The organism is uncultured Sphaerochaeta sp., from assembly GCF_963676625.2.
In the GTDB taxonomy this organism is placed as follows: domain Bacteria; phylum Spirochaetota; class Spirochaetia; order Sphaerochaetales; family Sphaerochaetaceae; genus Sphaerochaeta.
Map to the genome: position 1 here is coordinate 980,414 of NZ_CAXXYB010000004.1, position 115,343 is coordinate 1,095,756.

The window sequence follows — 115,343 nt, forward strand, 5'->3', positions numbered from 1 at the left end:
ACTCTTTGTGGCAATCATAACAACAATTCTTTCGATGCTCCTTGCTCTTATGTTTACGAGAAAAAACTACCTGCAAGTAAGTAAGATAGTCACGATCTTTGAAAAAAACCTACAGGAAAAGATGCTTCTTGATTTGGACCGAAAAGGAAGCAATGCCTATTTCTATATTTTGGAAAGCGCTACAAAAATGTTCGTAAACAACGCAACGCTCAAAGCCGAACTTGCAGAACACCAATATGAATTGCTCAGTGCAAAGTTTGCTGCTTTGCAATACCAAATAAACCCGCATTTTATTTTCAACACCTTGCAGGCAATCGACCTGGAAATCCTTAAAGCCACAGGAAAACCTGTGCAAGCAAATAAGATAGTCAGCCAATTCGCCAACATTATGCGTTACTCCCTGGGTAATCCAACTACACTAGTTCCACTACGACAAGAAATTACCATGGCCAGAACCTATATCGCCATGAACCAATACAGAATCGGCAATCGTTTCCAGGTAATTTGGGATTATGAAGAGGAAGAATGTGACGAAATCCCTGTAATCCGCTTGATTTTCCAACCTCTCATCGAGAATGCCATAAGCCATGCACTTCCCCCGGAAGAAAGATTGACATTGGTCAGGATACGTATCCATAAACGTGGACAATACCTTCAGGTAAGTGTAGTGGACAACGGCCTTGGCATCCCTGCAGACAGGCTGGCTGCCCTTCGTGAAGGATTGGAATCAAACACGACTCCGCAAGAAAAACAAGTGGGATTGAAGAATGTAAATAACCGTTTGATTCTCCAGTATGATGAAACCTGCCACCTTAAGGTCTATAGTATTCTTGGTCATGGAACCGGTATTTTTTTTCGTATCGGAATTGGCACGGAAGTACCCACGGAATCCCTCTCGAGTGATTGATAATGATACCTTTTAGCTGAAGTTGATAACTTTTGGGTCTAAAACACCGATGTTATACTCTGCAGTATGATAAAAATTCATTTTGAAACCATTTCTCGTTATAATAAAACCTCTGAACCAGTAAAGATATCAGTCCCATTTTCTCAAGGAGCGTTACTGAAAAACAATATTCAAAACGTCCGGATAAAAACAAAAGAAGGGAAATGCCTTCCTTCCCAAGTAGCAGCTACCAATTATCATCAGGATGGTTCCATTCGCTATTTATTGGTACATTTTCTCGCTGATTTTGTAAAAAACAAACCAACGGATTTCTTTCTGGATATAGAAACTGCCCAATATACCTTCACCCCCCAGGTTTCGGTGGCTCCAGGACCGAACGGAAGCATGGTCATCGATACAGGTAAGATTACGTGCATTCTTGCAGGCCCTGGGAGTCCTCCCATACAAAAAATAGAGGGACAAGGAACTTGCCTCACGGAAAACCAGATCGAAGGACCCAAGATATATAATGAATCGGGCGAAGCTTTCACGGCAATAATAGGAGCCAAGGGATGGACCATCCTGGAAGCAGGGCCAATCAGGGCAATGGTTCGTTGCAAGGGTCGGCATTATGACCAGACAGGACAGAGTTGGTTTGATTTTGTATTTACCCTCATAGCATATGCCAATTCAAGTGTCCTTCGGGCGGAACATCAAATAATCAATACGGAAAAAGGAAAAGAGGATGTTACGGAAGTCCTCAAACTCACCAATGAACAAGCAGGATTGAAATATGATACCAACTATCCCTTTGAATTCCTCAGTGGGGCTGAATTCATCCTTAAACCTTCCGTTACCGATACAAAATTGGTTGAAAAGAAGTTATTTACCTCCAGTTTCAATTACCAAGTACAAAAAGGAACCTATGACCAAGTCCTAAACCAGGAAATCAGTGCAGATACCATTATTGAAACACCCAATGAAATGTTTCCTGAAGTCCTGTTCAGTATTTTTGCCAGTGATTGGAACGATGGAACCTGTGCTTTTACTGCTTCCTTGTACCAAGCTTACCAGAATTTTCCAAAAGCCCTGGAAATGAAAGAAAACCAATTGGTATTGTCTCTTTTCCCTCGCACCTACCCTATGATAAAAATTCCCCAGGGTGTTGCCAAGACACTGCGATTCGATCTATTCCTCCATGAACCGGCTTTGGAAGAGAAGTTCTTGGTCGACCGGCTTCTGATGCTCGAAATGCCTCCGGTTCCATCCCTTGAGGTAGAAACCTACATGAAGGCACAGGTCTTTGGCAAAGAAGTCTCCGACCTCTACCATCATCCAACTGAACGTTTTCTCTACCGATTTGTTGATTCGCGGGCAAAAGGTCTGGGATTCTTGCATTTCGGAGACGGTCCTGAATGGGAATATTCCAAGCAAGGAAGAAGCAAGGGACGTGATATCTGGATAAACAACGAATATGACATGCCCCATAATTTTATGGTCATGTTTGCCAGGACGGGAGACAGACGTTATTTTGATTATCTGGTAGCTGCTGTCAGGCATTGGTACGATGTTGATGTCTGCCATTTTAGCCAACATCCCTATCATGAGGGATTACTGTATACCCATAGCATCGACCACGTATCAGGACAACCGGTACCCAGTCACCAATGGGTCGAGGGATTCCTGGATTATTATCATCTGACAGGAGACCCCATAGGATTGGAAACTGCGTATACCATCGGAGAAAAGCTTCTCGAGTTGGTAGCCTTGCCTATTTATAATGATCCGGGGACAATTGAACCGCGCGAGATCGGTTGGTCTTTACGTACTTTTCTCTCTCTCTTCACAGAAACCCATGAACAACGATGGCTCGAGGCCTGCAAACCCATCGTCCAAACGTATATAACGTGGGCAAAGCTGTACGGGAACTGGACAAGTCCCTACCCAGATAACTACCTTGACAGGGTACCCTTCATGATTGATGTAGGTTTGGTCGGACTCTATGCCTACTACCAATTCAACAAAACCAAAGAAGTGAGGGACACTCTTCTGATGGTAATTGACGATCTGGTCAAAGAGTGTTTGATACCGAGAGCCAATATGTTTTTCGGGAAACAACATCCTGCCATACGTTACCAAAACTTGAACGGAATGGTTCTGGAAGTCTTGGAAATCGGATACGAACTTACAGGCAAGAAGGACTATCTTGAAGCCGGATTGGGAATGTTCAATTGGATTACCAAGGAAAACCAACCACCGATTTATGATTTCTCAAAAACCAAGAGGGATGCCTTTACCGTAATTTATGATTGCCCGGTCGGTCCGAAACGCTGTGCACAAACGTTGTTGCCACTACTGAAATACTATACGGCAATAATCACCGAGGGACTGCTCCCTCAAGAAGCTTAGATAAACATTGTACCATTGCATTGAAAATAAAGGGAGGAGTTACAATGAAAAAAGGAAGTCGTATCGTCGTTGGCCTCATGATTGCCATGTTGGCGGTGGCCAGTTCAGGATTATTTGCTTCGGGGGCATCTGAAAAAGATGCTACTACGGATTCAGGTCCGGTTTCTTTACGCTTTTCTTGGTGGGGCAATGATTCACGCCATAAGGCTACCATAGCGGTAATCGATCAGTACATGGCAAAGAATCCTAATGTCCAAATCGCTGCGGAATATAGAGGAAAAAGTGAACGGGAGAAAATTGCCACGGAATTGGCAGGGGGAACAGTCGCCGATATCGTGCAACTGAATCCACCTTGGATGGGTGATTTTACTTCGGCAGGCGATTTCTTTGCAGACTTGGGCCAGTATTCATCAATACTCGACACCAAAGGTTTCAGCAAGCAATTTCTCGACGATTATTGTATGTATAACGGGAAACTCATTGCCTTGCCAACCGGATTGAATGCCAGGACTTCCATCATCAACAAGACTCTTGCCAATAAATTTGGCATCTCCACTTCCTTGGATACTACCTGGACCTGGGACGATTTCGTGAACATAGGCAAGAAGATTCAGGAACAAGATCCTGAAAAATATTTGCTGAATGCCGATTCAGTTGACATGACGGAATTTGTCCTATTGCCCTATCTCGTACAACTTACCGGCAATCAGCTTATCAAAGATGATTACACAAGAGGTTTCTCTGCCGATGAATTCAAGAATGCCTTGTCCTTCATTTCCAAGCTGTACACCGAAAAGGTTGTCATTCCTGCCCAAGAAGGAAATGTATTCCTAAATTCGATTTGGACCAATCCAAAATGGCTCAACGGAAATATTGTAATGGAATTTTCGTGGACCAGCTTGTATGACGCAGTTGCAGGCGATATGAAAGACGATATGGGAACCTTCATCCTGCCTGTCATGAAGAATGCAAAGAATACAGGACTTATCATTGTTCCATCCCAATTATTGGCTATTTCGAACAAGAGCAAAGCCCCCATGGAAGCGGCAAAGTTCATCAACTATTTCCTGAACGACCTGGAGGCTGGTAAAACGCTCAAGGATGTCAGGGCAGTACCTCCTGTAGATACAGTACAAGAGGCTTGTGAGAGTGCTGGTTTGATCAATGAAAATATCATCAAGGCAACAGTATATGCCCAAAAGAACCAAGGGTTATACCGTAACTACCTTTCTTCAAATGCAGAAATCGTCAAGGTGTTGAATGATGCCGTGGAGAAGGTGGCCTATGATTCCAATTCTATCGATAAAGTAACAAATGATTCAATCAAGCTAATCGATTACATCCTCAACGAATTGAAGAATTGATCAAACAGATCCTGGAGCTTTTGGTTCCCTAAAGAAGCTTTACTATCGCAGATGTACAAAAATTTCTTTAGGGAACATGGATTTTGCCTTGGTACCTTGGGTTCCTGTATACTGGAGTTCAAGGACCAAGGCTTTTTGTACGTATGGATAAACTCCAAATACAGAACAATTCTGAACAGCGCACTGCTCTTGAACATACTCGTATCCAATTCATCATCCTTGTAAGCCCCTTTGTTGCATACTGTTTATATTTTTTGACTATTCGGTATTTTTGTCTAAAAATATGAACAATAGGGGAAAGCACTTCCATAGCCAGAAGACTCTATGCTCTTACAATAAAGCTTCGCACGCCTTGACTCTCAGTGCAAATTTCGAGAACCTTACCATATACGAACACACATACTTGAAGAGGAATATATGAAAAATAATAGAGCCATCTTGCTTGTTGTCCTCCTTGCCCTGTCTTTCCTTCCTGTCTCCCTGTTTGCAAGCGAAGCAGGAAACGCAACCTTGGGAGGAGTAAATGGATATCTGGTAATACCGAGTGCAGAACCAGTATATAGTTCAAAGGACACATCGGTATCGACAGGGTATTCTGCAATCATCACCTCAGGAACCTTTGCCAATATCCCCTATTTGCAAGTAGGTTTTTCAAATACCTATGAACTGGGCCTTGCAGCGGACATCACGGAAAATACCACCGATTTGCTTTTGAACGTCAAATGGAGACTGTCAAAAAACGGGAACACCTCAATGGCAATCGGAGCAGTCGCCCAAGCCATAAACGTAGGAGAAAATACCCAGTTTGCCGCCCAGGTCTATTTTGCCAGTACATTCAACAGTTCCTTCATTGACTGGCCGTCCAAAACTACCATCTTGCTTGGATACACCTTTGACGACAACCTCAATACGGACATCAATTTCGGCATGGGATTCGAGATCCCCTTCTTCAAGGATACCTTCAATGACAAATTGAAAGCCCTTATCGACTTCGGCAACGTATCCTACAGTGTGTCGCCAAGTGCAGGCAATGCCGAAAACAGGGGTATGATAAACGTGGGACTGCGATTGGTTCCCATAGAATTCCTCAAGTCAGTCTATATCTCGGCTGATATCCGCGCCCTCGATCTCTTTGACGATTCGGGAAGGGCCCTCAGCCTGGGAGCTACCATCTCGTTCAGACCGTAAAAGTACGTTTTCCTACCAATAGACAAAAGGTCCTGCAAAGGATCTTTTGTTATAAAAACTCCCTTGAATGAAGTTATTCGCTAACAATGCTGGGTCTGAAAGCTATTCTATTTAGAGAAAGAGGCAAGCAGAGAGAAAGCAGCTTTCTCCTCAAGCAGGCTTGCAGGTGTTTTTCTTTCCAGAGGAAAAGAAGAATGGGAGTCGAATTCAGCAAAGGTATAGGAATGTTCGTCTTCCTTCCCTGACCAAGGCGAAACTCCCAATCTATTGATATGCTCTCCATAGGTACAGCAAAGGAACGTTGCCTTCCCTTCTGGACGCCAAGGTCTCATAAGATAGACCGATTCGGCACTACAGCCCTCTGAGCAAAAATTGCATCGATAAAAGACCAGGCCCCTCTCCTCTTTCTTGCCACAGGGAGCGGCAACATAGCCGTTGATTTTCTCCCCTCGGTTCAGGGAAACCAAGGTGCAAGAGTCAAAAAGGGCATCGGCACCACCAAAAATAAAATCGATGTCACCTTGGATGACAGAATTCTTGACCAACACCTCAGCAGAGACACGTCTTGAAAAACATCGGGGCCCCAAGAAGCCATCCACTTCCCGTTCTTTTTCGGGAAGTGGTGCCAGGAAAAGAGTGTCTTGATGGGAATACAAGTGGATATCTTCCAAAATACTTTGTCGTACATCCAGATAAAGCGCCACCGATTGCCCTACTGTCCGTCCATCCCCTGCCTCATTTTTTATCCCCAGATGGGCAAGATGCACCCGTTTCCCGGAAAAAAACGCAGTATAGGAGCGAAAGGTCCCTCGTTTGCGTCCTTCGGGAAGCATTTCATAGGCACCCTCGGAAAAGGTAATGACAGTCTCTTCAGGGCCTTCACCCAAAAGAGTGATATCTTTCTTGTCACAAAACAATTTTTCCCGGTACAGTCCTTTTTTTACCCGTATCAAGGCTTTTGTCCCGTACGGAACTTGATTCAAAGCTTCTTGAATCGAATAAAAATCATACCGGCCATTATGTCCTACGGAAAGTTCAAGCATGTACTTCTCCCAATACAGTTTCGAGTGCCAAAAGCATATGGGTATCGGAAAAATGATGTTCCCCTGATACGATATCGTGATAGAGTTTTTTGGAGGCACCCAATAGTTCGTAGTTTTTTTGTACGATTGCATATTGTTCCTGCACATTTTTCATGCCTCTCGATCCATTGAGATGATCCTCGCTACACGATTGGATGACCAGAGGTCGAGGAGCGAACAAGGATGCAATATCCCCCATATCGAAACTTCGCCATAAAGAAGGCACATAGTTGCAACTGCAATTTCCGTTGAGCACAAGCAGGGAATCCTTGAAACCATAAAAATAACCACTGATAAAAGCCATCTGGATACGTGGTTCCAAGGCAGCAAGATAAAGACTTTGCATGCCGCCCCCGGAAAATCCCAGAACAGCAATATCTTCCACCGACCAATTGCCACGCTCCACCAGATAATCGACAAGCCGCATCAAATCCCATACCAATAAACCAGGAACAGTATACCCAAGGGGTTCTGCCATATGGGCAAGATGAAAACACGTAGAGGAAAGGATATCCTCTTCTGCTTGTTTTGCTTCATCCCTGCGCTCAGAGAACCCCCGGGGATCAGGGGCTACTGCCACAAAACCTGCTTTGGCAAGTTTCAGGGCATAGTCATAATTATAGAAAGAAATCATCTGCTTGACCAAAGGTTGCTCACCATTGCCAGCCACCGATTCCTTGCCTGCTCCCTGATGCCCTGCAGGACAAATGAAAATTCTGGTATCAGGTCCCGCTGAATCAGGAATGAGAATATAGAAAGGCATGAAAACTTCGTCTTCCGTACGAATCAATACCTTTTCCCTCGTAATTCCATTTTCAAGCCTAGTGTGGTCAAGTACTACAGGTATTGGCGAAATTCTTTCCATCAGCTCCAAGCCAAGCAAGGAGCAAAGTTTTGTCTGGGCACTTTTTTGCCAGGCAAGCAACTCTTTTGCTGTCTTTCCCTGAAAGGCCTCTTTTCTGGCAAGCGCATCAAATTTACTTTCAAAACTCTTCAGACTTCCATAGAACATATTGCATTCCTTTCCAAAGAAAAACGGATAGCGTAAAGGGAATCTACGCTATCCTATCAAACAGCAATCCTTACTTCAAGGCACTCTTGAAACGCTGATACTGTGCAGTCCTGACCTTCAAGACTTCAGGTAGATTCATACGATCGAGAGCATCAAGGTACGACTGATACTGCGTCAAGGGAGTAACTCCCGTTACAAAAGAAACAGCCATTTCATCGACATAGGTCTGGATATCGACCATATACTGTGCACTGATCTCAGCTTCTTTCTCGGTGGCATAGATAAACGGCCAGGGGTCCTTCACGAACTGCGCAATATAGGCATCTTGCTTTGCATGCCAAGGAGCAACCAAAGCATTGGTAGCTTCCACCGACTGGTGTGCAGGAAGTACCTGGGCAGGATTGATACCAAGTTGCTGCAACCAGGTATTATCAGAAGCTTTCGTGGTATATTTCTTGGAGCCATCGGGTTCTACGGTATAACTTTCACCTTCAATACCCCAGACATACATCTCCTGGTTCTTTTCGCAGGTCGCCCAATCAAGCCATTTCGCGGCAAGATCTATTTTTGAGGATGAAGAGGTTATGCCAAATACCGAACCGACAGCATTCCTTCCTACAAAAAATCCTTTTGACGGTCCCGAAAGCGGTTGCTGGGCAACCACTCCATTTTCCAAGGTACCATCATAATAAGGAAGCTGGGGACTATAGGTCATGGACTGCTGCCAACCATAATCGAAGGTAATCCCTGTCTTATCCTGAGCAAAACGAGCAACAATCTGGTCTCTGGTCAAGGTTGTATACTCGACTTCCAGCAACCCTTCCTTGTACAAGCCATTGAGGAAAGCAAGGTACTCTTTGTATTGTGGAGTTGACTGCGCATAAACCACTTCCCCCTTATCATTTTCAAAGAATCCAGAACCAATATCGGAAGTGAAATTCAATCCAAAGGCAGGACCAAACATATAAGGCAGGAAATTAGCCCTGACTGACATGGGAATCTCATCGGCAAGGCCATTGCCATTCATATCATGGGAGGCATAATAGCGCAACACCGCAACAAACTCATCCAGTGTCTTGGGAACTGCAAGCCCAGCATCCTTGAGCCACTTCATATTATACATCAATACCGGTTGATAATTATGGGTTACGTTGGTGGTCGGCACATAATAGATATGACCATCGGAAGCTGTCAGACTCGCCTTGATAACCGGATTGGCATCAAGCCAGGCCTTGTAATTAGGCATTTCGGAAAAATGGGTATCCAAAGGTACAAACATACCTGAAGATAAATAGGTCTGGTTCTGGTCCAGGTCAGGAAGCAAAACTACATCGGGAAGGTCCACGCCAGAGGCAAGCATGGGGCTTACGGCATCCGGATAGTTCGTAGGATCGACCAACGTCCAGTCAATGCTAATCCCTGCATCTTTCTGCACCTTCTCCACGATAGCGGCTTTTTTTATATCCACGGTGGTATAATATGAATTCTGGGCAAGAGTACTCAAACTCTGTCCCTGAATGTCCGTGATAGGGGCCTCACCAGTATAGACGTACTTGCTGGCAGTACTTTCCGTGGTGACTTCTTTCCCACTTTTTCCGCAACCGGATAAAAGCAATAACAGAACCAATGACACGAGAACAAGATTCCAAGTCCTTTTCATATATTCTCTCCTTTTCCAAGATAGGCAAATCCTCAACCTTTTACAGCCCCAAGCATCGTTCCTTTCACTAAATATTTTTGTATGAAGGGACAAATCAACATTACGGGAATGACCGCAAGCACGATGCAGACATAGCGAACCTGCAGCGTCGATTGCGCCGCGGCGGCAATCGCGGTAGTACCTCCGGCGTTTTGCATGATTTCGTTTGAAGAAAGCAACAAGATTTTTCTGAGAAACAATTGCAACGGCTGCAATTCCTTTTTTCCCAGATAAAGCAAGGCATTGAAAAAATCATTGTATCTGGCAACGGCATAATACAAGGTCAACACTGCCAGGGTAGGCTTGCTCAGGGGCATGGCAATTCTGCCAAGACAGATAAAATCATTGGCTCCCTCCAAGGAAGCCTCCTCAAAGAGCTCCTCTGGTATCGCCTCGAAAGCCGACCGGCAAATCATCACGTTGAACACGGAAATCAGTACAGGCAGAATCATCGCCCAACGCGAATTGTACAACCCAAGACTGGTTACCACGATATAAGTCGGAATCAAGCCACCAGAAAAATACATGGTGAAGGCCAAAAAGAAATTCAACTTCTTCCTGAGGAAAAATCTCTTCCGTGATAACGGATAAGCTGCCAAACACGTCATAAGAATATTCAGCACGGTCCCTACGACCGTGTAGTAGAACGTATTGGAATAACTTAACCAGAGATCGGAATACCCCATAACCATCTTGAAAACATCAAAATTACAATCAACAGGGAAAAGCCAGACCTTTCCTTGGTTAACGGCCGCTCCGCTGGAAATCGAAATGCTTATCACATACAGGAAGGGATAGGCACAGATTACGACAGCAAGCAACACAAGCAACCAGACGACCATATCGAACATCTTGTCGCCCAAAGCTTCATGCCTGAATTCCTGTATAGCCCCTTCTTTCTTCATACCTTCACCTCATTACCAGACCGAAGTCTCGGTCAATTTCCGAGAAAATCTATTGCTCAAAAAGACTATTGCGAAAGTAATGACCGAATTGAAAAGTCCAACGGCTGTTGCATATCCGTAATTATGGTTTTCTATACCCTGGCGATATACATACGTCTGTATGACATCCGCGGTTTCATAGATACCGGGCGAATATAACAGGTAGACCTTCTCAAAGCCGACATTGAGTAGATTGCCCAAGGACATGATCAACAACAAAATGATGGTCGAACTGATCGAAGGCAGTACCAGATACCATACTTTCTTCAATTTGCTTGCTCCATCCACGTCCATGGCTTCATACAGTTCAGGAGGGATTGCCATGATTGCTGCCACAAAGATTATTGAATTGAATCCAAAAGATTGCCACGAACCTGAAAGCACATAGATTGCCCTGAAATATTGTGGTTGCCCAAGGAAGTTTACGGGCTTGCCACCACAAGCGACAATAAGTTGGTTTATAATTCCACTGGAAGGAGAAAGAAAGTTATTGATCATACCGACAACGACGACGGTAGAGATGAAATAAGGCAAATAGGTCAGCACTTGGGCAGACTTCTGTACCGTTTTATTTTGTATTTGGGTAATGCAGATGGCAAAGAAAATAGGAATCGGAAATCCGAAGATCAAAGAATAAAAGGAAAGCAGAAAGGTATTTCGTATCAACCTGAAGGCATAGGGAGATTGGAAGAACTGTCTGAACCATTTCAGGCCAACGAACTTGCTGCTGAAAATCCCCGAGAATCCGGCACCTGGCCGAAACTGGGTAAAACCCATATACAGGCCAACCATCGGAAGATAGCAAAACAAAATATAATAAGCCATCACGGGAATCATCATGATGACGAGATATTTCCCTCTGTTCCAATTTCTTTTTGACAGAATTTTATAATCATCGTTATAGTGCACAGCAGAGTGCAGTTCTTTTCGCATCCTCAGGTTTCCCCTTTCTACACTCAATTGTTTGATCCATTTCACCAAAAGCGAAACGTTCAAAATTTTCCCGTGCTTTAAAAAAGGAAAATAGGGATATTCACTGCCTCAGATTATGTTTTTCCCTGAATTCACTCGGTGTGACTCCCGTAATCAATTTAAAATTCCGCCGAAAGGTCAACACGCTTCCATACCCTACTTTTTGGGAAATCGTCTCAAAATTCACGTTTCCCGCAAGAATCAATTCCTGGGCATATAAAATGCGCTTATTGGTTACATACTGCAAATAGGTGGTGGCCTGCTTCTTGTATAAAAGAGAAATATACTTGCTGCTTACATCGAAGGTATCCATCAAATAAGAGAGCGAGAGTTGTTGCAACGTAAAATTCTCATCCACGAAATCCAGGATTTTCATCGAAAGGTTATCGGAGGACAAAGCGACCTTTTGCTTTTTCTCTTCCTCAATAAGGGTTTTGAGTACTGCCTCATAATACGTGAAGATTTCAGCAAGGGTCATTTCTTTCTGAACCTTCTCAATCTGGATATTTGTATTCAGCAGATGGAGATTCCTTACTACTTTCATACAAGTATAATGCAACTCATCGGCAAGAGCAGCCACGGAAGAAGCAGAAAGTTCATACCTCATCTCATTCTGTCTTAAAATATCTTCAAGGTACCTCACAGAACCCTCGATATCCTCATCCCGTACGAATTTGGTAAGATATACATCTGCATTGGGTACGAAATAATACGTTGCCGAATGTAAGCTCATCTCCTTTTCGTAGAAATATACATCCCCTTTTCCTTGGGAAACCATATTGGCAAGTGCCGAAAGAGCACAGGAACAAGCCTCCTTGAATTCGGAAATATCTTCACGGCAATCATCAACCCCGATGGTAACACTGCATCGGGATGAGACGAATTCAGTAAGAAATTTTTGAATCCGGGCAATCAAGTCATCCACTCCTTCATCTTTTTCAATATTTATGATGAGAAAATAGTTCTGGCGATCCGTACGATAGTAATAGATTTTCAATTCTTCATTTGAGAAGACTGCATCAAGCTTAATGGCAGCTTCTTCTGAGATGTCATAATCCTTCTCATCTGACGATGAAAAATTAACGGCACAGATATAATAATAAGGTTTTTCCAGATTCAAGAATTTTCGGGAGATACTGACACTGAGCGGGTAGTCATTGACCATCATTCCATGAAGCATTCCCTGCTCAATATAAGGGGAGATTGTCGTCAAGGTTTCCTGATACCCAGCATAGACACCGATGATGCCTTTCAAGTTCTCGATCATCTTGTCAATGCCATCCGCCTGGGAAGTTTCCTCGGTTTGCTCAGGCATCAGTTGCGTTATCTCCTTGATCGGTTTGTAATATTTCTGGGAGTAAAAAAAGGCCAGGAGCAGAAAGATCAGCGAAAAGGCAAGGCCTACCCCGATCGGCAAGAAAACCGAAGTGTAATCCGAAATAAAGAAATCATAGGCAGGAAAAAAGACCTGAATTTTCAAATTTGGCAGGTTTGTGCAAGCAATCTCCTCATAGAGGGTTCCTTTGCTGTCGTCGGCCAAGGGAAAAAGACTATTGCCCTGGTAAATAACCTTATAGGGTGTTTGCTTCCCAAGGATTTTCTCCACATCCTTCTTTAGGCGATCAAGGTTAAGATTAACTACGATAACTCCCCGGTTGGTGCCTCCGTAGTATTTGAAATCATCACAATACAACAACGCTTGCTTTTGCATTGTCACCCTATCGGAGTCAAAAGCAAAGGCCTGGGCAACGGAACTCACATATAAATAGGGTTTTGGATATTCCACAGCATTAAACGGGGTTGCAAGGATCAATGCACCTAAAGATGAGAAAACTCGGTTCTGGCCATTTAAAAAGAGAAGCAATTCATCTACGTCAAAATTTCCCAACGTTGCGACACTTCTCCGCAAATCAATCTGGATGGCGGAATAGTCGGAACTGGTAAGTTCAGCATTTTCCACAAGTACTTTATGCAAGGTACGTACTGATTCAGAATAGTTGATGGACGAAATGATTTTATTCGCACTTTCAAGTCGCGTATCAAATACAGTCCTGACCGCTTCCAGTTTTTTGGAATCTTCCAATTCATATCGCTCTCGTCCAAGCTGAAATGAATCATAAGCAACAACAACCACATATAGGGAAAAACAGAGAAAAATGATGGAAATGTAGGAAATGAACATTCCTCTCCAGAACCTTCGCTCATTGTGGTTTAACATAATTTGGCAGTATAAAGGATATTTACCCAAGTCGCAAGAAAACTTGACCAAGCCATGCAAGACGGACTTCCTGTCATTTTTCCATTATCATTGCTAAATTGAGGAAAGAGGTTTCCATCCAATGCTGAAACATCCGTTCGCCACCCCCGATCAAGACAAGTTCAGAAGTAGTACCCTCAACATAACGAATCTGCAGGTCAACGGCTCGTGCTAAATTGGATAATTCCTTGCATCGTTTCGTAACAAGCAGTTTCATATACGGAAACAACGGACTCATATTTCCCCCAAGCATAATCTCCTGGGGATTGAAAAGATCAAACAATTCTGCCATGACCTCTCCAATTTTTTGGGCTGAAAGATTTATACGTTGAATGACCCGCTCTTCCCCTGCTGCATAGCGCAAGGCAAGATAAGAGGCATATTCTGCTGAAGTTACCAGATCATGCAATTGTTTCATCTCTCCCAAATCCTGGGCAATGGATTCCAAGGTGGCAACAGTACGCAAACACCCGGTACCACCGCACTTACAGGGTTTCATAAGCCCCGAAACCTTGATATGCCCAAGCTCCCCGGCGAAACCATTGGTACCACGATATAACTTCCCATCGATTACGATTCCCAATCCAATGCCCTGGGTAAAGAATATTGAAAGGAGATTCTTTCCCACAACAGTTCCTTCCATCATTTGTGAAAGTCCGGCAAGGTTGGCATCGTTATCGATAATTACCATTTTTTCAGGAAACAACTCTGAAATATGTCGTTTGAGTTGAACCCCTTCAAATACAGGATTGGAACTTTGCAGCAACCTACCGGTTACCGGGTCATAGGCAGCGGAAACCCCTACACAGACACCCAAGATGTTTCCTGCGTTTCCTTTTTGCAAAAGGTCAAATGAAGTCTTTATATTCGAAAGAATTGTTTCCAACGAATCATCATCAGAGACTTCAAATCTCGTACAGTCCCGGATCTCATTGCGCAGGTTTACAAAACCCATAAAAACATGCTGGGTATGGTGCATATCAATGACCAAGGTATAGGCAAAATCAGGACAAAAACTTACTCTTGCCGCTTTTCTTCCCCCTGTGGAACGAACATTTTCCGTAACTGAGATCAACCCCACTTTTTCCAAATCAGAACACATATTTGAAACAGAAGCAAAACTCAATTGAACATGCCCTACCAATTCGGATTTTGTCAGGTCACCAAAACGACGAAGAACAGAATAAACCTTTTCGGCATTTGCAACTCTGACATCCAGATTTGTGGAAACTCTTTTCATACAAACATTCACTCCAATCCCTGATAGAATATCATATTTTCGTAGTCTATAAATACAGAACTATTGCTTCTCTGGATTCGATACAGTAAAAACCACTGCGAACACAATGGCCAGGATTACAAAAACCATTAATAAGGATGGCTTATCATCCGGAATGAATATCCAGCTGAGCACTGCACCAAGAGAAGGAATCAAGAACTTCCACATGGAAATAGTCGAGATCCTCACCTGGGGTTGCATAAGTATAACCATCCATAAGGAAACCGCAATAGCCGTAATCGACGCTAAAAACAAAACACTCAAGACCAAGGGTACCGTATATACAACTTTCCCCATGGGTTCAAAGACAAAAGCCAGAACAAAAACCACAAGTCCCCCAAAAAAGGTCTGTACAAAATTAACCGAAAGAGGGGGAAGTCCCTGCAGACGTTTCTTGATAATAACATACCCAAAGGCCGAAGAGAAATTGCAGATCATCAACAAACCCACACCCATGAATTCATGGAGCCCTGCTTCTGTCCAGGGTTCCCGACTCAAGGTCAAGACGACAACTCCCAAAAGACCAAGAAACAATCCAAAGCCTTTTCGAAGAGTCATGTGCTCATCCTTCAGTATAAGCACAGCTACCAAGGCGGATACCGCAGGGGAAGCTCCTATGATAATGGCTCCAAACGAACCAGGAACCAAATTCAAGCCCAGATTAAACGTACAGAAAACAATGACTGTTTGGAATAAACTCAGCAAGGCGACCCAACCATAGTAGCCGGACAACCCCTTGAAGGGATTAATACGAAGAAACAATAAAAGCAAACAGGAAGCAATCATAAGGCGAAGACCTGCCAAATGAAGCGGAGGAATAAAGGCAAGTGCATATTTTCCTCCCATAAAGGCAGAAGCCCAAAGAATACAGGCAAAAATTGCAGAAGCCTGTATTTTTACGTTACTCATATATTTTGGCATTTTCTACTCGCTTTTTCCTTCAATTTTTTTGTTTGCATTCCTGGCACGTATAATTGAGACCATTGTCTGGTCAAAGGAAGCCATCCCTTCTACATGAATACGTCTTAAAGTTTCCAGCAACCCTGAAAAAGAGTCAGAAGCAAGACCTTCCGAAGGAGGAACAACCATACCCTTCATAGCCGATAAAGCTGACTCCAATGCAACCTGGGCTCCTAGGGAGGTTTTTAGGCTACAACTGACCTTTGCCCCATCACAAACCACCCCACCCAAACTATTGAGTACAATATTCATGGCTTGAAGCATCTGTTCGGCAGTACCTCCAAGGCCCCAAACGAGAGAACAAGAAACAGCCAAGGCTGAAGAAACGGCACAACCACACATCGGTGTAAGGATTCCGGTTTTTTGTTTGATAAGATAAAGAACCACCACGGCGAGCAAAGCACCCTGCAATAGGGAATGATCAGGATTGATTGCTGATAATTGCCATCCTTCATAGAGAGTAAGAAAGACGGTGATACCATGATTTCCGGAACCTCCTGTAGCCATAATAGGAATATTTTTCCCTCCCATTCTTGCTCGCGTTGCATTTTCCACCCGTCTCCGGGCCTCATATACCAGACGTACAGGGGAAGGCCCTTCGCTGAATCCATACATGTCAGATAAGCCTTCGTTTGAAGCTTCCCTGTTTACGGCAATACCTTGAGCTAATTTACCAAGCTCGGAATCAGGTATTTTTTCCACAGCCCTAGCCAAGGCCTCCAAATCTTCAAGAACTATAGGAGAACCCATTTGGGGAAACGCATTGTCCTCAATTTTCTCGGCAACAACCTGGCTCATGGTTTTTTTGTCATTGAAAGAAGTCCAAAGAATCCTGTTATGGTGTCCTTTGATACTGGCTCCGCTTATACATCCATCCTTCCAACGGGCAGATACCAAGACAGATACCTCTCTGCTGGTTTCATCCACCAAAACAGCTATAGGAACCGTTTTTACCAGTTCGTGGGCAGCAAGTTTCAAATCCGGTGAAATATATTCGAACAGTAACAAAGAACGTGCGGTATCGTGAATCAAGGCACCAAGGGCTATCGCCAGCGGAATCCCGCTTTCTCCCATCTGGGGAAGTCCAACAGATGAGGCATTTTTAAAAAGATTCCTATCCACCGTTACCTCAAGGGAAGAAAGCTGAGAAACCAAAGGCTCTTTCTCCCAAGCTGGAACATGCTGGATATAGGTTTCTACAGCAGCAGCCACGCCCAGACCCATGGCCGTAGGATCGGTGCATCCTACGGTCAATTGCAATTCCTCATCCATGAGGGAAAGAAGCAATTGTGTTGGAATTTCATGTTCGCTCATGCGTGCCTTAACCCTAGGAGCAAGGCCGCATTATCATGTAAAACCAGTCGCATTTGTCGATCATCCAACCCCAGGAACCTAAAATTCTTCTGCTGTTCCTCTAGATACAAAGAGGCAAATCCGCGAGGCATCCAGCTGGAATCAGTGGCAAAAATCAATCTTCCAGGTCCAATTGTCTCAATGAACTTCCGCATTACATCTTCAAGGGTAAGTCGATAAGGCATCCAGCGAATCCATTGATTTGACCCGGAAGTATCGACAAACACATTGGGCCGGGTCCAGCACAGCTGCAATAAATCTCCCATATGGGTACATCCGAAATGGGGTACCACAAAATTCACCCTGGGAAAATCGCGTGAAACCTTTGCAATGCTCAAGGGAGAAATATTCTCTCCGTTGGGAGTTCCCCCAGCAGCTCCCAATAGCCCAAAATGGATCAGGACAGGAGCTTGATACCGTTCACAAATTTCCCATAACGGATAATATCGAGGATCTGACAGAGGGGTATCCACCAAAGGTCCCAATAATTTATAACCCTTGAGGCCAAGATCCCTAAACGCATGTTCCAATTGTTCTGCTGCATCCGGGGCATCTGGATGATGATGGGCAAACCCTAAAAAAGTATCGGGATGCATAGCCACTATCTTTGACAATCGCTCATTGCCTCCCCCTGATACAAAAACCACTTGCTCGATGGATTTTTGTTTGAGATCCTCATACCAGAGATCCGCCATCTGTCCGTCAGTTCCCGATGGTACAGGTTTTGGGAAATCAAAGGCCTTCCTCCAGATTTCACCATGGTCACGGCTACCTTCAGTAGTGAATTCAACTTTTTTTTCCATTGCATAATCAGGAAACCATTCCCCTTGATTGGGAAAATGACAATGAAAATCCAATACGGGAATATCTTGAATCATAAACAACTCCTTTTTTTAACCTTTTACGCCAGTAAGGGCTATTCCCTGAATAATCTGGCGTTGAAAAATTGTAAACACAATAAACACGGGAATCGTGGCAACCGAAGCTCCCGTCATAACCATTTCCCATTGCGATTGGAATTCACCGTTGAAAAAGGATAGTCCCACAGGCAAGGTATACATCCTAATTTTATTGGAAACGATCAAAGGCCACATAAAGGCATTCCAGTTTCCGATGAAAGAGAAAATAGCAAGGGCAGCCAAAGCCGGCTTGACCAAAGGAATTGCAATACGGCTCCAAATATAAAATTCATTCAAGCCATCAATTCTCCCGGCATCGAGCAGGTCGTTGGGCACCCCAGTGAAGAACTGCCGCATGAGAAAGGTACCAAAGCCCGACATCAAACCAGGAAACATGATGCCCCAATAGGAATCTAGCCAGTTCAGTTGATTGGACATTACATACCAAGGAATAACCAACATCTCTGTAGGAACCATCATAGTTGACATAATCAACAGGAAAATGAGTTGTTTTCCCCTGAACTCATATTTGCAGAGGGTGAATCCAACCAAGGAGTCAAAGAACAAAACCGAGACAGTTACCGCCATCCCAACAAAGAACGAATTGGCAAACCACCAAGGGAATTCACTGCTCTTGAGCAATCTCAAATAGTTTCCAAAAGTAGGATGTGCCGGGATGATGGACAGATTATAGACATCGACACCTTGTTTGAACGAGGTGGCAAGCATCCAGACAAATGGGAACAACATACAAAGTCCCAAAACTGCCAAAACCAGTACTCGAACATATTCAATAGGGGATTTTTTTTTAGTATTCACTTTTCATCACCTTTAACTGGAAGAGCGTAATTGCCAGAATGAACAGAAAAAGAATTACCGTCATCGCTGAGGCATAGCCCATATCGAAATCCCTGAAAGCGCTGTTATAAATATAAAGAACCAAAGGCTTTGTAGAGTTTAAAGGCCCTCCTTCTCCCTGATAGGTCATATTCAATACCTGGGTAAAGATCCTCAGGTACCTGATAGTCCCTGTCACAACCAGAAAAACCGTGGTCGGTTTGAGTAAAGGCAGGGTTATATGCCGTAGCAAGGCAATTTTTCCTGCACCGTCAAGGGAGGCGGCCTCATAGTAATCCTGGGGAATTCCCTTGAGCCCAGCCAGAAATATGACCATCTGAAAACCAATGTCAGCCCAAATGGTGGTCGTAATGATGGAAAAGATTGCCTGGCTCTGCGAAAAGAGGAACTTCTGCTGGGGAAGCCCCATCGTTATGAGAATCCTATTGAAGAATCCTATGGGAGCTGGCTGATACAACCAACGCCATACCCAGGCTACCGCTACCATGGAGGTAATGTACGGGACAAAGTAGATAGACTTGAACAATTCGGACCCTATTTTTGCCTTCTCGATATTGTAGGCAAGGACAAAGCCTAAAAAGAGGCTCGCGGGTAACCCGAAAACAACATATTTACCCGTATTCTGCAGAGTTTTCCAAAACAGGGAATCCTGCCACATTTTGATATAATTGCTGAATCCTATAAGATTCTTTTCCTTGGAAACTATATTCCAGTCGGTAAAAGAAAGAAAAAATGCATAAAAGGTCGGATAAAATCGTATAATTGTGTAATACAAGATGGGAATGACAAGAAAGGCATATGCCCATCTACGTTTCGTACGTTCCAAACTTGAAATTTTTCGATGTTCCATTACCTTACCTCTTTCATGATACTTTTTATCCGAACGAAACCCCGTTATTTAGGTTGCCGTCTCTTACTGACGGCAACCCCAGGCAAATGCATTTGCTTTTACTTGTTCGCGTAATACTTATCCAGGACCGCCTGTTCTGTCTTTGCAGCTTCGTCTACAGCCTGTTGGACCGACATACCATTAAGAAGAACCTGGTCATAGGCATCAATCCAAACCTTACGTTGGGCATCCTCGTTTACGAACTTGGTTGCCGTAGCATATTCCAGGCCACGAATGAACGGACCGTACTTCGGATCGTTCTTGAATTCATCCTTTGTGGCAATGGATTTCTTTGCAGGAAGCTCGCCGATGTTCTTCAACCACATGGCCATTACTTCATCGGAAGTCAAGAAATCAATAAACTTCAAGGAAGCCTCAAGCTCCTTTCCTTTTGTAAAACTTGTGATGCCATTGGCCCAGAAGGAAGCAAAGTTGGATTTCACCCCATTCAGGGATGGCAACTCAGTTACACCATAGTGAAGGGTAGCGAGCTTATCAAAGGTACCGAGCCTGAAAGATCCGTCAATAGTCATTCCCATCATCCCTGCACTAAAGGCAGTTACATCGTCTGTCATGAAATTTGGCATCCCGATATGCTGGACGGTATTCAGATCGGTAAAAAATTTGAATGCAGAATAACCGGCCTCATTATTGTAGGTGACAGTCTTGCCATCCTCACTATAGGGAGTTCCGCCATATTGTCTGATAAGAACTTCTCGCAACCAATGGTGCAACTGTGCCCTGAGTTCCATGGTCATACCCGTCTGTAGATAATTGCCCTGCTTGTCGACCTTCGTAAGTTTTTTTGCATCGGCAACCAATTCAGCAACCGTAGTGGGGGGAACCTCGGGGTCAAGACCTGCAGCCTTGAATAGATCCTTGTTCCAAAAAAGTGCCAGGGAACGCACCGCAGTGGGAAGTGCATAGTATTCTCCCTTGAATTTCGCAGCACTTACCAGGGGAAAGAATTCCGACTCAATGCTGGCATTGGAAAACAAAGATGAGGTCAACGGCTGAAGATACCCAGAATCGATATATAGAGGCAACCATCCATAGTAGAGATTTACAATATTCGGGCCTTCCCCGGAAGGAACCGAAGAAGCTACCTTGGTATTGTATTGCTCATACGGAAAAGTCTGTTGAATAACCTTGATATCAGGGTTGGCTTTCTCGAACATACTGATAAGCGTATCCATGGTATCTTTCTTGGTTTCATAGTAATACTGCCAATATACTATCTCGGTGACATCTTTTTTTGCTGCAACAGCCGGAACTTCTTCTTGCTCGCCCTTGGCAAACAATTGAGCCGAAAAAAGCATGGTTGCCAGTAACAGCATAACAAGTACAATTCGTTTTTTCATCAGGTCCTCCTAAAATATTCTATTATCATTAAATCCTCAAAAGGATAACAATTTCATTTTATTCTTGATCAAAAACCTCAACGAGAGCCTGCTTCAAGTGGAACAGTCCTGCATCAATTTGTGCCCTGTAATTCTTCTCCACTGAGGCATAGATGCTTATCTTCGGCTCCGTTCCAGATTTTCTCATATAACAATGTCCAAATTTATGGTCTTCCGACTCGTATAATCCAAGAAAAAGCATATCGGGTTCTTCCTGGAAATATTGCTCGCGGCAATCCCAAGGAAAGAAAGACCGTATTGCTGCCAGGAATTGTTTCCATTGCCGGGAACCTCGATAAAACCCATCCAAATGAGTACTTTTCTGCGAAATACCATTCCGATAGCCAGAATCGAACATATGGTAATCCGTCAATAAAACAGGCAAGGCCAATAGAGCCGTCAACAAACCATTTCCGGTACAAAGCAAGAACTCTTTTTCCCCTGACTTTCCACCCTTCACTGAAATGGGAATAATCAAGTGCCCAGATCGCTCACAACCAAGAAAGGGTTCTCCCACTTGTTTTTCATCTTCCACCAACCACCTATCCCCTACACAGGTTGTCTTCACCCTCCAATTCAAATTTCTTTTCACAGACAGGCCAAGGGAAACATCACTTTCTATCGTCGAAATGAACAAGGGCCGTTTTTTTCCCCAATACCCTTCTTGCAGCCAAGATGCCAACAGATATCCCAAGGCATCACCATCATGAATGACAACACAATCCCTTTCCTTTTTATATTCCAATATAAAAGCCCGGTCACCGTCACCATCCAAAACAATCGCATAGGCCTTTTGGGAAAGTGAGGTCCGTCCGGCATCGAACAACTTTTGCACAGTTAGGGGAAGAGATTCACTGAAAAACACTTCTGAACCAATATCCTCGAGTACACCTACCCCACACTCACTATTTATTTTCTGGAATCCCGGGGTGCAAGCCACCTCTACGATAGGAATCTTTAGTTCTGAAAATAGATTCCTGGCCAAAGTCGTATACGCACCATTTGCCGTATCCAATAAAAGCGTTGCATTTTTTAATTGGGCAGAGAAAGTTGGATCCACAGAAGCAAGTAAAAAAGAAAGATTTTTCGGGTCAGTCGGAATCACTTCCAAAGGTGAAGGAATCCCAAATTCAGGACAATAGAGCTCCTGTTCGCAGGCAGCAAGGAAATAGCCACTGAGACAATATTCCCCCCTCTGGCCTTCAGGATACAGCTTTCTCCCCTGCATAAAGATCTTGATTCCATTAAAGCAAGAAGGATTATGGGAAGCTGTAAGCATAATTGCAGGTATTTCGTTTTGCAAACTATACTTTGCGAGAAAAGGAGTGGGAACAATCCCAAGGTCATGGATTGTTATTCCTTTCCCTCCCAAACCGGCGATAATCGCTTGCTTCAGGACACCTCCCCCATACAAATCCCGTCCATCTTCACCAAATGCTATTACTGTGGGAATTTCTCTCTCGCCAAGCATGTAAATGAAGGCCTTGGCATAGATGTAACAAAAATCAGCTGTCAGGATCCTTGATTCCCAAAACTCTGACAAGGCATTTTCATAGGAAAGCCTCATGCCCGAGACCAGACCCCTGACCCCATCCGTACCTTGTAATTTCCATCCTGAACGGGAAACCAAAACAGCAGGATTTTCCTCTCCCAGAATCAATTGGCCCAGGAATCTATGCAGAAGAAAAACCCTTGGATAGGGAAATGTATCTTCCAGAACCCGACATACCCGATCAAACGTCTGTATCTCGATGCCTTTAGAAAGAACGATATTCCTTGCCGTGGTGTTATTGCAAATACCCAAGGGAAGTTCATTGACAAAGAATATCATTCCTTTTCCTCCTAGTTCAGCAAGTTAAGGGCTGCCTGCAAGTTGTCTTCGACAAACTGCCTTCTTCCCGGAGCTACCGTATGTTCGCCAGGATTCCATTCAGAGAACCAGTACCCTATCCGTCCATCGGAATTGTGGGATAACATCAGATATTCCCAAGCTTTCTTGATAATCGCAGGATCCTTTCCTGCTTTTTCCGCCTCAAGGATTTTATTGCGGACTTCCTGGGTCAAATCCCAGATTGCTTGAGCGGCACCGGAAGTAAACGTTTCGATATTTGTATTTCCCAGATAGTCAGGCAAGGAAATTACCGCCAGCGCTTCTCTCGAAGATAACGCCTCACTAATCCAGATAGGTTCAACTATGTCGAGTTTGCTGATTTTTTCAATAAACTCATCCATTACGGCCAAAGTCCCTTCAAAACCACTATTGAATTTATCAATGAAAATGGTTTCCCCGTCTCGTTTGAGCAACAATACTCCATCGGGATGAAGTTCCGCGAATTTCTTGATCCCTTCTATTACGGTATCAACGGGAAGCAAACCTTTCATCATCAGCTTGAAAAATCGTTGCGGGGTATCAGGCAACTGATAGATTGCCGGAACAACCAGAAGACTCTTTCCACTACCTAGATCAACTTTACAGGGGATATAGGGATCCTGGACAATTCCTGCTTTTTGCAAACCTTTCTGGACTTGGGAAGAAAGAGCCACAAACCAATCAATTCCCTGATCATACAGGACTTCCCCCATTTCCTGGCTAAAGGCAAACTCAGGGGGAAGGAAACCCTTTGTCTCGACACCAAGGATGGAACGATCCAATTCCATGCCTTTTTCCATTTGCATGGAAAATTCCTTGGGAATCAGCAGTTGCGGAATCGGATGGGTATATGTGTAAGTCCCAAGTTCCAGCTCCTTACCCACATGATGCTTGATATCTTCCAAGAGTTCAGGATCCATTTTCTGAAGCAATTCAGAAGTAAATCCAGAAAGAAAGAAATCCGCTTTCAATCCATATTTCACAAACAGGTCAAGCAAAGGACGATACCCTTCGTCAATAATTCTTTTTTCATCACCAACTTCTATTTCACATCGTTGAATATTGAAATTAAAAGCAAACCCAAGTTTTGTCATTCCAAAGCTCCTATAATATTTATAACACTTATTATAACACTTATAATAAGTATGTAAATATATATTTTGCTTTTTTTTGAATCCCTTTTATCCTGATTTTTTTATAGAAAATCCATCAAGAAGGACCAAAGAAACCACCTGGGAAAATAACTAAAGACCAAAAGGTTCTTTTGCTATCTTTCCGAGTAGTCTTTATTTCAAGTGATGCATAAACTCAACCAAGAAATCAGCAAGTCGGAGAATCTGACTTATTTCTACTTGCTCCGTAGCATCTTTCTGCGTGTGGATAAAAAAATAGGATGTTTTCAAACAAATCAGGGGAAATAATGGCAAGACAGAGAATCCCCAGAATTTTCATCATGGGCCTGAGCACCACCACACCGACCGCATTGGCCAATGCTCCGTTGGTTCCATGCTGGGAATCAACATGGGCACAGATAACTCTTCTTCACTGATAGGAAATGAAAACAAAAAGCTAAAATCGAGAGGAATACACATAATAATTTGCAAATAAAACAAAGATGGAACTCAACACAGAATCTTTGTTGAGTTCCATCTATTTATTACATATGCACCAAAACCGATATGAATAAACCTTCTCGTCACATGGACAAAACTAGGATTTCTTCAGGTTTTATGCTTTTTCCCTACAAACAACCTGGCAACAACCTTTTTCGTCAGATACAGTCGCTCCTTCAAAAACCCATCCCTTCGGAGGAATAAATTCCATTTGCAATTCCAAGGGGAAACACCACTTGACCAGGACAGTTTCGTCACATTGCCGCTTCCATTCGATGGAAATTTTTCCTTCCTTGACCGAGAAGGCAGAGCAGGCAGTATCCATATCCTTGGGGAAATACGGCTTGACAATCCATTTTCCCTCATTGCATCGGATTCCACAAAGTCCTTGGTAGAACCAAGCATTCGGGGAACCATACATAATATGGTTGTGGCTATTCATTCCCATCCCGGCAAGATTCTCCCACCTTTCCCACAAGGTTGTCGCACCATTACGGACCATATAACCAAAACTCGGATAGGTGTCCTTGTTCATCAACGCGTAAGCAACATCGTCGTACCCGTAGCGCAGCAAAACAGGATACAAATAACGAATACCCACAATACCGCAATCGACATGGTAATCAAATCGCTCAATGATTTCACTCAGCAAATAGTCAATCGCCTTCTGTTCCTCCTCTTTGGGAACAAGCCCTAGGTAGAGAGGAAGAATCTGGCTTGTCATACTGGGTTGATTGTCCATCGGACTCATCCAATTGGCCAGGTACCTCCCCTTGTCATCAAACTTATTGTTGAATGCCATCACGAGATTGTTATATCGTTGTGTATAGGTTGTAGCGTCTTTTTCTTTTTTAAGTAGCAATGCAATCTTTGAGAAAACCAAGGTATCTTTTACCATAAACCACGTCGAGGTAAGACTTATTGGGGTTCGTTTGGAAAATGTCGAGGCAGGAGGACACCAATCCCCATACTTCCCGAAATTCTCCAATATCCCGTTATCCGAGGTTTTATAGAGATAATCCACATACTTTTTCAGGGAATCATAGTGTTTTGCCAAGGACTGGGTATCCCCATATTCTACATACAAACGCCAAAGCAAGGTGGCATAGGCAGAGCCCCAGGCTGGGTCTGCCGGATACAGTGACCAATACGGTGGAGTTACATCACTAAGTTCCCCATCCTCTGTCTGGGATACCAGGATATCATCCAGGAATTTACGATAAAACGCTGCCATATCGAATTCATAGACAGCTTGGCGGGAAACCAGTTGGACATCGCCTAGCCACCCCATTCTCTCTTCTCGTTGCGGACAATCGGTCGGGATACCCATTACATTCGATCGTTGTGACCAGTGAATATTCCTGTGAATCTTGTTCAAAAGTTCATTCGAGCAGTAAAAGGCCCCATTTGGCGTCAAATCAGAATGCAGTACCACTTTTTTAATGTTATCTGCCTGGAGAATCCCTGGATACCCAAGTATCTCGGCATACCGGAATCCATGGTAGGTGAATTCAGGTATAAAGGTCTCTTTTTCAGCTCCCTTGCAAATATACGTATCCTCTGTATGGGCATTTCTTGTTGTAGCGGTAAGCAACGTCCCATCTTCTTGCAACAACTCGGAAAATCGCAGATGGATCTCCTGCCCCGAATCGGGATGAACCATAGCCAATATCACATAACCTGAACTATTCTGTCCAAAGTCAACAATCCAATTGCCCTTCCTGTCCTGTACGATGGATACAGGAGCAAGCTCCCCGGTCTTTCGAACCGGCGGAAGCAACTCAGGTTGCAAGGGATACCCTTCTACAAGATTGGCAGGCACTGCCTTGGACCAATCAATCAACTCCTTGCGGGCATCATAATATACGCCTTCATATATACTGTTGTTCTTTATTGGACCACAAGAAACGAGCCATTTTTCATCGGATACAATATCCTGGACTGTTCCATCTACATACGTAACTTCCAACAAGGCAATCATCCTTGGATTGGGATCATACCCATATGCTTGCACCTGTCTCCCGTTTCCCAGGGCAACATGCCATATATTATTTCCGGAAACAAGCAAATCAGTTACTTCAAAGACATTGTAGAGAGCTCTCTTGCTATAATCGGTCTGGGCTGGCTGGAGTATACTATCCCCAACTTCTCTATCATTGATTTGACATTGAAAAAACCCAAGACCACATATTGCCAAATATGCTGTGGAGATAGTCTTTTTTACATCGAATTCTTTCTGAAGATAGACAGCATCAGCCCACCCCGTTTGTGATCTATCGATGGAATTATCCAAAGCTCCGGTAACAACCAAAGTTTCCAAATGATAACGAGGAATATTCTTATAGCCAATCCATTGGGACAAAGGATCCAATTTTTTGCATCCTGTCAAAAAAAAGGATTTGGCAATTAAGCTTCCATTACAAGTCAGGACAACAACACATTTTTTCAGCTGGGGAAGCGTTTTCCCCTTATATTCAATGCAAAAATGCTTGCTATCATACACTGTCTTGCTGTCCCAAAGTTCAATTCCATTCTCTTCAGTGACCGTAATTCGATACGATTCTTGCACAAAGCCATCACATTTCCAGCTAAAAATCGGTTTTTCCTCTATACCCCTCGGTTCCTTAAGATAATCGATCAGAAAATCATACATACTAGCCATAGTTTTTTCTCTCCTTTTTTAAAAAATGTCACCCTTTCACGGCTCCTGCAGTCATACCACCGATAATTTTTTTGTTAAAGAAAATAAATAGAATCAATGGAGGAATAGTGATTAGCACTACATCCGCAAACAGTAAATTCCAAGAACTTGCGTATTGTCCCATGAAAGTATTCAAGGTAAGTTGTACCGTTGCATTCTTCTGCCCCGGCAAAAAATACAAGGGGTTGGTAAAATCGTTGAATATAGTCACCGCATTCAATACGATAACCGTTGAGGAAACGGGTTTCAATAACGGAAAGATTATCCTCAAAAACAAATTCTTGCAGTCACACCCATCGATGATCGCAGCCTCTTCTATCTCCTTGGGAATAGTAGAGACAAAACCTCGAAACAACATTACGGTAAAGGGAATATTCAAGGCAACCTCAACCAAGATCATGCCCCACAAGGTTCGATATATACCAATAGCATCCATTACCCAGATAGTAGGGAGAATGGTAGGAGGAATCATGAGTCCTACCAATAATAGAAAATTCAGGAAACTGGAAGTCTTGCTTGACCTTCTTTGCAAAACAAAACCAGCAAGGGCACACACTCCCAGAAGCAGGATGATGGATATAAACGTAATGATGATACTGTTTACAAAGGAACGAACCACAATGAAATCATTCTGGGAAAAGACCTCTGAATAATTACTCCATTGGATAGCATCCGGCCATTTGATATTCATCAGACCGGCAACTCTCCTGCTCTTGAGGGAATTGACGATGATAAACCAAAAAGGAAATACAAAAATAAATGTTATTGCAAGAATGGAAAGAATCTCTTTCGTCCAAGAAATCTTATGCATATTCTTTACATGTTTCAAAACGATTCCTCCCTACTTACGAGAAATTTGTACAAAGGTAAGGCAAAGAAAGAAATCATGACAAACATTATGACATTCCCTGCAATGGAAAGACCAAAATATCCATTTGAAAATTGCTTGTAGATAATTGAGGCTACGACATCTGTTGCAAACCCAGGGCCTCCTTTTGTCATTGCCCAGATCAAATCGAAAGACCTCATACCACCAATAAAGGAAAGAATGATGACGGAAGTCATTGACGACTTTACCAAGGGAATTGTTATATGTCGGAATTGACACCATTTTGATGCACCATCGATGGAAGCCGCCTCATAGTAATTCTTTGGAATGGCCAAAATGCCGGACAGATATATGACAGTCGCTACACCAAGGCCTTTCCAAACATCGACAAAGATGATGGAAAATAATGCCAGATGCGGATTTCCCAACCAATCAGGACCGGAAATATGAAACACATTGGCAATAAATGTATTGAAAACACCTTTTGAAGGATGCATGAGTGAACTGAAGGTCAGGCCGACAGCCAAGGTACTTACCAAGTTCGGAAAGAAAATTACGGAGCGAAGGTAATTCTTTGAACGAAGGCCAGAACATAAGAAAGTTGCAATAAATAGTGCAATGATAACTTTCATCGAGCTGGTCATCACCGCATACAGCAAGGTATTCTTGATACCAATACGTAACGAATCCTCTGAAAAAAACAGTTTGAAATTTTGAAACCCTACGAATCGATAATCCTTGAGCGTCCAGATTGTAAGACTGAAAAAAAAGGACATAAGGGTAGGAAGAATAAATAGCACACCATAGATGGCAAATGCAGGAATTACAAGGGAATAGGGATGCATTTGTCTTTGAAGACTTGTTTCCGACAATTTCTTCCTCCTTAAAAAAAGCCTTCTGGAAAACCGCTTCCAGAAGGCTGAATATTTCTGGAATCTACTGTTTTATCAGATCAATTCCATCCAGGAAGTCCAAGCTGAATGGCCTGTTTCCTGACATCTTTGTCATATTCGGCAGCACATTCGGAAGCACTCTTCATATTTGAACCACATTGAACAGTAATTTGTTCGGAACTTGCGCCCTTCAAGGGAGACTGGAATTCCAAGGCAGGTACTGTCAGGCCCTTGTCAAAATATTGTTGCATCTCCAAGATTCCGGCGTAAGAATCCTCCGGCAGTTTTACATTCTTGATTGCATAAGGACCATCTGGCTTGATAGCAGCCGTATAAATGGCCAGTCCTTCATCCGAAATATAGAAATCATAGAACTTCTTTGCCCATTCAATATGTTTTCCACCCTTAGGGATATACAGTGAAGGTGGCATCCAAATGGTCAATCCGGGTGCTATGGAACTATCATCACCAGGTTGTGCAAACACCCCGATATCGTTGATTTGATCTGGATACAATTGATAGATATATGAAAGAGCTTGTGTCAGCATGGGGTACATGGCACCTTCTCCATTGACCAACATTTCCAGGGCATTGTCATAGGTGGTCGCCAGATAATCCTTGTTCAGGTATTTATTTGACTGATACAACTTTTCCCAGCTACGCAATCCTGCCTTGGTTGTCGCATACTTTGCAGTTCCCTTGGTGAATTCCTCGGGGAAGTTTGGATAGGCTTTCAAGACATTATATTCATCAGCAAGGAATATCAACTGAGAAGTCCAGGCATCCTTATAGGAACCGATTATCGGGGTAATTCCTGCGACCTGAATCTTCTCGCAATCTTGTATCAATTCAGCCCAGGTCTGGGGAGGCGTCAAGCCGAGTTTTGCAAAAACTTTCTTGTTATACAACCAAGCCCCTCCCTGCGTCGAGGAATAGGGAATACCATATACTTTGCCATCGGCAGTGATGGTTGATTTATAGGTATCATCCAAGCGGGAAACAAAAGGCTCATCTGAAAGATCCACAAGGTTTTCCACTGGATCCAGAGCCTGGAAAAGAGAACCACTGTTGTAATCGAAAATATCCGCCATATCACCGGAGGCAAGCCGTGTCTTGACGATGCTTTCCCCTTCGTTTCCACCGGGACGAATTTCAATATTCACCTTGATGTTCAATTTCTTCTCGGCTGCAGCTACGACAGCCTTGAATCCATCAATTGCTACACCATTATCAATAAGTGCAGTCAATTCAACAGGCTCATTGTTACCGGTAACTTGCGTTGCACTGCTTTCGCGTGATCCCTGGGCAAACAACAATGCAGGAATCAAGCATACCAGTGACACCACTACGAGTCTTTTCTTCATATAAGAACCTCCTTGGAATTTTACAGGAATTTCTTCCTGTTGCAAAAACGATACAGAAAATATGATCCATTGGCATACATACCATTGAATCCTCCCTTTGTAAAAAGGGTATCATCGATGGTTGATTTGTATATGGAAGAATTCACGATAATCAATGCATTTTCCAACAACCCAAAACATACGATAACCGAACAAAAAACATGATTACAGGTTTTGTTGTCCCATCAGAAAAATCATGCATCCTACATGAAACATGGTATGATGATTTAAATCAGAAAATTTCCTAAAAGAGAATAATAGTGAAACTTGAACGTAAAATATTTTTATTCTATGCACTATTCATCATTGCGCTCATTGTACTTTTGGGCAGCATAGTCCGGCATTACTTCTTTTCATACAATAAGCAAAAAACCATCACTACCATGCAAACAACAGCACTGCAAAGCTCAAAGCAACTTGAAGAGCTGACTCATTCCATGGAATTCATCACCGATTACATACTCTCAGATTCCAATACCCTCTCAGCAATGGATACAATGGAAAATATCGATAGTTCTACAAAATCCGGTTTTGAATTCAAGGAAACGGCGCGGATGAATATCAAACTTCATCTTTATACAGCATGTATCATGAAAAATTTCTATAAGGTGTCCTATTTTGACAACCAAAAAGACCTGATTACAAGCGAGTTCAAACTACCATTGAAAAAAAATCCCGTCGTTGAACCTTCAACCATACCTTGGTTGAAAACAGCTAAGAGCAAGTTTGGGGAACCTGTCATAGGAGGAGCTTATAAAGACCCTTGGGTAAGAGACGAAGAGAGCGTAATGGTCTTTGGCCTTGGCCGTGCAATGCCCGGGAAAGGGTATCTGGAAGTCCAACAAACCATAACTTCCCTGGACAATATTTTTTCTTTTCAAAACACGGACATCAATGCCGTAGCATTTGACCAGGACAATAACGTCCTCTATTCAAATTACCCAGACCTGATAAAAGACCAATTCCTTCCTTATTTTAGCCAACTTACCGAAAAGAAACCTTCATTTTCCCTGGTTGATGAAAAAAATGACATTATTGCAGGAAATTATTCTGCCCAGACAGGAATACGGGTTTTCCTTATACAGAAACTAGAAACAGATACTCCTGAAATTCAGCAAATGGATGCCATTATCTTACTAATTGCCTTGCTCATCCTCCTTGCTTCATTGATATACATCTTCATCATAGCAAAAAAACTTTCCCTCCCAATCAAGGACTTGCAAAGACAAATAGAAACAACTGATTTGAAGAATCTCAAGAACAATACCAATATCGAAACAGAAAATGACGAAATCAAAGCTGTCAGCAAAGCCTTCACTAAGTTGATGGAACAACTTGATGAAGCCATCCACAAGCAAAAGGACATGAGTTTGCTTTACCTGCAGGCACAACTCAATTCTCTTCAAGCACAGATAAACCCACACTTTCTCAACAATGTGTTGGATGTTATATCCTGTCGTGGATTTGATGATGACGACGAGGAAATTTGTACCATCTGTGATAATCTGGCAGCAATGATGCAGTATTCGATCAACGCAAAATGTCATAAGGCAACTCTCAAGGAAGAATTTGATAATTATGAGCATTACCAATACTTGTTAAAAATCCGATACAAGGAAAAACTGGAAATTATCACCAATATCGATAATCGCCTGCTTGATCAGGAAGTACCACGATTTCTTATCCAACCGATTGTAGAAAACTGCATTTCCCATGGATATGAGAATTATTCAGGACCCATGAAAATTTTGCTTACAGGAACAATACAAAATGGATGGTGGAATATAACCGTAACCGATAATGGGCTCGGATTCACCCAAAGCATCCTGGATTCCTTGAACAAGAACATGGAACTGATTCAACAAAAATTGTTTGTTCGCCATGAGAATATTGAACTTTCTTCTGGGGAAATCGGCATTGTGAATACCTATGCGCGAATGCTATTATTCTATGGGTCAGAAACAGTTGTAAAATTCACCTTGGAAAATGTACAAGGACATGGGGCTAAAGTGACTTTCGGTGCCAAATTTAAAGAAGGGAAAGTAGAGTAATGGGAAAATATTCAGTTATGATTGTAGAAGATGAAAAACAAGCCTCTGAACATATCTGTAAGATTATCCAAAGAAGACTTCTGGATTTCCAAGTTGCCAACATTGCTGAAAACGGACAGGAAGCTCTGGCTATCATCAAGAATGAACAACCAGATGTAGTTGTGACAGATATCCATATGCCGCTGATGAATGGAGTGGAATTGATTTCCCATATCACTGAAATATACCCTGAAGTCCTCTCTATAGTCATAAGTGGATATCAGGATTTCGATTCAGTCAAAGGAGCTTTGACCAATGGATCCCTTGATTACGTTTTGAAGCCAATATCTCCGGCAAAAATTGAAAAGGCATTTTCTTCCCTCCAAAAAAAACTGGAAAAATTATATGAGGAGAAACAAAACCAACTCCTCATCCAGCTCTCAAGAAATCTACCGATATCCATAAAGAATAGGGAAAAATATTTTCCGGAGGATTCTTTCTATCTTGCCATTAAAAGGTCTGGAAGCCTTCCCTCACGTTTTTTTCGCACCTTCTCAGTTTCCCAGGTTGCAAATATAGACAAGCTGATGATTCTTTCAGGAAGAGATGACCAGGAATCAATCTATTTGATACCAACAAAACATATTTCCTATCTACAATTCAAAAATCTGATCAAGGAACAGTTACATACAGAAACATTCTCGACGATTATCTTCAGGAAAGAGACTTTTCACCTCACCCAGTTTTATCCTACCTTGATGGAAATGATAAATTTCCTTGATTACACCGTTACCATAGGGTATTCACAAGAAAGGGAATATTCATCTGGATTTTCCGCGAAGTTTTCTTTCCCGCCAATTCAAAAACTTTTGGACCGGGCAGAACTGTACCTGAGGGAAAATCGTTTCGCAGATTTCAAGGATGATTTATCAATGACCATGAGGGAGTGGGGAGAAGCAAAACGCCCACAACTATGGGTGGAAAATGCAATACGAGAACTATTTCGGAGTACCCTCAAAGGTTCCAGAAATTCTAATTTTGATTTCAATTACAACTTCATGCTTGATAACATATTTCAAGGTACCGAGACTTTGGATGAATTGGAACATAAAATCCTGGACTTGTTTGCCGGTATCTTTCGAATAGAATACGGAACATTTGAAAAATTTGACTGCCCGACTTTTTTCCAGCAAGTAATCACCTATCTCAAGAAACATTGCACGGATAAAATCTCAATGTCTGATCTGTGTGCCATCTTCGGGATATCCCAGACCCATATGAATATGCTTTTCAAGAAATATGCACAAACCACTTTTATCAAATACCTCTTGAATACCAGGATGGAAAAAGCCATCGATTTGATGAAAACAAGTGAGAACCTGCAAATCAAGGATATTGCCGTCCTCTCAGGATTCAATGACCAGTTCTATTTTAGTAAATTGTTCCATAAGGAATTCGGGAAGACCCCATCGGAATATGCCCAGAATAAACGTTTGGAAGGAAAAACAACCTAATAGAAGAATCAAGTAGGCTCCCATGTGTTCTAAACCTCAAGAAAATTTTATCGTACATGATGACATAGATTCCCTGTCAATTCTCCATTGTCACTCAAGAACAAAAAAGAAATAAAAACCTCCTATTGTCTCTAATAACATCTTGAATTATTCAGTTTAAGACCAATATAAGCAGATTATACGTTTACATCGGCTTACCTAAACAGACTATACTTCCGGGATATGTGAACTTTAGATCACCAAGCAAGGATGGATATCTTTCTGGTTTATCTAATTCATGAACATACCGCCATCGATATTGATAGCTTGTCCCGTTATGTATGATCCTGCATCAGAACAGAGAAAAAGGATGAGATTCGTTACGTCATAGGCAGAAGCAGCTCGTTTCAGGGGGATTTCATCAATCCACTTTTTCATCAGTTCTCCTTTTTTGTAGTTTCCCAGACGCTTACCCCATTCCCTGTCGTTGTAGTCCCACATATCCGTCTCGACGATTCCTGGACAGTAGGCATTTACCCTAATATTCTTGGAAGCCAATTCCTTTGCCAAGGATTGTGTCAGGCCTATGACCCCGAATTTGCTAGCTGCATAAGACGGTGTATAGATGAATCCTTGTCTTGCCTGACCAGATGCGGCATTGATGATTGCACCTCCTCCTCCTGCCTGTAGAAGGGATGAAGCTTCCCTGCATGCGGTAAACATACCGATAGTATTGACATACAGAACCTGTTCGAAAGCTTCCGTAGTAGTGTTTTCAAGTTCATTGATTTTTATGATGCCGGCATTGTTGACCAGAAAGTCGAGGCTCCCCCACTCTTCCTTGATCCTTGCAAACAATTCTCTGACAGACCCTTCATCAGTGATATCCACTTTGCTTGCCGTTACCTGAAAGCCTTTGGCAACGAGTTGCCTTGCCGAGGTCTCGACCGTTTCGGATATGTCGGCCATAAAAACCTGAGCCCCATTTTCAGCAAAACTGGAAGCAATGGCATAACCGATACCGCGGGCTGATCCGATAACCACAACTTTTTTTCCAAGAAAATGATTTCTGAAGATGCTCGAACTATTTATTTGTTGCATGTGATGCTCCTTTTTCCAATCATGTACTTGCAATATCTTGATATTGCAAATAGTCAAAATATGCAGATGCCTGCATTCCCGAAACATCATGGGAAGCAATTCCCACGAACATGCCGGTAAAACCCATGGGGGTTGCGTTTTCATCCGAAAGCAGGGAACCCGGAATACTAGGGGATAGGAACTTCCAGGAGCTGTTGTCAAGACTCCAGGAAAAGCGTATCGCTTCCTGTTCCATTGAAGCGGCAAGGTAGACCGCCCCTGAAGGTGGCAGAATGATTTCGCTCCCTTCCATAGGGAGGGAAAGGGTTCCCCCATCATAGATCATGATTGAGAGAATGCGTTTCCCATCGTATTGGGAAATATACTGGTATACTTGTGAGTTCTCGTCATAGCGGACCAATAATCCTGCAAATTGTTGGAAAGACTGCGGAATATAGTCGATACAGGTTTCTGAACGCCAGCTCAGGGAGGTTACTCGACGGGCAAGCAACGTTTGTCGGAATCTGCTGGTAGGGGATTCTCCTCCCTTAAGGGTAATCCATCCAGGCCGTTCCGTCAGACTATAGGCTTCAGGAGAAAAAATCCTGAGTGTCATGAGTTCCGGTGACCATTGGCTACTTGAGAATTCCTCTTTCCATAAGCCGGACTCCTTCGTCGTGGTATCAGTACATACAAGAGGAATGTCGAAAGTCGCGTTTGGATGATTCGCCTCTAGGTTGGGCCATTCATCTTTTTTCCAGTAAACGAGTTGAAGTGCTGTCTCCCGTCCTAATATGCAATGATACCCATCCTGGAGTGGACGTGCGCAGAGATGGGCTAGTATCCACGTATCCTCGGTCAAAGGAGCCATGCTACCATGACCTGCTTTCTGGAGACCTGGTCTGAGATATCTTTCTTTTGCCTTGTCAAATCCTGACTCACCCCACATGGTGAGAAATTCCGGGCCATTGGATACTGAACTTAAGAGAGGGTTGTTCGGCATGACATGATAGGGACCTTCCAATGATTTACTACGAGCCATGGTGATGGCATGCGCGTAACCAGTGCCACCTTCAGCGGTCATAAGATAATAGTATGAGCCATGCCGATAGACATGTGGAGCTTCTGTGAATCCCAGTTCGGTACCCACAAATATTCTGTGTGGATCTCCAATCAGACACTGTTGTTCCATGCTATATTCCTGCATGACAATACCGGCAAAGTTGTTTCGCTTTATCCGATAATCCCAGAGGACATTTACCAGCCATTTTTTTCCATCTACGTCATGAAAAAGCGATGGGTCAAAACCTGAAGCATTGAGGAATACAGGCTTTGTCCAAGGTCCTTCGATTGCTGTTGCCGTCGTGAGATAATTCAGGCAATCCTTGAATCCATGATTCGTATTGTCCTTTGTTCCATCCCAACTCTTTACATCGGTATAGACAAGCCAGAATCGACCATCAGCATACGAGAGGCAAGGAGCCCAGATACCACCGGAAGCTGGGTGGCCAGAAAGATCAGGCATGGAAGCCGTGTCCATTGGCCTGGGAACGAGTTCCCAATCACGAAGGTTCTTGCTTCTATGAATCGTCACGCAGGGAAACCATTCGAAGGTACTGTTTGCAATATAAAAAGTATCATCAACTCTGCATATCGATGGATCAGGATGAAAGCCTGGCAAAACAGGATTTATGATTTTCATATTGTCATTTCCCTGGCATCCATTGGTTGTCGTCCATCGATTTCATCGATCATGTTCAATACCAATAGGTTCCAGTTGATGAATCCACCGTTCATGATAGGTTTGCCCGATTCCGGGTCATAGTATTCATGTAGGGTCCCTGTTCGTTCCAGATCTTCTCCCAACATACGAACGGTTTTGTAACACAAGGACTTTGCCTGATCGAAATATCCGTATTTCATCAACCCTCGGAAAACAGCATAATTGGAGACTCCCCAGATGGGTCCCAGCCAATTCGAGGGATTGTTCGTTGCCGATAAGTCATACATTTTTTCATCCCGGGCAAGGGTCCGTATACCAAACGGACTGTTGAAGGTATTGGCGTCCTCACTATGAAGTGCAACAAGGAAAGCTGCCTGTTCTTCTGTGGCAAAACCTTCAAGAAGAGGAAGAAAGCCGCTCCAGGTTCTTATTTTGATGGGTAAGGTTTTCCAGAATACCCCCAGACCCTTGTGGAACCAATCATAGGAACGAGTCTTTACATCGACATCCACCGAGTAAAAGAACTTGTCTCGATTATCCCAACACTCAACCAGGATATGCTCAACGAGCATTTCTGCTTCCTTGCGATATCGCATTGCTGCCGTTTCCATTTTGTTGTGCGAAGCGATGATGGCCATCGATCGCAACTCCCCGACCATAAAACTATTGAGGAAGATATTTGCAGTGCTGAAACGAGGTCTTCCGAATGAAGCGGGATCATTGTCCATTCCAATCATGACGTCATCTGCCCAGACGTAAAGTCCTGCGTTTTCATTGTAGTAATATCGGTGATAACAGGAAAAGTATTTTTCCAATTGGTCCATCATGCCCTTGGTCCATCCAAAGTCATTCTCGAAGGAGGCTATGAGATAAATGTGTTGGCATAGAAAAGGCTTATGCATATTCAGGACGTATCCTTCTCGGTGCTTGTCTATAAGATAATGGCTTTGAAGGACATCAATATCATCGGTTACCATCATGGGAATATATCCATCATCCATCTGAAGGTCGAGAAAGTTCAGTATATTTCCATGGGCATGTTCCATAATATGCTGCTTCAGTCCATCTTCCATCGACACCCCTTCATGGGCAATGATCCCCAACAGCCCATACGTAGTCCAGTAACTATCCCAGTCCCAAAGATTTCCTATATAAACTGATCCGGGATCCATGAAAGGATGTTTGAGCAAGGTGTTGGGTTCCTTCAGTATCCTTGGAATGTTTTGAGTAAAAAAAACCCTGAGGGCATCGGCATATTCCCGATAATTTGTGTCTTCTTGCATATATTCCTATCCCTTGATGGCTCCTGCCGTCATGCCGCTGACAATATATTTCTGTAAGAAAAAATATATGAGTAAAATGGGGGTTATGACTGCCACTACATCGGCAAAGACGAGGTTCCATTTCGTTCCATACTTTCCGATATACTTGTAGACGGATATCGTCACAGTCCATTTTGAGGAGTCACTCAACAAATAGAAGGGCCCCATGAAATCATTCCAGACATTGATAAGTGAAATAAGTCCCGCAGTTATGAGTACGGGAGTAATGGTCGGAAAAATAATCTTGAAGAAGATACCAGGATATGAACAACCATCGATAAGTCCTGATTCATCCATCTCCCGTGGAATTGTTTTTATATAGCTAGTAATGAGGAAGATAGTAAACGGCAACAGTATTGCCGTGTAATAGGCTATCATACCTCGATAGGTATTGTGGATATGCAGATCCATGAGGGTCTTGATGGTTGGGACGATTGCCACAGGTATGACCAAACCGGAAACAAAGAAGAAATAGAGGAAATTGGTGAGTTTCGTCGACCAGCGTTGGAGTACATATGCAGCCATTGAGCCAAACAGAACAATCTGAAAGATGGAAATACCACCGATAATCAGGTTATTCAAGTAACCTTGCAGGATATTCCCTTCACCAAAGACGCTTTTGTAGTTGTCGAAGTTCCATTGACTCGGCATACCGAGACCCAAGCGTGAAGCTTCGGATAGAGGCTTGAATGAGTTAATGACAATCATATATAGGGGAACGATGACGACAAGGGATAATAGCATAAGACAACAGGGAAGAATCCACACTGTTTTGCTTCTGGTGCTCATAATGACACCTCACGTTTCTTGAGAAATCGTAACATCACGAAGGTAATGAGGGCGATGATGATTGTCTGAAGGAATCCTGCCGCCGAGGCATATCCCCAGTTTCCGGAGGCAAACTTCCGATAGACGAAAGTGTTGATGACTTCCGTCTCGAAGCCAGGACCACCTCCCGTAAGCACCAATACGATTTCGAACACCTTCAGGGAACTAATCATCGAAACGAGAAGATTGACCGTAAATGTAGAAGCAATCAAGGGTAATAATATATGGTGTACCCGTTGTAAATAGCTTGCGCCATCTACCCTTGCCTGTTCGAGTAGATCTTTATTGACTGCCTTGATACCTGAGAGATAGATAATCATGTTGAAACCACTGTCCTTCCATATCTCCGTTGCGATGATGGCAAACAATGCTGTATTGAAATCAGAAAGCCAGCTATGGGTCAGGGCTCCCATACCCAGCATCGTCAAAGTTTTGTTCAACAAACCGAACGTAGGATTATAGATGGCCTTGAATATGTATCCGACAATCAATGGTGCAATAACTACGGGAACGTAAAAGATTGTCCTGAAAAAACCACCAAGAATTTTCACCTCGTTAAGGGCCAATGCGAGAATCAGTCCAACAAGATTCAACAGGATTGTGGTGAACAAGGCATAGATGAGAGTGTTTGCAAGGGCATGGGGTAAAATACCTTCCTGAACCAATTCCTTGAAGTTTCTGAATCCAATGCGATGAATCGTAGGGGCATAGGTATTCCAGTCCGTAAAACTGTAATAGAATCCTTCGAATGTTGGAATGATGAAAAAGACGAAGAAAAAAAGCAAGGCTGGCAGGACAAGATAAATTGGATAGGTGAATTTCCTTCGTTGCATGGAATGTTTCCTTCTGTTGAATATATGAATGCCAGACAAGGAGCAGAATGTCTCCTACTCCTTGTTTTCGAATCAGGAAATCCTAAAGGAATTCTGAAATTTGTTTATTTCTTCCATCTTTCAGATATCCATCGTTGAGCATCGTGACTGCCTGATCTACGTTGCCACTCAGAATGACCATCTGGCATATTTTGTCAAAATCAGGGAAGCTTGCTTTTGTCTGCAACTGGATCTGAACCATGCCCTTATCACTGGTAAGATAGTTCATGATATCCTTCTGGGCTGTATATAAAGTGGAAGTCACGGATTTGTAGACTGGAATTCCAGAATTGAGTCCGTACCAAATATCGAGGTTATCCGTTTGAATCATGAACCGCACGAAAGTAAGAACTGCATCGACATTCTTACTTGCCTTGCTGACAAAGATTTGTTTCGGTGGATAGAGGGAAGCAACCCCCTCATCTGTTTCGGATGGCAATGGGAAATAACCAAGGTCATCGGCATTGCCAAATTTGCTCTGAATATCCGGTAACATCCAGTCTGCCTGAAATACCATGGCAGCCTTGCCTGAAGAAATGGCTTCTTCCTGCATATCGTAGGTTGCCGATCCTACATCTTCGTTGAGATATCCTTTTGTTTTCAGGGCATAGTATTTGCTGAAGGTATCCTTGACTGCAGGAATATCCTTCAATTGTATTTGGTTTTCGACAATCTTCTTGAGTCCCGAAGCTCCACCGATTGAGGGAATTATTGAGGATTGGAAGGCACAAAGTGTATAAATCTGGGTAGGCCACACGGTATCGCCAGCTTCATAGAAAGGTATGATACCTGCATCCTTTATGGTTTGCGCAATATCAAGTAATTCGTGGTAATTCTTGGGAGGTGTCAATCCAAGCTTTGCAAATACTTTCTTGTTGTAGTAGATACCCATGGCATTGTAGGTTCCCCATGGAATGCCATAGATTTTACCGTCTACAGTCTGATAGGTCTTGATTGCAGAGGTCAAGTCCGACAATCCCCGTTCACCGGTCATGTCGACCAGATTTTCAGAAGCACGCATGTTCGTATATTGGTTGGCCCCCGACCAGAACCAGAATGCATCCGGTGGATCATTGGTGGCGAACCGAGTTTTTATGATATTCTCATAATCAGTGGAATTGGGAAGGGCTTCCAAACGAACTTTGATGTTTGGGTTTATCTCTTCAAACTTGGCGATAATCTTGTTGAACGCCTCGATTTCCGTGTCTCCGCCGTTGATGACCGTGAAGGTAATCTGCTTCGCTTTCGATGACACTGTACCTTTTTCTTGTTGCTCTTTTGCTCCCGTTGCAAAGAGCATCCCCAGGGATGCTACAAGTACAACCAATGTAGCCAATATCTTTTGTTTCATATTGGTCATTCCTCCTTTTTAGGGGAAATTACAATTGCCATATAATACGAAAATGGTTTGTGATATTTCCCTTATAAAAATACACGTTTACCTTCTTATTCCAACACAATGTTTTCATTTTGTCAACAAAATACATATAAAAAGAGAATAAATGAAAGTATATGAAAACATAAAGAAAATATTATAAAATACATGAACCTCTTTTTATTAGCTGTGTTGTCGAAGTGTATTGATTTCCATCGTGCTATAGGTAAAGACAGGAGTGGTTTGCTACCCTCCCTATGATGAAGCATTTTTCTCCATTTACCAGCAAACCCAGCAAGAGGTCTTCCAGAGCCAGTCAATTTACACCAAGGAATATTCATGGGATTTATAGAATTCAGTGATGGCACACTATCCCTTGTTTTCATTTTAAAGTATTGGCTCATTTCGTGTGTTAGAGTTATTTCAGTATTTTTACTATTGATGAAAGATTGAGGTATTTTTCAGAATCACTAAAGCCGTAAACTAGCCATATTGCCTGTTGACGCATTTAAATTGTGTTTCAATTACATTATTTTCAGTTTCAACTATCTCAATAACGTACTACTTCCAAAGCTGCTAGTATTGAGTTAATTACTGACATTGACGAAAGCAGCCAAAGCATTTAATGATGATAAACATCAGTTACAATTCCAAGATCCTTGTATTTTCAGATAGTATCTCTGATAAATGGCTTATTTTCTAGCAACCATAGGAAAGTGTACAAGAGATAGCCTTCTGCCATCCTTGATACAGACAATCGCGCTCAGCTTCCTTCATGATCGGTTTGAAAGTATGTTTTCCAAGCACCGGGAAAATCTTGCTCTTTTCATAGAACCCCAAAGCAAGACCACAGGCAAACGCTGCACCTTGTCCAGACAACTCCTCAAGGGATGCGATACTGATTGTGGATTGCAAGATATCAGCCTGGAATTGCATCAAGAAAGCGTCCCTGGTGGCCCCTCCATCAACTTTCAACAGAGGGACAGAATAGCCAGACTCTTTTTTCATCAACTCAATGATATCCGCGATCTGGTAGCCAATCGACTCTTCTGCAGCACGAACCAATTCTGCTTTTCCAGTCGTCCTATTCATACCACACACCATTGCCCTGGCATTTCCCTCCCAATACGGAGCCCCAAGCCCCGAAAAAGCAGGAACAAGATAAAGCCCTGGGACAGGCTTTGCCTTCGAGGCAAGGGCCTCAACCTCTCGGGCAGAACCAAGTAATTGCAAATCATCGACCAGCCAGGTAATCGTTGCCCCTGAATAGTTGATATTTCCTTCGAGGACATACTGGATATTCCCTTCCAATCCCCAGGCAAGAGAGGTGACCAAGTCCTTGCAAAAAATTGGCCTATCACCAATATTCATCATGATGGACGATCCAGTACCGTAGGTTGCCTTGACCATTCCCGGTTGCAAGCAACCTTGGGCAAACAAGGCCCCATGGGAATCGCCCAATACGCCATGGAGAGGAATGGGATCATCAAAGATTCCACCGAAATCGGTATAGCCAAAGAGAGAATCAGAAGGATGGACCGGAGGAAGCATCTCCGGTGACAAACCAAAAAGGGAACATACATCCCTATCCCAATCCAATGTATTGATATTGAACAATTGGGTTCTGGAGGCGTTGGAATATTCAGTCAGGACAGAATGCTCAACGGTAAGCCGCTTGACCAACCAACTATCGATTGTCGAACATACAAGATGTTTTTCGCGTGCAAGTTCCTGTGCCTTGGGAACATTTTCAAGAATCCAGGCAAATTTGGCAGCCGAGAAATAAGGAGAGAGATTGAGCCCTGTCCGCTCCTTGATAAAAGTCTTGTGCCTTTCGAGACGCTTGCAAATGGCTTCCCCCCGCCCACATTGCCAGACAATGGCGTTGTAAACAGGCTCTCCCGTTTCCCTATTCCAGGCAAGGGAGGTCTCCCGTTGGTTGGAGATGGATGCTCCCACGATTTGTTTCGTGGATATCCCAGACTCATGTATGACACTCTTTACTGCATGCAACAGATTTGCATAAATTTCCAAAGGATCATGCTCAACCCACCCCTTCTCATCAATCAATTGTCTATGGGAAGTATCACTTCGCCTAAAAAGCTTTCCCTTTTTATCAAATAAAAGAGCCTTTGTGGTTGAAGTACTTTGATCTATTGAAAGAATATACTGGTCCATTGCTTATCCTTGTTTTCTTTTCAAGAGTTGAATGACGGCAGCTTTGATTCCTGTTTCATCAAGTCCATAATGCTTGAATAAATCCTGGGAATCCCCGGCAACAAGATATTCATCAGGGAAAGCCAAATTTATCACCGGGACTAAATGTGACCCACAAACAATCTGCGAGACAGTTGCGCCAAGTCCTCCATTGATACTATGCTCTTCCACCGTCAATATTGCCCCGGTTTCCCTGGCCGCCTTTTCAACGGCCTCCTGGTCAAAGGGCTTGAGGGTTGCCATATCCAGGACTCGAACGAAAAGGCCTTCTTGCAGAAGACTATCGGCAACTTCAAGGGCATGGTAAACCAATTCGCCACAGGCAATGATAGTAACATCAGTACCCTCCCTGAGGGTATTGGCTTTTCCATATACAAAAGGAGCGCAGGATACCGACTCATCATATATGATAGGAATCGCTTCACGTCCAACCCGAATATATACTGCTTGATCCATTTTCTCAATTACTTTGAGCATTGCCTCAGTCTGGACAGCATCGCTGGGAATGATGACAGAAAGATCAGGAAAGCAGCGTAAGGTGGCAATATCATGCAATGAATGATGCGAAGCTCCGAGAGCCCCATAACTGACACCTCCACTGACTCCGAATATTTTGACGTTCTGATGAGAATATGCTACATCTATCTTTATCTGTTCAAGGGCCCTTGTGGATAAAAAACATGCGGGAGCACATACATAAGGATGTTTCCCTACTGCCGCCAAACCTGCTGCAATACCCATTTCATCCTGTTCGGCAATTCCCGCTTCCACGAATTGATCAGGGAGTTCCTGGACAAACGTATTCAAGGAACAAGAGCCTCTGGCATCGGAACTGACGGCAAGGATAGCAGGATTTTCCTTGGCCAATTCAAGCAAGGTTGCAGAAAAGGATTCCCTGTTAGATTTAAATTGACGCATGTGCAAGCTCCTTCAGCGTTGTATCAAATTGGTTCATGGCACTGATAAAAAGCTTTTCATCTGGAACCCCATGATGCCATCTTGCAATATTTTCCATCTCGGAGACCCCCTTTCCCTTGATGGTATTTGCCAAAACGAGGGAAGGTTTCCCTTTTTCAAAGGGAATTTCGTGAAAAACCCTGATTATTTCTTCCATATCATTCCCATCAATTTCCCGAACGGACCATCCAAAAGCGCTCCAACGGGAAGCCAGAGGCTCCAAGTTCATTACATCTTCCGTTTTCCCGCTTATCTGTAAGTGATTTCTGTCCACTATCCCAATCAGATTATCCAAATGATAATTGGCGCCAGCCATGGCAGCTTCCCAGATGGAACCTTCTTCCTGTTCCCCATCGCCCATCAGTACATAGACCTTATTGGATTTGTGGTCTTTTTTAAGCCCCAAAGCCATCCCCACACCAATGGATAATCCATGTCCAAGAGCTCCGGTATTCATTTCTATCCCGGGAATCTTGTTATTGGGGTGACCAATCAAACGGCTCTCATACTGTGAAAAAGTTCTCAGCTCTTCCTTTTCAATGAAACCTTTTTCAGCAAGGACAGCCAAATAACCTTCAATACAATGACCTTTTGAAAGAATAAATCTATCTCTACCATCCCATTCAGGATTTTTGGCATCAATATTCAAAATATCAAAAAACAAGGCTGTCATAATATCAGCCGAAGATAAAGATCCACCTGTATGCCCTGTTTTGGCATTATAAATCATCTTCAGCAATGTTTTTCGAGTCTCCATTGCCTGAAGTTTGAGTTCCTGAATTTTCATAACCTAGCTACTCCTGTTTCTTTTCTCATACAGCATCTCATGAAAGTCTGTCCAGCAACTTTCAAGGCGTTCTTACAAAGTTACATCCTCGCCCCTGAGATACGCCTTGACATCTTCTTCGATAGGATCATAAAAATCAGGGGTAACCTTGATGTATTTGCATGCTTCATAGAGAATAGGAACAATATTCTGGTGTATCCCGACACAATGATGAATATAGGGACCACACACAATTTTATCTTCAAGACGCTTGATATTCTCCACTTCTATCCAAAGGTATGTTCCCATGCATTTAGGCCCATCTACACCTTCTGCATTGCCAAGCAACAAGGAATATTCTCCATTGTCACCATCAAACCTGCAGAGAGTCACCTTGCCATGATTGGCCTCGGCAGTCAAACTTCCCGGATGATCGAAAGCCAAAGGATAGCCTACCACAGGCTTTTCCTTTGCTACGGAAAGGGGCCAAGGCCCGCAATGCTGCAATAGTTCGCCATTCGGAATATCGGGATGCCGGATAGTCCAGTCGGCAAAGAAAGAATGATTTTTCCCCATTGCAGCGGCCTCAACAAGCAGAGCCGTAATTGCCCCATGGATATCAGTTTCGCAAACGACGGGAATTCCTTCATCATTCATCAGGGAATTGGCAGTACAAGGCATAATTCCCAGTTCAATTTGCAAGGCATCCCAACATTGAATGGCGATCGCCTTGCAACCATATTTTTTAACAAGGGCTTCCATGGCTACCTTCAAGGCAGCTACGTTTTCCAACTCATTGGGTTTTATCTTGATAATCATGGAAGTTTGCAAATATTCAATTACTACCTGGACTTCAGCAATATGCTTTTCCTTTGCCTCTTTTACTGCCTGAGTCAATTCAGTCATCGGAATAGGGGAAAGCTGAACATTAAACCTTTCGAGCAACTCACCTTCATTGCACATGGTCGTCAAAAAATCAAAAGGCCGGGTTGATATCTGCAGGATCCGTATGGATTGGAAAGTCTTTACCGTATTGCAGACTGCAAGAAAATCCTGTATCCCCCGTTCAAAGACAGGATCAGATAACCTACAGTTCGTCATGTATGTAAACGGAATCTGAAACCGGCGGAGAACTTTTCCCGTTGCAAATAAACCGCACTGGGTATCACGAAGTCTAACCCCATTCGGTTCGGGCCTTTCATCAAGCGGTCCCCAGAGCAATACAGGGACTTTCAATTCCTTGGCGAGCCTGGCACACTCATACTCTGTTCCAAAGTTACAATGGGGCAAAAATAACCCATCGACCTTTGCCGCCTTGAATTTTTCCGCAATCCTGAGCATATCGTCATCATTGTATAAAAGCCCTTCACTGTTTATATCGGTAATATCAACGAAATCGATATTGAGTTCTTTCAATTTATTGGCAGTAAGATCTCTATACTTTATGGCATCAGGGGCACTGAAGATACTTCTACGGGTTGGAGCGAAACCAAGTTTTATGGTATTCATGAAAGCCTCCTTGATTATTTCGGCTTCTAGATTATGCTAGATTGCAATAACAGTCAAGAATAATATCTTCGTTTATTTTCGTTTACATTTCATTTGCTTTCTTTTATTTGAAAATTCATCCAGTTTTTGCGCTCAAATACCCTATAATAGCTCTCTACTGCAATCCAATTCACGTATGAAAGGTAAATTTCCAACAGAAAAAGTAAAACATTTCAAAGCAATCTTTTCTTTACCAGCATATTGGAGTATCATTATTTTTGAATTCTACAGAAAGAAGAGGTATTTATGTTCCAAGATCAAAGACGAGAAAAAATCCTGCAATTACTGCAAGAAAACGGTAGTTGCAGAGTTCAAGAACTCAAAAAGCTCTTTAATGTATCTGAACCTACCATACGCCAAGATCTGGAATCCCTAGAGAAAACAGGAACAGTAACCAGACAGCACGGTGGAGCCTTCATCAATTCCCTATCCAACAATACCCAGATTTTTTCCTTGCCAAACCGTGGACACGAAGAACAAAAGGCAAAGATTGGTTTGAAAGCAGCAGAACTTGTTCAGAATGGGGATAGTCTTATCCTTGATTCCGGAACGACGGTCTCAGAAATGGTAGGACACATCAAGAGCTGCAAGAATCTTAACATTGTTACCAATGCGTTGAATATTGCATTGCAACTCGGGATGGAACCAACCAACAACGTATTGGTCGTTGGAGGAGTATTTAAACCACCAACGCTTTCCTTGACCGGGGAAAAAGGGCTCTCATTATTCGAGAATCTTTATGTGGAAAAATTATTCCTTGCCACTGGTGGATTCTCGTTGGAAGCAGGATTGACCTACCCTGCGTTCAGTGACATTGCCTTGAAAAGGGCTATGATTGCTTCTGCAAAAACGGTGTACCTCCTAGCTGATTCCAGCAAACTTGAAAAAGTTCTGTTTGCCTCCCTGGGGTGTACGGATACCATTGATTTCATCTTGACCGATGAGGGCATAACCCCGGAATATGTCAAGAAACTGGAAGCTGCCGGTATTCATGTCATCATATGTAAATAAAATTTGGCAAACAGATTTCAAGTAATCCCATCACAAATCAAAACAAATTAATTTCTTTAGTTTTTGATTGTTATTTTTTTGTTGCAGTTTTGAATAGCTCAGTTTAATATGGTTTTTGCATAGTAAATGAAAATATTCGAAAACGAATAAAAAACAAGGATGGAAAAAATGAACAGAAAATTTGTCTTATTGGCCTCTATTCTCTTTACTGTTTTTGTTTCGTTTGGGTTCGCAAATGGAAATACAGAAACATCAGCAAAAAGCATAGAACCAACAATCATTAAATTCTATGGATCCGACGGGGCTTATAATAAAAACATCATTGCAAAATTTGAGGCAGAAAACCCTGATATCAAGGTACAGATCGTTCCCATCGACTTTAATAACGCCGAACAAGTAATCAAGACTGGTATTGCATCAGGCAACCCTGTTGATGTTTCCTTTTTCTGGGGTTCACAGATAAGCGCCTTTACCAATGGCAATATGGCAACAGATCTCACTCCCTATCTGACTGCCGATAACAATGCTTGGTTAAACACGTTTGTCCCCAAATATATCGATGCCGGCAAGATTGATGGAAAATACTATGCAATATCCTATCAACCCGTTATCGAGACACTTTTCGTGAACAAGACGATTTTTACCGAGAACAATCTTGAAATCCCACAGACTTGGGATGACTTGATGGCAGTCGGTGCGGAATTAAAGAAGAAAGGCATTTTTGCAATAGGCAACTGGTCAGGACAAAACCACCAATTGTTGCCGTTTGCCTATCAGATCATGGCAAACAATGGCGTTCTTGAAGACGGTGCCGCCGGAAAACTACCGTTTGCAGGACCTAACGAAACCCCAGGGTTACGCCAGAACCTCCAGATGATCAAAGATGCCTACGATGCAGGTTATTGGTACCCCGGTGAAGGAGCTTTGACGGCAACCAGGGACCAAGTGCAGGCAGCTTTCTACCAGGGTAAGATTGCAATGCTTTTTGATGCTGGATCCAACGTAGGAACCTATGAGAAGAATGCAACTTTCGATTTGGGCGTAACAAAATTCCCCTTGGTAAAGAAAGACTCAAAATATGGTGTCAATGTAGTCACCAATGCCCTCTTCATCCCTATCAATGCAGCACACAAGGCTGAAGCAATCAGATTCATGAAGTTCTACACAAGTGATGCAGGACAAGCAGAGACCATGGCAACGGGAAGATTGCCTTCAATCAAATCCAAGCAGGATAAAATTGATAACAAACTCATGCAAGACCTCATGGATACCACTATGGGAGACAATGTTGTCAGCTATAGGCATCTTCAGAACATTTCCCCTGAAATCAATAGCTTTGTCTCAAATGACTTGATTGGTTCCGTATGTTCAGGCGAATCCATTGATTCAGTTTTGGCAAATCTCGAATCCTTGAGAGTCAAGGCAATGGGTAAATAAACCTTTCATTCCAGTATTCTTGGTTTTCTCCTGCTTCCAAGGTAGGAGAAAACACTTGAAAGGATTCCTCCCATTACAAATTATTCAGGAGCTTCGTAATGAAAAAACATGGACAAAGCGGACTGAGCAAATCCTACATTCTCAAAGGATATTTATTTCTGGTTCCGGCAACCTTGGTATATTTGATTTTTGCAGTTATCCCCTTCTTTGACAACTTTATCTTATCCTTCCATTCTTGGACGGGATTTGGAGATAGGGTTTTTACAGGCCTATCCAACTATATAAATGCCTTCCAAGACCAAAACTTTTTGAGAGCAATTTGGAATTCCGTGTATCTGGGAGTTATTTCTTCGATCTTCAGTGTCATTATTGGAGTACTGTTTGCTTGGTTGCTCTTATACATAAGCAGGAGAGCTGGAGGAGTTTTTAGGACAATATTATTTTCACCCAGCATGATTCCTGCTGTTATCACCGCCTTGATTTTCTCTTTTGTGTATGAACCGGAATTTGGAATACTCAACAAAATATTGGAAGCAATCGGCCTTGGGTCGTTACAGCATGCCTGGTTGACAAACAGGGCGACAGTATTGAACTCAATCGTGTTTGTCTCTGCCTGGAAACAAGTGGGATTAACCATGGTGCTCTGTTTTGCAGGTATGCAGGGAATTCCCAAGGCTCTTATGGAATCAGCATTCCTTGAAGGAGCCTCCGACTGGACGATGTTTCGCAAGATCATCCTGCCTCTTACCATGTCCTTTGTACAGCTAAGTGCCATTTTTGCACTTATGTCCGGATTGAAAATCTATGATACAGTCCTGGCTCTCACCAACGGGGGCCCTGGAAAATTTTCCATTGTCATGCCGATGTGGATTATGCAAAATGCCTTTTCCTTCAATCATTACGGGTATGGAGCGGCAATGTCCGTAATCTTTGTCCTCATCGTGTTGGCAGGAATGATCATAACCAAGAAAATTATCAGAGGAGATGCGTATGAACTCTGAGAAAAATATTATGCAACATAATAAGCCAATGGTAGCTATTTCGTATTTTATCCTGATTTTGGCAACACTTGTTGTTGCCTACCCACTTCTTTTCCTGTTCTTTACTTCCCTTAAAAACACCCAGGAATTCTTTACCAATCTATTTGGAATTCCCGGCAATCCGAAATGGGGAAATTATTCAGCAGCCTGGACAACAGGACATCTTGGCTCTTATTTCTTCAACAGTATGTTTGTCACGATTACTTCGGTCATTCTGACCGTGATACTGTCGACCCTGGGAGGATATGCACTGGGCAAGATGAAACTACCCCATTCAGAAACCATCATCATGGTCTTTATGGTATTCAATTTCATTCCTGGCATTGCAATCTACATATCTTTGTATTCCATGATGGCAAAAATGCGAATGCTCCAGAATTTTACGGCTCTCATACTTCCCTACACTGCCTGGCAAATACCTTTCAGCATGTATATCTTCAAGAAATTCTTTGAAACAGTACCCAGCGATGTAATAGAAAGTGCCCGCATCGATGGATGTTCGGAAATGGGTGTCTTCATGAAAATCGTACTGCCGCTTGTCACTCCGGCAATCGCGACGGTAACCGTATTTACTTTTATCAGTAACTGGGGAGAGTTGATGTGGGCCCAAATTACTACGGCAAGTTCCATGAACATGAAGACCCTTCCTGTCGGACTCCTGAATTTCAAGACTGAGATGGGTGTAGAATGGGGACCTTATGCAGCAGGTTTATGCATAGTCACCATCCCGCTTCTCCTTGTCTTCAGTTATTTCCAAAAATACTTTGTCGCGGGACTTACCCAAGGTGCAGTAAAAGGATAAGGCATCCAATTAAAAAAAAGAGGAACCAATGAGATACACAAACTATACATTTTCCGTACCGGAATCAAAGATTGTACGCGTTATTACCGACACTGATGCAAAAAACGAGGCAGATGATCAATTTGCCATTGTGCAAGCTTTGCTTTCGCCTAAATTCGAGAACGTAGGGTTCATAGGGGCCCACTTTGGCATAGACAGGGTAAAGAACAGTATGGAAGCAAGTTATGCCGAGTTGGAAAAGGTTTTTTCCAAAATGCACTTTCCCACAAAAGGGAATCTCTTTCATGGTGCTGCAAAACCCCTGGAACACAAAGGAACCCCCATTGATAGCGAAGGTGCCCGGTTGATCATCCAACAAGCAATGGCTGATGATCCAAGGCCTCTCTATGCAATATTTCTGGGACCGCTTACTGACCTTGCAAGTGCCTATCTTCTGGAACCGCGGATTGCAAATCGATTGACCGCTATATGGATAGGAGGAGGAAGCTATCCCAACGGTAGCATCGAATTCAACCTTGGTAACGATATCCTTGCAGCAAATGTTGTCTTCGGATCTGCCATAAATCTTTGGCAAGTACCTAAAAACATGTATGAAAGGATGACCGTTTCCTTTGCGGAACTGGAAAACAAGGTATATCCTTGCGGGGAAATAGGAAAGTATCTTTTTGATCAATTGAATGAACATGCGCAGGAGCCATTACCTGCAAAAAGTCCCTTTCGTTCCGGAGAAACCTGGGTGCTGGGGGATTCTCCCGCCGTGGGCTTGATCCTGTATGAACAACGTTTTGAATTTGACTGGATTCCCGCGCCCTTGATCGGTTCGGACATGCAATACATCCATACCAATTTGAATCGACCGATTCGGGTGTATCGATATATTGATTCTCGATTGATCCTTGAGGACCTGTACAGTAAATTGGCTTTATTTGCACAAAAACAGTAAGCAGATGAGGCAAGAAACCTAGAACACCTACAAGGAACCATCTGCAAAGATGGTTCCTTTCTTGCTTTCCAGACCTATTCTACAGATTTTTCCATTTGAGAAAGGAAAATTTGGCTGTTACGCCATCTCCATTGAGATCTTGGCAGCAAAGACCGACAGAAGTTCCTGTAAACCCATTGCCTTCAATTTCTTCATCACTCAGATGGTACATTTCCAAAGGAGCAGGATTTACCAGGATAGCCTCTTCTTCGGTATAGCCATAATAAAAATCCAAGTCATTCCCCTTGATCCTGGCTCGCAAATACAAAGGTCTTGCCGATTCCACAGAAATGGTCCCCAAAAGCGAGACTTGCCTTCCAATTACGGAAACTATGCAGACAATAGGAACAAGATCATCATCAAGAGTCTTGCAAAGATACTGGTAATTATCATTATTGTAATAGATTACAAGACCAGCTCCATGCAAGGAATGTCTTGGAGAAAAATCCATCAAGGTACAGTATTCACAAGCAAGGTTGGTCAAGCTAATTGCTAACAAACCCTGGTGAAATTTGGAACTCAAGGAATTTCCTCCTTGAATAAAAAGCTTGTCATCCTGTTTGCCAATGGATATCCCACATGCCAAAGCAGGCTCCCTAAGGCTCATGCAACGTACATCCAAGGCTTTTCCCGCCTTAAATAGTATTGCCTCCTCCTGGGGCTGCTCAACAGCTGAGGGAAGCTCCTTTACCATACGATGTGGAAACCTATTGGGATAATCAGAAAGGACCGGCCAGCCATCACTGGTCCAGATTATGGATTGGATTGCCGTCTCCCTTCCCAGGACACTATATTTTTCTGCAAGGGGAACGCTGCACAGGTAAACAATATACCATCCCCCTCCGGAAGTCTGGAAAAGAGTCCCATGTCCGGCTCTTTGGATGCATTTTCCACTCTTATTTGTCAAAAGGGGATTATAGGGAGAAACCGTATAGGGGCCCAGCAGGGAAGAAGATCTAGCAACAGTAACCTGATGCCCAAACTCGGTGCCACCCTCAGCTGTTACCAGATAATAGAAACCGTCACGGAAGAACAGATTCGGCCCTTCGGTTTTTCCTGCAGCAGATCCCTTGAAAAGAGTGTGTATTGGCCCAAAAAGCTTGTAGTCCGCCTTATTGAGTTGTTGCAACCGGACACCTCCGAACCTATTCCTGTCAGGACGATAATCCAGGCACACATTGCACAGCCAAAGGGAACCGTCCCCATTCCTGAAAAAAGAAGGGTCCCAGCCACTGCGGTTAAGAAAAATAGGTGAAGACCAGGGGCCTTGAATGTCTTCTGCTGTCACCAGATAGTTCCAGGTATCCTTGAATCGCGATCTATCAGTGTAGACAATGGTATACAGTAAATAAAAAATCCCCTGGTCGTAGGAAAGATGGGGCGCCCAAAGCCCACAGGAAGAATCGACACCTCGTAACTCGGATCCTAGCTGGTCCTGCAAAGGAGAAGGAAGTTGTTTCCAGTTGGCCAGATCAGAGGACATGAATAACTTGATCCCGGGAAACCACTCAAAGGTCGAAGTCGCTATATAATAAACATCATCGACCCTCAGGATACTGGGATCAGGTTTGAAACCGTGAAGAATCGGATTTTTAAGCATCAGAAACCAAACCTTATAAATGTATATGAGTCTTTCCAAAAACTGACCTTGGTGAGCGAACGGTCAATTTCATCTGCTTCAGTCTCGCGCTCACACCAGCTGAATACACCCTCAAAGCTCTGGGGACCAACACTATAGTTCTCACCCTTGATATGATGATGAGGACCCAGCAAATTGCGATTGCTGGCATAAAACACCAATCGCAAGGTATTCTTCCCCTCCACAAGATACTTCCCCAAATCAACGATGTACGGTGCCCATACCAAGGTTTTCACAAGCTTTTCATGTAAAAATACTTGAAGCATGGGTTGATGACAATTTCCTAAATCCAGAAAGAGACTCTTATCTTCACCACTTTGGATGACGAGAGTCTTTTCAATCTCCAATTTTCCTGCAAAGAACAACAACCCCTGGGAGGTAAAGTTCTTGCCAAACAGAAAAGTAGGTCTCTCCTTAATAAAGAAAGTACCATACGCTTCCAAAGAATTTTTCAAGCCAGGACAAAGAGGAACTTCGGTAAAAACCCCAAAGTCACCGATGATATAGATACTCTCGATTTCCATATCGTAGGTAAGTTTGTTCAACTCTGTCTCATAGACCTTTTCCCCAAACAATATATCGTAGACATGGGCTGATTCCTGAAATACTGTTTTCAGCAAGACAGTATTGGTACCCTGTACCAAACAATTCTGGATATTCAAGGAATCAAAGGAACGATCCTTGTACCATCCAGCAACAGAAGATACCTTCTGGCCATTGACCTCAATGCTATATTGATTGCTTTGTTCTATTACCAAGCATACGTTATCAATTGATTTCGTAGGACACAAAATTGAAAACTCAAACTCCAGCTCAAGGGCACAAGGCCTTTTCAGTTCCAATAACGTTCTCATCAGCTTGATGACAGGAACCTTGGAATGCCAAGCTCCACCATCTATTCTATACTTGCAATAATCGAGAGTCAGGGCATTGGGGTCCATTTTCTGGATGCTCCAGACCTCCGAACTATCAAAGGGGATATACTGCGGCTGTACGATTTTATAGGAATCCGAAGAATCAGGTTTGCTTTCAGGAAAAAGGAATACCATTTCCGATTGCATAGGAAGCAAGGATAGATTGAACTGGGTATATCCATTCTTGGAGACTGAAGAAGGAATGGCATGCCGTTCATTCTCCCATAGATCTGACAGCACTACGCTATAGGGGCCTTTAATCTCGACACACATATTCTTGTGCCTTTCCTGCTTGCTGTTATTGACCAAGAACAAACTCAAGCCATCCTCTTGTTCATGAAGGCAATAGCTTACATCCTCGACCTGTTGCCCTTCTTCGGTTATACCGACAGGTTTCACTAATTGGGATGCAATTGCCTTTCGTACTTTTTCACTGTTTTTCAGCGGTACGGCTCTTTTTTGCAAGGCCTCAAGCCTTACATCTTTTTTTCCTTCACATAACAGAGGAAACAAGCCCAAAGAATAGACAACACCACCTTGGTCGAGCAAGGTTTCCAATAACTTGATTGTCGAGTCATCCAAGGAAAGACAACTGGGCAAACAGACAATTCTATAGGCAAAAGAACCTATATGGAGATATCCGGAATCAACAGATCCATCACTTGCAAGAACTCCTTCGTCTCCCAAATGGTAGTCCAGATGCTGAGAAGAGAGCATCGTCGTTGCCTTGATGAAATCTTTATCCAAAGCTTTTATCTGTTCATTATTGGTTCCGTCGTATGCTATCCAGGCACTATGCATGGGGTGCAAAAGTAGGATTTCAAGTATCTTATGCCCTTCGATCAAGAGTGTTGAAAGTCTTCCCAAGTAATCTTGGAAACGTGAATATTCACCATACCAGGATTGTTGGTAGAACAAGGAAGGTGGATAATCCCGCTTCCTGAATCCTTTCAGGGAATAAGCTTGGAGATGCTGGCATACAATATTCACCCCATTGACAAACTGCCAATTCACTATCCAACGCATCTCTTCAAAATTCAAGTCCCACCCACTCATCGCAAAACTTTCCGTGATTACCCATTTCTTGCCAAACTGTTCGGCAATGGAACTCAATTGCTTGGGCATCCTGGGATCATTGATATTCCTGCGTAGCGAATCCATTCCCGGCATATGAAAAAATTTATAAAAGGGCATACTGCCAGAGGTACCGGTCATCTGGCTATAGAGACTCTCTTCCATCATCATATGTCCCGTGAGCTTGCAATGATGTGCCTCGCACCAATTGAAAATCTGTTCCATATAGGAATGCACAAAGAGCCTGCTTACCGTAACCCAATAATCAAATCGAATTTTCTCATAGCCTTGGCAGGGGACATACAAAGCCGGCAACTGTTCCAGAATGGAATAGCCATGGTCAGCCTGAAATTCCCGGGGAAGAATATAGGACCAAGGTATAGGCCCCTCAGAAAGTCGGGGCTCATCGGTAAAGAATCCTTCTGGGAGATTTTTTCCAAATCTCTTGAAATAGGATTCATGGGTTATTTCGAGAAAACTCTTGGTAGTAATCGGATTCAAGACATCAATATAATAAGGGCTGGACGAATGGGTCATGACCAGGAATCCCTCGAAATGGTCCTCGGTTCCAAACTCATGCTCAGGAATAACTTGAGAAAAGTCCGCGGTATAGCCAAAGACACCCAGCAAACTGTCGTCCCGAACTATTTTCTCGGGGGAAGGAACTATATGCATCCGTAACCCCCGGGCATAATACTTCTCTCCCAATTGAGGTACGGCACCTCCTGCAAACCCACTGGGCCAGCCTTCTTCATCATAGACCCAAGGTTGCAATCCCCGCTTTCTCCCTTCTCTCAATCCAACGGCAATACAGTCAAACCAAGGATCTTTCAGGTATTCTGTCTTGAGTCCACTGCGAGCATGCATAAAGAAACCCCCGACTCCACTTGCAGCCATTTGTTCAATTTGCCAGGACAACAACTCCGAGTCCAAAGAATCATTCCAGGACCAAAAAGGTATTGATCTATTTTCTGCAGGTATCGTGATTGAGTCATGTAATTGCATGGAACAATCGTAGTATGGGAACCTTTTCTCGTCAATAAATTCCCGTTGTTTTATTTCGTTTATTTTCTTTTGTTTTCTATAATATTCATATAAGTGCCAATTATTCGAAAAAAAGAAACAATCATAAAAACAAGCGTTTAATCCAGGCTCATTTACCATAATTCCTGACTTCAGGGATTTTCAAGGGTTCGGCAAGTCCAACTTGTCCCAACCTCTTCCATTTATTTACTTTTTCCAGTGTACGTTTGGACAGTTTGCCCTATTCATTTTTTTGCTAGAATATATTGCGTTTGCTTTCCCATTCCCTGTTGCACCAATCTATGGAAATCAACAAGTTTCCTTATACGCCTGTAAGCCTGGGGCAACGAAACGGAAAGAAGATTCGCAACGTCTTTGCGTTACACATATCCTTGTCTATCAGCAAGTTCCAAGATAAGTTCAGAATATCTCATTGAATCAATTCCAGTCTGTCTGATATAACCTGCGACATTATTTTGTTCTTTGTAAACCCTTGAACTGAGAATATAGAATCACCCCCTACCAGTGCCTCTGGCCTCGATCAATCCAGTTCCAGTCAATTGATCCAAAGCTACTTTCAATTTAGTCTCTTGGATATGAAGTTGTTCTGCAATATGGCCGGCAGTTCCCCTTCCTGTCCTCCCTGCAAAGCTAATCCGTTTTAAAGGTATCAGAGAAAGCTGGATTTCTTACATGAGAATCCGCAGTCAAGAAATTCTCGATAGATATCCCTTACTCTTGAAGCAGATTTCATGAATATACATAGTCCGTGCGTATTCGTGTGTATGCATGCAGTATATCGTAACAATATTCACAACCAACCCTATCGTTACTATGGTTGAAACTCTTTCAAAATCAGTTGAGAGAACAACCCGCAAGGTACAATTTGATACTCAGTGGTCAATTCTTTTGGAAACGGCGAAAAGCTTGCCGGATTGGTGAACTCACGCTTTCCTTCCTTCAGGTGCAACGGACCAAGCATATTCCGTGGACTTGAGAACACCTTCAAATCAATGCTATTAAGCCCTTTTTTGAGAACTTGCCCGACAGCAATTTCTCCCTCTCCCTTCCAAGGTATATCAAACCGTACTGAATTGCAGGTAATTTCTGCACAAAGACCTTTCCACTCGCCTAGGCACAGGATAGCCCCGGGAAGCTCTTCTGACAGGAAAACTTCAAAATGATAGGTAACATTCCCTGCATAATGGAGCAATCCCTGCCTGGTCCAATCGCCTACATTCAGACTGGTAACCGGTTTTTCAATTTTTCTACTCAGTGAAACCCCGAATGAACCAACAATAAAGATGGCCCCCAGACTCATTGCATTGGTATAACCGCATTCCAGGACCAGTGTATTTACTCCCTTTTGCAACAAGGGCAGGGAAACCAAGTCAAGACTCCTATCAAGGAAATATCCTTGGTACTCATAGTCCACCTTGACACCATTGCATAGCAACTTGAAGCGGGAACTCTCCTCCACGCACAGGTAACAAGGCTTTTCAGGAACCTCCGCTACCTCAAAGGAATATGACAAACGCAAGGGAGCACCGTCCTGGGGATGAGGGGTGTTGATCCAGAGATATCGCTGCGCTATTTCATCGGTATCGATCTGTACCATGGAAAGCCTACTCCTGATCGCTCGCTGAACCTCCCAGATAAACGCTTCCTGTTCACTAGATTGGTCATCTAACAAGGAATACCGACAACTATCGAGCACCAGGACATTGTGATGGTCGAGACTCACCTTGGCCGTCTCGGAAAACTTCATTACTTCAGTTCTCATTTCTTTTCTGGTTGGAGACATCCGCTCAAGCTTAGGCTCCTGACCAGGATCGATGACAAACAAACGGGAACCCACCGGAGAAAAGGAGGCAGTCCAAACCATGGCATTCTCAGTAACTGTCGAAACTCCGATTTTCTCTCTCTTTCCTGTCAGGGAATCAAAACACTCCACCCCGCCTATTTTTTCAAACGTCAAGACCACTTCCTGTGAACTTTCCCTGTCCGTATTGGCAAGAAACAGAATGTAGGTTCCCTCATATTCCCTCAATTGGGAAATGATGGTATCAGTATCGGTGCCATCCCTTTTTTTCAAGGAAAACAACATTGGCTGCAATTTTCTGGAAACGCGCAAAAGTTGTTCATTGTCTTTTACCGAAAAAACCTTTGCATTTTGGAAGAAACTTGTCACTTTTTCGCATTCAACTCCCTGAAGTTGATGGCAAAAAGGTTCAAGCACCACCAGCTTCCCCCCTTGCCGGACATACTGTTGAAGAAGTGCAAACGTAGAACCATAGAGAGAACTGAGCCTGGGCAGAACCACCAGGGAATAGGAGGCATACTTGAGCAATAATTGGTTCCCCACCACTTTCCCGTCCCTATCAAGCAAGGTTTCATCAGCCAAGTCGACATCGACCCCATGAAGGGACAGATACCGAAGCAAATCATTGAAATCATAGCCATACCGGTCTAGACCGGGAAGATCACGTTCGTTTCGCCGAACGGCATTGCCATAGGGACTGCACCCCATATGCGTCCATACCGTACTTATAGGATGGATGCACACAATCTTGCGGACAACCTCCCCTTTGGTCAGCATGGTCGACAACCGCGCAAAATAATCCTCTTCCAAGGATATTTTTTCCACAATACCTTGATGATAGTTGAAACTTGGGGGATAATCATGTTTCCGCTCTCCCCTCAGGCTATAGAGGGCCAGATGCAAACACCGGGTGGTCAGGCCAAGGGCATACTGCCAATCGCCAATCCATTTCATGCCTTCCAGGGAAAACTCCCAGCCAGTGGCAGCATAGGTTTCGGCTATCATTGCCTTCTTATGGTATTGGTGCACTACACTGCTGCATTGCTTCATAGTCAGGTATTCGTCTATCTTTTCACAGAGGATATCCACCCCGGGAATATCCTCATGCGTATAATGGGGCATGACTGAACCATTTACCCGGGTACAGAGCCCCAATTTATCTTCCTGGAGGTAATGCCCGGTAAAGGCCAGGTTGTGATCCCTGCACCAAGTGCCTATCTGGGCCGAGTAGCAAGACTCAAAGCGAAGGGCAATGCAATGCCAGTAGGCATGCCTGGCCGCTGCACTCCTCTCCCCATTGAAATAGAGAAAAGGCAAGGAATCATAGATGTCCCCAAACCCAAGGTTTGTATAAAACTCTTCCATATGGTACGACCAAGGAAGCCAACCACGGTGAGGATCAAACTTCGCATGACGGTCGGAAAGGCTTGGCTCATCAGAAAAGATTCCGGGAACCGCACTGCCAAAATCGCTGGCCAGATAGGTTGCATAATGCTCATGGGTCGAGGCAAGAAAGGCCTGGACACCCTCAGGATCCAAATTATCGGGAGGAGTCGAGCCATTGAACCAGACTGAACCCAAAGATCGTTCAAACCGTACGACCAAAAGGGTTTCCCCAGGCTGTAAAGTATCGAGCAAATCAAGAGATATCCTTCTGCATGAGAACATTTCATCGCCATCGATAATTGCCGCATACAGGGCCCTGACAGAAGAATCAGGTGAAAACTTCGTAGGCCCTACCTCAAGGGTCAACCCCTTGAGGCTATAATGCCCGTCCTGCAAGGCAGGGATATTTCCGCTGCAACTGCCCGAGGGGAAACGGTCTTCATCATACAACCAAGCTTGCATCCCAAGCTTCTTCGCCTCTTGTACGCTGGCCTGGATGCACGCATCCCAATCGGGTCCTAGATAAGGAGTTTCCAACCCATCGCGGGAATGCATGAAAAACCCTCCCAGACCCATTTTTGAAAACCCTTGGATTTGCCTGACAAGCTCATCAATCTCAAGTTTGTCATCCCAGGCCCAGAATACCGTGCTCCTACTGGAAAGCGGAGGAGTTTCAAAATCACCAAAATCCATCAGTCGGCCTCCACTTCGATAGTCCAATGGCAGATGAGCTCCCTCTTTTGGGTATAGGTAAGCATCAAGGAATGCTCACCAGTACAAATGATTGCAGGATAGGCATAATCGCCAGGACCATCCTCCAGCACCAGAAGCCGTTTCCAACTAAGACCATTGTCATCCGAGTAATCCAGGACAAGGGGAGTCCTGGGACCTTTGTAATAGTTGGGGAGGTTCCCCACCGGGTTATAGGCAAGAACCAAGGTCCCCTGGGGCATACGAACCAAGTCAATGCCACTGTTATTATTGGGAAGCCCCGTTTCATAGGCCATGTTCCAATTATAGCCACCATCGATTGAATCACTGCGAAAAATAGCTGAGGAAGTGGACCGGCAGAACATATGCAAAACACCTGATGCATCTTCCCACAAGGTGGGTTGGATCAACCCCTTGCCCCAGCACCGATGTTTTTCGTAGGGCTGATCAACCATTTGTATGGTATAACCGGCATGACGGACAGGAACAAACGAGCTTGACTCCCAGCTCTTTCCATTATCACGGGAAATATCGACAAAAGCATCCCAACTCTCCCCTTCAAGCGAAGCAGGAGCCACAATGGTCTTCCCGTCAGAAAGGAGAATCGGTTTGTTCTTGACAGGTCCCCTGCCTCCATTGCAATCGCCTTCAACCAATTCAAAAGGTTTGGACCAGGTTGTTCCGTCATCTTGGGAACGCAAAGCATAGGTTTTCCAGATATCGATGGTAACTCCGACCTTATAGAACAGGAGTATCGAATCATCAGGACAACGAAAGAGCACTGGGTTCCACATGGCCACACCCCTGACATCGGCAACTACTGATGGAGTTCCCCAAATTCCTCCAAAAGGGCGTTTGCTTAGCCAGATAGCTACATTGCAATCCTTCTCCCAACTACCGCCGAACCATGCTGAGAGTACACCTTGGTCATGTAATTGCAAAAGCGTGGAAGCATGCGCACTGTCGGTAGGACGCAAGTCAAAGGGTACAATACATTCTTTTTTTGCAGAAACCAGTCTCATATTTCAACCTCCAGGTTATTTTACTGTCAATTGCCGGTATTCCTTGGGAGAAACACCTTCATATTTATGAAAAAGCCGCAGGAAAGTTGCCCGGCTATCGATACCGACCAAACTGGCAATTTCCCCAATCTTCAATGTATAGTCAGAGAGATACTCCTTGGCCTTCTCCATACGGAGCCGGGCCAGATAATCAGATAAGTTTTCCTGAGTCTCTTCCTTGAACAACCGGGAAATATACTTTGGGGTAAGATTCAGGGCATCGGCAATGGAAACCAGGCTCAAGGGCTCGGCATAGTGCTGGCAAATATATTGCTTCAGGATTTCTATTTTACCGCTCCCCAACGCCTGCTGGGGAGGAAAACACAAGACCTGTATCGCAACCAGACACGATACAAGCTCAGGAACAAGAAGTTGCAGATCAGAATCGTCCAGATTTTTTTTGAGCTTGTCATACACTTGCTTGTATTGCGAAACTGAATTGGTGGTTTCTCCCCGGTCTTCCAGGACCCGGCGGCCGGAAAAGAGAATCTGTCGGTACAATTCAGCCATCAGATCGCTACCAATCTCTTTCTTTACGTTTTTATCGATCAGCTCGAGCAGATATCGTTCCAAAAGTTCCTGTCTTCCTGTTTCAATGGAACTGACAATCCCCTTTTGGTCATAAAAAGAAAAGGATACCTTTCTCTTTGCCGGCAATTCCTTGTAGCAACGAAGGGCAAAGGGAGCCTGCCCAACAAGCAAGGGAAGCGCCGAGGCTGCCTGCTTATGCGAACAATCCAAGCGCTCCAAGGTATCGATGGGATCCCCTACACCAATGAATATGGAAGGTCCCTGTGTATCTTCAAGCAAAATTGACTGTATCTTTTTCAGTCGTTCCACTATCTGGTCAAAGCCCTGTTCACTGGCATCGACAGAGAAGACACACTCCAAGAAATCCGTTTCCAGGGGAACAACAAGACAGCCCCCTTCATTACCCAGGGCTTGTTGCAGACGTTTTTCCACCGGTTGCCGTTCCCTATCCAGAGAAGGATTTCCCTCCTTGTCTACCAGCATCACCGTAGCGCAAACAAACTGGGATTGGGAAAACCCGCATTGGGTTTGCAACAAGAAACCAAGATGCTCGATTCCCTTGATCCTGATACCATTGAGCAACAAAAGCAGGGAATGCCGGAGAGAATCAAGTTGCAGGTTGTATTCATTTTGCTGGTGAATGCTTTCGTTGTCCAACAATTGCTTCACCCCTTCCTTGATCGAGAAAAGCTCGTCCCCTGTGTTTTCTTCGGTTCTGGGAAGAATTTTCCCCACATCCCGAATCGGCCCATAAATTATCTTGGAGAAGTAGAAGATCAGGGGAATACCTCCCAGGAGCATGAGAAAAACTAAAAAGCTAATTCCCCATAAGGCAGGGCCGAACGTCGAAAAATAATTCTTTTTGGAAAGCAAGCTATAAATCGTCCACCCAGAAGAAGTTTCCTGGGACCTGAAAATATAGGAACCTTGGCTTTTCGTCTTGTGCTTCGTAAAATCGTTCAGAAGGGTTGCAAAATCACCATCACCATTTTGCAATATCAAGTTCCCGTCCCCGTCACAGATATAATATTCGTCAAGGAAACCATTGCTGGAGGAGATGATCTGCTCAAGATACGCTACCGAGACATTGCAGACATGTACGGCTATATTCCCATATTGTTTTATGACCGTAACCAGGGGAAGCACCTGCACTGTTCCTGACTTGGTTGCCAATATCGTTTCGGGGAGAACGAATCGCCCTGGCTTGGAAAAATTGGAGGACCAGAAGGAAAGATCATAGTCCTTATAATTGCAGATGGTGGAAAAGAAAAAATCCTTGTCGTAGTTCCCGGCTCCGCCTAGTACCATCTGGTCCTGCAGGAAATAGACAAATTCATTGACTACCAAGGGAGACAGGGAACTTTCCGCCTTACGCAACAATTCCTGGACACGCCAAAATTCACTGCGTGCGGTTTCATCGCGAAGAGCCTCGGGTTTGAAGTACATGATCGAGTCAGATTCCTGGAAAAGCGATACTCCATGACCAAAAGCTATTTGGAGCTGCAGCGAAAAGGTCGAGGCAATGGTATCGAGTTGCGTCTGGTTCTGGGAAAGAAAGCGGTCGCGAGAATCAAAGTACGAATACATATTGGTACCAAGGACAAAGAGACAGGCAAAGGCAAAAACCACGAAAAAATCCCGCAGGAGTTTTCGAAAAAAACTTTTTGTATGTAGTTTCCCCAGCTGTTCAAACATTCTGGCCCATCCCCTTGGTTCGGTACATGCTGTTCCCCGTCTGGACAGAAGGGAAACAGCACCTTGATCACTTACCTCTGCATTGCCCTGGCATTGGCATCATTGTATATCTGTTCGAGTTCGCGCACACCCATGGATTCACAACGTTTGATGACTTTATCCCAATTCTGTACCGGCTCCAGCCCCATGATGTACTTATTGTACTCCTGGGCCAGCATGGTATTGAGTTCCATCAGGATATCAGCTGTACGCTCACTCTCCTCGATGGTAAGGGAGGGATTGATGACCGGTGAATGGTAGGCCTTGTCGTTGGCGACAATCTTCCAGTACTCATCCGATATGCTATCCCAGTTACCAAGCATTTTCTCAATCTCAAACCAAGTCTTGGTATTACATGCATACATACTGAAATTGAGCTTGGTGATACCGAGGTCAGAATAGATTGCATAATAGGAAGAAGGCGTGGCGTCCCTGAATTTCTCGACGTAATCCATCTTGAATTCAGGTTCCCCTGCTGCATTGTATTCGAAACTATAACCTTCCTTGCCATAGTTGGAGATATCGGAACCCTCTTTTCCATACAACCAGTCGACAAGCTTCACCACAGTCTCGATGTTCTTGCTACCTGCATTCACCGCATAGAACCTACCAGGCAATTCCTTGGGGTAACTGATGGCCCGACTCTCACCAAAACTATTCTTCGGTATGGGAATAATCTGGAGAACGGCGTCCTCATTGCCGGGTAGTTTTCTCAAGGCCTTGGTATAGTTGACCCCGAAACCACTGTTATCCAAGAAGAAGAAAGAACGGCCACTGGACATCTTCGACTCCAGTTGTTCACTGGTGGTCGTGGCAAAGTCAGGATCAAGCACGCCCATCGAGTAGGCTTTATTCAAGGTAGCAAGCACTGCCTTGAATTCCTGGCTTGCAGGTCCGAACACATACTTTCCTTTATCAAAATCATAGTAGATACCAACCTGCTCATATCCGGAACCCAACATGTAACTGGTGGTCTTGAGCAATTGGGTGGTACCCTTTCTTCCCGTCCAGGGAATGGAGTTCGGATAGATTTTCTTCAGCTGGGCAAGTTCCTGCAAGAGTTCATCGAAACTCTGGGGAATGGGGAGGTTGTTCGCCTTGAGTAAATCGGTCCTGATGACCGGTCCATACCCGTTGGCGCTCTCTTCTCGCTGAATGACAGGAAATACATACAATTCCCCGTCCAGAAGATATTTCTTCATCTCAGGGTATTCTTGCCAGAATTTATAGAAATTAGGCATGTCCTTTTCGTTCACGTATTGCATCAAGGGTTGAAAGATTCCCGTAGGTGCATAGGTGGCAACATCCTCGACCTTGATATAGGCAAGATCGGGCCAGTTGTTGGTAGCCAGCAGGATATTCTTCTTGTCATCATAACTGCTGAACGGAACAATCTCGTAATCAAGCTTGACCCCGGTTTTCTCAAAGATGGCCTGCTGAGCCGGCGCATAGTTTTTCAAGGGCTGCGGGGCAGAGTCGGTCATGAGGATGCGGATAGTAGCAGGAGAGCTTACCAGCTTTCCGGTACTATCAAAAGCATCGCCCTTTGCATTGGTCGTCTTTTCCTGATTTCCTGTTGCGAACAACAAGGCAGGTACCGAGCCGATCAACAACAGAATCATCAGTACCATACAAGAAATTGATTTTCGTTTCATTCTACAAACCTCCATTTGTTTTGCATATGTCAGCCTTTCACTGCTCCGACCATAACTCCTTTCGTGAAATGTCGTTGCAATAAAGGATATACGAGAAGAATAGGGATGATGGAAATGACGATCACTGCATATTTATAGTTGGTTGCAAGGATGTTGACATTGGAAGCGATATCCCCGGAATCGCTGGTCATATCCCCTGCAATGACAATATCGCGCATCAAAACCTGTACAGGATACTTGGACTGCTCATTCAAATAGAGCATGGCAGGAAAGAAGCTATTCCAATGGGCAACCGCATAGAACAGGGTCATGGTAGCCAAGATAGGTTTTGAGAGTGGAATGATTATCTTTGACAGGATCTGTATGTCATTGGCTCCATCTAGATAGGCAGACTCCGTAAGCGAGATGGGAATTCCTTCAAAGGAAGTGCGCATCACAATCATATTATAGGTACTGATGGCAGGAGGAAGCACTATTGCCCACATGGTATTTATCAGGTGCAGTTGCATGATCACCAGATACAAGGGAATCATGCCACCCGAGACAAACATGGTCAGGGTGAAGAAAAAGGTCCAGGCCTTTCTCCCAAACAAATCCTTCCTGGCCAACGGATAGGCACATAAGGTGGTCATCAGTACATTGATAAGAGTCCCCACCGTGGTATACGTGATGGTATTCATATACGATCGCCAGATTTTTTCGTTCTGGAAAACTATCTTGTAAGCATCGACATTGAATCCCCTCGGAATGAAATCCACTGCTCCCTGATTGATATATTGGGCACTGCTTACGGATACGACCAGAATATACCATACTGGATACAAGGTAAGGAAACTGACAGATACCAGGAAAATACCATTGAAGATATCAAAATAACTGGTATGCAATCGAATTGAGAATCGAGCTGCTTTCATTCTGCCACCCCTTACCATAGACTGGTCTCGCTCAACATCTTGGAGACCTTATTTGCAATCAAAAGCAGAACGACACCGATGACAGACTGAAACAAACCGACGGCGGTGGCATAGCTGAAACTATTTCCCAAAATACCACGGCGATAGACATAGGTTGATATTATATCGGCCGTTTCATAGGTTGATCCATTGTAGAGCAAAAGCACTTTCTCATACCCCAGGTTCATCATCTTGCCAAGGTTCATGATCAGCATGGTGGAAATGACCGGGGTTATGGCAGGAACCGTCACATGCCAGATTCGCTGGACTCTGTTAGCTCCATCTATGGTGGCTGCATCGAGAACTTCCTGGTCGATACCTGTCAGGGCAGCCAAATAGATGATCGAGGTCCAACCAGCGGTTTGCCAGATTCCGGAGGCAACATAGATGGTTCTGAAATACTGGGGATACATCAAGAACTGAACACTGCGATGCCCAAGATTTTGTATAATCTGGTTTACCAGTCCATCAGTGGACAGAATATTTACCAGCATACCGCAAACCACCACCGTGGAAATGAAATGCGGAAGATAGGTCACCGATTGCACCAACTTCTTGAATCTCCCATGCCTCAGCTCATTGAGCAGTATCGCCAGCAAGATCGGAACAGGGAAACCCCAGAGGATATTATAGAAACTCATGAGAAACGTATTTCTCACGACTTGCCAGAAATAGGGTTCCGAAACAAACTTACGGAACCATTTCAAGCCGGCCCAAGGGCTTTGCAGGATACCTTTGACGATATTGTAATCCTTGAAGGCAACCAATACGCCGTACATCGGGGCATAATGGAAAACTACGTAATACACAATGGGCAAAAATAAAATGATGTAGAGATACTTGCTTTTCTTCAGCTGTTTGAACTGACGCTCGAAGCGTGGGGAATAATGCTTCATTTTGTATCACCGACCTCCTCAACCCTTTCTGATACTGAATCATCAATCCTCATTTATCCGTTGTAAACGATTGTTTTTCTATTTATCGGCTCAATATTCCACTTTTACCTCCAAAAGAAAGGACAAAATATATGTAAGGGAAGAAGAACCTATCTTCTCCTTATTTTTTCAGATCATACAAATGTGCAAAGATATCCTACCGGTTTGGTTGCCGTTCAACAAAATCCTTTCTATGTTATTAGGTGTACAGACCAAAGACAAAGATTGACTCTCAGCGAAAAAAAACGTATGACTGTTTGCGAATATATCCTATGATAGAGGTACCATGTTAGAATTTCACACTCCGTCCGCAGAGGACAAACCGTTATTTGAGAAGAAAAGCAAGTTTCTTGCCTATGAATATTACTTTTCCTATTGCATGCTCTGGAAAGATTCCATTGGCATCACTATTTGCAAGAACGATACTGCCTTGTATATCCATATACAAGAAGATGATTGTTTCCTGCTTCCCATAGCCGAGGACCTTTTGAAGGCTATGGACGAACTCGAGACCTATTGCAAGGAGAGCGGAACTCGATTCCAACTTGAATGCGTTCCTTCAAAAGAGGCTCTTGAACTGCAGCAAAAAGGCTATGAAATCGAGCATGTAAGAAATCTGGACGACTATATCTATGAAAGCCAGAAACTCATCAAGTTACCCGGAAAACACTTGCAGAGCAAGCGCAACCATGTCTCCCAGTTTGAACGAAAATATACCTATGTGGTCCAGCCTCTTACCAAAGAGTTATTTCCTGAATGCATGAAGATGGTCTCGACCACCTGGCTCAACGGGAAAGAGATGAACAAGGAAATCAAGGACGAATTGCATGCAATTCAGACAGCCTTCGACAATTGGGATCTCTTGGGTTTGGTAGGTATTCTTATTTGCGTCGACCACCATCTCACCGCCTTTACCATCGGGGAAGTCATAGACGAGAAACTGGCCATCGTACACTTCGAGAAAGGAGACGTTTCCTACTCAGGAATCTATTCAGTCGTTAACCAGTTATTCTGCTCGATGTACCTCTCTGACGTACAATACATAAACCGTCAGGAAGATGTCGGGGTGGAAGGATTGCGAAAGGCAAAACTATCGTACCAACCTGTCATGATGGAAGAAAAATACAGGGTGAGGAAACCATGACAATAACAAGAGCCGAGGCTTCCGATTTTTCTCAATTGAAGGAACTCTGGTCCATCGTATTCTCGGAAGAACCGGAATTTCTGGAAAAATTCTTCTCCCTGCGGTTTTTCCCCGAGAATATTTTTGTTGCCAGGGAACAAGGCAAGATTATCAGTGCCCTGCATGCCCTTCCTTCGTTCTACCAGCAAAACAACAGGATACAGCGCTGCGCCTACATTGTAGGGGCTGCAACCTATATAGAATTTCGCAAACAGGGAATCATGTCAGCTTTGCTTACCTATACCAAGCAACAACTGAAGTGCCCTATTACTCTCTTTCCGGCTATCCGTCCTTTTTATGAAACCAATGGTTATCTGACCACTTCTGAAATGCTTTGCTTCAACCTGCAAGGGCTGAAAAAATACGAACCAGGTACACTGGTAAATCCCACAAAGGAAGAGCTCAATTCCATCTACCTGGAAGCAACCAGGCCAGGAGGAAATCTGCTACGAGATAACTTCGCTTGGCAATTTTTGCTCGACGGCTATTCCTTGCTTGCGGTAAAGGATGCCTATGCCTTCATCAAGGATAATAAGGCAGTCGAAACGATGGCTAAAAACAAGGATAGTGCCATTGCTTTACTTGGCTTACTTGAAAAAGAAGACATCAAGAGTTGTTCGGTCCTGCATGAATCGCCCTTTACGGAACTTCTCATTACCCAACCTTTTGAAGTACTTCCAATGGGTATGAGCACAGATGCAACCATGCAAGGATGCTATATCGCCGAGCAATACTGACAAACAGCTTGTTACGTGAAGCTTTCATTTTGAACCTTCACCCCTATCTTGCAAAAGGCCACTGCATTTCTGCAGTGGCCTTGGTCTTGATATCTTTTGCTAAACTCTTTGTCTTACTTCACCGTAAAGGAAATATTGCTGCTCCAGGTATTTCCCTTGTTATCGGAGAAGGTAACGGTAAAGGGAATTACCGTACCGCTTGGGGCATCTTGGGAAATTACGAAACTGAACGTATTATCCTCGCCTTGGATCGTCGAGACCTTGTTGGTCGCATACCTACCATTGTTGGTTACATAGGAACCGACAGGAAGAGAACGAATAAAAAGGGAATCATCGTTTATGGTGACATAGGAACTGTCGGTCTTCAATGTCGCCTGCAATCCCTGAAGAGAAATGGAGCCACTATTCTTGAGACTGAACCCAACATGTATCTGGGTCTGCGTCAAAAGCTTGTCCCCCGCGTAATAGAGAGGCTGTACAGCCTCGATGGAGAGTTCTCTCCAAAGAGCCTGGAAAGAGGCCCCCTTTCCCTTGAGCGTATACGATTTCTCATCCTTGAGCAGGGTTCCCGTGGTAGGGTCATACCAACCGGCAAACAGATAGGAATCATCAGGAGCCTTGAGGGTAGGAACATCTACAGCAGAACCCTCCTTGACGTCTGACTTGAGGATATCCGTCTTTGTAACCGGATCGAAGAATTTCACCCCGCTGGTCCAGATAGCATACAAGCTCTGGTCTGTATACGGCATTTGGATGGTTTGGCCACCCTTGTAGGTAACAGCATCCTTGGTAAGTCCCCAACCGGTCAAGATTCCAAGCTTTGCACTATCTACTGCAAGCTGGGAACTATCGGGAAGCGTGACATCACTTCCGGGAGCTACGGAAACTTGTTGCTGGAAACTGTAGTTGTAGGTATCGCCACTTGCAGAAAAATCAAGGGCAAGGGTCGGTTTGTAATACCGGCTATTTTTATAGAGCCAAGTAGCATGGGTCTTTCTGGCCGGTTCATCTTCTGCAACGATACGGGCAAGCAAGGTCTTGGTACCCTCTTGATCAAGTCCATAGGAGCCCAAGGTTGCCAGACGTTGATAGGCAGCATAATAGGTGTCGGCTTGGCCTTTGGCGGCGGCTTTGTTCATATCTTGCTGGGCTTGCTTAGCCTCTTTTGCGATCCTTTCATTGAGTTTGTCATAGGACTGGACGATTGAATCAATCGAAACGACATTCAAATCCAATCCTTTTGCCGTGGTGTAGAGTTTTCCGGCATTGGTCGAGGCAAAAAGCAAGGACCCGCTCAGGCAAAAAAGAAGGCTGATAAGAAAAATAGTAGATTTTCGCTTCATTATGAATACTCCTTCATCCTCCGATATAACAAGGGGATAGGACAAAGGCAAGAAACTAAAAAGGAACTTCACTCTTCCACTTCAATGCATTCAGTTACTTGAAGATTATATGAACTCTTTTTCAGGTTTTTGACAATTTTGTGTCAAGAAACCGGATTCAGTAGCTCCTCAAGACATTGGGTTTGCCAAGCTTGTTCGCTCGCCTGATCACCAGCTGCCTTGCATGCCGAAATTGAAGTATGGAGGGCATATTCCTTATTCTGGGTTGTTGTACAGGCATGACTGCAAGCATGGGCAACCTCGGAAGCCAAGGAGTTTCCATCTTTGAAAGCTTTCCTTGAAGCATCAAGGGAAGAGAGGGCTGCTTTCCTTGCCTCAAAGGTTGAAAGGGAACCCTTGGCCCAGGCCTTTCCTGCTTCCAAGGCAACTCGGGGCCTATCGTCCCCTGGATAAAGAGCTTCATACAAAGGCAATACATGTTCTGCACAGGCCGTTGCCCAGAGTGCTGCCGTTTTATGGTCCAACAGTACCACTTTATCCTTCAAGCCATTGCTTTCGGTCAGTATTTCCTGCTCCAATTCCATATGGATCTCTCCTTGGGCATCAAACCCTTCCTGTATAAAATAGAGCAAAATTGTTCATTCGCAAACAAAAACTTTCATAAATCGAGAAGTACCGAAAAACCAAGCCATCAGATTATAAGGAAGGACCAAGTACTTTTCCTTTGGAGTTTCCTTGCATATTCTCATCTTTATACCATCGTTTTGATTAACATTGCGTTCGCCCCTGCTCGACTAATCTTGCTATCCTTAGCGTACGCTCAGGTGGCATGATCGAGGAGGTTTTATTTCCCGCGGCAAGACAATGCATAACTTCCAAAGCCTCATACTCATAGCCAGAACCCTTATGGAGACAAGTAAAGGTTTCTACAAGCCTATTGCCTCTGTACAGCCTAGCTTCAGTTCCGTTCCAGAATGAAGGCAGTATGATATGTCCCTCGGTTCCCCAAAGCACAGTATCGCTAGCATGTTCACAATAGAAACCAATACGCATTACCGCAGACTGAGCAAATCCAAAATCCAATATTGCACTTGAAGAAACATCGATTCCATCGGATGAAAAATAGGTATTGGTCACCATCTTTCTGGGTTCCATTCCAAAGAAATCACAAACCATACCTATTGTATAAATGCCAACATCATAGTAACACCCTCCACCAAGTTCTTTTTTGAAAAGTCGTTCATTGGCAGGATCGGCCATATAATTGAAGGAAGTGTCAATTTGTCTGAGAGTTCCGATATACCCTGCTTCCAACCAATTCTTTGCTTTGCAATAGCTAGGTAAAAAAGTCGTCCAATAGGCTTCCATCAAAAAGAGATTTGCCTTTTTCGCCTCGGCAAAAAGGAACTCATCCATTCCAGGATCAGTACCCAGCGGTTTTTCACAGAGTACAGGCTTCCCATATGAAAAAGCTTTCATGATACAATCCTCATGAAGGGTGTTGATGGTCGAGATATAAACGACATCAATATCCTCACAGGAAAGCATTTCATCATAATTACCATAGGCCTGGGATACATTAAATTCTTTTGCAAAGGATTGTGCACGCTCCAAATTTGTCGAAGCAACCGCCTTCAATTGCGCATCATCAATGACAGAAAGGCCTTTTGCAAAGGCATGGGCTATCTTGCCAGGTCCAATTATTCCCCAATTAGTCGTACTTCTCATTACCTTCCTTCTTAAAATCAGGTTCCGTCTTCTTTATCTTTGCCTAACGGTCAAAGCTATGCGACCGGTTGCCATTTCTCCTGGAGACACAATTTGCAGTCCCGAAAGTTTGCAAAGCCCTTGATTATAAAGATTGATACTATCTGTTGCACAACTTTGGGGCTCCATGCATACAAAAGGTTGCCTCAAAGGAGTGTAGAGCACTACATAACGGAACTCGTCTGACCCCCTGATTGTGAGTTCACAGGTTCCCGTACGAAAAGAACTGGTCACCGGTTTGTCTGGGTCCTCCAAGACGGTATCAAGAGCAAGATTCTCGCATGAGACAAATCCGGAATAATCGGTTTTCAACTGTTTACCGGTTGGCAGATAATCCGCATCTGTCTCAAAGGCAAGATAAGCGGATGTGGACAAAAAGGATTCCCCTGGTTGCTTCTTAAGAAAGGGATGCAAGGCAATACCAAACGGCATAGTACAGGTTCCTTCATTCTGCACGGCATATTCCCAGACTATGCCGTCTTTTTGCAACTCAATATGCAGTGACAAACGGCTGAGAAAGGGAAATAGCGCAAAGGCTTCTGTATGGGCATGAAACAACAATTCACCCGTTAAGGAAACCTCATCTTCCTGGATAATATGGAAAGACAATAATCTGGCACAGCCATGCATTACCCCAGCATACCGCTTCCCCTCAAAAACGAACTGTTTATCCCTTATCCTGTTGGGAGTCGGATATAACACAGGAATGCCATAGGTCTTATGCGAGACCATCCTTTGATGATCATAATGAACCAGTTCCTGCCCATCGACCTTATAGCTTACCACGGTCATTCCGCGATTGGGGTCTATAAGCAATTCACTCTGAAAAGAGTGAAGCCTTATAACCTGATATCCATCGAACCACATGAAGAAATCCTTATTTATAGAAAGTCAATTTCTTGATGAAATGCTTGAAAAGGAAGTACAGTCAGGCAATATTTGAAATACTACCTGACATCCCTTTACCAAGTAAACAAACATAGGTTCCATTCCCCTATATATCTTCCTCAGGAAGCTTCTCACCTAGCAGAATCATCAAAAAAGAACAACAAGGGACTTACACCTCAATAAGATACAGATTGCACTTTTTTCCTGCATCAGATTCGTACAGAATCTTTTTTGAATTCCAACTCCAAGTCGGATGGCAGTGGGTGATTTGACCATTCCAGGACGTACCATGATGGCATAAAGTTTTGATTTCAGCTGTATCCGTGCGTATATCAATCAAATCCAGGTTATCAACATCGTCACCTACCAACAAAGTGTTATCGGTATTTGCATGATAATGATTGCAATAGAAAGGAAGAGCCAAGGTTCTCACCACTTCACCCTTCGCGTTGGCAAATCCTACATAAGGGATCTGATCCTTCTTGACGTTTGCCGAGGCTTCATTCGTGACAGCCTGGGTCCTGGAAACCGTAATCGTCCCATCATGTCCCGCCCTCCTGTTGTCAAAGAAAACAAGATTATTCCTTGTCCAGAATTCATGTCCTACACTATCGTCTTCCTCCTGCCGGAAACACGGAACAGGAACTCTTGACACTATATCAAGCAGCCAAATTCGTTGCTGCACATAATTCCAAGGACCTTCATGGCAAAAGGAAAGTAAGGTAGGCACAATAGGAGAAAATTGCAAATGTCCCAACTGATGGGTATCCGTCCAGACAATGATACTTTTACCTGGTTGATCCATGGGAACCAAAACTATCTGCCCAATTTTGGAGGCATACATTTTTTCCTTGAAACCAACATAGTTATCCCCACTGAAGAATCCTGTATTTTCATTTCTGACAAATCCGACATAGCGATGATCACTACTGAAAGAGGGCTGTTCAAGTGTATAATGCGGGTCTTCTTCCTGATAGAGTATCGTATTTTTCCCTGTTTCCGTATCCACCATTTTCAACGTGGTTCTTTTATTGCAGATATATAACAGTAACTTGCTATCGGGGGTTTTGGTATGCCCATCGTTATCAACCCCATCTTTTTCATCCGTGAGTTGCACCATCTTTCCTGTTTTCAAATCCATCTTGAAATAGTTGAAACAATTACGCTCCTGGCTAGGTCGTGATGAAAGAAAAACTATTTCCTCATCGCCCAGGGTAAACGAATTCTCAGTGAAATATAGATGATAATTTTGATAATCATTTGTAAGTTTGACAATTTCATGTCCGCTCAGTTCATCAGCATACCGGCTCATTTCCGATTTATATTCTTGCCCAATCATAGGTACCTCCATGCAATCCAATTAAAATAATCTGATACACAACCTCTTAGGATCCCTTCCTATTTTTCATGTTTTCATCCATAAGGTAGGTTGCAGCCTTATGTACAAGCAATCTGGCAATGGATAGCTATCCATTGCCAGTAGGACATCAAAATGCAAGAGAGAAATTTCATTACCTATTTATTGAAATAGGTATCATACTCAGTCTTTAGCTTGGTAACCGCATCATTCCAATAGTTCAGGAATTCTTTTGCACTCTTATTTCCAAGCAAGACATCCTGGAACATAGGAACCAATTCATTCCCGACTAAATCCGAATATCCGGGAAGATAAATCGGTACTGTAAACATTTCGACATTTGGATTGCTTGTTGCCGTTGCAGCACTTTGTATGTGTTGCGTATTATGGATGAAATCAGAATCAAGAGCAATTTTATTGGTAGGCAACTGTCCAATATTTTCATTCCAGAAAAGATTTTGTTCGGCATCATTGAAGAAGGCAACTAACTTGAACGCTTCTTTGGGATGTTTAGTTGTCTTGAAGATTCCGTAACCGATACAACCGTTGGCAGCAATGATATGCTTTCCACTTTTCCCTTCCAAATCAGTAATTGCCGCAAATTTTCCGGCCCCCAACGTTTTCATATGCTCGCCATAGGAACCAAGGTTATGATAGATCATTGTTGCAACACCGGTATCGAAGGCTGCCACCATTTCTTTGTATCCATTTGTAATATCTGATTCCGGGGTATATTTATTATAGATAGAGGCTAGCCGCTCAACACACTCCACATTGGCTGGAGCATTGATGGTACATTTACCGTTCTCATCAAATTCCCCGTTTATTCCGGAATATGAATACATCATCTGCTCAAGCAACTGGACACCACCACTCCCTCCTCGGATAGAAAATCCAAATTTTCTATTGGCAGGATCACTCGTTTTCTCGATATCGGCAAAAACTTCATCCCAAGTCTTGGGAGCAGGAATTCCTGCCTTTTCGAACAGGTCCTTGCGATACCACAGTACAGGGATATTTGCAGTGTTATTGAGGACATACAGTTTCCCATCAGGAGCACAGGAACGATTGCCATCCAAATAGCCTTTGATCATATCATCTTTGTTTGCCCAGTTATTAAAATAATCATCGAGCGGCAACAATGCATCGTTTATTACAAAATCAGAGATCCAGGTTTGCGCGACACCTCCTACATCAGGAGTCGTTTTGGATTGGATGGCAACATCATACTTGCTTTTTGCATCACTCCAGGGAAGTCCTACATAATTAACTTTGATTGTCGGATTCTCTGCCTCAAACTTCGCTATCATTTGCTGATAATACGGAGTGCGATTCGGACCTGCATTCTCATCCCAAAAGGTTAACGTCACTGTTCCCTCATCAGTATTTGTGACTTTTTCCTCCGAACCATTTGCAAAGACTGCCGTTGTCGAACACAACATCATTGCAACCAATAAGCCAATTGCTAAATACAACGTACGCTTTCTCATGAAATACTCCTTTTCCCCTTGCAAAGGGGTTATAACCTAACCTTTTATTGCTCCTGAAGTTAATCCTTGTACAAGATACTTTTGCAGATAAGAGAACAAAACAGCCGGAACAGAAATAGCTATCAAGGCCCCAGCAGCAAGAGCCCCATAATTGATGTTGAATTGCCCCTGCATATATTGAAGCCCAATGGGAATCGTAAATTTCTTTGGATCATTAAGGAACATCAGACTAAAAAGAAATTCATTCCAGCAACCGATGAAGGCAAAGGCGCCAATAGTAACGATTCCTGGACGAAGAATTGGCAAGATGACATATAAAAACCCTTTTATCTTTGTACAACCATCAACTCTTGCAGATTCTTCCAATTCAAACGGAATATTTGAGATAAAACCACGCATCAATACAGAATTGAAGGGCAATTGAAATGTAATATTTGCAAGAATGATACTTGTCCTGGTACCTATCAAACCCATGGTATTGAAAATATTGAACAAGGGAATCAACAACACGGCGGCAGGAATAAATTGCGTTGCCAGCAACACTATCATGAAGATGTTCTTTCCCTTGAATTTATATCGGCTTAGAGCATACCCCGCCATTATTGCCAGAATTTCAACAACGAGAACAGCCGTTACCGAAATGAGCATGCTATTGAAAAAATACGTTGAAAATCCTACATCGTGCCAGGCAAGCAGAAAATTCTGTATAGTTGCCGGATGCGGAAAATAGGTAACCGGCGAGGTAACTATACTCCCTTCAGTTTTGAAAGCAGTATTAATTGCCCAATAAATAGGAAAAAGTACAAAAATGATACTTGGTACAAGCGTACTGAGCAAAAGGGCATTCCCACTTATATTTCTCTTTTTCATTGGTTGCCCTCCAGGAACTTCGTGATTTTCAAATATCCCAAAGCAAATAGAGTAAGGATAAGAAAACTAACCACTGAAATCGCGGAACCATACCCATAGTTGCTGGTTCGTATGGCCTGCTCAGCAATATACATACTCAGCGTAGTGGTCTTTCCTGCAGGGCCCCCTCCTGTGAGACAATAAATAAGATCCACACTATTAAACTCCCACACGGCCCGGAGCAAGGTCGTAAGGATAATCTGTTCTGTCAGGAGGGGAAGCGTAATGAAAAAGAATTTCTTGATCCGTCCACAACCGTCAATCTCGGCAGCTTCATATAAATCATTGCCAATACTTTGCATTGCAGCCAGCATGGTAATTGCAAAAAAGGGAATGCCCCTCCAGAGTTCCGCAATGATTACCGACCCAAAAACCAGGGAACCTTTCCCCAGCCAAGCTACAGGATTATCAATGATATGCATCTTCATCATCAAATCATTGAGCACCCCCATATTCTCGTTATAGATCAAGGACCAAAGGACACTGGTAAGGACTCCAGATAAAGCCCAGGGAATAAAGGTAATCGTACGAATCATTCCTCGGCCCCTGAAATTACAATTCAAAGCCAAGGCAATCCCCATTCCGAATAGCAATTGAAGAAAGACTTCACTTACCACCCATTTCCCCGAGATGGAAAGTGTTTGAAAGAATTTAGCACTGGTAAATAGTTTTTTAAAATTTTCCAAACCTGCAAAACCGTTGTAATAAGGTTTTGACGGATTGTAGTTTTGAAAACTTAGATAAACCACTCGGCAAAGAGGATATGCAAGAAACACCAGAATAAAAACAAGGCTGGGAAGCAATAAGAAATAAGGGTCATAAACTCTACGTTTTTCAATTTTTCTGTCCATATCCTCTCCTCATCGGATTTTATTTAAACATAGGAAAATTCAGATAGATATACGAAAAATTGTGAACATTTCATGAGAAAATTAGTTTTCTAAAGATTTCTTTTTTTTATCAAAATTTTTCATGCTAGTATTGTGAAGCGGTGATAATCAATGAATAAAAAAAGGGCAAGATCTCTCAGGACAATTATTTTGGCAACAAGCATAACCGTTATGTTTGGATTCTCCATTCTTCTTTTCGGCATTATTTACAAGGCAGCATCCAGCCAATTGGAAAACAATATCCTTGATAACACCGAAGGGACCCTCGTTGCACTCTCAAACCAACTGGACCACAATATTTCCTCGGTATATGCCCAACTGGCAGCTTTTACCGATAGCAATACATTCAATCTTTTTCTTTGGAATATATATAATAACAATGAGGTTCAAGATAAATCCGTTTATATCAGGCTTAGCAATGAAATTACGACCCTATACCAACAGAACACTCACGTCTTTCATTCCGTGTTCCTGAATCTGGATAATAATTCCATTATGCTATACAAAGGGGACAACTCAATTCAGTCCTTGGAGGAATCACTGGATCCTCTATTTGAGACATACCCATATGGGTATCTTTTTTGGCAAAATCCAAAGGATGAAGGACCCTTTACTACTGTCTATCCGCAAAACAATTCATTTCGGCTTTCATTTCTTCTTGGTACAAAAGATACCACCCGGAAAGGCATTTTTACGGCAACAATCAAACCTTCTTTCATAACAGATATCCTTGACGACAATGCAGCCTTGACAAAAAACAGCCAGCTTGCTTTGTTAAATGGAGAAACACTCATCAATTCGACGCTTACTACCGAAACAATGCCAACTAGTGAAGAAATTTCAAATTTGAAAAAAGGACTGGCATCTTCAACTTTTTCCCAGTTCACAAAAAACGGCTATCTATATCTTTGCAAAGGATTGAAAACCGGGGACCTGAGTCTTCTTGCCATAGTTCCCGTAAAAGAATTGATGCTGCCTTCGGCAATGCTTGCAACTTACTTGAAACTTATTCTTATCTTTCTCTTTATTTTTTATATAATCCTTACTTATTTGTTATCGAAAAAATTTGAACAACCCATCAATGTCATCATCAATAAAATGTCTTTGGTAGGACAGGGCCACTTCGATACATATTTCAATGTTACGGGAACAAAGGAAATAGAAAGAATCAATGACAATGCACAGAAGCTTACCGAGGATATCAGAGACTTGCTAAAACAGATTACCAAGGAAAAAGACAACCTCAGAAGATCTGAATTCTTAGTCCTGCAAGCCCAAATCAATCCACATTTTCTGTACAACACTCTCTATTCAATACGGCAACTCAATGAAATCGGAGAATACGGAAATGCCATAAAAATGATTGATTTCCTGGCTGCTTTTTATAGGATTGGTGTGAGCAATGGTAAAAAAATCATACCACTAAGAGATGAGGTGGAACATGTACGATCCTATATGGCAATTTTGAAATTACGTTTTGAACATCAATTTTCCACTGACATTTCTCTTGATCAGGAATTTCTGGATATCGCTATTCTTAAACTCACGCTTCAACCCTTGGTGGAAAATGCCATTAATCATGGAATACGGCCTACCCGCAGATGCGGGATCATCTCCATTACTGCAAAACACCAAGAAGAGAGTCTCTACCTTTTCGTCTCGGATAATGGCCAAGGAATGGATGAAAATACGTTGCAAGAGGTAACAAAGGAAATGACAAGCAGTGAAATCAGCGAAAATAAAAATAAGGCATATGGATTGAGAAATGTGCATCAGAGATTGCAAATTGCTTTTGGTGTTCCTTATGGACTTTCCATTCAAAGCAAGCTAGACGAGGGTACAACCATTACTATCCGTGTACCATTCAATAAGGTGGTTACAAATGATACGATTAATGTTTGTTGATGATGACTCCATATCCCAAAGAGCCATACGAAAAAGCCTTGACTGGAAACAATTAGGCATCGAACTATCCTATGTTGCCTGTGATGGCATTGATGCTCTTGAATACTTGCAAAGCAATACCGTTGATTTAATTCTCTCTGATGTCATGATGCCTGTACTGAACGGAATTGAAATGGCCAAGGAAATCCATGCAATATATTCAGATATCTTGTTCATATTCATTTCAGGATATCAAGATTTCATCTTTGCCCAACAAGCCCTGAAACTGAATGCCTTCGATTACTTGACAAAACCGATCAGCAAAGAAGATCTCAGCAAAACCTTGCTTGCAGCCTGCAAGCAACTGAACGTACGCAAACAAGAAAAACTTATAAAGGAAATAGGCTTGACGTTGGCTAAAAGAAACTATCTATCCGAGTTGCTTGCAAAAGATGCAACCAAACCAACAAGAGAAGAATTGGAACGCTATAAAATAGATTTAACTGAAGGTTTTGGTGCTATCGGCATTATTAAGATGGCAATGGAAACCAAGCTCTCTACCTATGGACATACGCAATTATGTGACTTTCTGGAACAAAAAATCCCTCATTCAATTTTTGTCCAACAGAGCTATTTGGAACTTTTGTTCTTATATTATACAAAAGCGATAACAAGTGAGATTTCTTATGAGACTGCCATGACTGAGGTAAAGCAGTCAATAAAAAAACTACTCCTTGAAAAAGGAATCCAGGAAGTGGATTTCAATATCGGTACACCTTTTGCTGATGGAAATGGACTGACTAATTCTTATTTTTCAGCTGTAAAGTCACGTACCGACTCAAATGCAAAATTGATTGAAATGGTCAAGGAATATTACTATTTGCATTATCAGGAAAAAAATTTGAACTTGAAATCAATTGCAAAAGAATTTGCCATAAATCCCTGCTATCTTACCGTAGTATTCAAAAAAGAAACGAATATAAGTGCTTATAGTTTCTTGATAAAACTTAGATTGAATAAGGCAAAAGAGTTACTATCAACCACCGATATGAGGATATACGAAATAGCGGATGCAGTTGGCTATAGTAGCAACCAATACCTCAGTTTCAGTTTCAAGGAACAATTTGGCATTACCATCAGTGATTATAAAAAATCACTGGAAAATCCTCATGCTCCTTGGGCCGAAAGTAATACTAGTTCAGGAGTCCCCCTATAGGTAGCAATATTATATTTCTCCAGATCTGCATCTTTGGTATCAGGATAAAAACCCATTGGACTACCAAATCACTCAGAGAACTTGAAGGACTTCATTGTTTCATTGATGAATTGGGCTGAGGCAAAAAATCGTTCCATATCTTCGGGGTCGATGGTCTCGATCAGCTTTTTGATATATGCCCTATGGCCCTCCTCAAAGGTCTTGGCTGCTTCCAAGCCCTTATCGGTAAGACTCAACTTAAAGACTCTTCGATCCTTGGGATCCTGTTCCTTGCTGATATACCCGAGTTGCAAGAGTTTATGGGCAACCGGGGTAAAAGACCCTTTCTCAAGATTCAACTGACGACTTAGATCAACCATTGAAGCCTGGGGATTGAGCCGCATTATCAGCAACGTCATCATATGGGTATGATTGATACTTTCAGGAAGTACATAGTGCATCATGAATTCCTTGAAGAACATATGCTCAAGGTTCAGTTTCAATTTTATGATACTTTCCAGCCGTTCATCCATCCCCATAATCAAACCTCCACCGAAGCATTTGATTTACGGGCCAACAGCAATACTATCACGGTTACCAGGATGGCAAGACCATCGGCTATCGGGGTTGCAGCCCAAACGCCATTCAAGCCCCAGAAGTTCGGAAGCACAAATAACAAAGGCAACAGGAATATAAACTGTCGCAACATTCCCAAAAACATTGAGGTCCTTCCCTTTCCTATAGCCTGGAAATAAGATACTCCAATTAAATTTATACTTAACAAGGGAAGCATCAAGAGAAAAATCCGAAGCCCATTGGTAGTTACACCAATCGTAGGGGATCCTGCAGTAAGGAACATACTGATAAACAGTGAAGGAAAAAGCTGCAGGAAGGCAAACACTACCGTGGAGGAAACCACGCCGATCGTAATACCAAGCCGCAAAGCCCTACTAACTCGTTTTCTCTGTCGTGCACCATGGTTATATCCAATAATGGGTTGCAACCCTTGGGTGATACCGATGATCGGCATGAGGAAAAAGGTATAGAGACTGTTGATAACCCCCATCGCCGTAACAGCGGCAACTCCCCCATAGGCAGAGAGTCCCCTATTGAGAAACAACATAGATACACTTGTTCCAAGGGTAGAGAGAAAGGTAGCAAACCCGATGGTGCAAATCTGTCCCACTATCTTCAATCTGATAATAAAATCCGAGGCAAGGAGTGCAAGGTGACTCTTGCCCCTCAGGTAGAAACTGAGCAGAATACAAAGCCCCGAGAATTGCCCGGCAATGGTTGCATAGGCAGCTCCTGCCACTCCCCAACCGAAAACAACGATAAACAGATAATCAAGCACAATATTGGTTATGGCAGAAACCAACATGGCAACCATGGAAAAGACAGGATGACCCTCGGTCCTGACCATACTGCTGAGAATGAAAGAAAACATCTGGAAAATAAATCCGGCAATGATGATCGTAAGATAGATGGAAGCACTGTCCATGACTTCGGTAGTGGCCCCAAACAAACTCAACAATCCATGGAGATTAAAGAAAACCAAGGCCAGGATACAAAGGGAAACGAGAAATCCAAAGCTCAGGGTATTGCCAAAGATATTGCTTGCCTTTCTTTCCTCTTTCTCTCCGAGCCGAATAGAAACCAAGGCTGCACCCCCGATTCCTACCAGGTTTGCAAAAGCAAAGATGATCATCATGATAGGAAAGGCTATGGTCAGTCCTGCCAAAGCCGTTTCCCCAACAAATTTTCCGATAAAAACCCTGTCCACCACGTTATAGATTGCATTTACAACCATAGCGATGACCGCCGGTATTGAGTATTGTGCCAAAAGGGCACCTATTGATTTCGTACCGAGTTCCGCTGTTTTGTCAATTATCTTGTTATTAGCCACGTTCTCTTCTTCCTTGATTTTCAATCATGTGCCAGTCTTTCAATGACACTATATAGTTTGTTTTCTAACTTTCAGAACAATAACCAGTTTTGTTATTTATGTAAATAGGTTTGTTTTCTAACTATTTATTTCTTCATATAAAGTTCCTTCTTGCCTTTTATCCCAATTTTTTTTATGTATATAGATACTATATTTTCCAAGGCACAACTATCCGCCCCTTAATAAGGATTTTTCAGATGTTCACCCTTACCGTCTTTCTTCCCTATGTCCTTATTACAACCTTCACTCCGGGGCCCAATAACCTTATGTCCATGTATAATGCAGGTACCTATGGATTCAAAAAGACGTTGCCCTTCGAGCTAGGGATCTTTCTGGGATTCTTTTTGGTCATGGCCAGTTGCGGTATCTTCAGTCTAGCCCTGTACAGCTACCTGCCTGCCTTCCATTCGTTCATGACTGCAATAGGATCTGTCTACATCCTCTATCTTGCCTGGAAGATCTGGCAAGAAAAACCTGAACAAGATACCAATAGGAAAAAAGCTACAAACAATATCAGTTCAGGATTCTTGATGCAATTCATTAATCCGAAAGTCATCTTGTATGGACTTACCTTGTTCTCGACGTTCATCCTGCCCTACACGACAGCTCTTCCGGTATTACTCTCGGTGGCATTATTTCTGGCAACCATGGCTCTTATTTCCAATAGTTGCTGGGCCCTATTTGGGTCCCTCTTCAAGACCTTTTTGACAACCCATTATACTTGGGTAAACAGAATAATGGCTTTATTACTGGTATATTGTGCAATTTCACTATTTATATAGAGTATTTAGGACATAATAAAAAATAGAATGACTATGGAAAATCAATTGGTCCATATCTCTTGTTGAGTTGAAGACGAGTTCATATTTGAAGGAAGCACAAGAATAATAGAAGGTTTTTACTCTTGGGCATACGATGTGTAAACGTCTTATCTTTAGGGAGTACTTATACGCCATGGAACAATAGCGATAGAACATAGATAACGTAAACAACTATGTGTATAGCCTATCGCAAAGCACTGAAACTTGTACTAATTTAACCGAATGGAATTGTAAAATTTAACCGAATTGTACTGTTGGGGAAAACTTTCTTATATGCGATTAGATGATTTTTTAAAGCTATTTTTCTGCAAAAGTCAGGAGACAAACCATTTCCACATACCTCAAACGCAAAAGCCTATTTATTGATTCAGTACGCAATCCTGAAATAGTCGAGATATTTCTTGAATGTATCCTGCGCAGTGAGGCAAGTGTCCAACAGATAGCCTCTTTCAGTCAACCATTCCTGCAAACCACGATAGTAGAACATCTTCATATCGTCGTCGATGATGAACGGCACAATACTGTTTCTCAAACATTCCTTGAATAGAATCAACCTGCCCACACGCCCATTACCGTCCTGAAAAGGATGGATGGACTCAAAGCGGTAATGGAAGTCGAGAATTTCCTCCAACGTCTTTTCTTTCGTCTGATTGTAAATTTCAAGCAACTTGCCAATTTCATCAGCCACTTTCTCTGGAGAAATTGTTTCCTTACCACCGACTTCATTGGGTAAGTGCTTGTATTCACCGACTGCAAACCAGTTTTTGCGAGAATCGCTGGTTCCGCCCTTCAGTGTAGCGTGTAATTGCTTGATAAGCTTTTCATTCAGTTTATCACCAGCGTGGTTGATGATCATATCGATGCAGCAAAAATGGTTGGCAGTCTCTACGATATCGTCCACATTCATTGCTTGGTTGTTTGCCCCGATAGTATAGGTTTCATAGATGTATCGAGTCTGGTCGTAAGTCAGGTGGCTGCCTTCAATATGATTGGAATTATAAGTAAGCTCGACCTGTACCTTATGATAGATACCACCGGTCGCCCTGGTTGTTCTTTCGACTTTTAGTATTTCCAATAGAGTCTTCGGCTCATCGGTGTGCTTGTTGCTACGCTCGGGCTTTTTTGCTGTCTCTGGTATATTCCAGGTCTTTCCTGTCAACAAGGCATTTGGAATACGATCCTGGGCGCAATAGTTACGAACGCTTCGCTCAGATATATTCCATAATTTTGCAGCTTTGGAAACTGATATATATTTCATTCGGCATCCCTCCTGTAATACTCTTGTATCATACTACTTTATCGGCAAAATTTCAATTTTATAATACATTTTTTATATTATTTATTGCCGGTAATGGCAACTTTGGCATCAATGAGTTCTGAGCTTCCATAGTTTACTGGACAAGATCTTTTGGAATATGATACAGGGATAAAAGGAGGAAACCATGACAACACACAAAGGATCTTGCCAATGCAAAAAAATAACCTTCGAGGTATTGGGTGATTTTGAAAACTTCTTCCTCTGCCATTGTGAACAATGTCGCAAAGACACAGGTTCAGCTCATGCGGCAAATCTATTTTCATCTACAGCTTCGTTGCATTGGCTCACGGGAGAAACTATGGTAAAAACCTTCGATTACCAATCAAGTGGGCACATTAAAAGCTTTTGTCCCGAGTGCGGTTCGGCTCTCCCGAATCTTCAAATGAACGGAACTCTATTGGTAGTACCCGCTGGTTGTCTCGATACCGATGTCCTAATAAGACCACAAGGTCATATTTTTACCGCTGATAAAGCAAATTGGGACCATGATCTAGAGCAAATACAGGAATTTGCAAAACTTCCTGAATAAGAATGACAGGAGAATCAAAGTAAATGAAGAAACTCTATTATAGTGCTTTTATCTCTGCAATCATCGGACTCGCTTTGGGTGTGTTTTATCGTGAATATACCAAACTCGGGGGATTCACTGGGGTGACAACCCTAAGTCTCTTGCATGTCCATACCCTTGTTCTTGGTTGTCTCTTCTTTTTGATTGTCCTGGCCTTGGACAAGCTCTTTGCCCTTACAAACCAGAGACAATTCCTTGCTTGGTTCATTTGCTATCACATCGGATTATGGGGGTTGGTCATAACGCTGGCAATCAGGGGAATCATGCAAGTAAACGGGACCGATATGATAGGTTTCAACCATATTGCGGGAACCTTCCACACGATACTGGGCATCGGACTTATTTGGTTCTTCCTGCTTCTGAACCGAGCCATCAAAACAGAACATTGATTCCAGGAAACTGTATTCTTGCCTATTGATTTACTTCCGCACTGGTCTGATATATTTAAAAAGTCGTTCCGGATTATAGTAAAGATATATTATTCTTTCAGGGGAAGTATCAAAGCAATAACCAGTGCCTGCAAAATCAAAAGTGGCCATTGCCTTTTCAATTTTTTCCTCTACACTACGATTTTCCTGTTCATAATCAAATGGACCATGTTCAAAAACAATATACTCGGCTTCGGGAATATCAGCCATAAGCATTTGTGGAGGTACTTCGCCTTTATAATCAAAAGGAAGACGCGTACCATAACACTCTGTGCGTGGGATTCCCCAATCGCAGAGCCTGCCATCAGGATCATTGATGTACGCCATAAGCTGACCGCTGCCGCTGTTGGATTCGCTTCCACCATCGTCATCCAATTTACCCTTGATGCTATCGAGCAAGCCGCAAATTGTTTCGCAGTCCTGTCCCGGAATAAGACTTTGCTTTTGCCAAAAATCCCAGTACCCATTACTCTCATAGTTCTTGATGTGCAAAAATTTGTGTGCGGGAATGGTTACAAAATAAATTTTGACATCCTCTGTAGATTTCACCATACCAATCTCTCCCAATCCTAAAAAGTAGCGGTCAAAAGGGTTTATTTTTGTACGAAGCACGACAGGCCTGGGCTTTTTTCGATATTCACTTGGAGTTATACCATAGACTCCCTTGAAAGCTCTGGTAAAAGCCTCATGTGATGAAAACCCATAATCAAAAGCAATATCCAAAAGGCTTTTTTCACTATCCCGAACCTCTTTCAGAGCAAAGGCCAGTTTTCTATGCCGAAGATAATCCCTGAATTGCATACCCGATATCTCTTTGAATTTTCTCGTTGTATAAAATTCGGAATACCCCAACCTGCAAGAAAGAAAGTGCAGCGTCAAGGCTTCATCATTATAATTTTTGATACACTTGTCAATTTCATCAACGACTATCTGAATTTGCTTCTTCCACTCGTACATTCGTCTGTCCACTCCGTTTCAATCACCCTACATTCACCATAAAGGAATAGAGAGCTTACTGCTTGATTTTACTTGCTGTTATAGTATTTTGAAAAAAACAAGACAGGTAAAGTCAAGTTTTCAAAAAAACAGTCGATCATTTCGGAACATCCAAAGAGAAAAAAGGATACTGCTTTCACAATATCCTTAAATCATACAATATTTAATTTCTTGTGTTCCAAAAGCCTACGCCTATTGCTACTTTTGCGGCAACGTAGTCTTTGAGGTATTTGGTCCGGCACATCTCAGCCTCGCCTGTAAATATGATATACCTCTGAATTCAAGTATTTCTACGAATTCTCTCTTTGTAACAGAACAATAGTCTCTACATGGGTGGTATGGGGAAACATATCCACTGGTTGGATACCAGCCACTTCATACGGACTGAACTTGAGCATGTAACGAAGATCCCTCTCAAGGGTAATCGCATTGCAAGAAATATATACTATCCGCTTGGGAGCCATCTTCAAGGCTGCCGCCAGGAAACGCTCGTCACTTCCACTGCGAGGAGGATCGAGGAAAAGTACATCGCAACTCTTCTTGTCCTTGGCCATTTGCTTGAGATAGGCAGAGGCCTCTTCACAGACAAAGTCAACGTTGGAAAGATTATTGTTCCTGGCATTTACCAAGGCATCTTCTACAGCATCGGGACTCACTTCAATACCGAGCACATGCTTGACACCTTTACTGGCTGCAATGAGAGCGATGGTCCCAGTACCGCAATAGGCATCGATCACTTCATCGTTCTCGGTCAATTGGGCCATTTTCATGGCAATGGTATAGAGAACTTCCGTCTGTACGGGATTTACCTGAAAGAATGACTTTGCAGAAATCCTGAACATCAAACCGCACAATTTTTCTTCGATGAAGCCTTTGCCATACAAAATTTTCTCAGGAATTTCACTGAGCACCATACTGGTCTGGTCAGAATTCATGTTCAAGGAGATGGTCGCGATCTCGGGATGCTGTTGCTTCAGGGCACTGAGAAAATCATCCTTTGAAGGAATTGGCCATTGCCCGCAAACCAGGACAACCATGGCATGTCCGCTATAACGGGAAATCTTGATAAGGACATGGCGTATGTATCCCATCTGTTCATCCTCGTCATAGGGAGCAATCCCGAAACGAGTCATCAGGGAACGAATAGTGGCAAGAATCTTGTCTGCATTGGCATCCTCTACCAAGCAATCACGAATGGGAACAATATGATGGGTACCTTCACGATAGATTCCACTGATGACTTTGTCTCGGATATCCCTACCGAATACAGCCTGGATCTTGGTCCTATATCGCGTGGGATCCTCCATACCGAGAATAGGTGCAATAGGTCCAAAAGCCCCGAGCATTTCTTCTTCATAATCCTGTTTATATTCCAACTGGACAGGATAGGGGTATTCCATCAACTGGCAACCACCACACTCCCGGGCGAGGGGACATTGTTTATAATTTTTCATAGGTATACGGTGCCGTCAAAAAGCGTCTTTGTCAATTGTCTTTCCGATTCACCTTTGGTATGATTGAGTTATGAAATACCTACGCTTTTCCTATCAAGATATAGTGCATTACGGTATCCTTGACAACAATACCGTTCAGATCCTTGACGGTACGCCCTTCGGCGCCTATACCGTCACCGACGAAACCCTTGCCCTTGAAGCTGTAAAAATCCTTTCTCCCTGCAACTTTTCCAAGGCTGTTTGCATCGGACTCAATTATCGGGACCATGCCGAGGAGTTCCAACTCCCCATACCCACCGAACCGGTAGTCTTCATAAAACCCTCAACAACCAATCTTGCCCCACTGGGAATCATCGAATACCCTCCTCAATGCCACCGCCTGGATTACGAGGCAGAACTTGCCATCGTAATCGGAAAGACCACCAGGAACATCGAGGAGAAAGATGCCAAGGAGTATATCCTCGGCTATACTTGCGCCAATGATGTCACGGCCAGGGATCTCCAGCCCAAACAAGGACAATGGACCATTTCCAAAAGCTTTGACACCTTCTGTCCCTTCGGTCCCTTTATCAGTGACGAGGTGGATGCCTCTAACCTGAGTATAGAAAGCAGAGTCAACGGAAAGACCATGCAGAAATCAAATTCCAAGAACCTGATCTTCAAGATTCCCTATTTGGTCAGCTACCTTTCCAAGGTCATGACCTTGCTTCCAGGGGATATAATCCTCACAGGAACCCCGGGAGGGATCAGCGGGATGCATAAAGGCGATACCGTCGAGATCATCATCGAGGGACTGGGTACATTGAAGAATACCATCGGGTAATATCCTTTCTTAAAGGGGGGTAAAAACATCTTACTGCTCACATGCGTTCTCCTTTACTTGGCAGATTTGGTTATCCTCAAGTATAGGGTCACATGTCCCTTTATTGTATTGGTTCTTTTCTACCGTCTCTGATGGGGTTGTTTTCGCCCGGCGCTAGCACTTTAAAGGATACAATACATTCAAGCCATAGACTTCATAGTGTTTTGCCTATATTTTGCAGGAGTATATCCTTCGGCTTCAATGAAAAGTTTGTTAAAATAGCTTTGGCTATGATAACCAGTTATAGAAGCTACTTCCTTGATTGAAAGCGTCGTCTCAAGAATAAGTTTCCTTGCATTAGCTAGACGGATGCTGGAGATATAATTTGAAATCTTTTCTCCAGTCTCATTGAAAAATAACGTACTAAGATAATTAGGAGAAAAACCAAACAGATCTCCAAGCATGGAAACCGAAAGTTCTTCAGCAAAATGATTTTTAATATAATTTTCAATCTGTAAAATTTTCGTGTTTGAATCGATATCACCAAGAAGTTCCAGTCCTCTTTCGTCAAGGACCTTCTTTAACTCATCAAAACCATCTTCATTAATGTTAATCGACAAATGCTCTGAAAGAAAGGTTGAAAGGAATGCTGCAAGGTTGGTTTGTCTTGTCTTCAACTCTGAGTTATCCCTTGATTTCTTGAGATACAAGATAAGACTATTTGAAATAGTATGATACTCGATATAATTCTTTTCTAAATATGCTAATTGCAAGGCACAACACAGAGAGCAAACAGTTTCATTCCCTTGACTTAGGTTTCCAGAGGTATATACGTGTCCAATTCCATTAAGAACACGATATTTCTCCAAGGAAACTAAAGATCGGTATTGTTGAGACAATTCACTTGCAGCATTAATTTGGGAACTTACGAATAAGGAAAGATTCTCCAAACCATCAGTTGCCAAAAGAGATCTGTAGAGCGACTGAATATCGGACGCCTTATCTGAAAAAAATAGAGTTATCGTTTTTTGTTTTATCGTGGTAGAAACAAAAAAGATCAAATCAGAAAAAATGCCATCTTTCAGAACTCCTTTACCTATACCATCTTCCAACTGCACCAATATGAGAAAACTTCCAAGTAATTTTATTCTGGGAAAAGAAGATAAATTATTAATCATATGATGAAGAATCAACTTCAACTCATCCTGCGTCTTTATATTATTTTCTACTATTTGCAAATTAATACGCTCTAGAACTGAGTTGAGAGTTTTGTAATCTACCGGCTTAAGAAGATAGTCCGCAATTCCAATCTGTAAAGCCTGCCTAGCATACGAAAATTCGCTATAGCCAGAAAGAATAAAAAACAAGGTGCGGGAACAGGACTCCTTAATTTTTTTTATAGCATCTATACCGTTAATTCCTGGCATCTTTATGTCAACAAAAGCAGCATCAAAGGTCTGTCCATTCATGGCATTAAGAAATTCATCCCCATCAGAAACTTCCTTTATATCGATAAGAGGATCAATCTTTAAAAGCATCATAGCAAGATTTTTTCTGACGAAAAATTCATCATCAGTGATTAGTATTCTCATTTTATACTTCCTTCGAAAAAACAATCTGACAATGTGTACCTACTCCCAAGGAGCTAGAAATCAAGAATTGTGCATCTCCATTCCAAAAACGCAATCTTTCCTTCACGCTAGCGATACCCACCCTATCATTTGATAAAGAGGCTAGATCAAATCCAACACCGTTATCATTAACATCAATGACGATATCACTATCATTTTTATAGACTGAAACAGTAAGCAAACAAGCTTTCTTGCTGGGTTCGATGCCATGAATTATCGCATTCTCGACAAGAGGCTGGATCAATAAACGCGGAATAAGAACATCCTTAAGAGATTCCTCACATCGAATAATATAAGTAAAGCGAGCTGTAAACCTCAGTTTTTGAAGAAGACAATAGTCTTCTAAAAAATCCAGCTCATTATTTATGGTAGTCATGCTGTCATTCCTGAGAACATACCTCAGTAGTCGAGAAAAACTAAAGAAACACTCTTCCAGTTTTTCTTTCTCTCCAATTTGATTCAAATAAATAAAATTATTAATCGTATTAAAAATAAAATGGGGTTGTATCTGGGATTGCAATGCCCTGAGTTCTGTATTTTTCTGCTGTAAAGTCAAGAGATATTCATCTTTTATTTTCTCATCAAGACGGACAATCATTTGATCCATTGATCTTCCTAATGTATCCATCTCTTTGATATTTATTTTCTCACTTCTTGCGGAAAAATCACCATTTTCCACTTTTTGGGCAACCAAGCAAAACATCGAGATCGCACCATTCATCCATTTGGAAAATCCAGAAAACATAAAGAAGGCAAATAATAAACAGCAAAAATAGATAAACATTGAAATGAGAAAAATCATCGTAGTCTGTTTCTTGGCTTCAGTTTGAGATATAAGCAGGCTAATTTTTAAATTGTAGGTATTAATGGTCCTTTCCCCTATTGTTTTCCATTCATTTTTATTGAATTTATAGTCATGATTTGCTTGGATATTCTTGAAAAAATCTTTGCTGATTGGTTGGGAAGAATAAAGAAACTTTTCATTTCCATCAGTAAGGATAAGGATATGTGGAATAAAATAATTGATATGCCCAATAAGTCGTTCCAGATATTTAGTATTCATATTGAGCATTATGGTATTAACCTGTGATAGATCTGCCAGATTAGTAATACGTCTTACCACAGTAAAGAAAGAATTATCCAAAATGCCATTTTCTTGATTTGTATAAGGGGGAACAAATACAATCTTATCTGGATTGTTGAAAGCGGTCTGATACCATGTCTCATTAGTTAGGGTATTACCCTCATAGTAATACCGATGCCAATCGACAGCTCTATAATACATTACATTCCCATTGGATGTAACAACAATATCTCTCAGATCATTTCGTGAATACTTAGTGAGGCTGAATAACTGACTCATCTCTGATTCAAATGAGAATTGATCCATGGAATTCTTCTCTTTCTCGTTTTCCTTTTTTTTAAAATAGGAATGGTAATAAGGGGCCATGGTTATTTGATTTATGTCATCAAGATAGGCGCTGACACTTGAAGTAGCAAGATCAAGATATGTTTGAGAAGCTTTTTCTGTGTCGCTCACATATTTTCGATTATAGGTAAAAGTAATAATACCGATACAAAGTACCATAGGCAATAAAGTACTCAGAGCAAAAACGATGAAAAGTTTTCTTCGCAAAGAAGTTTGCTTTTTAGGTATATACATGGGGTTTAAACATTTCTCCCGTATCCATGAAGTCTAAAACAAGTGCATTAAATTTACAAGATTATTAACCTCAATTACCATAATATTTATTATATAACTTAATATAAAATATACAAATATCACAATCGTAGAAAATAGCAATAAAAGCGTAGATATTTATTATTGCGAACACTTGAAACTAATTGTTTAATGAATTTATACGTTTGGAGATAATACGAAATGAGTTCAATTAGGCTAGAAAATGTTACAAAAGTATTTGGAAAAGATGTTGTATTGCCCCAATTATCTTTGGAAATAAAAAATGGTTCCTTTACTGTTTTAGTAGGTCCGTCAGGCTGTGGGAAATCTACTACATTGCGTCTTATCACAGGACTCGAAACCCCCACTTCAGGGAAAATATTCATTGATCACGAAGATGTTAGCGAAGTCACTCCAGGAAAGAGAAACATAGCAATGGTTTTTCAGAATTATGCATTGTATCCGACTATGACAGTGGAAGATAATATTGGGTTCGGATTGGCAAACAACAAGGTTCCAAAACAAGAACGAACTAAGCTCATCCATGAAATATGCGAGACAGTGGGCCTAACTGAATACCTTGGAAGAAAGCCAGCAACTTTATCTGGAGGACAGCGCCAACGCGTTGCCTTGGCACGAGCAATGGTAAAAAAACCACGAGTATTTCTCATGGATGAACCTTTATCAAACTTAGATGCAAAGCTCAGAGCGCAGATGCGAGTTGAACTGATTAATTTGCATAAAAAACTCAATACTACATTTATTTATGTAACTCATGACCAAACTGAAGCAATGTCAATGGGAGATGATATTATCCTGATGAACAAGGGAATTGTCGTTCAACAATCGTCTCCTAGAAATCTATATCATAATCCAAAATCAGTATTTGCAGCACAGTTTATTGGAACACCTCAAACAAATATCATCCGAAATATTCTTAATAATAAAGGAAGTTTTGGATTTAGACCAGAAAAAGCTCTGCTCAAAAATACAACCAAAGAAGGAATTTCTTTTTCTGGACATGTAGCCACAAAAGAACTTTTAGGTTCAGAACTAGTGTATTCGATTCAGACAGATTTTGGAACAGTGATGGTTAAATCTGAAAAAGAAGTAGATGACGATGCTCAGGTTGTTTTATCAGTAGATAAGGAGAATTTACTATTCTTTGACGAAAATGACAAATTTATCAGTGATTCTGCAGACATTTCCTTAGAGTTAATAAAAAGATTCCCTGTAAGAAAGGACATTTAAAATGAAGAAACAAAATCGTGAAAAACTTACAGGTTACTTAACCGCCATGCCAGCTATTACTTTCTTGCTCGTTTTTACTGTATATCCTGTTTTCTATTTAATATATGCTTCATTCTTCAATGGGAGCCTCATCCAAACTAAAAGAAAATTCATCGGACTTGGAAACTATATATATCTGTTTAAATCTGAAGATTTTCAAATTGTATTACGAAATACCATTATATATACCATTTTGTTGGTAATGATTGTTATTGTGCTCGCAATTCTTGTTGCCGTCTGGCTCAATGGGAAAAAACACTCTCGTCTAAACAACTTTGTACAGAGCATTACTTTCATGCCCCATATCATCTCTCTGGTTTCTGTTTCCCTTGTTTTCCTGTGGTTGATGGATGCCGATAGCGGACTATTGAATATGATGTTCAACATACTTGGTCTGAATCCTTATCCATTTCTCACGAGTCCTCAAACAGCATTGTTTTCATTGGTCATTGTGATGATATGGAAAAGCCTTGGATATTATACATTACTCATAATGGCTGCCTTACAAACTATCCCAAGTAATATTTATGAAGCGGCAGCTGTCGATGATATTTCCCCTATCAGAGTCTTTTTTAAAATCACATTGCCAATGATTTCACCAACAATTCTGCTTACAACTGTAGTTGCAACCATAAATTCGTTCAAGGTGTTCGATACCATCAACATCATGACTCAGGGAGGTCCTATAAATTCAAGTAACACATTAGTTTATTATATTTATCAATATGCCTTTAAATATTCCAAGATTGGACAGGCAAGTGCTGCAGGTGTAATTCTTCTTATTCTCGTTTCAGTACTCACTATCATTCAGTTCGGTGTCAGTAAAAATAAAGTACAATATTAAGGCCAGGAATAATATGAAATATAAAACTCCCAAAACAGTCTTTTCTATTTTAAATATCATAAATAGTATCATTAAATTATTTCTGGTGTTTATAATGGCTTTTCCATTCTTCTGGATGATATCAACAGCTTTTAAGACAGTTAAAGAAGCCATTGCATTTCCTCCAACACTTTTTCCTCATACGTTGGAATGGGGAAATTTTTCCCACGTCATACAAACTGTACCCATTTTTATATACACAAGAAATTCAATCATTGTGGCTTTAATGGTATTATTACTTCAATATCTTATTATTGTACCTGCAGCTTATAGCTTGGCTAGATATGAGTACAAGGGGAAAAAGATAGTATTTGCAATCGTTCTTATGGGAATGATGATTCCCCAACAAATCACTTTTGTGCCTGTATACATGATGTTCAGCAAAGCACATATGTTGAATAGCTATTGGCCATTGACTTTACCTTTTGTGGCCAACTCTTTTGGAATTTTTATGCTACGACAATACTTCATGCAAATTCCGGGAGAAGTGATTGAAGCAGCAAAATTAGATAATGCCTCAAGCATTAAAATAATGTATAAGATCATGATACCTATGGCACGCCCGGCATTATTAACCATAGGATTGCTTTCCTTCATCTCCAATTGGAATAGTTATTTTTGGCCTTTGATTATGACCACAAATGAAGCTTCTCGTACACTTCCTGTAGGTATAGCAACATTGAAAAGTCAGGAAACAGTTCAGATGTGGAACTATATTATGGCAGGAAATGTATTATTAGTTATACCAATCATCATTGTATATATCTTTGCAAATAAGCGTATCCGCAATTCATTTGTATACTCGGGAATTAAATAAGGAGGCTTCGTTATGGAAAAAAGAAGGTTATTCGTATTATCAATAGATGCATTATTCGATGAAGATTTGGGTTTTATCCAAAAAGCTTGCCCGAATCTTAATGAAATCCTGAAAAGATCTTCCAAAACACAGGGAATGATTAGTACTTATCCGGCAATGACCTATGTAGCTCATTCTTCAATTATTACAGGTTGTTATCCCAACGAACATGGAATTGCTCATAATGAACATATAGAAGTGGGAAAAGCTCACCCTAGATGGAATTGGTATCGAAAAGATTTAAAAAGAGATTCTATTTTTGATGCAGCACATAAGGCAAATTATTCAACTTGTGCAATAAATTGGCCCGTTACCGGTGCTGACCCAAACATAGATTATAATATTCCGGAAATATGGTCAGATTTGCCATCAGGATGCGGAAGGGAAAGATTCCTTAGTATTTGTTCACCCGGTGCTGAGAAACTCTATGATAAATATTGCAATATACTAAGATGGAAGAATCAACCTGAATTGGATATTTTTGGAATTTGCTGTCTTCTTGATATAATCAAAGAACATCAACCTGAGGTGATATTTCTTCATCTTTCTCAATTGGATCATTCTAGACATTCTACAGGACCTTATTCAGATACTAATAAACGAAGTCTTGAAGAAATTGATTTTCGTTTTGGGAAGATAGCCAACGAACTTAAAAAGCTCGAACTTTATGATAAGACTGATTTTATCGTACTTGGAGATCATGGGCATATAGCAGTGAGTCAAATTTTTAATCCAAATATTCTCATGATAAACGCTGGTCTTATTAAGCTTGATTCCCAAAACAATATTGTTTCTTGGGATTGCTATTGCCATTCCGCAGGACTTTCCTGCCATGTGGTTCTTTCTCATCCGGAAAATGATTTCCTTAGGGAGAGAGTTATTCAAGTTCTCGATGATATCATCGCCCATAAGGAATATGGTTGTTCAACTTATTATACAGTAACGCAACTAAAAGAGAAATTCCACTTGGAGAATGGAATTGATTTTTCCATCGAGAGTGAAGATGGAACGTCATTTGGAAACAGTTGTTTTGGTAAACTAATAGATAGTCCTGATAACACTGATTACAAGTTTTCAATTTCTGGACATGGACATGATCCTAGCAGAGGACCAATGCCAGCATTTTATGCAGCGGGACCGCATATAAAAGAAGGTTTGACACTGCCAAAAGCGAGACTTATTGATGAAGCCCCAACTTTTGCAATGTTATTGAATATTAATATGCCAAAGGTGCAAGGCAATACCCTAAGACAGTTAATAAAATAGTTTTATTCAATCAATGGAGGTTGAAATGAAAAGAAGAAATGTGATTCTCTTATTTTTTGTTGTACTTCTTTCAGCATCTCTTTCTGTCTTTGCGAATGGAGCCAAGGAAGAAGAAATAACGAAAGGGCCAGTTACCATTCAATTCTGGCACAGCATGGGTAGCAAGCGTGGTGAGTTGATGCAACAGATTGTTGCTGATTTCAACGCTTCACAAAGTGATATCATTGTTGAAAGCACATATCAGGGTAGTTATTATGATATTGGTGCAAAACTTCAGGCGGCTGTCGCTTCAGGATCCGCTCCAAGCGTAGCTCAAATGGAAATTGGCCGTATCGGTATGTATGCATTAGCTGATAAATTAGTTGATCTAAAACCTTTCTTTACAGAAGACAAAGAAGATGTTAATGATCTTATAGGTGGTTTGATGAATTATTCTTACTACAATAACAAACTAATATCCCTCCCTTGTGCGAGAAGCACACCTGCTATGTATTACAATAAAGCTTTATTCAAGGCAGCTGGTCTTGATCCCTCAAAAGGACCTGAAACCTGGGATGATTTAGAAAATTATGCCGCTAAGCTAACAAAAAATGGAGTTTATGGTTTTTCCGTTCCAATTGATTCCTGGTATTACCTTTCCATGGTCATGGCCGCCGGTGGCGATATCTTCAACAAAGAGGGCAACAATATCGGATTTAACAATGTATCAGGAACTAAGCCCCTGACCTTCTGGTTGGATATGATCAAGAAGGGATACATGTTAGTTCCTGCTGGTCAGGATTACAACTCTTCGGAAGCTTGTCGTTCTGCTTTCACGGCCGGAAAAACAGCCATTATTATGCAAAGTAGCGGTTCCTATAGTGAACTTGTAAAAAACAGTCCATTCGAAGTTGGAGTATGCTTCATGCCAAAGGATGTTCGTTTTGCAGTGCCTCCAGGAGGGGCTAATCTTATCATGCTCACTGGCAACCCCACTCTTGAAGCAGCTGCCTGGACTTTCTTGAAATATATGACCAATGCGGAAAATTCTGCTCGCTGGTCAATCGGAACTGGTTACTTTCCGACAAGGTACTCTGCTATTGAAAATTCCGCATTTAAAGAATACCTGAGTTCCAACAAAGAAGCACAAACTCTCATCGACCAACTGAAATATGCCGACTACCCAAGTCCATTTCAACCTGAATATGCTGAAGTTAAAGACGTTATCATCAATAATGAAATTCAGAAGTGTATTCTCCAATCGGAATACACACCAGAAATGGCAGTTAAGAGCATGTACACTCGTACAGCCGAATTATTCTAATTTTCTTGATTCAAGGAGTAGAAATACAATATTTCTACTCCTTTCTTGATAACGTATACTGAAGTTCGCAATTTGAGAGTAGATTGAAAATGGTCATGAGAAGACCCATACTAGTAAGTAACCAAACCACACTAGGAGGGAAAAACAACTCATGACCGACTCAAATAGTACCAAAGAGCTGGAGAAAAAGCTACTGTCGTTCATCACGGAAGAGGATCCGATGCTGTGCATGTTGCAGTGGATCACCGAAAAGTTCATGGAGATCGAGGTAGCCAACAAAGTGGGAGCACAGAAAGGCAAACACAGTGCAGAGCGTACTACACACCTCAGTGGAAGTCGTGTCCGACGATTCGATACCAGGATGGGCACGATGTATCTGACCATCCCCAAATTGCTGCTTTTGATATTCTATAACTCCCCAATGGGGGTGAAGACATTTTCTTGGACTTTCGAAGGAGCAGGGAATGTATTCATATGAAGAACGAAAGAAAGCGGTATTCTTGTACATGAAGTATGGCAAAAGCATCAGTGCAGTAATACGTGAATTAGGATATCCGGACAGGAAGTCGCTTACTAAATGGTATCAGGAATTCAAAGTGTATGGAGATTTACCAAAAGCAAGCAAACAACGATATACCGAGAAGCAGAAAAATGCTGCTGTTACCTATTACAAGGAATATGGGAGAAGCCTCGCCAGGACCGTGAGGATGCTGGGCTATCCAAGTCGCGCAATCCTGGGGGAATGGGTGCATGAGTATCTTCCTGTCTCTTGCCATCCTGTGAAAAGGGGAAAGTCTGTTGTACAGTATACAGACGAGCAGAAGATAGACGCGGTAATCTCGGTTGCCTCAGGGGAGAAAACTGCAAGAGAACTGGAAACGGAGATCGGAGTGACCAGGAGTGCCGTTTCACAATGGAAGCGTCAGTTGTTCGCAAAAGGAGAGAGGGCAACGATGGGCAAGACAAAACCAGGGGAACCAGACAAGGATAAACCTGGACGAGATGCTGAACTCAGGGAAGAATGTGAGATCCTGAGAGAAGAGCGGGACAGGCTGCAAAGACAAGTTTGCCAACTCCAGATGGAAAAAGACATTCTGGAGAAAGCTGCATCCTTGCTAAAAAAAAGGAAGGGCATCGACATTGAAAACCTGTCGAACAGAGAAAAGGCCGTGTTGGTCGATGCCCTTGCCAGAAGATACCGCCTAAAGCATCTACTGGCTTCTGTACACATGGCAAAGAGCAGTTTCTTCTATCAAAGAAACGCCATGCAAAAAGATAAGTATGCCTCGGTAAGGGAACGCTTGAGGACTGTATTTGAGCAAGCCAGGAGTTGCTATGGCTATCGTCGCCTACACGTAATTCTGACAGCGGGCGGACAGGTCCTCTCCGAAAAGGTTGTCTTGCGTCTGATGCATGAGGAGCGATTGGACGCAGGCGTTTCAAAGAGGAAGAAATACAGTTCGTACATGGGCGAGATAGATGCCGGGGTCACGAATCTGCTCCAACGTGATTTCCATGCCGAGAATCCCAACGAGAAATGGCTGAGCGACATCACGGAATTCAGCATTCCCGCTGGGAAAGTATATCTCTCTCCTATCGTTGACTGCTTCGACGGCTACGTCACCTCCTGGACCCGGGGACCGAGCCCCAATGCGGAGATGGTGAACTCGATGCTGGATAAGGCCGTGGGTACATTGAAAGACGGTGAGTGCCCACTGGTACATACCGATCGGGGATGTCACTACCGTTGGCCCGGCTGGATCGAGAGAATGGATAATGCCGGATTGGTACGGTCGATGTCGAAGAAAGGCTGCTCTCCAGACAATTCGGCGTGCGAAGGTTTCTTCGGAAGACTGAAGAATGAGATGTTCTATATCCGTTCATGGTTTGAGGTATCGATTGAGGAATTCTGTACACAGCTTGATGATTATATCTGTTGGTACAATGAAGAGAGAATTAAAATGTCGTTGGGTGGCAGAAGCCCTATGGAATATCGTAGGAATCTTGGGTTAATATCGTAGAAAAGTCCAACTTTTTGTCCTCACCCCCAATTGCGCAAGGGAGGCTATGTACCCTTCTTTGTGACAGCCAAGAAGCGAAGCGAGCAGGCCTTGATGCAGATCATCCAGGAAGCCTGGGTGAGTGGCATCTCCACACGGAAGATCGAACGGCTTGCCAAGAGCATGGGAATCGAGCAGATCTCAGCATCACAGGTATCGGCGGTGAACAAGGAACTGGATGCGATGGTGGATGAGTTCAGGAATCGTCCCCTTCAGGAGGAATATCCCATTCTCTGGATTGACGCTTTGTACGAGAAGATCCGAGAGAACGGCCATGTTGAGCATATGGCTGTATTGGTAGTCAAAGGGATTACCCTTGACGGTACTGCCCAGATTCTCGCCATAGAGCCGATGCATAACGAATCTGAAGAAACGTATCGCATCCTGTTTCAGAACCTGAAAGGCCGAGGAGTCAAACGGGTCTGGTTGTGCATCAGCGATGCCCACAAGGGTCTACAGGCAGCTATCAGGAAAGAGTTCATAGGAACCGATGCAAGGTCCATTGCATGCGCAATATCCTTGCGCATGTGGGGCATCGTCATAAGGACATCTTTGCCAAGCAGCTCAAGCATATCTGGTTGCAGCCTGATGAAAGACAAGCTCGCTGCTATGCAGAATCACTGATGCAGTCCCATGAAGAACAATTTCCTGATGCAATCCGCTGTCTTGAGGAGGGGCTGGAAGATTCCCTGCAATTCTATCGGTTCGACCAGATAGACCATCGCAAGATATCTTCAAGCAACACCCTGGAACGATTGACCCGTGAGATTCGTAGACGTTCAAAGGTTGTCGGTATCTTTCCGAACAAACTTTCTTACATCAGATTGATTACCACCTACCTCATCGAGTATGAGGAGGAGTGGCAATCGGGAAGAGCATATGTGAGTGTCCAGTCGTTGACTGAACAGAGATTGAAATTGGAAGAGGTTGCATAATATGTGTGGCTTCTCATGACTGGTAGTGTAAAATCAAGTTTGCAATTTGGAATTGAAAAAGGTCACTGGGAGTTCCATACTGTTTGATAACGACACCAACAGGAGGGACTTACCCAATGACCGAGACCAATGATAGCATGTTTTTTGCAATGAAACTACTGGAATTCGAGGATGCAGACGACCCTTTGCTGGCAATGATCCAATGGTGCACCTACCAGATGATTGAACTTGAGGTTGGGCAAAAGTACAATGGGGAAAGAGTGCATAGTTCTGGAACAACATGCCAATATTTCGTTTGTGGATAGGGTCTCCGGTAATATCCTTTGTATTTGCCACTTTGGATCTCTCTACCCTCTATACATGACAAGAGCCTCCCTATGGATTATTCCAAAGGAAGGCTCTATTGCATACCCAAAGATTTACTTTGAGGGAATATAGGAGATTTTCAGGGAAGAAAACAAAGTAAGGGCCGTATCCAGGCCGTCGAGCCCTTCTTTGACGTTCCCATTGGAACCATCAATCGATCCCGTTCCATAGGGTTTGAATACTGATTCAAAGGGAACATCCCCTATGGTTATGACAGCTTTATACACAACAGAAGGTTGCCCGACTACACCTACCTTGCTTTCGGGGTAGGCCTCATTCCAGTCATAGCTACGATTTGTTTCCAATTTTACCACATAGGTGCCATTTGGCAATTTCTGGGATAAATTCGAGTCGCTGAGGGTTTCCCCCTTGGAGGTGGCCGCGGAAACAGCTTCGGCCTTCTGGTCTTTCACATGGTTCCAAACAGGCAAGGCCTCGGGACGCCCATTTTTGGGAGCAGAACGCCAATTTTCTTTCTCGCCTTTGGCTGTTACATATATTGTCTCAAGATAATCCCCATTTGGGTTTTCCAGCCAGACTGCAACCTGGGGATATACCGTGTAGGCAAAAATAAACCAACCCTGCTTTGCCTCGTAGCTTTTCCCTGGAGTCAATTCCAGGACAAACCTAGTGCCATCAGAAGCATTGGTCATTGAAACCTCAGGATCTTCGGTACCCTTGCAATATCCACCCACCAAAACCACACAAATTATGAGAACCACAAGAACCAATGATTTCTTTTTCATTGAGATAATCCTTTTCCAGTTGAGATGAAGCAATCTTTCAGTTTGAAACTCGTAATTTTACCTTGTATACAGTGAACATCAATACGTACCAGAATCCTGGTAAAAGGAATTTCTTTCTTGAAGCTTACTGTAATCAGCATTGGCTTCGATGTCTACAAGGACTGCTACGTTCGCTATTCCTGTTCGTTTGCACTTTCAGTCAGGTAAAATAGTGAAGCCCCCCTCGGATTCTTCCAAGGTGGGCTTCAAGTAGGTAGCTACGTAAATCAAACGAACACTGTTATTTATTATAGGCTTCGTCATGAACTCCGAAGATTGCCCTTCCGCTGGGCTCGTTCATCTTCTTGAAAGATTCATCCCATTCCAAGGCAATCGCAGTAGAACAGGCAACCGACGCTTCGTGGGGCACGCATTTTGCAGCACTTTCGCTGGGAAAATGACTGGCGAACAACGAACGATAGTAATACTCTTCCTTGGTGGAAGGAGTATTGATGGCAAACCGCTTGGAAGCAGAAGCAAACTGCTCATCCGTCACTGCCTCGTTGGTCATCTTCTTTAAAGTATCGATCCAGCTATAGCCAACACCATCACTGAACTGCTCTTTCTGTCTCCAGGTAATTTCCGGTGGAAGATAGTCCTTGAACGCTTCACGAACAATCCATTTCTCGATACGAGGTTTGCCATTTTCCTGAATCGGGGACATTTTTGCCACAGGATTGAGATTCATGGCAATATCCATGAATTCCTTGTCCAGGAACGGAACACGACCTTCGACCCCCCAGGCGGCGAGAGCCTTGTTAGCCCTCAGGCAGTCATAGAGATGAAGCTTACTCAGCTTACGGACAGTCTCCTCGTGGAATTCCCTGGCATTCGGAGCCTTATGGAAATAGAGGTAGCCACCGAAAAGTTCATCACTTCCTTCACCGGAAAGGACCATCTTGATACCCATCGATTTGATTACCCGTGAAAGCAAGTACATCGGGGTAGCAGCTCTGATGGTCGTGATATCATATGTCTCCAAATGGTAGACGACATCATCAAGGGCATCGAGAGCTTCCTGGATGGTAAAGTGCACTTCATGGTGAACCGTGCCAATGAAGTCCGCCGCAACTCTTGCGGCCTTGAGGTCAGGAGATCCTTCCAACCCAATGGCAAAGGAGTGCAAACGAGGCCACCAAGCGGCTTCCTTGTCTCCACTTTCGATACGTTTCTGGGCATACAAGGCAGTAACTGCCGCGATGACTGAACTATCGAGGCCACCGGAAAGCAACACCCCATAAGGGACATCACTCATCAGCTGACGCTTTACTGCCGCTTCCAGACCATTCCTGACAGCTTCCACGCTCGCATCATTGTCCTTGACGTTATCGTAATTTTCCCAGGAACGGGAATACCATTTGGTAACGGCCTTATCAGGACTGTAGAAATACTGCCCGGGGAAAAATTCCTCGATGGTAGTACAGGTTCCCTCGAGAGCTTTCAGCTCACTGGCAACATAATAACGACCTTCCCCATCCCAGCCCTGGTACAAGGGAATGATACCCATGTGGTCCCTGGCTATGAGGTAGACGTCCTTTTTGACATCATATAGGGCAAAGGCAAAGATTCCATTGAGTTCCTCAAGGAAATCAGGACCCTTATCCTGGTAGAGAGCCAAGATGACCTCACAGTCACTCTGGGTCAGAAATTCATATTTGCCTTCATACTGCTTGCGGATTTCCTGATGATTGTAGATTTCGCCATTGACCGCGAGGACCAAATTCCTGTCTTTGCTGTAAAGCGGTTGTCCTCCACTGAGAGGATCGACAATTGCCAACCTTTCGTGGCTGATAATCGCATCCTTTCCGGTATAGACTCCGGACCAATCCGGACCCCTATGACGAATTTTCCGTGACATATCCAGTACCAGAGCCCTTAAGGGAGCACTGTCACCTTTGATGTCAAACATACCTACGAATCCACACATACTCAGTACCTCCAGATACAAAAAAGGCGTTCCTCACCTGTTGCTCGGAACACCTTTGTTCTTGGGAGGATATTACTTGCTTCAGGCTAAAGTTGCAAGACTTGAATCGACTATTGCAATCGCTTTATCGATGTCAACCTTCCCAACGGTCAAGGGAGGAACAAACCTAAGCACATCATATCCGGCTGCCAAAACCAATAGGCCCCGCTCAAAACACGCATCGACTACCTTACGTGGAGGAACAGTCAATACCAATCCATTCATCAAACCCTTGCCACGGGCAACCGTGCAGAGCGAGGGATATTTGCTAACCAGCTCATCCAGTTTTCCCCGCAGGTATATTCCCATTTCCTCGACATGGGCACAAAGGTCGGTATCCTTCAACCGGGAAAGCATCTCACAGGCACCAGCCATGGCCAGTGCATTTCCACCAAAGGTGGAAGCATGATCGCCAGGGGTGAAAACGTTATTGGCCTTTCCCTTGGTCACTGTTGCCCCTGCAGGGACCCCTCCGGCCAAGGCCTTGGCCAGGGTGAGGATATCGGGTTGCACGCCATAGGTCTGGAAGGCAAAGGGTTTGCCACTGCGGCCCATGCCACATTGCACTTCATCAAAGATGAGAAGCATATCCTTCTCGTCGCAAAGAGCGCGCAATCCTTCCAAAAAGGTTTTCTCGGCAGGAATGATCCCGCCTTCTCCCTGAATGGGTTCCACCAGAATGGCACAGGTGGCATCGGTCACCGTTGCCTTGACGCTTTCCAGATCATTGAAAAGTGCATAGGAAAAACCTGTGGGAAGCGGATCAAAATTTGCATGGTATTTATCCTGGCCGGTGGCAGTAATCGCTCCATAGGTCCTTCCATGGAAGGAGTGCACCATTGTCACGATATCCGTGCGAATCGGCGAGGAACGATGCCCGAACTTTCTGGCCAGCTTCAAGGCTGCCTCATTGGCCTCTGCCCCGCTGTTACAAAAAAAGACCCGATCCATACCGGCAAGCTCGGTCAGGGCCTTGGCTGCCTTGATCGCGTATTCGTTGTAATAAAGGTTTGAACAGTGCAAAAGCCCACTATCGAGAACCTTCTTGAGAGCCAGGGAAAGACCGGCATCACCATAGCCAAGTGCATTTACGGCAATACCACCGACAAAATCGAGATATTGCTTACCCTCCACATCGGTCAGATAACAACCCTTTCCTGTTGCAAACACAACGGGAACTTGGCTATAGGTATCAAGCAAATAGTGCTTGCCCTGAGTAATCAATTCTTGTTCGTTCATCTATTTTCCTCCGCTGTAACCATGGTTCCGATACCTTTGTTGGTAAAAATTTCCAACAAGATCGCATGAGGCATCCTGCCATCGAGTACGTGTACGCTCTGCACACCCTTTTCCAGGGCATCGAGACAACACTGGACCTTGGGAATCATTCCCCCGTTTATCGTGCCATCCGCAATAAAATCAAGAGCCTGGTTTCCTGTCAAGAAACGCAGAATGGAAGAAGGATCATTCTTGTCCTTGAGAATGCCTTCCACATCCGTCAGGAAAATCAACTTCTGGGCTGAAAGAGCCCCGGCTACGGCACTGGCAGCATAATCAGCATTGATGTTATAGGTCTGGGAAAGATCATCGACCCCAACAGGGGACAATACGGGGACAAACCCATTGTTCAGCAATGTTTTGAGCAGGGTGGTGTCAACCTTGTCAATCTTTCCGACAAAGCCCAGATCCCGGCCTTTCTCGTCGAGTTTTTTTGAGGCGAGGAGCGTACGCCCGTCCTTGCCACTTATCCCGACGGAGGGAATTCCGATTGCCTGCAAGTCCTCGACCAGATCCTTGCCAATGGAGCCTGAAAGTACCATTTCGGCAATCTTGGCAGTCTCCTTGTCGGTGACTCTCAAGCCATCGAGAAAAACCGTCTCCTTACCCATTCTTGCTAACATACCGGTTATCTCTTTGCCACCACCATGCACTACCACGGGATTGAGGCCAATATATTTCAACATGGCGATGTCCTGGACAACCGATTTCCTGAGCTTCTCATCGACCATTGCCGATCCACCGTATTTGACAACCACGATATTCCCGGCAAATTTCCGGATAAAGGGAATGGCCTCGACCAAAACTTCGGCCTTGAGGATTTCCTGTTCCAAATTCTTCATCATCAACTCCTGTAATCCCCGTTTATCCGTACATATTCGTACGAAAGGTCGCAACCCCAAGCAGTACCTGCTCCAGGACCATCACCGACAGAAACCTCTACCTGGACTTCTTTTTCCAAGAGAATCTCCTTGGCCTTGTGTTCATCAAAGACAATCGGCTGGCCCTGGCTGACAACCTCAAGGCTTCCCTTGACTGAAGAAAAAGAGAGCGTAACACAAGCTGGGTCGAAGGCAGCGCCACTATAACCCATTGCACAGAGTATACGTCCCCAGTTCGCATCGCTACCGAAAAAGGCCGTCTTTACCAGATTGCTTCCCACCACGGAACGGGCCAGAATCTGGGCAGTCTTCTTGTCGGAGGCTCCACCTACATGCACTTCAATGAATTTCCCGGCACCTTCCCCATCGCGGACAATTGCCTTGGCAAGATAGGTATGGACATATTCAAACGCTTGCTTGAAAGCATCCCAGCAAGAGCTATCTGGGGTAAGGGTCCCACACTGGCTCATACCATTGGCAAGCACCAGGACCGTATCGTTGGTAGAAGTATCGCCATCAACGCTGATCATATTGTAGCTATCGATCACCGTCGTTCCCAACAGCTTCTGCAAAACTTCTTTTTCTATGACTGCATCAGTAGTAATAAAACTGAGCATGGTAGCCATATTAGGATGAATCATTCCTGAACCTTTGGCCATACCACCGATATGGACCATCGTACCATCAAGTTCGACCTCTACGGCAATTTCTTTACTGAAGGTATCGGTAGTACAGATAGCCTCGGCGGCGAGGGAACCTGCTTCCCTGCTTCCCCCTAGATTTTTTGCACAAAGATCAATGCCTTTTCCCAAGATTTCCATGGGAAGAGGAACCCCGATGACTCCTGTTGAGCAAACAAAAACCTGATTTGCCTGTACTTCTTGCCCAAAAGCCTTGGCGGCTAGGGTGGCCATGGCGGAGGCATCCTCCAGTCCCTGGTTTCCCGTACAGGCATTGGCATTTCCACTATTTATGACAATGCCCCTGACTGATGCAGAATCTTTCACCAAGGCCTGGTCCCAAAGCACAGGTGCCGCCTTTACCAAGTTGGTGGTAAAGGCTCCCGCAAAGGAACAATCCTTCTGGGAAAGAACCAAAGCCATATCCTTTTTTCGTTTCTTGATGCCACAGGCAATCCCGTTGGCCAAGAATCCTTTTGCTGCGGTTATTCCGCCTTCTATTGTTTTCATTTGGACTACGCTCCTATAGAGGGTTCACGCAACAAGTGTCCAGACCAGTCTGTTCACCAAGGTTGCATCGTATATTCATATTCTGTACGGCTTGGCCGGCAGCACCTTTTACCAGGTTATCAATGGCACCTACTGCAATAACGCGGTTGGTACGGTGATCGAATACCCATCCGATGGCACAAGTATTGGTCTCCTTTACAAAGCGGGTCTCAGGAAGGGAAGAACCCATCAAACGGATGAACGGTTCGGTACCGTACCATTTTTGGTAAGCCTCCGTTATTTGTATTTCAGTTATTCCTTTCTTGAGATTTCCATAACAAGTAGAGAGAATGCCACGATTCATGGGAGCCAAATGCGGGGTGAATTGGACCAAAAGCTTTTCCTTTGCAAGCAAGGAGAGCTCTTGTTCAATCTCGGGGGTATGGCGATGGGTGACAACTCCATACGCCTTGTAGGATTCATTGCACTCACAAAACAAGGAGGCTGTTTTCTCGGCTCTGCCTGCTCCCGTCACTCCACTTGCACTGTCTATGATAATGGAGGATCTGTCGATCAAATCCTCGGCTACCAAGGGGGCCAAGGTAAGGATGGAACACGTGGTGTAACATCCTGGATTGGCGATCAAGGAAGCAGTCTCGATCTGTTTGCGATTGAGTTCGCTCAGACCATAGACAGCCTTGCCCAAAAGAGCCGGGCTTCCATGACTGGCCTTATACCAGGTTTCATAGGTATCGACATCGTGAAGTCGATAATCCGCCCCAAGGTCAATGACCACACATCTTGAAAGGATTTCCTCGGTGACCAGGCTACTGGCCATGGGACTGGGGAGTGCAAGGAAAAGCACAGAACAGCAAAGACTGGCTTTCTGGATATCCTCTTCCTCCAGGACAAGATCACACAAACCTTGCATCGAAGGATATACTGTCGAAAATTTCTTGCCTGCATAGGAATGCGAGGCTATATAAGAGATCGTTACCTCTTTATGCTTGGAGAGCAAATATACTAAATTTGCTCCTGCATATCCGGTAGCTCCAATGATTCCAACCTTAACCATACCAACCTCCAAGAACGTTAGTGGTATAATTATACAAAAAAAAGAAAGAATGACTAGCTTTTATGTATAATATTTCACAAATTAATGCATAAATATTAAAAAAACCAAGTTATTTCACTTTGAGCAAGGGTAAAACCCAGTTTTTCATGCAAAGCCAAGGAGGCTGTATTGCCTTTTATTATATGGCAATAGGGAATCTTTCCTTGTCCCAGCAAGCGATTGCAATAATGACGTTCCAAAGCAAGAGCCAATCCTCTTCTCCTGAACTCAGGAAAAATTACCAACATTCCCAGCGAGCCCTCTTCATGGAGGCCCATGAAACCGGCAAGTACTCCTTCGCAGTAAATACCTTCAAGAACACCGGAAACGATTCTCTCATGGATATAGGCAGGAGACTCCCTCTGATAATGTTCTTGGACCAAAGGCTCCTCAGCAAGGGTAAGTGGCTTGAATTGTTGATCAGGCTCCAAGGGGAAGAGGTCTTTTTTCAAATAAGCAGCCTGGCAACATACAATATCTGGATGGAAGCGTGCAGCCTCCAAGAAAGGAACCGAGAATCTCTGATGGCTGCAAACAGGGGAATCATCATGTACAATCTGCGCGACAAAGCGTTCGGTTGCAGTTTCCTCAAAGACAGAAAGCAGCCAGGCTCCTTCCCTTGAAACTTTCAGGAGAACCCCAAAATCATCTGCCTGCACCACATCTGCACGACCTTGCCGCAAAACCTCCAACATATCAATATGTTCAAGGATTCCTTGTTTCGCAAGGATTTCCATTACCTCATTCATGTGGCAACCATACTGCAAAAGCCAGAAATTTTACAATGAATCAAATGTAGTTTTTACCTGTCTCTGGAGAATTTGATCAATCTCGATCTCAGAAACCTTGTAGGTTGCACCATATCGGGGATTCCCCATAAGGGTTGTGTAGGAAGAACTGATCCAATCGACTGCTTGCCTTGGGGTAACCACCCCGGTATCAAGTACCAGATCAAAATCTTGGGCATCGTTCAGGTCAAGGTGCAGATCGTGCTCCAAAAACGATTTTCTCACCTTGTCATTGACAGTGACATGGAGTTCTGCATCTTCCTTGCTCATTCCATGTTCCTTCATCTGTCTTTGGACTCGAAGGCCAAAGGGAGCCTTGACCCGTACATTCAGCACATCTGCATAATCATGAAAGATTCCGAAGCCTCCCCTTCCTACAATGACTACATCATCCCGTTGGGCAATTGCACGCATCGTCTGGAAAAGAAAATCCACCGTATTGGCCCGTTGTGCATCAAAGCTCTCCCAGAAGTTGGGCTTATTATCATAGACTTCATCGAACTGGCTGAAACCATATTCGCGCATGATACGACCGATGAACAGCTTGTCGACATACACCAAACCAAGTTTCTTTGCCACTTCCTTGCCAATATAGGCACCTGAACTACCCATTTCCCTGGAAATTGTGATAACGCCCATGTCCGCCTCCCTCGTAGGTTTGTAAAAAGGATGACCGATGCATCCTCCCCACAATTTCATTGTAGGCATCACAAAACTGAGAAGTCAAGGAACCACCTCTTTAAAGAGGGTCTATTACTAAAACATACTTATCTGGCAGGATTCTCATACTTGGTTAATGTCTATGAAGTGATATTCAAGTGAACTATTTTTCGAAAATCACAGAAAGGGGCGTACCATATGCGATTCACTAAACACCTTGGTTTGACACTCTTGATATGCAGTATTTTTCTTTTCAGCCTTGCAGCTGAAGGAATAAAGGAACAAGGAAGCACCGGTGCAACAGCCCAAGGGATAACCATCAGTGAAGGAATTCACAATCCAAACGGAGCCTTCAGCAACGTGTTTATAGTACGAAAAACTCCAGGGATCAGCAACATTCCCGAAAAACTGACAAACACCCCATTCCTTCGCCCTTCGGTCAAGCTGACTGTGTTTCATATCAACGATCTGCATGGGCATATCACGGACCAGAACAAAACCAAAGGAGATACCCACAGGGTTTCCCAGATGGTTTCCCTTATCACCAAAGAGCGGTCTAATGAAAAGACAAATGAAGTGGTGCTCTTCGTATCCGCAGGAGATGAACACACGGGAACTCCGTTCGATGAACTTTCAGGTTGGTCTACACAGGAATACAAGAAAGACCCTGCCTATGAAGTTTTAGGAAAAGCAGGGCTGGATGTTTCGGTTATAGGAAACCATGAGGTCGACAGGGACTATGATATGGCTGCCTATGCCATAGAAAAAGATGCCTCCTTCCCTGTTGTCAGCGCAAATATCGCAAAATCAGCATTCCTGAATAATAAAACGATTTCTCCGGCAATCATTGGCATAGCCAATGGACTGAGAATAGGTATTATAGGACTGACTACCCCAGACGAGACCAAAGAACATACCGCAAAAGATCCCCAGGCCGAAATAACAGCCCCACTACAGGCTTTGGACTATTACATTCCCAAAATGGAAAATTATGTAGATGTTTTCATCCTTTTGGATCATCTTGGCAACGAAGCTGATACCCGCCACCATGTTTCTGTCGGAGATCAGGCAGTAGCAAAAAGAGCAGCCGAACTGAGTTCAAAACCAATTTTGGTCATCGGGGGTCATACTCATTCCGAATTGAACAAAGACGGCCTTGACAATAAAAACGTAATTGACGGCGTACTGGTTGCCCAAGCTGGTTCCTACGGTCAATATCTTGGAAAAATCCAAATCCAGCTCGAACAAAAACTTGGAATCTATACAGAGGCAGCAAAAGAGGCCCAGTTGATTCCCATAAAAACGAGAGACGACCGAATCAAACCAGGAAGTACTGCCTTCAATTCGATGGAACATGATTCTGATTATGATATTGCTTTCGAACGTGCGGTAGTCAACCCAATTCTTTCGCTTGTCTCCGAAAAAATGGAACAACCACTGGCAAAGGTATCAAACGACCCCTCATTCTCCACTGAACAGGTACTTGCACAACGTTACCTTGGGGAGTGTGGAATGGCGAATTATATGAATGACTTGATTGTTACCCAAAGCAAGAATTTTCCGGGAGGTGTGGTCGATTTTGCAGCATTCAATGCCTCAGGGTTGGCAAAGGGAGTGAATTCTCTTTCGGAGGTTACCTATGGTGCTTGGTTCTCCGTAATGCCCTATGCCGACAATATTGTAGTCTTTGAATTGACGGGAAGAGAAATACAGGAATTGTTGCAAAGCAATGCCAAACGCTTGGTAAGACCTGAAGAATTGATAGGCCCAGGAAAAGCAAACCTCGAAGATTTCATTTCACGGGGCTTCCTCCACTTCTCCGAGGGAATCCGGTACACCATCTACTTGGGAAGCGAAGCCTCCAAGGCAACAGCAAAGCAGATTACCCTCAAGGGACTCCCGATTGACGAAGTCCTGGACAAGACTTACAGAGTGGCTTTCAGCAGCTATATTGCCAGCGGTTTCGAAGGGTGGAAAGGAAATACTATCGGATCAGGACTGGATGAATCCATAAAGGGCTGGGACCTCGCAAGGTTTGACAAGCTAGATACCGGCCTTGTATATCGAAACGAAATCATCTCTGCTATCAGGGAAAAGGGAACCATCGGGCCAAAGGATCCCACAAGGACCTTGCTTGATGGTCGTGTGGCAGTCAAGCCATAAATAATACTATTCCAGAAGGTTTCTGTATGCATCTTGTCCACCTGTCAGTCAATTCTCACCATCAGAAACAACCATATAGGTTGCATTGGCAAGAAGCAAGAGAGAGAAATTATGCGTAGGCTGACAATAAAATCAAGTAAGTTTTGCCAGCAATACCTACCTTTTTCAATAGGTCAGACCAAGCCCTCCCAATCAAGTTGCAAGAACTGTTCAATGAAAACCCTGGTAAGATCAGGGTCAAACTGGGTACCGGCATTCCTCTTGAGTTCCAGGGCGGCTTCTTCTTGCGAGACCTTCTTGCGGTAGGTCCGGTCTCCCGTCATTGCATCAAAGGAATCGGCAATCGCGATGATCCTAGCCTGAAGGGGAATGGCATACCCCTTCAATGCCATCGGATAACCTTTCCCATCGAATCGTTCATGATGCGAAAGTACCGAAGTGGCCAACCCGGCCATATCCTCCACTGAAACAAGAATTCTGTAGCCAATCTCAGAATGTCGTTTTATCTCAGTCCATTCCTCCGGAGTCAGCTTCCCTTCCTTGTTCAATATTGCCTCGTTGATTGCAATTTTGCCAATATCATGCAATAAGCCCAATAGCTTCATCTCATTGATCTGACGTTCATCCATGTTCAAGACACGTGCCAGACCTGCACAAAGCGTCGAAACTCTCCTGGAATGGAGTTCCTCACGTTTATTTTTTTCATGCAAAGTATTGATAATTGCATATACGGCACGTCCCCGTATGTGTGGAGTTTCTATGATTTTCCTGCTTCCAAGGTCATGCTCCGCTTTCTTGATTCCCTCATTTATATCTGCATTGAAAGAATTCAGTTCACATACTCCAAACGTAATGGAAGGATGTACGGAGGACATGACAAGAATTCTCGCTACCTGCTCCTGAATCGAAAGAAGCATCTGTTCTGCCTGTACCGCGGAAGTCCGGGGAAAGAGCAAAGCAATTTCATCACCCCCTACCCGTGCGGCGTAATCACCTTCACGCAGGAAAGTTTTGATAATTTCGGCAATCCGTTGAAGCAAGAGGTTACCCTCTTCCCGCCCAAAGGCCTCGTTGACAATCCGCAACCCATTGACATCGCCAAAAACCACGGAGAACGGTAGTTGGGAGGTCGAGCAAAGGTCGCGGATAAAATCCTCAAAGTGTGCCCGGTTATGGAGACCTGTCAGTTTGTCGTGGGTGCTTGCATACAGAATTCGTTGCTCTTGGGTTTTCCTGCTGGAAATATCCGTGGTCATGCAAAGGACATTCCGTTCCTTATTTCTTCCAAGCTCTATCACAGAGAGGGCAAGATCGACCCAGACAAGTTGACCATCACTGCGGACAAATCGTTTTTCGAGCGAAAAGGGTCCATTGGAACCCTCCTTGATCTCCTGATTCAATTTCTCGGAAATACCAAGGTCTTCAGCATACGTAATATCCTTCCATTCCAAGTCCAGAAGCTTCTCTCTCCTGATTCCCAGGATATCGAGATACTGTTGGTTTACATCGATGATCTTTCCTGTATCAAAAGAAGTCAGGGACATCCCAATGGGAGCTTGCTCAAACATGGTCTTGAACCTAAGCTCACTATCTTCAAGGTTCCTGATAATGTTCAGCCGATGGATTTGGTTGAATACCAGCAAACAAAGCAAATAGGTTCCTATCGGATAAAAGACAAGAATGGGGACTATCATTTTTCCTAAAACCAGGGAACGAGACGGTTCAGGCAAAAAGAACATGCAAAGCAACATTCCGACATGATTTATTACCCCTACCAAAAGATATTCCCACCCAAAGGACTGGAACTGGGAACAAGCATGCTTGAATCGAAGGGAATGCCAGAGAATTCCGGTGAAGGCAGAAAAGGCAATGACTGCCAAACCAACGTACATACCCGATCCACCCTGAAAAATGCGAAAGATAGCCATCATCAAAGAGGCCAGCAAGGTCGGGAGAAAACCAAAGGTCATACCAGAGACACAAATAAGAATGGAGCGGGAATCAAAGGTGAGCCCGGAGTCAAACACATAAGGATTTGTCATGACCAGAATTCCCACCAGGCCAATGCAAAAACCAATGAGAAGCTTATGGTTTTGCAGCGTGCCATAGTTCTTGAAGGGATAGGTTGCAAAAAAGACACTCAAGGAAAGCAATAGTGCCATATTATAGACAACATTGATAATCATGAATCCTCCGTTTCCAAAAAATGGCCGGACAAGGAGTAACCCAAACCAGAAATAAACACCATTTTTCCCGTAACCTATTGCAAGAAAACCACTTTATTCCTACCTGTTTCCTTGGCTTGGTACAAAGCTTTGTCAGCCCTTCCAATAAGTTTGGAAATATCAGTATCATACATCGTAATTTCTGAAACCCCTATGCAAACATGAACATATATTCTCTTATTCTCATACAGGAATTGATGATTTTGCACGGCAAGACGTAAAGCCTCGCATTTTTGCAAAATCTGATCTGTACGCAAACCAACCACAGAAATTACGAATTCATCACCTCCAAAACGGGCAAGGGTATGGGAAAGATCAAAAATTTCCTTGGCAATCAGGGCAAAATCCTTCAACACCTGATCACCTGCCAGATGTCCGAAATTATCA

The 115,343-nt window shown here is 43.2% G+C and carries 91 protein-coding genes and 1 pseudogene (2 of these 92 running past the window's edge); 30 read left to right on the forward strand and 62 right to left on the reverse strand.

Translation table 11 applies throughout. From position 1 onward, the window contains the following. The 4 genes from ACHZBG_RS07620 to ACHZBG_RS07635 form a co-directional block, all read left to right on the forward strand. Positions 1-907, forward strand: partial view of a histidine kinase gene (locus ACHZBG_RS07620; protein ID WP_320128850.1) — the 3' portion only. 890 nt of this gene lie to the left of the window's left edge; the window shows 907 of its 1,797 coding nt (coding positions 891-1,797); its start codon lies off the left edge, out of view; it ends in the stop codon at positions 905-907. Positions 908-973: 66 nt separating this feature from the next. Next, positions 974-3,295, forward strand: coding sequence for a hypothetical protein (locus tag ACHZBG_RS07625; protein ID WP_320128851.1), 2,322 nt, complete (start codon positions 974-976; stop codon positions 3,293-3,295). Positions 3,296-3,339: 44 nt separating this feature from the next. Continuing rightward, positions 3,340-4,659, forward strand: coding sequence for an ABC transporter substrate-binding protein (locus ACHZBG_RS07630; protein WP_320128852.1), 1,320 nt, complete (start codon positions 3,340-3,342; stop codon positions 4,657-4,659). A 417-nt stretch (positions 4,660-5,076) separates the two neighbouring features. Beyond that, positions 5,077-5,847 (forward strand): hypothetical protein, encoded by a 771-nt coding sequence (locus tag ACHZBG_RS07635; RefSeq protein WP_320128853.1) that lies wholly within the window; start codon positions 5,077-5,079, stop codon positions 5,845-5,847. A 107-nt stretch (positions 5,848-5,954) separates the two neighbouring features. On the opposite strand, the gene ACHZBG_RS07640 is transcribed toward ACHZBG_RS07635, so the two are convergent. From ACHZBG_RS07640 to ACHZBG_RS07710, 15 genes are all read right to left on the reverse strand, one after another. After that, the gene (locus ACHZBG_RS07640) at positions 5,955-6,890 is read right to left on the reverse strand and encodes a pectinesterase family protein (protein ID WP_320128854.1); all 936 of its coding nucleotides are present in this window, start codon (positions 6,888-6,890) and stop codon (positions 5,955-5,957) included. After that, entirely contained in the window at positions 6,883-7,941 is a 1,059-nt protein-coding gene (locus tag ACHZBG_RS07645) for an alpha/beta hydrolase family protein (protein WP_320128855.1), read from the reverse strand. The genes ACHZBG_RS07640 and ACHZBG_RS07645 overlap by 8 nt, the downstream gene beginning before the upstream one ends. Positions 7,942-8,011: 70 nt before the next feature. Next, positions 8,012-9,601 carry an extracellular solute-binding protein gene (locus ACHZBG_RS07650; protein ID WP_320128856.1) on the reverse strand — a complete coding sequence of 530 codons (1,590 nt, stop codon included), beginning with the start codon at positions 9,599-9,601 and terminating at the stop codon, positions 8,012-8,014. 32 nt (positions 9,602-9,633) lie between these two features. Then, entirely contained in the window at positions 9,634-10,545 is a 912-nt protein-coding gene (locus ACHZBG_RS07655) for a carbohydrate ABC transporter permease (protein WP_320128857.1), read from the reverse strand. A 12-nt stretch (positions 10,546-10,557) separates the two neighbouring features. Beyond that, positions 10,558-11,517, reverse strand: coding sequence for an ABC transporter permease subunit (locus tag ACHZBG_RS07660; protein ID WP_320128858.1), 960 nt, complete (start codon positions 11,515-11,517; stop codon positions 10,558-10,560). Between the two features lie 100 nt (positions 11,518-11,617). Next, positions 11,618-13,738: a helix-turn-helix domain-containing protein gene (locus ACHZBG_RS07665; protein ID WP_394699350.1), complete on the reverse strand. Its 2,121-nt coding sequence runs from the start codon at positions 13,736-13,738 to the stop codon at positions 11,618-11,620. Positions 13,739-13,847: 109 nt separating this feature from the next. Next, positions 13,848-15,053 carry an ROK family protein gene (locus ACHZBG_RS07670; RefSeq protein ID WP_320128860.1) on the reverse strand — a complete coding sequence of 402 codons (1,206 nt, stop codon included), beginning with the start codon at positions 15,051-15,053 and terminating at the stop codon, positions 13,848-13,850. A 60-nt stretch (positions 15,054-15,113) separates the two neighbouring features. Next, positions 15,114-16,001 (reverse strand): DMT family transporter, encoded by an 888-nt coding sequence (locus ACHZBG_RS07675; RefSeq protein ID WP_320128861.1) that lies wholly within the window; start codon positions 15,999-16,001, stop codon positions 15,114-15,116. A gap of 15 nt (positions 16,002-16,016) precedes the next feature. Further along, positions 16,017-17,366 (reverse strand): L-serine ammonia-lyase, iron-sulfur-dependent, subunit alpha, encoded by a 1,350-nt coding sequence (locus tag ACHZBG_RS07680; protein ID WP_320128862.1) that lies wholly within the window; start codon positions 17,364-17,366, stop codon positions 16,017-16,019. Then, positions 17,363-18,283 (reverse strand): amidohydrolase family protein, encoded by a 921-nt coding sequence (locus tag ACHZBG_RS07685; protein ID WP_320128863.1) that lies wholly within the window; start codon positions 18,281-18,283, stop codon positions 17,363-17,365. Before ACHZBG_RS07685 ends, ACHZBG_RS07680 begins: the two co-directional genes overlap by 4 nt. Before the next feature lie 15 nt (positions 18,284-18,298). Beyond that, entirely contained in the window at positions 18,299-19,123 is an 825-nt protein-coding gene (locus ACHZBG_RS07690) for a carbohydrate ABC transporter permease (RefSeq protein ID WP_320128864.1), read from the reverse strand. Next, positions 19,113-20,012: a sugar ABC transporter permease gene (locus tag ACHZBG_RS07695; RefSeq protein WP_320128865.1), complete on the reverse strand. Its 900-nt coding sequence runs from the start codon at positions 20,010-20,012 to the stop codon at positions 19,113-19,115. The genes ACHZBG_RS07690 and ACHZBG_RS07695 overlap by 11 nt, the downstream gene beginning before the upstream one ends. 98 nt (positions 20,013-20,110) lie before the next feature. Continuing rightward, complete coding sequence (locus ACHZBG_RS07700) at positions 20,111-21,412, reverse strand: extracellular solute-binding protein (RefSeq protein ID WP_320128866.1); 1,302 nt, start codon at positions 21,410-21,412, stop codon at positions 20,111-20,113. Between the two features lie 58 nt (positions 21,413-21,470). Beyond that, a complete protein-coding gene (locus ACHZBG_RS07705) occupies positions 21,471-23,282 on the reverse strand; it encodes a hypothetical protein (RefSeq protein ID WP_320128867.1) in 1,812 nt (603 codons plus the stop codon). 11 nt (positions 23,283-23,293) lie between these two features. Continuing rightward, positions 23,294-24,415: a polysaccharide deacetylase family protein gene (locus tag ACHZBG_RS07710; RefSeq protein WP_320128868.1), complete on the reverse strand. Its 1,122-nt coding sequence runs from the start codon at positions 24,413-24,415 to the stop codon at positions 23,294-23,296. A 326-nt stretch (positions 24,416-24,741) separates the two neighbouring features. On the opposite strand from ACHZBG_RS07710, the gene ACHZBG_RS07715 reads away from it, so the two are divergent. Next, positions 24,742-24,870 (forward strand): hypothetical protein, encoded by a 129-nt coding sequence (locus tag ACHZBG_RS07715; protein ID WP_320128869.1) that lies wholly within the window; start codon positions 24,742-24,744, stop codon positions 24,868-24,870. A gap of 179 nt (positions 24,871-25,049) precedes the next feature. Here the strand turns inward: ACHZBG_RS07715 and ACHZBG_RS07720 are convergent, their stop codons facing one another. The 4 genes from ACHZBG_RS07720 to ACHZBG_RS07735 form a co-directional block, all read right to left on the reverse strand. Then, complete coding sequence (locus ACHZBG_RS07720) at positions 25,050-27,596, reverse strand: family 78 glycoside hydrolase catalytic domain (protein ID WP_320128870.1); 2,547 nt, start codon at positions 27,594-27,596, stop codon at positions 25,050-25,052. A 28-nt stretch (positions 27,597-27,624) separates the two neighbouring features. Further along, a complete protein-coding gene (locus ACHZBG_RS07725) occupies positions 27,625-28,464 on the reverse strand; it encodes a carbohydrate ABC transporter permease (protein ID WP_320128871.1) in 840 nt (279 codons plus the stop codon). Continuing rightward, the gene (locus ACHZBG_RS07730; protein ID WP_320128872.1) at positions 28,461-29,336 is read right to left on the reverse strand and encodes a sugar ABC transporter permease; all 876 of its coding nucleotides are present in this window, start codon (positions 29,334-29,336) and stop codon (positions 28,461-28,463) included. Before ACHZBG_RS07730 ends, ACHZBG_RS07725 begins: the two co-directional genes overlap by 4 nt. A gap of 80 nt (positions 29,337-29,416) precedes the next feature. Continuing rightward, on the reverse strand, positions 29,417-30,721 hold the full coding sequence (locus tag ACHZBG_RS07735) for an ABC transporter substrate-binding protein (RefSeq protein ID WP_320128873.1): 1,305 nt from the start codon (positions 30,719-30,721) through the stop codon (positions 29,417-29,419). A 299-nt stretch (positions 30,722-31,020) separates the two neighbouring features. On the opposite strand from ACHZBG_RS07735, the gene ACHZBG_RS07740 reads away from it, so the two are divergent. Together ACHZBG_RS07740 and ACHZBG_RS07745 are read left to right on the forward strand one after the other, a co-directional pair. Further along, positions 31,021-32,811 carry a histidine kinase gene (locus tag ACHZBG_RS07740; RefSeq protein WP_320128874.1) on the forward strand — a complete coding sequence of 597 codons (1,791 nt, stop codon included), beginning with the start codon at positions 31,021-31,023 and terminating at the stop codon, positions 32,809-32,811. Continuing rightward, a complete protein-coding gene (locus tag ACHZBG_RS07745; RefSeq protein WP_320128875.1) occupies positions 32,811-34,304 on the forward strand; it encodes a response regulator in 1,494 nt (497 codons plus the stop codon). The genes ACHZBG_RS07740 and ACHZBG_RS07745 overlap by 1 nt, the downstream gene beginning before the upstream one ends. Before the next feature lie 270 nt (positions 34,305-34,574). Here the strand turns inward: ACHZBG_RS07745 and ACHZBG_RS07750 are convergent, their stop codons facing one another. The 10 genes from ACHZBG_RS07750 to ACHZBG_RS07795 all read right to left on the reverse strand — a co-directional run bounded on the left by ACHZBG_RS07750 (position 34,575) and on the right by ACHZBG_RS07795 (position 46,932). Beyond that, positions 34,575-35,384 (reverse strand): SDR family oxidoreductase, encoded by an 810-nt coding sequence (locus ACHZBG_RS07750; RefSeq protein WP_320128876.1) that lies wholly within the window; start codon positions 35,382-35,384, stop codon positions 34,575-34,577. A 19-nt stretch (positions 35,385-35,403) separates the two neighbouring features. Next, the gene (locus tag ACHZBG_RS07755) at positions 35,404-37,065 is read right to left on the reverse strand and encodes a glycoside hydrolase family 43 protein (protein WP_320128877.1); all 1,662 of its coding nucleotides are present in this window, start codon (positions 37,063-37,065) and stop codon (positions 35,404-35,406) included. Next, positions 37,062-38,369: a trehalase family glycosidase gene (locus tag ACHZBG_RS07760; RefSeq protein ID WP_320128878.1), complete on the reverse strand. Its 1,308-nt coding sequence runs from the start codon at positions 38,367-38,369 to the stop codon at positions 37,062-37,064. The genes ACHZBG_RS07755 and ACHZBG_RS07760 overlap by 4 nt, the downstream gene beginning before the upstream one ends. A 6-nt stretch (positions 38,370-38,375) precedes the next feature. Then, positions 38,376-39,197, reverse strand: a complete 822-nt coding sequence (locus ACHZBG_RS07765) for a carbohydrate ABC transporter permease (RefSeq protein ID WP_320128879.1) — start codon at positions 39,195-39,197, stop codon at positions 38,376-38,378. Next, positions 39,194-40,069, reverse strand: coding sequence for a sugar ABC transporter permease (locus tag ACHZBG_RS07770; protein ID WP_320128880.1), 876 nt, complete (start codon positions 40,067-40,069; stop codon positions 39,194-39,196). Before ACHZBG_RS07770 ends, ACHZBG_RS07765 begins: the two co-directional genes overlap by 4 nt. A gap of 82 nt (positions 40,070-40,151) precedes the next feature. Then, complete coding sequence (locus ACHZBG_RS07775; RefSeq protein ID WP_320128881.1) at positions 40,152-41,459, reverse strand: ABC transporter substrate-binding protein; 1,308 nt, start codon at positions 41,457-41,459, stop codon at positions 40,152-40,154. A 723-nt stretch (positions 41,460-42,182) separates the two neighbouring features. Continuing rightward, entirely contained in the window at positions 42,183-43,661 is a 1,479-nt protein-coding gene (locus tag ACHZBG_RS07780) for a glycerol kinase GlpK (protein WP_320128882.1), read from the reverse strand. A gap of 3 nt (positions 43,662-43,664) precedes the next feature. Next, positions 43,665-44,618 carry a transketolase C-terminal domain-containing protein gene (locus ACHZBG_RS07785; RefSeq protein WP_320128883.1) on the reverse strand — a complete coding sequence of 318 codons (954 nt, stop codon included), beginning with the start codon at positions 44,616-44,618 and terminating at the stop codon, positions 43,665-43,667. Further along, positions 44,605-45,444 (reverse strand): transketolase, encoded by an 840-nt coding sequence (locus tag ACHZBG_RS07790; protein WP_320128884.1) that lies wholly within the window; start codon positions 45,442-45,444, stop codon positions 44,605-44,607. The genes ACHZBG_RS07785 and ACHZBG_RS07790 overlap by 14 nt, the downstream gene beginning before the upstream one ends. A gap of 72 nt (positions 45,445-45,516) precedes the next feature. Continuing rightward, a complete protein-coding gene (locus tag ACHZBG_RS07795; RefSeq protein ID WP_320128885.1) occupies positions 45,517-46,932 on the reverse strand; it encodes an L-fucose/L-arabinose isomerase family protein in 1,416 nt (471 codons plus the stop codon). A 285-nt stretch (positions 46,933-47,217) separates the two neighbouring features. On the opposite strand from ACHZBG_RS07795, the gene ACHZBG_RS07800 reads away from it, so the two are divergent. The 5 genes from ACHZBG_RS07800 (at position 47,218) to ACHZBG_RS07820 (ending at position 52,204) form a co-directional block, all read left to right on the forward strand. Next, positions 47,218-47,982 carry a DeoR/GlpR family DNA-binding transcription regulator gene (locus ACHZBG_RS07800; RefSeq protein WP_320128886.1) on the forward strand — a complete coding sequence of 255 codons (765 nt, stop codon included), beginning with the start codon at positions 47,218-47,220 and terminating at the stop codon, positions 47,980-47,982. A 168-nt stretch (positions 47,983-48,150) separates the two neighbouring features. After that, entirely contained in the window at positions 48,151-49,419 is a 1,269-nt protein-coding gene (locus tag ACHZBG_RS07805; RefSeq protein ID WP_320128887.1) for a sugar ABC transporter substrate-binding protein, read from the forward strand. 98 nt (positions 49,420-49,517) lie between these two features. Then, positions 49,518-50,420 (forward strand): sugar ABC transporter permease, encoded by a 903-nt coding sequence (locus tag ACHZBG_RS07810; RefSeq protein WP_320128888.1) that lies wholly within the window; start codon positions 49,518-49,520, stop codon positions 50,418-50,420. Then, positions 50,410-51,261, forward strand: a complete 852-nt coding sequence (locus ACHZBG_RS07815; protein WP_320128889.1) for a carbohydrate ABC transporter permease — start codon at positions 50,410-50,412, stop codon at positions 51,259-51,261. The genes ACHZBG_RS07810 and ACHZBG_RS07815 overlap by 11 nt, the downstream gene beginning before the upstream one ends. 28 nt (positions 51,262-51,289) lie before the next feature. Next, positions 51,290-52,204 (forward strand): nucleoside hydrolase, encoded by a 915-nt coding sequence (locus ACHZBG_RS07820; RefSeq protein ID WP_320128890.1) that lies wholly within the window; start codon positions 51,290-51,292, stop codon positions 52,202-52,204. A gap of 79 nt (positions 52,205-52,283) precedes the next feature. Here the strand turns inward: ACHZBG_RS07820 and ACHZBG_RS07825 are convergent, their stop codons facing one another. The 8 genes from ACHZBG_RS07825 to ACHZBG_RS07860 form a co-directional block, all read right to left on the reverse strand. Continuing rightward, positions 52,284-53,843: a family 43 glycosylhydrolase gene (locus ACHZBG_RS07825; RefSeq protein ID WP_320128891.1), complete on the reverse strand. Its 1,560-nt coding sequence runs from the start codon at positions 53,841-53,843 to the stop codon at positions 52,284-52,286. After that, the gene (locus ACHZBG_RS07830) at positions 53,843-56,875 is read right to left on the reverse strand and encodes a glycosyl hydrolase (RefSeq protein ID WP_320128892.1); all 3,033 of its coding nucleotides are present in this window, start codon (positions 56,873-56,875) and stop codon (positions 53,843-53,845) included. Before ACHZBG_RS07830 ends, ACHZBG_RS07825 begins: the two co-directional genes overlap by 1 nt. A gap of 850 nt (positions 56,876-57,725) precedes the next feature. Beyond that, positions 57,726-60,794, reverse strand: coding sequence for a hypothetical protein (locus ACHZBG_RS07835; protein WP_320128893.1), 3,069 nt, complete (start codon positions 60,792-60,794; stop codon positions 57,726-57,728). Then, positions 60,794-61,834 (reverse strand): sialidase family protein, encoded by a 1,041-nt coding sequence (locus tag ACHZBG_RS07840; protein WP_320128894.1) that lies wholly within the window; start codon positions 61,832-61,834, stop codon positions 60,794-60,796. Before ACHZBG_RS07840 ends, ACHZBG_RS07835 begins: the two co-directional genes overlap by 1 nt. A gap of 15 nt (positions 61,835-61,849) precedes the next feature. Beyond that, complete coding sequence (locus ACHZBG_RS07845) at positions 61,850-64,099, reverse strand: helix-turn-helix domain-containing protein (protein ID WP_320128895.1); 2,250 nt, start codon at positions 64,097-64,099, stop codon at positions 61,850-61,852. 71 nt (positions 64,100-64,170) lie between these two features. Beyond that, the gene (locus tag ACHZBG_RS07850; protein ID WP_320128896.1) at positions 64,171-65,793 is read right to left on the reverse strand and encodes an extracellular solute-binding protein; all 1,623 of its coding nucleotides are present in this window, start codon (positions 65,791-65,793) and stop codon (positions 64,171-64,173) included. A gap of 29 nt (positions 65,794-65,822) precedes the next feature. Then, the gene (locus ACHZBG_RS07855; protein WP_320128897.1) at positions 65,823-66,707 is read right to left on the reverse strand and encodes a carbohydrate ABC transporter permease; all 885 of its coding nucleotides are present in this window, start codon (positions 66,705-66,707) and stop codon (positions 65,823-65,825) included. An 11-nt stretch (positions 66,708-66,718) separates the two neighbouring features. Then, the gene (locus ACHZBG_RS07860) at positions 66,719-67,642 is read right to left on the reverse strand and encodes an ABC transporter permease subunit (RefSeq protein ID WP_320128898.1); all 924 of its coding nucleotides are present in this window, start codon (positions 67,640-67,642) and stop codon (positions 66,719-66,721) included. Positions 67,643-67,967: 325 nt separating this feature from the next. On the opposite strand from ACHZBG_RS07860, the gene ACHZBG_RS07865 reads away from it, so the two are divergent. Both ACHZBG_RS07865 and ACHZBG_RS07870 read left to right on the forward strand, forming a co-directional pair. Then, the gene (locus tag ACHZBG_RS07865) at positions 67,968-68,825 is read left to right on the forward strand and encodes a phosphatidylglycerol lysyltransferase domain-containing protein (protein WP_320128899.1); all 858 of its coding nucleotides are present in this window, start codon (positions 67,968-67,970) and stop codon (positions 68,823-68,825) included. After that, the gene (locus tag ACHZBG_RS07870; protein ID WP_320128900.1) at positions 68,822-69,601 is read left to right on the forward strand and encodes a GNAT family N-acetyltransferase; all 780 of its coding nucleotides are present in this window, start codon (positions 68,822-68,824) and stop codon (positions 69,599-69,601) included. Before ACHZBG_RS07865 ends, ACHZBG_RS07870 begins: the two co-directional genes overlap by 4 nt. 113 nt (positions 69,602-69,714) lie before the next feature. On the opposite strand, the gene ACHZBG_RS07875 is transcribed toward ACHZBG_RS07870, so the two are convergent. The 8 genes from ACHZBG_RS07875 to ACHZBG_RS07910 form a co-directional block, all read right to left on the reverse strand. Then, on the reverse strand, positions 69,715-70,944 hold the full coding sequence (locus ACHZBG_RS07875) for a hypothetical protein (protein WP_320128901.1): 1,230 nt from the start codon (positions 70,942-70,944) through the stop codon (positions 69,715-69,717). 143 nt (positions 70,945-71,087) lie between these two features. Beyond that, positions 71,088-71,528 carry a putative immunity protein gene (locus ACHZBG_RS07880; RefSeq protein ID WP_320128902.1) on the reverse strand — a complete coding sequence of 147 codons (441 nt, stop codon included), beginning with the start codon at positions 71,526-71,528 and terminating at the stop codon, positions 71,088-71,090. 184 nt (positions 71,529-71,712) lie between these two features. Beyond that, complete coding sequence (locus ACHZBG_RS07885; RefSeq protein ID WP_320128903.1) at positions 71,713-72,672, reverse strand: Gfo/Idh/MocA family oxidoreductase; 960 nt, start codon at positions 72,670-72,672, stop codon at positions 71,713-71,715. 33 nt (positions 72,673-72,705) lie between these two features. Beyond that, the gene (locus tag ACHZBG_RS07890; RefSeq protein ID WP_320128904.1) at positions 72,706-73,578 is read right to left on the reverse strand and encodes a hypothetical protein; all 873 of its coding nucleotides are present in this window, start codon (positions 73,576-73,578) and stop codon (positions 72,706-72,708) included. A gap of 190 nt (positions 73,579-73,768) precedes the next feature. Further along, positions 73,769-74,938, reverse strand: a complete 1,170-nt coding sequence (locus ACHZBG_RS07895) for an oligogalacturonate lyase family protein (protein WP_320128905.1) — start codon at positions 74,936-74,938, stop codon at positions 73,769-73,771. Positions 74,939-75,114: 176 nt separating this feature from the next. Then, positions 75,115-76,446 (reverse strand): sugar ABC transporter substrate-binding protein, encoded by a 1,332-nt coding sequence (locus ACHZBG_RS07900; protein WP_320128906.1) that lies wholly within the window; start codon positions 76,444-76,446, stop codon positions 75,115-75,117. A gap of 36 nt (positions 76,447-76,482) precedes the next feature. Continuing rightward, on the reverse strand, positions 76,483-77,316 hold the full coding sequence (locus ACHZBG_RS07905; RefSeq protein WP_320128907.1) for a carbohydrate ABC transporter permease: 834 nt from the start codon (positions 77,314-77,316) through the stop codon (positions 76,483-76,485). Beyond that, complete coding sequence (locus tag ACHZBG_RS07910; protein WP_320128908.1) at positions 77,313-78,206, reverse strand: sugar ABC transporter permease; 894 nt, start codon at positions 78,204-78,206, stop codon at positions 77,313-77,315. The genes ACHZBG_RS07905 and ACHZBG_RS07910 overlap by 4 nt, the downstream gene beginning before the upstream one ends. 150 nt (positions 78,207-78,356) lie before the next feature. On the opposite strand from ACHZBG_RS07910, the gene ACHZBG_RS07915 reads away from it, so the two are divergent. Together ACHZBG_RS07915 and ACHZBG_RS07920 are read left to right on the forward strand one after the other, a co-directional pair. Then, entirely contained in the window at positions 78,357-80,150 is a 1,794-nt protein-coding gene (locus ACHZBG_RS07915) for a sensor histidine kinase (RefSeq protein WP_320128909.1), read from the forward strand. Then, complete coding sequence (locus tag ACHZBG_RS07920) at positions 80,128-81,345, forward strand: response regulator (protein ID WP_320128910.1); 1,218 nt, start codon at positions 80,128-80,130, stop codon at positions 81,343-81,345. The genes ACHZBG_RS07915 and ACHZBG_RS07920 overlap by 23 nt, the downstream gene beginning before the upstream one ends. A 68-nt stretch (positions 81,346-81,413) precedes the next feature. On the opposite strand, the gene ACHZBG_RS07925 is transcribed toward ACHZBG_RS07920, so the two are convergent. Next, the gene (locus ACHZBG_RS07925; protein WP_320128911.1) at positions 81,414-81,863 is read right to left on the reverse strand and encodes a MarR family transcriptional regulator; all 450 of its coding nucleotides are present in this window, start codon (positions 81,861-81,863) and stop codon (positions 81,414-81,416) included. Positions 81,864-81,865: 2 nt separating this feature from the next. Then, complete coding sequence (locus tag ACHZBG_RS07930; RefSeq protein WP_320128912.1) at positions 81,866-83,230, reverse strand: MATE family efflux transporter; 1,365 nt, start codon at positions 83,228-83,230, stop codon at positions 81,866-81,868. Positions 83,231-83,466: 236 nt separating this feature from the next. On the opposite strand from ACHZBG_RS07930, the gene ACHZBG_RS07935 reads away from it, so the two are divergent. Next, positions 83,467-84,051, forward strand: coding sequence for a LysE family transporter (locus tag ACHZBG_RS07935; protein WP_320128913.1), 585 nt, complete (start codon positions 83,467-83,469; stop codon positions 84,049-84,051). Positions 84,052-84,457: 406 nt separating this feature from the next. Here the strand turns inward: ACHZBG_RS07935 and ACHZBG_RS07940 are convergent, their stop codons facing one another. Beyond that, complete coding sequence (locus ACHZBG_RS07940) at positions 84,458-85,348, reverse strand: Fic family protein (RefSeq protein ID WP_320128914.1); 891 nt, start codon at positions 85,346-85,348, stop codon at positions 84,458-84,460. Between the two features lie 184 nt (positions 85,349-85,532). Here ACHZBG_RS07940 and ACHZBG_RS07945 point away from each other — a divergent pair, with 184 nt between their 5' ends. Continuing rightward, on the forward strand, positions 85,533-85,937 hold the full coding sequence (locus ACHZBG_RS07945) for a GFA family protein (protein ID WP_320128915.1): 405 nt from the start codon (positions 85,533-85,535) through the stop codon (positions 85,935-85,937). 23 nt (positions 85,938-85,960) lie between these two features. Continuing rightward, complete coding sequence (locus ACHZBG_RS07950) at positions 85,961-86,365, forward strand: DUF2871 domain-containing protein (protein ID WP_320128916.1); 405 nt, start codon at positions 85,961-85,963, stop codon at positions 86,363-86,365. A 30-nt stretch (positions 86,366-86,395) separates the two neighbouring features. On the opposite strand, the gene ACHZBG_RS07955 is transcribed toward ACHZBG_RS07950, so the two are convergent. After that, on the reverse strand, positions 86,396-87,373 hold the full coding sequence (locus tag ACHZBG_RS07955) for a helix-turn-helix transcriptional regulator (RefSeq protein ID WP_320128917.1): 978 nt from the start codon (positions 87,371-87,373) through the stop codon (positions 86,396-86,398). Positions 87,374-87,690: 317 nt separating this feature from the next. Next, on the reverse strand, positions 87,691-88,854 hold the full coding sequence (gene rlmD, locus ACHZBG_RS07960; RefSeq protein WP_320128918.1) for a 23S rRNA (uracil(1939)-C(5))-methyltransferase RlmD: 1,164 nt from the start codon (positions 88,852-88,854) through the stop codon (positions 87,691-87,693). Positions 88,855-88,924: 70 nt separating this feature from the next. Between rlmD and ACHZBG_RS07965 the strand changes: the two genes are divergently transcribed. Beyond that, positions 88,925-89,677, forward strand: coding sequence for a fumarylacetoacetate hydrolase family protein (locus ACHZBG_RS07965; RefSeq protein WP_320128919.1), 753 nt, complete (start codon positions 88,925-88,927; stop codon positions 89,675-89,677). Between the two features lie 179 nt (positions 89,678-89,856). Here ACHZBG_RS07965 and ACHZBG_RS07970 read toward each other — a convergent pair whose 3' ends face one another. Continuing rightward, entirely contained in the window at positions 89,857-91,248 is a 1,392-nt protein-coding gene (locus ACHZBG_RS07970) for a response regulator (RefSeq protein WP_320128920.1), read from the reverse strand. Position 91,249: 1 nt separating this feature from the next. Further along, entirely contained in the window at positions 91,250-92,950 is a 1,701-nt protein-coding gene (locus tag ACHZBG_RS07975; RefSeq protein ID WP_320128921.1) for a histidine kinase, read from the reverse strand. A gap of 219 nt (positions 92,951-93,169) precedes the next feature. On the opposite strand from ACHZBG_RS07975, the gene ACHZBG_RS07980 reads away from it, so the two are divergent. From ACHZBG_RS07980 to ACHZBG_RS08020, 9 genes and pseudogenes are all read left to right on the forward strand, one after another. Then, the gene (locus ACHZBG_RS07980; RefSeq protein ID WP_320128922.1) at positions 93,170-94,219 is read left to right on the forward strand and encodes an ABC transporter ATP-binding protein; all 1,050 of its coding nucleotides are present in this window, start codon (positions 93,170-93,172) and stop codon (positions 94,217-94,219) included. A 1-nt stretch (position 94,220) separates the two neighbouring features. Further along, positions 94,221-95,102: a sugar ABC transporter permease gene (locus ACHZBG_RS07985; RefSeq protein WP_320128923.1), complete on the forward strand. Its 882-nt coding sequence runs from the start codon at positions 94,221-94,223 to the stop codon at positions 95,100-95,102. A gap of 13 nt (positions 95,103-95,115) precedes the next feature. Beyond that, positions 95,116-95,958 (forward strand): carbohydrate ABC transporter permease, encoded by an 843-nt coding sequence (locus ACHZBG_RS07990; protein ID WP_320128924.1) that lies wholly within the window; start codon positions 95,116-95,118, stop codon positions 95,956-95,958. A 12-nt stretch (positions 95,959-95,970) separates the two neighbouring features. Further along, positions 95,971-97,263: an ectonucleotide pyrophosphatase/phosphodiesterase gene (locus ACHZBG_RS07995; protein ID WP_320128925.1), complete on the forward strand. Its 1,293-nt coding sequence runs from the start codon at positions 95,971-95,973 to the stop codon at positions 97,261-97,263. 25 nt (positions 97,264-97,288) lie between these two features. Continuing rightward, on the forward strand, positions 97,289-98,566 hold the full coding sequence (locus tag ACHZBG_RS08000; protein WP_320128926.1) for an ABC transporter substrate-binding protein: 1,278 nt from the start codon (positions 97,289-97,291) through the stop codon (positions 98,564-98,566). Positions 98,567-98,717: 151 nt separating this feature from the next. Beyond that, on the forward strand, positions 98,718-99,044 hold the full coding sequence (locus ACHZBG_RS08005) for a transposase (RefSeq protein WP_320128927.1): 327 nt from the start codon (positions 98,718-98,720) through the stop codon (positions 99,042-99,044). Beyond that, complete coding sequence (locus ACHZBG_RS08010) at positions 99,031-100,587, forward strand: IS3 family transposase (protein WP_320128928.1); 1,557 nt, start codon at positions 99,031-99,033, stop codon at positions 100,585-100,587. Before ACHZBG_RS08005 ends, ACHZBG_RS08010 begins: the two co-directional genes overlap by 14 nt. A gap of 24 nt (positions 100,588-100,611) precedes the next feature. Continuing rightward, a pseudogene (locus tag ACHZBG_RS08015) lies at positions 100,612-101,561 on the forward strand (IS256 family transposase); the annotation flags it as partial. 116 nt (positions 101,562-101,677) lie between these two features. Further along, the gene (locus ACHZBG_RS08020; protein ID WP_320128929.1) at positions 101,678-101,866 is read left to right on the forward strand and encodes a hypothetical protein; all 189 of its coding nucleotides are present in this window, start codon (positions 101,678-101,680) and stop codon (positions 101,864-101,866) included. Between the two features lie 114 nt (positions 101,867-101,980). On the opposite strand, the gene ACHZBG_RS08025 is transcribed toward ACHZBG_RS08020, so the two are convergent. The 8 genes from ACHZBG_RS08025 to ACHZBG_RS08060 all read right to left on the reverse strand — a co-directional run bounded on the left by ACHZBG_RS08025 (position 101,981) and on the right by ACHZBG_RS08060 (position 110,547). Then, positions 101,981-102,673: a DUF2271 domain-containing protein gene (locus ACHZBG_RS08025; RefSeq protein ID WP_320128930.1), complete on the reverse strand. Its 693-nt coding sequence runs from the start codon at positions 102,671-102,673 to the stop codon at positions 101,981-101,983. A 280-nt stretch (positions 102,674-102,953) separates the two neighbouring features. Further along, the gene (gene asnB, locus ACHZBG_RS08030) at positions 102,954-104,639 is read right to left on the reverse strand and encodes an asparagine synthase B (protein ID WP_320128931.1); all 1,686 of its coding nucleotides are present in this window, start codon (positions 104,637-104,639) and stop codon (positions 102,954-102,956) included. Positions 104,640-104,720: 81 nt separating this feature from the next. Beyond that, entirely contained in the window at positions 104,721-105,917 is a 1,197-nt protein-coding gene (locus ACHZBG_RS08035) for an aspartate aminotransferase family protein (RefSeq protein ID WP_320128932.1), read from the reverse strand. After that, a complete protein-coding gene (gene argB / locus ACHZBG_RS08040; protein WP_320128933.1) occupies positions 105,914-106,798 on the reverse strand; it encodes an acetylglutamate kinase in 885 nt (294 codons plus the stop codon). Before argB ends, ACHZBG_RS08035 begins: the two co-directional genes overlap by 4 nt. Positions 106,799-106,800: 2 nt before the next feature. Further along, the gene (gene argJ / locus ACHZBG_RS08045; protein WP_320128934.1) at positions 106,801-108,027 is read right to left on the reverse strand and encodes a bifunctional ornithine acetyltransferase/N-acetylglutamate synthase; all 1,227 of its coding nucleotides are present in this window, start codon (positions 108,025-108,027) and stop codon (positions 106,801-106,803) included. Between the two features lie 13 nt (positions 108,028-108,040). After that, positions 108,041-109,081, reverse strand: a complete 1,041-nt coding sequence (gene argC / locus ACHZBG_RS08050; protein ID WP_320128935.1) for an N-acetyl-gamma-glutamyl-phosphate reductase — start codon at positions 109,079-109,081, stop codon at positions 108,041-108,043. 95 nt (positions 109,082-109,176) lie between these two features. After that, positions 109,177-109,869, reverse strand: coding sequence for a GNAT family N-acetyltransferase (locus ACHZBG_RS08055; protein WP_320128936.1), 693 nt, complete (start codon positions 109,867-109,869; stop codon positions 109,177-109,179). Positions 109,870-109,899: 30 nt separating this feature from the next. After that, a complete protein-coding gene (locus tag ACHZBG_RS08060) occupies positions 109,900-110,547 on the reverse strand; it encodes a cytidylate kinase-like family protein (RefSeq protein WP_320128937.1) in 648 nt (215 codons plus the stop codon). 219 nt (positions 110,548-110,766) lie between these two features. Between ACHZBG_RS08060 and ACHZBG_RS08065 the strand changes: the two genes are divergently transcribed. Continuing rightward, positions 110,767-112,731 (forward strand): bifunctional UDP-sugar hydrolase/5'-nucleotidase, encoded by a 1,965-nt coding sequence (locus ACHZBG_RS08065; protein ID WP_320128938.1) that lies wholly within the window; start codon positions 110,767-110,769, stop codon positions 112,729-112,731. Positions 112,732-112,904: 173 nt separating this feature from the next. On the opposite strand, the gene ACHZBG_RS08070 is transcribed toward ACHZBG_RS08065, so the two are convergent. After that, positions 112,905-114,917 carry an HD domain-containing phosphohydrolase gene (locus tag ACHZBG_RS08070; protein WP_320128939.1) on the reverse strand — a complete coding sequence of 671 codons (2,013 nt, stop codon included), beginning with the start codon at positions 114,915-114,917 and terminating at the stop codon, positions 112,905-112,907. A 74-nt stretch (positions 114,918-114,991) separates the two neighbouring features. Next, positions 114,992-115,343, reverse strand: the 3' portion of a protein-coding gene (locus tag ACHZBG_RS08075; RefSeq protein ID WP_320128940.1) for a diguanylate cyclase. 563 nt of this gene lie beyond the right edge of the window; only the last 352 of its 915 coding nucleotides appear in the window; its start codon lies beyond the right edge, outside the window — the gene reads right to left on this strand; it ends in the stop codon at positions 114,992-114,994.

Bases quoted from the DNA above. Each gene is read 5' to 3' on its own strand.
- ACHZBG_RS07625 (WP_320128851.1), top strand. From the start codon at position 974: ATGATAAAAATTCATTTTGAAACCATTTCTCGTTATAATAAAACCTCT.
- ACHZBG_RS07630 (WP_320128852.1), top strand. From the start codon at position 3,340: ATGAAAAAAGGAAGTCGTATCGTCGTTGGCCTCATGATTGCCATGTTG.
- ACHZBG_RS07635 (WP_320128853.1), top strand. From the start codon at position 5,077: ATGAAAAATAATAGAGCCATCTTGCTTGTTGTCCTCCTTGCCCTGTCT.
- ACHZBG_RS07640 (WP_320128854.1), bottom strand. From the start codon at position 6,890: ATGCTTGAACTTTCCGTAGGACATAATGGCCGGTATGATTTTTATTCG.
- ACHZBG_RS07645 (WP_320128855.1), bottom strand. From the start codon at position 7,941: ATGTTCTATGGAAGTCTGAAGAGTTTTGAAAGTAAATTTGATGCGCTT.
- ACHZBG_RS07650 (WP_320128856.1), bottom strand. From the start codon at position 9,601: ATGAAAAGGACTTGGAATCTTGTTCTCGTGTCATTGGTTCTGTTATTG.
- ACHZBG_RS07655 (WP_320128857.1), bottom strand. From the start codon at position 10,545: ATGAAGAAAGAAGGGGCTATACAGGAATTCAGGCATGAAGCTTTGGGC.
- ACHZBG_RS07660 (WP_320128858.1), bottom strand. From the start codon at position 11,517: ATGCGAAAAGAACTGCACTCTGCTGTGCACTATAACGATGATTATAAA.
- ACHZBG_RS07665 (WP_394699350.1), bottom strand. From the start codon at position 13,738: ATGTTCATTTCCTACATTTCCATCATTTTTCTCTGTTTTTCCCTATAT.
- ACHZBG_RS07670 (WP_320128860.1), bottom strand. From the start codon at position 15,053: ATGAAAAGAGTTTCCACAAATCTGGATGTCAGAGTTGCAAATGCCGAA.
- ACHZBG_RS07675 (WP_320128861.1), bottom strand. From the start codon at position 16,001: ATGAGTAACGTAAAAATACAGGCTTCTGCAATTTTTGCCTGTATTCTT.
- ACHZBG_RS07680 (WP_320128862.1), bottom strand. From the start codon at position 17,366: ATGAGCGAACATGAAATTCCAACACAATTGCTTCTTTCCCTCATGGAT.
- ACHZBG_RS07685 (WP_320128863.1), bottom strand. From the start codon at position 18,283: ATGATTCAAGATATTCCCGTATTGGATTTTCATTGTCATTTTCCCAAT.
- ACHZBG_RS07695 (WP_320128865.1), bottom strand. From the start codon at position 20,012: ATGGAACATCGAAAAATTTCAAGTTTGGAACGTACGAAACGTAGATGG.
- ACHZBG_RS07700 (WP_320128866.1), bottom strand. From the start codon at position 21,412: ATGAAAAAACGAATTGTACTTGTTATGCTGTTACTGGCAACCATGCTT.
- ACHZBG_RS07705 (WP_320128867.1), bottom strand. From the start codon at position 23,282: ATGATATTCTTTGTCAATGAACTTCCCTTGGGTATTTGCAATAACACC.
- ACHZBG_RS07710 (WP_320128868.1), bottom strand. From the start codon at position 24,415: ATGACAAAACTTGGGTTTGCTTTTAATTTCAATATTCAACGATGTGAA.
- ACHZBG_RS07715 (WP_320128869.1), top strand. From the start codon at position 24,742: ATGGCAAGACAGAGAATCCCCAGAATTTTCATCATGGGCCTGAGCACC.
- ACHZBG_RS07720 (WP_320128870.1), bottom strand. From the start codon at position 27,596: ATGGCTAGTATGTATGATTTTCTGATCGATTATCTTAAGGAACCGAGG.
- ACHZBG_RS07735 (WP_320128873.1), bottom strand. From the start codon at position 30,721: ATGAAGAAAAGACTCGTAGTGGTGTCACTGGTATGCTTGATTCCTGCA.
- ACHZBG_RS07745 (WP_320128875.1), top strand. From the start codon at position 32,811: ATGGGAAAATATTCAGTTATGATTGTAGAAGATGAAAAACAAGCCTCT.
- ACHZBG_RS07750 (WP_320128876.1), bottom strand. From the start codon at position 35,384: ATGCAACAAATAAATAGTTCGAGCATCTTCAGAAATCATTTTCTTGGA.
- ACHZBG_RS07755 (WP_320128877.1), bottom strand. From the start codon at position 37,065: ATGAAAATCATAAATCCTGTTTTGCCAGGCTTTCATCCTGATCCATCG.
- ACHZBG_RS07760 (WP_320128878.1), bottom strand. From the start codon at position 38,369: ATGCAAGAAGACACAAATTATCGGGAATATGCCGATGCCCTCAGGGTT.
- ACHZBG_RS07765 (WP_320128879.1), bottom strand. From the start codon at position 39,197: ATGAGCACCAGAAGCAAAACAGTGTGGATTCTTCCCTGTTGTCTTATG.
- ACHZBG_RS07770 (WP_320128880.1), bottom strand. From the start codon at position 40,069: ATGCAACGAAGGAAATTCACCTATCCAATTTATCTTGTCCTGCCAGCC.
- ACHZBG_RS07775 (WP_320128881.1), bottom strand. From the start codon at position 41,459: ATGAAACAAAAGATATTGGCTACATTGGTTGTACTTGTAGCATCCCTG.
- ACHZBG_RS07780 (WP_320128882.1), bottom strand. From the start codon at position 43,661: ATGGACCAGTATATTCTTTCAATAGATCAAAGTACTTCAACCACAAAG.
- ACHZBG_RS07785 (WP_320128883.1), bottom strand. From the start codon at position 44,618: ATGCGTCAATTTAAATCTAACAGGGAATCCTTTTCTGCAACCTTGCTT.
- ACHZBG_RS07790 (WP_320128884.1), bottom strand. From the start codon at position 45,444: ATGAAAATTCAGGAACTCAAACTTCAGGCAATGGAGACTCGAAAAACA.
- ACHZBG_RS07795 (WP_320128885.1), bottom strand. From the start codon at position 46,932: ATGAATACCATAAAACTTGGTTTCGCTCCAACCCGTAGAAGTATCTTC.
- ACHZBG_RS07800 (WP_320128886.1), top strand. From the start codon at position 47,218: ATGTTCCAAGATCAAAGACGAGAAAAAATCCTGCAATTACTGCAAGAA.
- ACHZBG_RS07805 (WP_320128887.1), top strand. From the start codon at position 48,151: ATGAACAGAAAATTTGTCTTATTGGCCTCTATTCTCTTTACTGTTTTT.
- ACHZBG_RS07810 (WP_320128888.1), top strand. From the start codon at position 49,518: ATGAAAAAACATGGACAAAGCGGACTGAGCAAATCCTACATTCTCAAA.
- ACHZBG_RS07815 (WP_320128889.1), top strand. From the start codon at position 50,410: ATGAACTCTGAGAAAAATATTATGCAACATAATAAGCCAATGGTAGCT.
- ACHZBG_RS07820 (WP_320128890.1), top strand. From the start codon at position 51,290: ATGAGATACACAAACTATACATTTTCCGTACCGGAATCAAAGATTGTA.
- ACHZBG_RS07825 (WP_320128891.1), bottom strand. From the start codon at position 53,843: ATGCTTAAAAATCCGATTCTTCACGGTTTCAAACCTGATCCCAGTATC.
- ACHZBG_RS07830 (WP_320128892.1), bottom strand. From the start codon at position 56,875: ATGCAATTACATGACTCAATCACGATACCTGCAGAAAATAGATCAATA.
- ACHZBG_RS07835 (WP_320128893.1), bottom strand. From the start codon at position 60,794: ATGGATTTTGGTGATTTTGAAACTCCTCCGCTTTCCAGTAGGAGCACG.
- ACHZBG_RS07840 (WP_320128894.1), bottom strand. From the start codon at position 61,834: ATGAGACTGGTTTCTGCAAAAAAAGAATGTATTGTACCCTTTGACTTG.
- ACHZBG_RS07845 (WP_320128895.1), bottom strand. From the start codon at position 64,099: ATGTTTGAACAGCTGGGGAAACTACATACAAAAAGTTTTTTTCGAAAA.
- ACHZBG_RS07850 (WP_320128896.1), bottom strand. From the start codon at position 65,793: ATGAAACGAAAATCAATTTCTTGTATGGTACTGATGATTCTGTTGTTG.
- ACHZBG_RS07855 (WP_320128897.1), bottom strand. From the start codon at position 66,707: ATGAAAGCAGCTCGATTCTCAATTCGATTGCATACCAGTTATTTTGAT.
- ACHZBG_RS07860 (WP_320128898.1), bottom strand. From the start codon at position 67,642: ATGAAGCATTATTCCCCACGCTTCGAGCGTCAGTTCAAACAGCTGAAG.
- ACHZBG_RS07865 (WP_320128899.1), top strand. From the start codon at position 67,968: ATGTTAGAATTTCACACTCCGTCCGCAGAGGACAAACCGTTATTTGAG.
- ACHZBG_RS07870 (WP_320128900.1), top strand. From the start codon at position 68,822: ATGACAATAACAAGAGCCGAGGCTTCCGATTTTTCTCAATTGAAGGAA.
- ACHZBG_RS07875 (WP_320128901.1), bottom strand. From the start codon at position 70,944: ATGAAGCGAAAATCTACTATTTTTCTTATCAGCCTTCTTTTTTGCCTG.
- ACHZBG_RS07880 (WP_320128902.1), bottom strand. From the start codon at position 71,528: ATGGAATTGGAGCAGGAAATACTGACCGAAAGCAATGGCTTGAAGGAT.
- ACHZBG_RS07885 (WP_320128903.1), bottom strand. From the start codon at position 72,672: ATGAGAAGTACGACTAATTGGGGAATAATTGGACCTGGCAAGATAGCC.
- ACHZBG_RS07890 (WP_320128904.1), bottom strand. From the start codon at position 73,578: ATGTGGTTCGATGGATATCAGGTTATAAGGCTTCACTCTTTTCAGAGT.
- ACHZBG_RS07895 (WP_320128905.1), bottom strand. From the start codon at position 74,938: ATGATTGGGCAAGAATATAAATCGGAAATGAGCCGGTATGCTGATGAA.
- ACHZBG_RS07900 (WP_320128906.1), bottom strand. From the start codon at position 76,446: ATGAGAAAGCGTACGTTGTATTTAGCAATTGGCTTATTGGTTGCAATG.
- ACHZBG_RS07905 (WP_320128907.1), bottom strand. From the start codon at position 77,316: ATGAAAAAGAGAAATATAAGTGGGAATGCCCTTTTGCTCAGTACGCTT.
- ACHZBG_RS07910 (WP_320128908.1), bottom strand. From the start codon at position 78,206: ATGGACAGAAAAATTGAAAAACGTAGAGTTTATGACCCTTATTTCTTA.
- ACHZBG_RS07915 (WP_320128909.1), top strand. From the start codon at position 78,357: ATGAATAAAAAAAGGGCAAGATCTCTCAGGACAATTATTTTGGCAACA.
- ACHZBG_RS07920 (WP_320128910.1), top strand. From the start codon at position 80,128: ATGATACGATTAATGTTTGTTGATGATGACTCCATATCCCAAAGAGCC.
- ACHZBG_RS07925 (WP_320128911.1), bottom strand. From the start codon at position 81,863: ATGGGGATGGATGAACGGCTGGAAAGTATCATAAAATTGAAACTGAAC.
- ACHZBG_RS07935 (WP_320128913.1), top strand. From the start codon at position 83,467: ATGTTCACCCTTACCGTCTTTCTTCCCTATGTCCTTATTACAACCTTC.
- ACHZBG_RS07940 (WP_320128914.1), bottom strand. From the start codon at position 85,348: ATGAAATATATATCAGTTTCCAAAGCTGCAAAATTATGGAATATATCT.
- ACHZBG_RS07945 (WP_320128915.1), top strand. From the start codon at position 85,533: ATGACAACACACAAAGGATCTTGCCAATGCAAAAAAATAACCTTCGAG.
- ACHZBG_RS07950 (WP_320128916.1), top strand. From the start codon at position 85,961: ATGAAGAAACTCTATTATAGTGCTTTTATCTCTGCAATCATCGGACTC.
- rlmD (WP_320128918.1), bottom strand. From the start codon at position 88,854: ATGAAAAATTATAAACAATGTCCCCTCGCCCGGGAGTGTGGTGGTTGC.
- ACHZBG_RS07965 (WP_320128919.1), top strand. From the start codon at position 88,925: ATGAAATACCTACGCTTTTCCTATCAAGATATAGTGCATTACGGTATC.
- ACHZBG_RS07970 (WP_320128920.1), bottom strand. From the start codon at position 91,248: ATGAGAATACTAATCACTGATGATGAATTTTTCGTCAGAAAAAATCTT.
- ACHZBG_RS07975 (WP_320128921.1), bottom strand. From the start codon at position 92,950: ATGTATATACCTAAAAAGCAAACTTCTTTGCGAAGAAAACTTTTCATC.
- ACHZBG_RS07980 (WP_320128922.1), top strand. From the start codon at position 93,170: ATGAGTTCAATTAGGCTAGAAAATGTTACAAAAGTATTTGGAAAAGAT.
- ACHZBG_RS07985 (WP_320128923.1), top strand. From the start codon at position 94,221: ATGAAGAAACAAAATCGTGAAAAACTTACAGGTTACTTAACCGCCATG.
- ACHZBG_RS07990 (WP_320128924.1), top strand. From the start codon at position 95,116: ATGAAATATAAAACTCCCAAAACAGTCTTTTCTATTTTAAATATCATA.
- ACHZBG_RS07995 (WP_320128925.1), top strand. From the start codon at position 95,971: ATGGAAAAAAGAAGGTTATTCGTATTATCAATAGATGCATTATTCGAT.
- ACHZBG_RS08000 (WP_320128926.1), top strand. From the start codon at position 97,289: ATGAAAAGAAGAAATGTGATTCTCTTATTTTTTGTTGTACTTCTTTCA.
- ACHZBG_RS08005 (WP_320128927.1), top strand. From the start codon at position 98,718: ATGACCGACTCAAATAGTACCAAAGAGCTGGAGAAAAAGCTACTGTCG.
- ACHZBG_RS08010 (WP_320128928.1), top strand. From the start codon at position 99,031: ATGTATTCATATGAAGAACGAAAGAAAGCGGTATTCTTGTACATGAAG.
- ACHZBG_RS08020 (WP_320128929.1), top strand. From the start codon at position 101,678: ATGACCGAGACCAATGATAGCATGTTTTTTGCAATGAAACTACTGGAA.
- ACHZBG_RS08025 (WP_320128930.1), bottom strand. From the start codon at position 102,673: ATGAAAAAGAAATCATTGGTTCTTGTGGTTCTCATAATTTGTGTGGTT.
- asnB (WP_320128931.1), bottom strand. From the start codon at position 104,639: ATGTGTGGATTCGTAGGTATGTTTGACATCAAAGGTGACAGTGCTCCC.
- ACHZBG_RS08035 (WP_320128932.1), bottom strand. From the start codon at position 105,917: ATGAACGAACAAGAATTGATTACTCAGGGCAAGCACTATTTGCTTGAT.
- argB (WP_320128933.1), bottom strand. From the start codon at position 106,798: ATGAAGAATTTGGAACAGGAAATCCTCAAGGCCGAAGTTTTGGTCGAG.
- argJ (WP_320128934.1), bottom strand. From the start codon at position 108,027: ATGAAAACAATAGAAGGCGGAATAACCGCAGCAAAAGGATTCTTGGCC.
- argC (WP_320128935.1), bottom strand. From the start codon at position 109,081: ATGGTTAAGGTTGGAATCATTGGAGCTACCGGATATGCAGGAGCAAAT.
- ACHZBG_RS08055 (WP_320128936.1), bottom strand. From the start codon at position 109,869: ATGAATGAGGTAATGGAAATCCTTGCGAAACAAGGAATCCTTGAACAT.
- ACHZBG_RS08060 (WP_320128937.1), bottom strand. From the start codon at position 110,547: ATGGGCGTTATCACAATTTCCAGGGAAATGGGTAGTTCAGGTGCCTAT.
- ACHZBG_RS08065 (WP_320128938.1), top strand. From the start codon at position 110,767: ATGCGATTCACTAAACACCTTGGTTTGACACTCTTGATATGCAGTATT.
- ACHZBG_RS08070 (WP_320128939.1), bottom strand. From the start codon at position 114,917: ATGATTATCAATGTTGTCTATAATATGGCACTATTGCTTTCCTTGAGT.